This is a genomic window from Pseudomonas sp. 7SR1 (genome assembly GCF_900156465.1).
In the GTDB taxonomy this organism is placed as follows: domain Bacteria; phylum Pseudomonadota; class Gammaproteobacteria; order Pseudomonadales; family Pseudomonadaceae; genus Aquipseudomonas.
Genome location: NZ_LT707064.1, coordinates 57,672 through 170,576 on the forward strand (window position 1 = coordinate 57,672; position 112,905 = coordinate 170,576).

The 112,905-nt window shown below is 62.2% G+C and carries 109 protein-coding genes (2 of these 109 running past the window's edge); 56 read left to right on the forward strand and 53 right to left on the reverse strand.

Annotated features, from left to right (window positions below; genetic code table 11):
• Positions 1-222 carry the 3' end of an inorganic phosphate transporter gene (locus BW992_RS00270; protein WP_072398838.1) on the forward strand. 1,254 nt of this gene lie to the left of the window's left edge, so 222 of the gene's 1,476 nt are visible here — the last part of the coding sequence; its start codon lies off the left edge, out of view; it ends in the stop codon at positions 220-222.
• A 161-nt stretch (positions 223-383) separates the two neighbouring features.
• Here the strand turns inward: BW992_RS00270 and ccoM are convergent, their stop codons facing one another.
• From ccoM to BW992_RS00280, 3 genes are all read right to left on the reverse strand, one after another.
• Positions 384-500, reverse strand: coding sequence for a cytochrome c oxidase subunit CcoM (gene ccoM / locus BW992_RS27380; RefSeq protein WP_279567505.1), 117 nt, complete (start codon positions 498-500; stop codon positions 384-386).
• Between the two features lie 143 nt (positions 501-643).
• Entirely contained in the window at positions 644-811 is a 168-nt protein-coding gene (locus BW992_RS27035) for a hypothetical protein (RefSeq protein WP_092182018.1), read from the reverse strand.
• Between the two features lie 94 nt (positions 812-905).
• A complete protein-coding gene (locus BW992_RS00280; RefSeq protein ID WP_072398840.1) occupies positions 906-1,247 on the reverse strand; it encodes an aspartate-semialdehyde dehydrogenase in 342 nt (113 codons plus the stop codon).
• A 249-nt stretch (positions 1,248-1,496) separates the two neighbouring features.
• On the opposite strand from BW992_RS00280, the gene rapA reads away from it, so the two are divergent.
• The gene (gene rapA, locus BW992_RS00285) at positions 1,497-4,343 is read left to right on the forward strand and encodes an RNA polymerase-associated protein RapA (RefSeq protein ID WP_072398841.1); all 2,847 of its coding nucleotides are present in this window, start codon (positions 1,497-1,499) and stop codon (positions 4,341-4,343) included.
• Positions 4,344-4,568: 225 nt separating this feature from the next.
• Here the strand turns inward: rapA and BW992_RS00290 are convergent, their stop codons facing one another.
• From BW992_RS00290 to BW992_RS00305, 4 genes are all read right to left on the reverse strand, one after another.
• Positions 4,569-5,411, reverse strand: a complete 843-nt coding sequence (locus tag BW992_RS00290) for a cache domain-containing protein (protein WP_072398842.1) — start codon at positions 5,409-5,411, stop codon at positions 4,569-4,571.
• Positions 5,412-5,602: 191 nt separating this feature from the next.
• Complete coding sequence (locus tag BW992_RS00295; RefSeq protein ID WP_072459487.1) at positions 5,603-6,478, reverse strand: ATPase; 876 nt, start codon at positions 6,476-6,478, stop codon at positions 5,603-5,605.
• A 107-nt stretch (positions 6,479-6,585) separates the two neighbouring features.
• Positions 6,586-7,569, reverse strand: a complete 984-nt coding sequence (locus BW992_RS00300) for an NAD-dependent epimerase/dehydratase family protein (RefSeq protein WP_076405255.1) — start codon at positions 7,567-7,569, stop codon at positions 6,586-6,588.
• A gap of 84 nt (positions 7,570-7,653) precedes the next feature.
• A complete protein-coding gene (locus tag BW992_RS00305) occupies positions 7,654-8,553 on the reverse strand; it encodes a LysR family transcriptional regulator ArgP (protein WP_072398845.1) in 900 nt (299 codons plus the stop codon).
• Positions 8,554-8,648: 95 nt separating this feature from the next.
• On the opposite strand from BW992_RS00305, the gene BW992_RS00310 reads away from it, so the two are divergent.
• The 4 genes from BW992_RS00310 (at position 8,649) to BW992_RS00325 (ending at position 13,933) form a co-directional block, all read left to right on the forward strand.
• Positions 8,649-9,251, forward strand: a complete 603-nt coding sequence (locus BW992_RS00310) for a LysE/ArgO family amino acid transporter (RefSeq protein ID WP_072398846.1) — start codon at positions 8,649-8,651, stop codon at positions 9,249-9,251.
• A gap of 174 nt (positions 9,252-9,425) precedes the next feature.
• Positions 9,426-10,022 (forward strand): superoxide dismutase, encoded by a 597-nt coding sequence (locus BW992_RS00315; protein WP_072398847.1) that lies wholly within the window; start codon positions 9,426-9,428, stop codon positions 10,020-10,022.
• A 309-nt stretch (positions 10,023-10,331) separates the two neighbouring features.
• Positions 10,332-12,383, forward strand: coding sequence for a putative bifunctional diguanylate cyclase/phosphodiesterase (locus tag BW992_RS00320; protein ID WP_072398848.1), 2,052 nt, complete (start codon positions 10,332-10,334; stop codon positions 12,381-12,383).
• Positions 12,384-12,589: 206 nt separating this feature from the next.
• On the forward strand, positions 12,590-13,933 hold the full coding sequence (locus BW992_RS00325; RefSeq protein WP_072398849.1) for an imelysin family protein: 1,344 nt from the start codon (positions 12,590-12,592) through the stop codon (positions 13,931-13,933).
• Positions 13,934-14,203: 270 nt separating this feature from the next.
• On the opposite strand, the gene BW992_RS00330 is transcribed toward BW992_RS00325, so the two are convergent.
• The 4 genes from BW992_RS00330 to BW992_RS00345 all read right to left on the reverse strand — a co-directional run bounded on the left by BW992_RS00330 (position 14,204) and on the right by BW992_RS00345 (position 16,792).
• Positions 14,204-15,442, reverse strand: coding sequence for an RNA polymerase sigma factor (locus BW992_RS00330; protein WP_072398850.1), 1,239 nt, complete (start codon positions 15,440-15,442; stop codon positions 14,204-14,206).
• Positions 15,442-15,918: an SRPBCC family protein gene (locus BW992_RS00335; RefSeq protein ID WP_072398851.1), complete on the reverse strand. Its 477-nt coding sequence runs from the start codon at positions 15,916-15,918 to the stop codon at positions 15,442-15,444. The genes BW992_RS00330 and BW992_RS00335 overlap by 1 nt, the downstream gene beginning before the upstream one ends.
• A gap of 27 nt (positions 15,919-15,945) precedes the next feature.
• Positions 15,946-16,290, reverse strand: a complete 345-nt coding sequence (locus BW992_RS00340) for a YciI family protein (RefSeq protein ID WP_072398852.1) — start codon at positions 16,288-16,290, stop codon at positions 15,946-15,948.
• A 67-nt stretch (positions 16,291-16,357) separates the two neighbouring features.
• On the reverse strand, positions 16,358-16,792 hold the full coding sequence (locus tag BW992_RS00345; RefSeq protein WP_072398853.1) for a YybH family protein: 435 nt from the start codon (positions 16,790-16,792) through the stop codon (positions 16,358-16,360).
• Positions 16,793-16,932: 140 nt separating this feature from the next.
• Between BW992_RS00345 and BW992_RS00350 the strand changes: the two genes are divergently transcribed.
• Positions 16,933-17,418 (forward strand): GNAT family N-acetyltransferase, encoded by a 486-nt coding sequence (locus BW992_RS00350; RefSeq protein ID WP_072398854.1) that lies wholly within the window; start codon positions 16,933-16,935, stop codon positions 17,416-17,418.
• A gap of 9 nt (positions 17,419-17,427) precedes the next feature.
• Here BW992_RS00350 and BW992_RS00355 read toward each other — a convergent pair whose 3' ends face one another.
• Complete coding sequence (locus tag BW992_RS00355; protein ID WP_072398855.1) at positions 17,428-17,916, reverse strand: GyrI-like domain-containing protein; 489 nt, start codon at positions 17,914-17,916, stop codon at positions 17,428-17,430.
• Between the two features lie 79 nt (positions 17,917-17,995).
• Complete coding sequence (locus BW992_RS00360; RefSeq protein WP_076405257.1) at positions 17,996-18,658, reverse strand: LysE family translocator; 663 nt, start codon at positions 18,656-18,658, stop codon at positions 17,996-17,998.
• 206 nt (positions 18,659-18,864) lie between these two features.
• Here BW992_RS00360 and alaC point away from each other — a divergent pair, with 206 nt between their 5' ends.
• On the forward strand, positions 18,865-20,082 hold the full coding sequence (alaC, locus tag BW992_RS00365; protein ID WP_072398857.1) for an alanine transaminase: 1,218 nt from the start codon (positions 18,865-18,867) through the stop codon (positions 20,080-20,082).
• A gap of 73 nt (positions 20,083-20,155) precedes the next feature.
• Here the strand turns inward: alaC and BW992_RS00370 are convergent, their stop codons facing one another.
• Positions 20,156-21,508: a GntP family permease gene (locus tag BW992_RS00370; RefSeq protein WP_076405259.1), complete on the reverse strand. Its 1,353-nt coding sequence runs from the start codon at positions 21,506-21,508 to the stop codon at positions 20,156-20,158.
• A gap of 92 nt (positions 21,509-21,600) precedes the next feature.
• On the reverse strand, positions 21,601-22,134 hold the full coding sequence (locus BW992_RS00375; protein WP_072398858.1) for a gluconokinase: 534 nt from the start codon (positions 22,132-22,134) through the stop codon (positions 21,601-21,603).
• Positions 22,135-22,350: 216 nt separating this feature from the next.
• Between BW992_RS00375 and BW992_RS00380 the strand changes: the two genes are divergently transcribed.
• The 3 genes from BW992_RS00380 to BW992_RS00390 all read left to right on the forward strand — a co-directional run bounded on the left by BW992_RS00380 (position 22,351) and on the right by BW992_RS00390 (position 24,812).
• The gene (locus BW992_RS00380) at positions 22,351-23,382 is read left to right on the forward strand and encodes a LacI family DNA-binding transcriptional regulator (RefSeq protein ID WP_076405261.1); all 1,032 of its coding nucleotides are present in this window, start codon (positions 22,351-22,353) and stop codon (positions 23,380-23,382) included.
• Positions 23,383-23,549: 167 nt separating this feature from the next.
• Complete coding sequence (locus BW992_RS00385; RefSeq protein ID WP_076405263.1) at positions 23,550-24,101, forward strand: hypothetical protein; 552 nt, start codon at positions 23,550-23,552, stop codon at positions 24,099-24,101.
• Positions 24,102-24,389: 288 nt separating this feature from the next.
• Positions 24,390-24,812 carry a GNAT family N-acetyltransferase gene (locus BW992_RS00390; RefSeq protein ID WP_076405265.1) on the forward strand — a complete coding sequence of 141 codons (423 nt, stop codon included), beginning with the start codon at positions 24,390-24,392 and terminating at the stop codon, positions 24,810-24,812.
• Positions 24,813-24,928: 116 nt separating this feature from the next.
• On the opposite strand, the gene def is transcribed toward BW992_RS00390, so the two are convergent.
• From def to BW992_RS00405, 3 genes are all read right to left on the reverse strand, one after another.
• On the reverse strand, positions 24,929-25,468 hold the full coding sequence (def, locus tag BW992_RS00395; protein WP_072398862.1) for a peptide deformylase: 540 nt from the start codon (positions 25,466-25,468) through the stop codon (positions 24,929-24,931).
• Positions 25,465-26,415 (reverse strand): YihY/virulence factor BrkB family protein, encoded by a 951-nt coding sequence (locus BW992_RS00400; protein WP_072398863.1) that lies wholly within the window; start codon positions 26,413-26,415, stop codon positions 25,465-25,467. The genes def and BW992_RS00400 overlap by 4 nt, the downstream gene beginning before the upstream one ends.
• 177 nt (positions 26,416-26,592) lie before the next feature.
• Positions 26,593-26,784 (reverse strand): CsbD family protein, encoded by a 192-nt coding sequence (locus tag BW992_RS00405; protein ID WP_053146213.1) that lies wholly within the window; start codon positions 26,782-26,784, stop codon positions 26,593-26,595.
• 194 nt (positions 26,785-26,978) lie between these two features.
• Here BW992_RS00405 and BW992_RS00410 point away from each other — a divergent pair, with 194 nt between their 5' ends.
• The gene (locus tag BW992_RS00410) at positions 26,979-27,356 is read left to right on the forward strand and encodes a hypothetical protein (protein ID WP_072398864.1); all 378 of its coding nucleotides are present in this window, start codon (positions 26,979-26,981) and stop codon (positions 27,354-27,356) included.
• A gap of 97 nt (positions 27,357-27,453) precedes the next feature.
• Here BW992_RS00410 and fadD1 read toward each other — a convergent pair whose 3' ends face one another.
• Both fadD1 and fadD2 read right to left on the reverse strand, forming a co-directional pair.
• On the reverse strand, positions 27,454-29,145 hold the full coding sequence (gene fadD1, locus BW992_RS00415; protein ID WP_072398865.1) for a long-chain-fatty-acid--CoA ligase FadD1: 1,692 nt from the start codon (positions 29,143-29,145) through the stop codon (positions 27,454-27,456).
• Between the two features lie 372 nt (positions 29,146-29,517).
• Positions 29,518-31,206, reverse strand: coding sequence for a long-chain-fatty-acid--CoA ligase FadD2 (gene fadD2, locus BW992_RS00420; RefSeq protein ID WP_072398866.1), 1,689 nt, complete (start codon positions 31,204-31,206; stop codon positions 29,518-29,520).
• Positions 31,207-31,580: 374 nt separating this feature from the next.
• On the opposite strand from fadD2, the gene BW992_RS00425 reads away from it, so the two are divergent.
• Together BW992_RS00425 and BW992_RS00430 are read left to right on the forward strand one after the other, a co-directional pair.
• On the forward strand, positions 31,581-32,525 hold the full coding sequence (locus BW992_RS00425) for an alpha/beta hydrolase (RefSeq protein ID WP_076405267.1): 945 nt from the start codon (positions 31,581-31,583) through the stop codon (positions 32,523-32,525).
• A gap of 57 nt (positions 32,526-32,582) precedes the next feature.
• Positions 32,583-33,053 carry a MaoC family dehydratase gene (locus BW992_RS00430; protein ID WP_003227420.1) on the forward strand — a complete coding sequence of 157 codons (471 nt, stop codon included), beginning with the start codon at positions 32,583-32,585 and terminating at the stop codon, positions 33,051-33,053.
• A 75-nt stretch (positions 33,054-33,128) separates the two neighbouring features.
• Here the strand turns inward: BW992_RS00430 and BW992_RS00435 are convergent, their stop codons facing one another.
• The 4 genes from BW992_RS00435 to BW992_RS00450 all read right to left on the reverse strand — a co-directional run bounded on the left by BW992_RS00435 (position 33,129) and on the right by BW992_RS00450 (position 36,893).
• Positions 33,129-33,992, reverse strand: a complete 864-nt coding sequence (locus tag BW992_RS00435; protein WP_072398868.1) for an efflux RND transporter periplasmic adaptor subunit — start codon at positions 33,990-33,992, stop codon at positions 33,129-33,131.
• 10 nt (positions 33,993-34,002) lie between these two features.
• Entirely contained in the window at positions 34,003-34,209 is a 207-nt protein-coding gene (locus BW992_RS00440; protein ID WP_003198565.1) for a DUF1656 domain-containing protein, read from the reverse strand.
• A complete protein-coding gene (locus BW992_RS00445) occupies positions 34,196-36,196 on the reverse strand; it encodes an FUSC family protein (RefSeq protein ID WP_076405269.1) in 2,001 nt (666 codons plus the stop codon). The genes BW992_RS00440 and BW992_RS00445 overlap by 14 nt, the downstream gene beginning before the upstream one ends.
• A 232-nt stretch (positions 36,197-36,428) precedes the next feature.
• Complete coding sequence (locus BW992_RS00450; protein ID WP_072398870.1) at positions 36,429-36,893, reverse strand: ferritin-like domain-containing protein; 465 nt, start codon at positions 36,891-36,893, stop codon at positions 36,429-36,431.
• Between the two features lie 206 nt (positions 36,894-37,099).
• Between BW992_RS00450 and BW992_RS00455 the strand changes: the two genes are divergently transcribed.
• On the forward strand, positions 37,100-37,336 hold the full coding sequence (locus tag BW992_RS00455) for a DUF3820 family protein (RefSeq protein ID WP_072398893.1): 237 nt from the start codon (positions 37,100-37,102) through the stop codon (positions 37,334-37,336).
• Between the two features lie 11 nt (positions 37,337-37,347).
• Entirely contained in the window at positions 37,348-38,535 is a 1,188-nt protein-coding gene (locus tag BW992_RS00460) for an aminotransferase class V-fold PLP-dependent enzyme (RefSeq protein WP_076405271.1), read from the forward strand.
• A 145-nt stretch (positions 38,536-38,680) separates the two neighbouring features.
• On the opposite strand, the gene BW992_RS00465 is transcribed toward BW992_RS00460, so the two are convergent.
• From BW992_RS00465 to zwf, 3 genes are read right to left on the reverse strand one after another with little or no spacing between them, the layout of a single operon-like run.
• Positions 38,681-39,346, reverse strand: coding sequence for a bifunctional 4-hydroxy-2-oxoglutarate aldolase/2-dehydro-3-deoxy-phosphogluconate aldolase (locus tag BW992_RS00465; RefSeq protein ID WP_072398872.1), 666 nt, complete (start codon positions 39,344-39,346; stop codon positions 38,681-38,683).
• A 17-nt stretch (positions 39,347-39,363) separates the two neighbouring features.
• Complete coding sequence (gene pgl, locus BW992_RS00470; protein WP_076405273.1) at positions 39,364-40,077, reverse strand: 6-phosphogluconolactonase; 714 nt, start codon at positions 40,075-40,077, stop codon at positions 39,364-39,366.
• The gene (gene zwf / locus BW992_RS00475) at positions 40,064-41,533 is read right to left on the reverse strand and encodes a glucose-6-phosphate dehydrogenase (RefSeq protein WP_053153166.1); all 1,470 of its coding nucleotides are present in this window, start codon (positions 41,531-41,533) and stop codon (positions 40,064-40,066) included. The genes pgl and zwf overlap by 14 nt, the downstream gene beginning before the upstream one ends.
• Positions 41,534-41,729: 196 nt before the next feature.
• Between zwf and BW992_RS00480 the strand changes: the two genes are divergently transcribed.
• The 3 genes from BW992_RS00480 to BW992_RS00490 all read left to right on the forward strand — a co-directional run bounded on the left by BW992_RS00480 (position 41,730) and on the right by BW992_RS00490 (position 43,845).
• On the forward strand, positions 41,730-42,590 hold the full coding sequence (locus tag BW992_RS00480) for a MurR/RpiR family transcriptional regulator (protein WP_172679636.1): 861 nt from the start codon (positions 41,730-41,732) through the stop codon (positions 42,588-42,590).
• A 119-nt stretch (positions 42,591-42,709) separates the two neighbouring features.
• Positions 42,710-43,012 carry a transposase gene (locus BW992_RS27405; protein ID WP_076405275.1) on the forward strand — a complete coding sequence of 101 codons (303 nt, stop codon included), beginning with the start codon at positions 42,710-42,712 and terminating at the stop codon, positions 43,010-43,012.
• Positions 43,009-43,845: an IS3 family transposase gene (locus BW992_RS00490; protein ID WP_076405277.1), complete on the forward strand. Its 837-nt coding sequence runs from the start codon at positions 43,009-43,011 to the stop codon at positions 43,843-43,845. Before BW992_RS27405 ends, BW992_RS00490 begins: the two co-directional genes overlap by 4 nt.
• Before the next feature lie 138 nt (positions 43,846-43,983).
• On the opposite strand, the gene BW992_RS00495 is transcribed toward BW992_RS00490, so the two are convergent.
• The 11 genes from BW992_RS00495 to edd form a co-directional block, all read right to left on the reverse strand.
• On the reverse strand, positions 43,984-44,838 hold the full coding sequence (locus tag BW992_RS00495; RefSeq protein ID WP_076405279.1) for a D-hexose-6-phosphate mutarotase: 855 nt from the start codon (positions 44,836-44,838) through the stop codon (positions 43,984-43,986).
• Positions 44,839-45,110: 272 nt separating this feature from the next.
• Complete coding sequence (locus BW992_RS00500; protein WP_072398875.1) at positions 45,111-46,457, reverse strand: carbohydrate porin; 1,347 nt, start codon at positions 46,455-46,457, stop codon at positions 45,111-45,113.
• A 191-nt stretch (positions 46,458-46,648) separates the two neighbouring features.
• The gene (locus BW992_RS00505) at positions 46,649-47,809 is read right to left on the reverse strand and encodes an ABC transporter ATP-binding protein (protein WP_072398876.1); all 1,161 of its coding nucleotides are present in this window, start codon (positions 47,807-47,809) and stop codon (positions 46,649-46,651) included.
• Between the two features lie 2 nt (positions 47,810-47,811).
• Positions 47,812-48,657, reverse strand: coding sequence for a carbohydrate ABC transporter permease (locus tag BW992_RS00510; RefSeq protein ID WP_072398877.1), 846 nt, complete (start codon positions 48,655-48,657; stop codon positions 47,812-47,814).
• The gene (locus BW992_RS00515; protein ID WP_072459500.1) at positions 48,650-49,558 is read right to left on the reverse strand and encodes a carbohydrate ABC transporter permease; all 909 of its coding nucleotides are present in this window, start codon (positions 49,556-49,558) and stop codon (positions 48,650-48,652) included. Before BW992_RS00515 ends, BW992_RS00510 begins: the two co-directional genes overlap by 8 nt.
• 236 nt (positions 49,559-49,794) lie before the next feature.
• Positions 49,795-51,096, reverse strand: a complete 1,302-nt coding sequence (locus BW992_RS00520) for an ABC transporter substrate-binding protein (RefSeq protein ID WP_072398879.1) — start codon at positions 51,094-51,096, stop codon at positions 49,795-49,797.
• A gap of 116 nt (positions 51,097-51,212) precedes the next feature.
• Complete coding sequence (locus tag BW992_RS00525) at positions 51,213-52,472, reverse strand: D-mannose isomerase (protein WP_076405281.1); 1,260 nt, start codon at positions 52,470-52,472, stop codon at positions 51,213-51,215.
• Positions 52,473-52,701: 229 nt separating this feature from the next.
• Positions 52,702-54,171, reverse strand: a complete 1,470-nt coding sequence (locus tag BW992_RS00530; RefSeq protein ID WP_072398881.1) for an ATP-binding protein — start codon at positions 54,169-54,171, stop codon at positions 52,702-52,704.
• Positions 54,161-54,892, reverse strand: a complete 732-nt coding sequence (locus BW992_RS00535; RefSeq protein WP_072398882.1) for a response regulator — start codon at positions 54,890-54,892, stop codon at positions 54,161-54,163. The genes BW992_RS00530 and BW992_RS00535 overlap by 11 nt, the downstream gene beginning before the upstream one ends.
• Before the next feature lie 172 nt (positions 54,893-55,064).
• The gene (locus BW992_RS00540; RefSeq protein WP_072398883.1) at positions 55,065-56,024 is read right to left on the reverse strand and encodes a glucokinase; all 960 of its coding nucleotides are present in this window, start codon (positions 56,022-56,024) and stop codon (positions 55,065-55,067) included.
• Complete coding sequence (gene edd / locus BW992_RS00545) at positions 56,021-57,847, reverse strand: phosphogluconate dehydratase (RefSeq protein ID WP_072398884.1); 1,827 nt, start codon at positions 57,845-57,847, stop codon at positions 56,021-56,023. The genes BW992_RS00540 and edd overlap by 4 nt, the downstream gene beginning before the upstream one ends.
• Before the next feature lie 219 nt (positions 57,848-58,066).
• On the opposite strand from edd, the gene gap reads away from it, so the two are divergent.
• The 7 genes from gap (at position 58,067) to BW992_RS00580 (ending at position 66,337) form a co-directional block, all read left to right on the forward strand.
• Positions 58,067-59,068, forward strand: a complete 1,002-nt coding sequence (gene gap, locus BW992_RS00550) for a type I glyceraldehyde-3-phosphate dehydrogenase (RefSeq protein WP_072398885.1) — start codon at positions 58,067-58,069, stop codon at positions 59,066-59,068.
• A gap of 234 nt (positions 59,069-59,302) precedes the next feature.
• Positions 59,303-59,821: an RNA polymerase sigma factor gene (locus BW992_RS00555; RefSeq protein ID WP_072432136.1), complete on the forward strand. Its 519-nt coding sequence runs from the start codon at positions 59,303-59,305 to the stop codon at positions 59,819-59,821.
• 119 nt (positions 59,822-59,940) lie between these two features.
• On the forward strand, positions 59,941-60,903 hold the full coding sequence (locus tag BW992_RS00560) for a FecR family protein (protein WP_072459502.1): 963 nt from the start codon (positions 59,941-59,943) through the stop codon (positions 60,901-60,903).
• A gap of 119 nt (positions 60,904-61,022) precedes the next feature.
• The gene (locus BW992_RS00565; protein WP_076405283.1) at positions 61,023-63,617 is read left to right on the forward strand and encodes a TonB-dependent receptor; all 2,595 of its coding nucleotides are present in this window, start codon (positions 61,023-61,025) and stop codon (positions 63,615-63,617) included.
• Positions 63,618-63,793: 176 nt separating this feature from the next.
• Positions 63,794-64,384, forward strand: a complete 591-nt coding sequence (locus tag BW992_RS00570; protein ID WP_076405285.1) for a biliverdin-producing heme oxygenase — start codon at positions 63,794-63,796, stop codon at positions 64,382-64,384.
• Between the two features lie 117 nt (positions 64,385-64,501).
• Positions 64,502-64,954, forward strand: a complete 453-nt coding sequence (locus tag BW992_RS00575; protein ID WP_076407306.1) for a YbaN family protein — start codon at positions 64,502-64,504, stop codon at positions 64,952-64,954.
• A 36-nt stretch (positions 64,955-64,990) separates the two neighbouring features.
• Positions 64,991-66,337, forward strand: a complete 1,347-nt coding sequence (locus tag BW992_RS00580) for a CoA transferase (RefSeq protein ID WP_072432131.1) — start codon at positions 64,991-64,993, stop codon at positions 66,335-66,337.
• A gap of 139 nt (positions 66,338-66,476) precedes the next feature.
• Here the strand turns inward: BW992_RS00580 and arcD (BW992_RS00585) are convergent, their stop codons facing one another.
• Complete coding sequence (gene arcD, locus BW992_RS00585; RefSeq protein WP_072398892.1) at positions 66,477-67,904, reverse strand: arginine-ornithine antiporter; 1,428 nt, start codon at positions 67,902-67,904, stop codon at positions 66,477-66,479.
• Between the two features lie 396 nt (positions 67,905-68,300).
• Here arcD (BW992_RS00585) and arcD (BW992_RS00590) point away from each other — a divergent pair, with 396 nt between their 5' ends.
• The 6 genes from arcD (BW992_RS00590) (at position 68,301) to BW992_RS27040 (ending at position 73,938) form a co-directional block, all read left to right on the forward strand.
• Positions 68,301-69,728, forward strand: a complete 1,428-nt coding sequence (arcD, locus tag BW992_RS00590; protein WP_076405287.1) for an arginine-ornithine antiporter — start codon at positions 68,301-68,303, stop codon at positions 69,726-69,728.
• Positions 69,729-69,754: 26 nt separating this feature from the next.
• Positions 69,755-71,011, forward strand: coding sequence for an arginine deiminase (gene arcA, locus BW992_RS00595; RefSeq protein ID WP_076405289.1), 1,257 nt, complete (start codon positions 69,755-69,757; stop codon positions 71,009-71,011).
• Positions 71,012-71,078: 67 nt separating this feature from the next.
• Positions 71,079-72,089, forward strand: a complete 1,011-nt coding sequence (locus BW992_RS00600; protein WP_072431156.1) for an ornithine carbamoyltransferase — start codon at positions 71,079-71,081, stop codon at positions 72,087-72,089.
• Between the two features lie 82 nt (positions 72,090-72,171).
• On the forward strand, positions 72,172-73,101 hold the full coding sequence (gene arcC / locus BW992_RS00605) for a carbamate kinase (RefSeq protein ID WP_076405291.1): 930 nt from the start codon (positions 72,172-72,174) through the stop codon (positions 73,099-73,101).
• Positions 73,102-73,165: 64 nt separating this feature from the next.
• Complete coding sequence (locus BW992_RS00610; protein ID WP_072387693.1) at positions 73,166-73,525, forward strand: DUF5064 family protein; 360 nt, start codon at positions 73,166-73,168, stop codon at positions 73,523-73,525.
• 236 nt (positions 73,526-73,761) lie between these two features.
• Complete coding sequence (locus BW992_RS27040) at positions 73,762-73,938, forward strand: hypothetical protein (RefSeq protein WP_165887752.1); 177 nt, start codon at positions 73,762-73,764, stop codon at positions 73,936-73,938.
• Between the two features lie 7 nt (positions 73,939-73,945).
• On the opposite strand, the gene BW992_RS00615 is transcribed toward BW992_RS27040, so the two are convergent.
• Positions 73,946-74,839 (reverse strand): helix-turn-helix domain-containing protein, encoded by an 894-nt coding sequence (locus tag BW992_RS00615; protein ID WP_076405293.1) that lies wholly within the window; start codon positions 74,837-74,839, stop codon positions 73,946-73,948.
• A 162-nt stretch (positions 74,840-75,001) separates the two neighbouring features.
• Here BW992_RS00615 and pobA point away from each other — a divergent pair, with 162 nt between their 5' ends.
• Both pobA and BW992_RS00625 read left to right on the forward strand, forming a co-directional pair.
• Positions 75,002-76,192, forward strand: coding sequence for a 4-hydroxybenzoate 3-monooxygenase (gene pobA, locus BW992_RS00620; RefSeq protein WP_072387697.1), 1,191 nt, complete (start codon positions 75,002-75,004; stop codon positions 76,190-76,192).
• A gap of 72 nt (positions 76,193-76,264) precedes the next feature.
• On the forward strand, positions 76,265-77,782 hold the full coding sequence (locus BW992_RS00625) for an MDR family MFS transporter (RefSeq protein WP_072387699.1): 1,518 nt from the start codon (positions 76,265-76,267) through the stop codon (positions 77,780-77,782).
• A 93-nt stretch (positions 77,783-77,875) separates the two neighbouring features.
• Here the strand turns inward: BW992_RS00625 and BW992_RS00630 are convergent, their stop codons facing one another.
• The gene (locus BW992_RS00630; protein WP_076405295.1) at positions 77,876-79,225 is read right to left on the reverse strand and encodes a spinster family MFS transporter; all 1,350 of its coding nucleotides are present in this window, start codon (positions 79,223-79,225) and stop codon (positions 77,876-77,878) included.
• Positions 79,226-79,582: 357 nt separating this feature from the next.
• On the opposite strand from BW992_RS00630, the gene BW992_RS00635 reads away from it, so the two are divergent.
• The gene (locus tag BW992_RS00635; protein WP_072387703.1) at positions 79,583-81,760 is read left to right on the forward strand and encodes a hypothetical protein; all 2,178 of its coding nucleotides are present in this window, start codon (positions 79,583-79,585) and stop codon (positions 81,758-81,760) included.
• 269 nt (positions 81,761-82,029) lie between these two features.
• Here the strand turns inward: BW992_RS00635 and BW992_RS00640 are convergent, their stop codons facing one another.
• Positions 82,030-82,335, reverse strand: coding sequence for a DUF2288 domain-containing protein (locus BW992_RS00640; protein ID WP_072387705.1), 306 nt, complete (start codon positions 82,333-82,335; stop codon positions 82,030-82,032).
• 339 nt (positions 82,336-82,674) lie between these two features.
• On the opposite strand from BW992_RS00640, the gene BW992_RS00645 reads away from it, so the two are divergent.
• The 9 genes from BW992_RS00645 to BW992_RS00685 all read left to right on the forward strand — a co-directional run bounded on the left by BW992_RS00645 (position 82,675) and on the right by BW992_RS00685 (position 90,557).
• Positions 82,675-83,802, forward strand: coding sequence for a branched-chain amino acid ABC transporter substrate-binding protein (locus BW992_RS00645; protein ID WP_072387707.1), 1,128 nt, complete (start codon positions 82,675-82,677; stop codon positions 83,800-83,802).
• A gap of 342 nt (positions 83,803-84,144) precedes the next feature.
• A complete protein-coding gene (gene livH / locus BW992_RS00650) occupies positions 84,145-85,068 on the forward strand; it encodes a high-affinity branched-chain amino acid ABC transporter permease LivH (protein ID WP_076405297.1) in 924 nt (307 codons plus the stop codon).
• On the forward strand, positions 85,065-86,330 hold the full coding sequence (locus BW992_RS00655) for a high-affinity branched-chain amino acid ABC transporter permease LivM (RefSeq protein ID WP_072387709.1): 1,266 nt from the start codon (positions 85,065-85,067) through the stop codon (positions 86,328-86,330). The genes livH and BW992_RS00655 overlap by 4 nt, the downstream gene beginning before the upstream one ends.
• Positions 86,327-87,094, forward strand: coding sequence for a high-affinity branched-chain amino acid ABC transporter ATP-binding protein LivG (livG, locus tag BW992_RS00660; RefSeq protein WP_072387712.1), 768 nt, complete (start codon positions 86,327-86,329; stop codon positions 87,092-87,094). Before BW992_RS00655 ends, livG begins: the two co-directional genes overlap by 4 nt.
• Positions 87,095-87,796, forward strand: a complete 702-nt coding sequence (locus tag BW992_RS00665) for an ABC transporter ATP-binding protein (protein WP_072387714.1) — start codon at positions 87,095-87,097, stop codon at positions 87,794-87,796.
• Positions 87,797-88,126: 330 nt separating this feature from the next.
• Positions 88,127-88,432, forward strand: a complete 306-nt coding sequence (locus tag BW992_RS00670) for a BufA1 family periplasmic bufferin-type metallophore (RefSeq protein ID WP_072387717.1) — start codon at positions 88,127-88,129, stop codon at positions 88,430-88,432.
• Between the two features lie 24 nt (positions 88,433-88,456).
• Positions 88,457-89,326, forward strand: coding sequence for an MNIO family bufferin maturase (gene bufB, locus BW992_RS00675; RefSeq protein ID WP_076405299.1), 870 nt, complete (start codon positions 88,457-88,459; stop codon positions 89,324-89,326).
• Positions 89,323-90,081 carry an HvfC/BufC N-terminal domain-containing protein gene (locus BW992_RS00680; RefSeq protein ID WP_076405300.1) on the forward strand — a complete coding sequence of 253 codons (759 nt, stop codon included), beginning with the start codon at positions 89,323-89,325 and terminating at the stop codon, positions 90,079-90,081. Before bufB ends, BW992_RS00680 begins: the two co-directional genes overlap by 4 nt.
• Positions 90,078-90,557 (forward strand): DoxX family protein, encoded by a 480-nt coding sequence (locus tag BW992_RS00685; protein ID WP_076405302.1) that lies wholly within the window; start codon positions 90,078-90,080, stop codon positions 90,555-90,557. Before BW992_RS00680 ends, BW992_RS00685 begins: the two co-directional genes overlap by 4 nt.
• Positions 90,558-90,630: 73 nt before the next feature.
• On the opposite strand, the gene BW992_RS00690 is transcribed toward BW992_RS00685, so the two are convergent.
• Positions 90,631-91,545, reverse strand: coding sequence for a LysR family transcriptional regulator (locus BW992_RS00690; RefSeq protein WP_072387727.1), 915 nt, complete (start codon positions 91,543-91,545; stop codon positions 90,631-90,633).
• A 103-nt stretch (positions 91,546-91,648) separates the two neighbouring features.
• Between BW992_RS00690 and BW992_RS00695 the strand changes: the two genes are divergently transcribed.
• From BW992_RS00695 to BW992_RS00705, 3 genes are all read left to right on the forward strand, one after another.
• The gene (locus tag BW992_RS00695; RefSeq protein ID WP_072432226.1) at positions 91,649-92,248 is read left to right on the forward strand and encodes a short chain dehydrogenase; all 600 of its coding nucleotides are present in this window, start codon (positions 91,649-91,651) and stop codon (positions 92,246-92,248) included.
• A 76-nt stretch (positions 92,249-92,324) separates the two neighbouring features.
• Entirely contained in the window at positions 92,325-92,999 is a 675-nt protein-coding gene (locus tag BW992_RS00700; protein WP_076407307.1) for a hypothetical protein, read from the forward strand.
• 109 nt (positions 93,000-93,108) lie between these two features.
• Positions 93,109-94,722 (forward strand): NAD(P)/FAD-dependent oxidoreductase, encoded by a 1,614-nt coding sequence (locus BW992_RS00705; RefSeq protein WP_072432225.1) that lies wholly within the window; start codon positions 93,109-93,111, stop codon positions 94,720-94,722.
• Positions 94,723-94,885: 163 nt separating this feature from the next.
• Here the strand turns inward: BW992_RS00705 and BW992_RS00710 are convergent, their stop codons facing one another.
• Positions 94,886-95,980 carry a PLP-dependent cysteine synthase family protein gene (locus tag BW992_RS00710; protein ID WP_072459604.1) on the reverse strand — a complete coding sequence of 365 codons (1,095 nt, stop codon included), beginning with the start codon at positions 95,978-95,980 and terminating at the stop codon, positions 94,886-94,888.
• 262 nt (positions 95,981-96,242) lie between these two features.
• Between BW992_RS00710 and nhaA the strand changes: the two genes are divergently transcribed.
• Positions 96,243-97,427: a Na+/H+ antiporter NhaA gene (gene nhaA, locus BW992_RS00715; RefSeq protein WP_072387735.1), complete on the forward strand. Its 1,185-nt coding sequence runs from the start codon at positions 96,243-96,245 to the stop codon at positions 97,425-97,427.
• A gap of 252 nt (positions 97,428-97,679) precedes the next feature.
• On the opposite strand, the gene BW992_RS00720 is transcribed toward nhaA, so the two are convergent.
• A complete protein-coding gene (locus BW992_RS00720; protein ID WP_053153052.1) occupies positions 97,680-98,144 on the reverse strand; it encodes a glycine zipper 2TM domain-containing protein in 465 nt (154 codons plus the stop codon).
• 171 nt (positions 98,145-98,315) lie between these two features.
• On the opposite strand from BW992_RS00720, the gene BW992_RS00725 reads away from it, so the two are divergent.
• Entirely contained in the window at positions 98,316-98,600 is a 285-nt protein-coding gene (locus tag BW992_RS00725) for a hypothetical protein (RefSeq protein WP_072432223.1), read from the forward strand.
• Here BW992_RS00725 and pdxH read toward each other — a convergent pair.
• The 4 genes from pdxH to dinG all read right to left on the reverse strand — a co-directional run bounded on the left by pdxH (position 98,548) and on the right by dinG (position 103,910).
• A complete protein-coding gene (pdxH, locus tag BW992_RS00730; RefSeq protein ID WP_076405304.1) occupies positions 98,548-99,195 on the reverse strand; it encodes a pyridoxamine 5'-phosphate oxidase in 648 nt (215 codons plus the stop codon). The genes BW992_RS00725 and pdxH overlap by 53 nt on opposite strands.
• A 24-nt stretch (positions 99,196-99,219) precedes the next feature.
• Positions 99,220-100,344, reverse strand: coding sequence for an OmpA family protein (locus BW992_RS00735; protein ID WP_076405306.1), 1,125 nt, complete (start codon positions 100,342-100,344; stop codon positions 99,220-99,222).
• Positions 100,345-100,461: 117 nt separating this feature from the next.
• On the reverse strand, positions 100,462-101,607 hold the full coding sequence (locus BW992_RS00740) for a serine hydrolase domain-containing protein (RefSeq protein ID WP_072387745.1): 1,146 nt from the start codon (positions 101,605-101,607) through the stop codon (positions 100,462-100,464).
• 158 nt (positions 101,608-101,765) lie between these two features.
• Complete coding sequence (gene dinG, locus BW992_RS00745; protein WP_076405308.1) at positions 101,766-103,910, reverse strand: ATP-dependent DNA helicase DinG; 2,145 nt, start codon at positions 103,908-103,910, stop codon at positions 101,766-101,768.
• A gap of 100 nt (positions 103,911-104,010) precedes the next feature.
• Here dinG and BW992_RS00750 point away from each other — a divergent pair, with 100 nt between their 5' ends.
• Positions 104,011-104,475, forward strand: coding sequence for a CopD family protein (locus tag BW992_RS00750; RefSeq protein ID WP_072459607.1), 465 nt, complete (start codon positions 104,011-104,013; stop codon positions 104,473-104,475).
• Between the two features lie 48 nt (positions 104,476-104,523).
• On the opposite strand, the gene BW992_RS00755 is transcribed toward BW992_RS00750, so the two are convergent.
• From BW992_RS00755 to BW992_RS00765, 3 genes are all read right to left on the reverse strand, one after another.
• Positions 104,524-105,282, reverse strand: coding sequence for a collagen-like triple helix repeat-containing protein (locus tag BW992_RS00755; RefSeq protein WP_072387752.1), 759 nt, complete (start codon positions 105,280-105,282; stop codon positions 104,524-104,526).
• Positions 105,275-105,547: a DUF1145 domain-containing protein gene (locus BW992_RS00760; RefSeq protein WP_072387754.1), complete on the reverse strand. Its 273-nt coding sequence runs from the start codon at positions 105,545-105,547 to the stop codon at positions 105,275-105,277. The genes BW992_RS00755 and BW992_RS00760 overlap by 8 nt, the downstream gene beginning before the upstream one ends.
• A 138-nt stretch (positions 105,548-105,685) precedes the next feature.
• The gene (locus tag BW992_RS00765) at positions 105,686-106,381 is read right to left on the reverse strand and encodes an OmpA family protein (RefSeq protein ID WP_072387756.1); all 696 of its coding nucleotides are present in this window, start codon (positions 106,379-106,381) and stop codon (positions 105,686-105,688) included.
• 194 nt (positions 106,382-106,575) lie between these two features.
• On the opposite strand from BW992_RS00765, the gene BW992_RS00770 reads away from it, so the two are divergent.
• From BW992_RS00770 to BW992_RS00785, 4 genes are all read left to right on the forward strand, one after another.
• On the forward strand, positions 106,576-107,073 hold the full coding sequence (locus tag BW992_RS00770) for a DUF6231 family protein (protein ID WP_072459608.1): 498 nt from the start codon (positions 106,576-106,578) through the stop codon (positions 107,071-107,073).
• 17 nt (positions 107,074-107,090) lie between these two features.
• Positions 107,091-107,567 carry a YchJ family protein gene (locus BW992_RS00775; RefSeq protein ID WP_092181839.1) on the forward strand — a complete coding sequence of 159 codons (477 nt, stop codon included), beginning with the start codon at positions 107,091-107,093 and terminating at the stop codon, positions 107,565-107,567.
• Positions 107,568-107,702: 135 nt separating this feature from the next.
• Positions 107,703-108,188: an LEA type 2 family protein gene (locus tag BW992_RS00780; protein WP_076405310.1), complete on the forward strand. Its 486-nt coding sequence runs from the start codon at positions 107,703-107,705 to the stop codon at positions 108,186-108,188.
• A gap of 4 nt (positions 108,189-108,192) precedes the next feature.
• Positions 108,193-108,396, forward strand: a complete 204-nt coding sequence (locus tag BW992_RS00785; RefSeq protein ID WP_003198420.1) for an SEC-C metal-binding domain-containing protein — start codon at positions 108,193-108,195, stop codon at positions 108,394-108,396.
• 153 nt (positions 108,397-108,549) lie between these two features.
• On the opposite strand, the gene BW992_RS00790 is transcribed toward BW992_RS00785, so the two are convergent.
• Positions 108,550-109,107, reverse strand: a complete 558-nt coding sequence (locus BW992_RS00790) for a cysteine hydrolase family protein (protein WP_076407308.1) — start codon at positions 109,105-109,107, stop codon at positions 108,550-108,552.
• Positions 109,108-109,305: 198 nt separating this feature from the next.
• On the opposite strand from BW992_RS00790, the gene BW992_RS00795 reads away from it, so the two are divergent.
• On the forward strand, positions 109,306-111,756 hold the full coding sequence (locus BW992_RS00795) for a penicillin acylase family protein (RefSeq protein ID WP_076405312.1): 2,451 nt from the start codon (positions 109,306-109,308) through the stop codon (positions 111,754-111,756).
• Between the two features lie 131 nt (positions 111,757-111,887).
• Positions 111,888-112,905: the 5' portion of a ligase-associated DNA damage response exonuclease gene (locus BW992_RS00800; protein WP_076405314.1), read on the forward strand. 17 nt of this gene lie beyond the right edge of the window; only the first 1,018 of its 1,035 coding nucleotides appear in the window; its start codon is at positions 111,888-111,890; its stop codon lies off the right edge, out of view.

The following is a 112,905-nucleotide window of genomic DNA, read 5'->3' on the forward strand; positions in this document are numbered from 1 at the left end:
ACCACCGCGTGCATGATCGGCATGGCGAACATCTTCAGCCTGCCGGTTTCCACCACCCATGTGCTGTCCTCCGGCGTGGCAGGCACCATGGTTGCCAACAAGAGCGGCCTGCAAGGCGGCACGGTGCGCAACATCCTGCTGGCCTGGGTGCTGACCCTGCCAGCCACGGTGGGCCTGTCGGCCGCGCTGTTCTGGCTCGCCTCCACCGCCATCGTCAGCTGATTCCAGCGGCTACAAAAAAAAGGTGCGACCCTGGCGGATCGCACCTTTTTTATACTCAAGACTTTCTACAGCGGTTTTGGGTAGAAGCAGAAAACTTGCAAAAAAAAAGGGCGACCGAAGTCGCCCAAAATGCCTTGCGTGCTCGTTGCAGCTGGAAAGACTTATGGCTTTCTACGCTTATGTGCGTCTTTCCAGATGAATAATCCAAATACAGCGAAGAATACGAACATGAGGCCGACCGTCAGTATCCCGGCAAACACCACATTATCGAAAAACATGACTGGCCTCCTGGTCTTGCCCCGTTGTGATGGGTTCAAGTTAACCAATCAGGCCTGGATGAAAATTGACCGGGGTCAATAACGCTCGCAACTGAGGGAAAAGGCGGGGCAATAACTGATCTGTATCAATGGAACGAGGGGGTTCAGCGCTTTTTCGGCTTGTTCTTGTTCTTGGCTTTCTTTCCGGGCTTGCCCAGAGGCATGGCCTGCTCGAAAGCCTGGCGAACTTCATTGAGGCGTTTTTCGTTGAGGTCGTGAACGCGCTTGGCGCGTTCGGCGCTGAGGTCGATCAGCTTGTCGTCTTGGCTCATGGCGTCCGGGATCATGCAGTGGATTGCGAATGCCTCCATGATGCGGACTGTTGGCGGCGTTGACCAGCCTGCCTTCGTCGCAAACATGCGGATTTCAGATCTGGATGTCGACCCACAGCCCCTGGCGCGACTCGCCTTCCACCAGCGGTACCACGGGCACGGTGTTATCGGCATTGAGCTCGGTACCCGGTACGGCCAGGTGTTCTTCGGGATCCTCATCCGCTTCACGGCGGCGCCTGTCCCGCTCCTGCTGGCGACGCTGTTCCTCGCGCAACAACAGCGCGGCCTCTTCCGGATCCTGCTGCTTGAGGTCGATGGTGGTTTCGTTGGAGCCTTGCTGCACCGGGGTCACGGGCGGAATATCCGGTCGCGGACGGATCGGATCCTGTTGAGCTGTAATCGGTACGGCGCTCAAGGGGAGCGTGGGTGGCAACATAAGAATCTCCTGTCTTCAGGTTGTCGGCTGCGAGGCAGGCAGCTTGAACCGCCGGTCTGAAACTTGTGACCCGGTTGGCATTAATGCAGATCGCACACAAGCTTGTTTGATCACCCAGCCAGCTTAAGTTCCATGGAAGCGGTTGATCGATACCTGTCGATGACTACCCTTGGTGCGTGCGTATTTCCTTTGGTCTGAGGGATCATTCCGTTAAGATAGCCGGCTTTTTCAAGGCGGGAGTCAGGCAGCATGGCGCAGCAGTATCAACCGGGGCAACGCTGGATCAGTGACAGCGAAGCGGAGTTGGGTTTAGGCACCGTTCTGGCACAGGACGGCCGCTTGTTGACCGTGCTCTACCCGGCCACTGGCGACACTCGCCAGTACGCGCTACGGAATGCGCCCCTCACCCGTGTGCGGTTTTCGCCGGGCGATGTGATCACTCATTTCGAAGGCTGGAAGATGACCGTGCGCGAAGTCGATGACGTCGACGGACTGCTGGTCTACCACGGCCTCAACGGGCAGAACGAAGTCGTGACCCTGCCTGAGACCCAACTGTCGAACTTCATCCAGTTCCGCCTGGCCAGCGACCGCCTGTTCGCCGGCCAGATCGACCCGCTGGCCTGGTTCTCCCTGCGCTACTACACCCTCGAGCATACCAGCCGGCAGCTGCAGTCCCCGCTATGGGGCCTGGGCGGCGTCCGTGCCCAACCCATCGCGCACCAGCTGCACATTGCCCGAGAAGTGGCCGACCGCATCGCCCCTCGGGTATTGCTGGCGGACGAAGTGGGCCTGGGCAAGACCATCGAGGCCGGCCTGGTCATACACCGCCAGTTGCTGTCCGGACGGGCCAGCCGTGTGCTGATCCTGGTTCCGGAAAACCTCCAGCACCAATGGCTGGTGGAAATGCGCCGGCGCTTCAACCTGCAGGTCGCCCTGTTCGATGAAGAACGCTTTATCGAAAGCGATGCCAGCAACCCGTTCGAAGACACCCAGTTGGCCCTGGTCGCACTGGAGTGGCTGGTGGACGACGAAAAGGCCCAGGACGCGCTGTTTGCCGCCGGCTGGGACCTGATGGTGGTCGATGAAGCCCATCACCTGGTCTGGCACGAAGACCGGGTCAGCCCTCAATACGCGCTGGTCGAACAACTGGCCGAGACGATCCCGGGTGTGTTGCTGCTGACGGCGACCCCGGAACAGTTGGGACAGGACAGCCACTTTGCCCGCCTGCGCCTGCTGGACCCGAACCGTTTCCACGACCTCAAGGCCTTCCGCGCCGAAAGCGAGAACTATCGCCCGGTGGCCGAAGCCGTGCAGGAGCTGCTGGACAAGGGCCGCCTCTCGCCCGAAGCCCACCAGACCATCCACGGCTTCCTGGGCAACGAAGGCGAAGCCTTGCTGACCGCCGTCAACGATGGCGATGTCGAAGCCAGTGCCCGCCTGGTGCGCGAACTGCTGGACCGCCACGGCACCGGCCGGGTCCTGTTCCGCAACACCCGCGCCGCGGTGCAGGGCTTCCCGGAGCGCAAGCTGCATGCCTATCCGCTGCCGTGCCCTGACCAGTACCTCGAACTGCCTTTGGGCGATCACGCCGAGCTGTATCCGGAAGTCAGCTTCCAGGCCCAGACGGACACCGGCGAGGAAGAGCGCTGGTGGCGCTTCGATCCGCGCGTCGAGTGGCTGATCGACACCCTGAAGATGCTCAAGCGCACCAAAGTGCTGGTGATCTGCGCCCACGCCGAAACCGCCATGGATCTGGAAGACGCCCTGCGCGTACGCTCCGGCATCCCGGCCACGGTGTTCCACGAGGGCATGAGCATCCTGGAGCGTGACCGCGCAGCCGCCTATTTCGCCGACGAAGAGTTTGGCGCCCAGGTGTTGATCTGCTCGGAAATCGGCAGCGAAGGCCGCAACTTCCAGTTTGCCCACCACTTGGTGCTGTTCGATCTGCCAGCGCACCCGGACCTGCTGGAACAACGTATCGGACGCCTGGACCGGATCGGCCAGAAGCACACCATCGAGTTGCATGCGCCGTACCTGGAAACCAGCCCCCAGGCACGCCTGTTCCAGTGGTATCACGAAGCCCTGAATGCGTTCCTCAACACTTGCCCGACCGGCAACGCCCTGCAGCATCAGTTCGGCCCGCGCCTGCTGCCACTACTGGAAGAAGCCGACGACGGCGAGTGGCAAGCGCTGATCGACGAGGCTCGCGCCGAGCGCGAACGCCTGGAAGCCGAGCTGCACACCGGTCGCGACCGCCTGCTGGAGCTCAACTCCGGCGGCGCTGGCGAAGGCGATGCACTGGTGGAGGCCATTCTCGAGCAGGATGACCAGTTCGCCCTGCCGATCTACATGGAAACCTTGTTCGACGCGTTCGGCATCGACAGTGAGGACCATTCGGACAACGCACTGATTCTCAAGCCGAGCGAAAAGATGCTCGATGCCAGCTTCCCGCTGGGCGACGACGAAGGCGTGACCATCACCTACGACCGCAACCAGGCGCTGTCTCGCGAAGACATGCAGTTCATCACCTGGGAACACCCGATGGTGCAAGGCGGCATGGACCTGGTGCTGTCCGGCTCCATGGGCAACACCGCCGTGGCGCTGATCAAGAACAAGGCCCTCAAGCCGGGCACCGTGCTGCTGGAGCTGCTGTACGTCAGTGAGGTGGTCGCCCCGCGCTCGCTGCAACTGGGCCGCTACCTGCCGCCGGCCGCCTTGCGCTGCCTGCTGGACGCCAATGGCAACGACCTGGCCGCCCGGGTCTCTTTCGAGACCCTGAACGACCAGCTCGAAAGCGTGCCCCGCGCCAGCGCCAACAAGTTCATCCAGGCCCAGCGTGACCAACTCACACCGCGCATCAATGCCGGCGAAGAGAAAGTCGCCCCGCGTCACGCCGAACGCGTGGCCGAGGCCCAGCGCCGCCTGGCCGCCGATACCGACGAGGAACTGGCCCGCCTGACCGCGCTGCAAGCGGTCAACCCCACCGTGCGCGACAGCGAGCTGGTGGCCCTGCGTCAACAGCGCGAGCAAGGCCTGGCGATGCTCGAGAAGGCGGCGCTGCGCCTGGAAGCGATCCGAGTGCTGGTCGCAGGCTGATTGGCCCCGCGACTCAACAGGAGGCCCGCAGCGATGCGGGCCTTTTTAGTTATGCGAACCTGCCGAACATAGAAATGTCGGGCTGAGAACACGGTATACCGTGGCGAGGGGATTTATCCCCGTTGGGTTGCACCGCCCCTCTGCGTGCTAACGGATGATCGCGGCGCATGATGGATTCTGGGGTAACGGGGATAAATCCCCTCGCCATGGATCCACAAACCGTTCTCAAGGGCTGTAATACCCCACCGCCACCAGGAAATGTCCGACCTTCTTCAGGTACGCGTGCTTGTCCTCGACCTTGCCCGTTACTGGATTCTTCCAGCGATACTCATACTCCCCCGCATCCTGCTGGCCAAGCATGGCCAGGATCGGCTCACCCACCGGCTTGCCATCCGGGTCCTTGACCTTGGCGAAGTCGGTATTGATCAAGCGCAGGTTGGTGCCGTGTCCGACATAGCGCCGGGTATCGAGGTCCACGACGAAGACATACAGGTCATCCTGCAGATAACCGCCCTTGAGGGAGTTGATCGCCGCCAGGGTGGCCTTCTCGTTTTTCAGCAAGTCGTTCGAGGCCTTGTCCAGCAGCGCCCTGGCCTGTTCGGCGGAAGCCCGGGGCAGATAATAGCCAACGGCCAGGATGCGCTCGCCGACACGCTGGAAATACACATGCTTGCGCTCTACCTTGCCGTCCGCCCAGTTCTGCCAGCGGTATTCGGCCTGCTGGATGCCACTGGCCTCCGGGGTTTTCAAGGCGTCCTTGAAGGCCTTGCGCAAATCCGGCCCCAACACTTCGGAAACGTCTCTCCCGATCAACGCCGAGGAAGGCCCGCCGCTGGCCAGCATCACACCTTGGGTATCCACCACGAACACGTAACGATCCTTGTCGACGAACTCCCCCTGGCGGCTGAAGGCGGCAAAGGCCTTGTCGCCGTTGTCGTGGTAATAGGCCAAGGCCTTTTCCAGCAGCGCCCGGGCCGCCTGGCCATCGTCCCCGGTGGCCGCCTGGGCCTGGGCAAGCCCCAGCATCAACATCGCCCCCAGCCAGGCCATCTTGTGAAAAAGAACCATGCGCGCGCCCCTCGTTCTTGTTGGTGTTTCAAGAGCGTAGACGGCGCCGGATGATGTGGGAGTATTCAGGGGATTGCTGGGGTGCCTGGTGAGTCAGTGGCTAGTGCTATCGACTGACAGGACGTCATCGCGAGCTTGCTCGCGATAGCGGCGGCACATTCAGAAATGATGTGCACTATCGCGCAAAACGCTTATTGGGCCCGGGCGTTGAGCTGCTGCTGCAGATGCTGGATCTGTGCTTGCAAGGTGTTGATGTTGCGGGTGACCTGGCCGCGGAAGGCATCGAACTCGGCAGTGTTGCCACCCTTGTCCTGTTGGCTCTTGAGCACGATGACATCCTGCTCGAGACGGTCGATGGCAGAGTTGGAGGTGGCTCTTTTCAGCGCAGTGATGTCGGCACCGATGCTCTTGAGCTGGGCATCCAGGGCTCCGCCCTCGCCCTGGTTCTTCAGGGTGGTGACTTCAGCCACCAGCGCCTTGACCTGGGCCTGGAGCTCCTTGTTGGAAGCCTGAAGCTGGGTATTGGTGTTCTGCTGTTCGGAGGCCTGGGCAATGAGCTGGGCCAGTTCCTTGTCCAGGTCAGCGGACGGACCGAACGTGGCTTGCTGTTGCCTGTACTGCTCCAGCAGCTTGCTGTCGAATTGCCGTCCCTGCTCCTGCAACTTGTTGTCCAATTGCTTGATCTGCGCTTTCAAGGCTTCACTGTCGCTCATGACATTGGACTGCCCGGCGACCACCTTGCCGGAGATGTCCTGCAGGCGCCCCGCCGCGTCCTCGCTGATGCGGGCGAAACTTTCCTGGGTAGCCACCAGTTGCTGTTCCATGAGGGAGATCTGCTGGAAGCTCCACCAGGCCAGGAACGCGAATGCACACGACAGCGCGCCGATCAGCGCCCACAGCGGTCCGGTGCTGGGCCCCTTGACCCGGGCCGCCGCGACCGGGGCCGTGCGTGCCTGTACGTGGGGCGGGCGGTTGGGCAAAAAGTCATCGTCATCGGGAATGTCGGCCCGCACCCGCAGGCTCGGAACATCATCGAAGTCGTCGTTGGCATCGTTACGCATGGGCATGGGTTCAACCTTTGGGAAACCGGTGATGGCTTGATGCGGCGAGTATAACCCCCTCGCCCGCCGCACCGATTGACCCCGAACCCGGCACTCGGTTCATGACGGGCCGATCAGCGGCCTGTCCACCAGGCACAGAACTCATCGAGGGCCGTCCACAGGCTGACCTGCGGATCGTAATCGAGATAATGCCGGGCCCGACCGATGTCGAGGGTGAAATGCCTGTTCATGACCTGCATGCCCAGCCGCGAGAGCGTCGGCTCGGGGCGACCCGGCCATAATTTGCAGACGCCTTCGTTCAAGGCCGCGACGCTGTAGGCCAAACCGTAGGAACGGTAACGCCGAACCTGTGGGACGTCCATCCGGCGCATCACATAGTTGACCACATCCCACAACGGAACCGGCACCCCGTTGCTGATGTTATAGGCCTTGCCCAGGGCGGAGCCGGTGGCCAGCAAACTGCTGAGCAGGGCTTCGTTGAGGTTCTGCACACTGGTGAAATCCACCTTGTTCAAACCGTTGCCGATGATCGCCAGTCGACCCTTGCGTTGCATCTTCAACAGCCGCGGGAAAATGCTCATGTCCCCCGCCCCGGTCACGAAGCGCGGTCGCAGGGCCAGTACCTCAAGCCCGAATTCCTGGGCACCGAAGACCTTCTGCTCGGCCAGGTACTTGGTGGCCGCGTACGGATGAGCGAAGCGCTTGGGCACCTGGTCCTCGGTCAGCCCTAGGTGGTCGCGGCCGTCAAAATAGATCGACGGGGACGACAGGTGGACCAGGCGCCGGACCTTCTGCTTGAGGCAGGCCTCGACGATGTTTTCCGTGAGCTGGACGTTGCCCTGGTGGAAATCCTGATAGCGTCCCCAGAGCCCCACCGCGCCGGCGCAATGCACCACAGCCTCGACATCCTGGCACAGGTCGCGGGCCAGCAGCGGATCGCTCAGGTCCCCCGGGACGAACTGCGCACCGCGACGCACCAGGTGCTCCACGCTCTCGGCCCGGCGTCCGTTGACCCGCACATCCAGGCCCTGCTCCAGGGCGAAACGCGCGAAGCGCCCGCCAATGAAGCCGCTTGCGCCGGTGACCAGAATCTTCATGCATACTCCCAACAAGTGCAGCGGCGGGCTGCGTGCCCCCCGGTGCCGGTTAATCTCTACTCTACGCCGCTTGCGGCTTGACGCTTATCGCGGCTCCCAAGGCACCAGCGACTGGCCGCAGGCGCGGACCAATCGATCGGTCAGCAAGCCGAGCAATTGTCCGCCATTGCGCCAATGATGCCAGTACAACGGCACATCGATGGGTTTATCTGCAAGCAACTCCACCAGTTCGCCCCGGGCCAGTTGCTCACGCACTTGCAGCTCTGGCACCAGCCCCCAGCCAAGGCCGACCTCGGCGAGGCGGATAAAACCTTCGGACGACGGACAGAGATGGTGCTCGAATCCCCCTTCCACACCCAGTGAGGCCAGGTAGCGGTGCTGGAGGAAATCATCCGGGCCGAATACGAGCGCCGGTGTACGGGCCAGTTGGTCGGCGCGTACGCCATCGGGAAAATGCCGGGCGATGAAAGCCGGGCTGGCCAGCGCGCGGTAGCGCATGGCCCCGAGCAAGACGCTGCGGGCACCGGCCACCGGGCGTTCACTGGCGCAGACACAGGCCGCCACCTCACCGGCGCGCATGCGCTTGAGGCCGACGGTCTGATCCTCCACCACCAGATCCATCAGCAACTGATGCTCGGCACAGAAGCTGCCCACCGCCGCCGCCCACCAGGTCGCCAGGCTGTCGGCGTTCAAGGCGATGCGCAGGCGCTCGGGTACGCCCTCCTCATCCAGCGCCGGAACCAGGCTCTGCAGGTCTCGCTCCAGCAGACGCACCTGCTGCACATGGTTGAGCAACCGCCGGCCGATCTCGGTAGGCGCCGGCGGCGTGGCGCGCACCAGCACCGGCTGGCCGACCCGCGCCTCCAGCAACTTGATGCGCTGGGAAATGGCCGATTGCGAGAGGCCCAGCACCTGGGCGGCACGCTCGAAGCCGGCTTGCTCGACGACCGCCGCCAATGCGGAAAGCAATTTGTAATCGAACATCAGTTTCTCTAATGAGCAATCAGCAGGATTGGTTTTTCTTATACCCCTTCCCACCGGAGAATAGCCAGCATTGAACCTTCGATGGAGAAACAATGATGTGGCAAAGCTATGTGAACGGCTTGTTGGTGGCCTTAGGCCTGATCATGGCCATTGGCGCTCAGAATGCCTTTGTACTGGCCCAAAGCTTGCGCCGTGAGCACCATCTGCCTGTGGCCGCCCTGTGCGTCACTTGCGATGCGCTGCTGGTGATGGCCGGTGTGTTCGGGCTGGCGACGCTGCTGGCCCAGAGCCCGCTGCTGCTGTCGATCGCTCGCTGGGGCGGCGCGGCGTTCCTGCTCTGGTACGGCAGCCAGGCCTTGCGCCGGGCCTGTTCGAAACAGAGCCTGCAGGAAGGTGAAAAACAAGCCGTGCGCTCACTGCGGGCGGTACTGCTCAGCGCATTGGCGGTGACACTGCTCAACCCACACGTGTATCTGGACACCGTGTTGCTGATCGGCTCCCTCGGCGCCCAGCAGAGTGTTCCCGGCGCCTACGTCGTGGGCGCGGCAAGTGCCTCTCTGCTGTGGTTCTTCACCCTGGCCCTGGGGGCCGCCTGGCTCGCCCCGTGGCTGGCCCGGCCCACGACATGGCGGGTATTGGACGTGCTGGTGGCGGTGATGATGTTTACCGTGGCGGTGCAATTGATCGTCGCCGGCTGATTATTGCAAACCGCTCTGGAACCTCTATCCCACACAGTTGTTGCGTGGTTATGCCGCACCCCCGGTGCTATGATCCGACCTTGCGCCGCAAAGAGTACAAACTCCCCGGCGCTTGTCTGGCCGCCCGTGATCGGCCTTGCGCTCACCGCAACTGACCTGATTAGGAGAATCACCATGGCTTTCGAATTGCCGCCGCTGCCCTACGCACACGATGCACTGCAGCCGCACATCTCCAAAGAGACTCTGGAATACCACCACGACAAGCACCACAACACCTATGTCGTGAACCTGAACAACCTGGTGCCAGGCACCGAGTTCGAAGGCAAGACCCTGGAAGAAATCGTCAAGACTTCCTCGGGCGGTATCTTCAACAACGCCGCTCAGGTCTGGAACCACACCTTTTACTGGAACTGCCTGGCCCCTGACGCCGGCGGTCAGCCTACCGGCGCCCTGGCCGAAGCCATCAACAAGGCCTTCGGTTCGTTCGACAAGTTCAAGGAAGAGTTCAGCAAGACGTCCATCGGCACCTTCGGCTCCGGCTGGGGCTGGCTGGTGAAGAAAGCCGACGGCTCCCTGGCCCTGGCCAGCACCATCGGCGCCGGCAACCCGCTGACCAGCGGCGACACCCCGCTGCTGACCTGCGACGTCTGGGAGCACGCCTACTACATCGACTACCGCAACCTTCGTCCGAAATACGTCGAAGCGTTCTGGAACCTGGTCAACTGGAAATTCGTGGCCGAGCAGTTCGAAGGCAAGACCTTCACTGCCTGATTGCCGAAGCCAGATCCAAGAGAACCCGGCGCCTCGCCGGGTTTTTTTTACCTTGCGTGAATGCCTTCGCAAGTCAGCGGGCCAGGAACGACCTCACGTCCGAATTCCAATAAAAAATCCCCCGAGGGCTCAAGTTGCGCCCCCCTCCAACCGACACAATGGGCGTAGAGCAATCACTCTGAAAGAACCGTATATCGGCCATGTTCCAGGCGAAATTCCTTGTGTTTGATTGTCCCTTTGACTGACATCACAGGATTGCCAATACTCATGGCAACTTGACGCTACCCGCACGGTACAAGGAATCCCTCTTTGAAGCTGGAATTAAAGAACAGCTTGTCTGTGAAGTTGCTCCGGGTCGTGCTCATCTCGGCATTGATCGTTGGCGTGGTCTTGAGCTGCGCCCAGATCGTGTTCGATGCCTACAAAACCAACCAGGCCGTCTCCAGCGACGCCCAGCGCATTCTCGACATGTTCCGCGATCCCTCGACCCAGGCCGTCTACAGCCTCGATCGGGAGATGGGCATGCAAGTGATCGAGGGACTGTTCCAGGACAGGGCCGTGCGCATGGCCTCCATCGGCCACCCCCGCGAAACCATGCTCGCCGAAAAAAGCCGCCCCTTGCAGGAATCGGAGAGCCGCTGGCTGACCGATCTCATCCTGGACAAGGAGCGGACCTTCACTACCCAACTGGTGGGCCGCGGCCCCTACAGCGAATACTACGGCGACCTGAGCATTACCCTCGATACCGCCAGCTATGGCCACAGTTTCATCGTCAGCTCGGTGATCATCTTCATTTCCGGCATGCTGCGCGCCCTGGCGATGGGCCTGGTGCTGTACCTGGTCTATCACTGGATGCTGACCAAGCCCCTGTCGCGCATCATCGAACACCTGACCGAAATCAACCCCGACCGCCCCAGCGAACACCAGATTCCTCAATTGCGAGGCCATGAGCAGAACGAGCTGGGCCTGTGGATCAATACGGCCAACCAGTTGCTCGCCTCCATCGAGCGCAACACGCACCTGCGCCACGAGGCGGAAAACAGCCTGCTGAGAATGGCCCAGTACGATTTTCTCACCGGCCTGCCCAACCGCCAGCAACTCCAGCAGCAACTGGACAAGATCCTGGTGGACGCAGGACGCCTGCAACGCCGGGTGGCAGTGCTGTGCGTAGGCCTGGACGACTTCAAGGGCATCAACGAACAGTTCAGCTACCAGACCGGCGACCAGCTGCTGCTGGCCCTGGCCGATCGGCTGCGAGCCCACAGCGGACGCCTGGGCGCCCTGGCACGGCTGGGGGGCGACCAATTCGCCCTGGTCCAGGCCGATATCGAACAACCTTACGAAGCCGCCGAGCTGGCCCAGAGCATTCTCGATGACCTGGAAGCGCCCTTCGTCCTTGACGACCATGAAATCCGCCTGCGGGCCACCATCGGCATCACCCTTTTTCCCGAGGACGGTGGCAGTACCGAGAAGCTGCTGCAAAAAGCCGAGCAGACCATGACCCTGGCCAAGACTCGCTCGCGCAATCGTTATCAGTTCTACATCGCCAGTGTCGACAGCGAAATGCGCCGACGACGCGAGTTGGAAAAAGACCTGCGCGAAGCCCTGATCCGCGACCAGTTCACCCTCGTGTATCAACCGCAGATCAGCTATCGCGACCTGCGGGTGGTGGGTACCGAAGCCCTGATCCGCTGGCATCATCCGGAACACGGCTTCGTGCCACCCGACCTGTTCATTCCCCTGGCCGAGCAGAACGGCACCATCATCGCCATCGGCGAATGGGTGCTGGACCAGGCCTGCAAGCAACTGCGCGAATGGCACGACCAGGGGTTCATCGAACTGCGCATGGCGGTCAACCTGTCCACCGTGCAACTGCACCACGCCGAACTGCCGCGGGTGGTGAACAACCTGTTGCAGCGGTACCGCTTGCCGCCTCGCAGCCTGGAACTGGAAGTCACCGAAACCGGCCTGATGGAAGACATCACCACTGCCGCCCAGCATCTGCTGAGCCTGCGCCGTTCCGGTGCGCTGATCGCCATCGATGACTTCGGCACCGGCTATTCGTCCCTGAGTTACCTCAAGAGCCTGCCGCTGGACAAGATCAAGATCGACAAGAGCTTCGTCCAGGACCTGCTGGAAGACGAGGACGACGCGACCATCGTGCGGGCCATCATCCAGCTGGGCAAGAGCCTGGGGATGCAGGTGATTGCCGAAGGTGTGGAGACGGTCGAGCAGGAGGCCTACATCATCTCCGAAGGCTGCCACGAAGGTCAGGGCTACTACTACAGCAAACCCCTGCCGGCGCGGGAGCTGGGCGCTTACCTGAAACAGGCGCAACGCAGCAAGGCCCTCACTCTCTGAATACCTGAAAGACCACGGCTGGTTCGGTGCCTGCGGGGAACGGAAATGCCCCTGCAAAACGCCGGGCAAGGCTGTGATCTTTCATGAATGAACAAGAAATATTTACAGTCACGCCCTTTACACATAATGCAAATCTTTCGCATTATGTCGCACCTTTGCGCGCCCTCGCGCCAGTCCCCATTCATTACCGAAGCAGGATGTTTGCCATGATTCGTATGCCTCTGGCTTCCGCCAGTCTGCTGGCCATCGCTATTTCCCTCGCCGGTTGCGGCGAAGGCAAGGACAAGGCTGCCGCGCCGCAAGCGCCGACGCCGGCCGCCAGCACTGCGGCACCGGCCGCCCCTGCTGCCAGCGGCAAAGTCGACGAAGCTGCCGCCAAGGCCGTTGTCGCGCATTACGCCGACATCGTCTATGCCGTCTACAGCGATGCCGAATCCACCGCGAAAACCCTGCAGACCGCCATCGATGCATTCCTGGCCAAGCCGAACGCCGAGACCCTGAAAGCCGCCAAGGCAGCCTGGGTCGCCGCACGCGTGCCTTACCTGCAGAGCGAAGTGTTCCGCTTCGGCAACACCATCGTCGACGACTGGGAAGGCCAGGTGAACGCATGGCCCCTGGACGAAGGCCTGATCGACTATGTCGACAAGTCCTACGAGCACGCCTTGGGTAACCCGGGCGCCACGGCCAACATCATCGCCAATACCGAGGTCCAGGTGGGCGAAGACAAGGTCGACGTGAAGGACATCACCCCGGAAAAACTCGCCAGCCTCAATGAGCTGGGCGGTTCCGAGGCGAACGTCGCCACCGGTTACCATGCCATCGAATTCCTGCTGTGGGGCCAGGACCTCAACGGCACCGGCCCGGGTGCGGGCAACCGTCCGGCTTCGGACTACCTGGAAGGCGCCGGCGCCACCGGCGGCCACAACGACCGTCGCCGCGCCTACCTCAAGGCCGTGACCCAACTGCTGGTCAGCGACCTGGAAGAAATGGTCGGCAACTGGAAGCCGAACGTGGCCGACAACTACCGCGCCACCCTGGAAGCGGAACCTGCCGAAACCGGCCTGCGCAAGATGCTGTTCGGCATGGGCAGCCTGTCCCTGGGCGAACTGGCGGGCGAGCGCATGAAAGTGTCCCTGGAAGCCAATTCGCCAGAAGACGAGCAGGATTGCTTCAGCGACAACACCCATTACTCGCACTTCTACGATGCCAAGGGCATACGTAACGTCTACCTGGGCGAGTACACCCGCGTCGATGGCACCAAGATGACTGGCGCCAGCCTGTCGTCCCTGGTGGCCAAGGCCGATCCGGCCGTCGACACCACCCTGAAGGCCGAGCTGGCCGATACCGAAGCCAAGATCCAGGTCATGGTCGATCACGCCAACAAGGGTGAGCACTACGACCAGTTGATCGCCGCAGGCAACACCGCGGGCAACCAGATCGTGCGCGACGCCATCGCCGCGCTGGTCAAGCAGACCGGTTCGATCGAACAGGCCGCCGGCAAGCTGGGCATCAGCGACCTGAACCCGGACAACGCCGATCACGAGTTCTGATCGACGCTGGCTGGCTGCGGGTCAACGCAGCCAGCCAAGCCACAAAACCTGTGGGAGCGGGCTTGCTCGCGATAGGGGTCTGTCAGTCGATATAGAGACTGGCTGGTCTACCGTTATCGCAAGCTAGCTCGCTCCCACTGTGGTTTCTGGTATTTCAAAAATGCGAGATCAGTCATCGCCCCCCTTGCTCGCGATGGGGGCATCTCAGTCGATGTGTCTGGTCTTCCGCCATCGCCAGCAGGCCCGCTCCCACAAGGGGGTCACTGTGGTTCATGACTGCAACCCCGCAAGCCGTCCTTCGATAAACCGCCGTTCCGGCAATTGCTGCGTCAATTCAAGGGCACGTCGATAAGCCGTCCGCGCCTCATCCATCCGTCCCAATTGCCGACAGAATTCGGCCCGCGCCGAATAGGCCAAGTGGTAGTCGAGCAACTCGCCACGCGCCAGGATCGCGTCGATCAAGCCCAGGCCGGCCGCCGGTCCGTCGCGCTTGGCCAGGGCGGCCGCACGGTTGAGTTCGATCACCGGCGATGGCATCGCCCGCAGGAGTACATCGTATAGCCCGACGATCTGCGGCCAGTCGGTGTCCGCTGCGTTGGGGGCTTCGGCGTGGACCGCGGCAATCGCCGCTTGCAGGCAATAAGGTCCGAACCGACGGGTATTCAATGCGGCTTCCACCAAGGCACAGCCTTCGGCTATCAATTGCGCGTCCCACAAGGAGCGGTCCTGCTCATCCAGCAGGACCAGCTCACCAGTGGCCGAGGTGCGCGCCGGCCGCCGGGACTCGTGCAGCAGCATCAACGCCAACAACCCCATGACCTCGGCTTCCGGCAACAGCTCCATCAACAGGCGCGCAAGGCGAATGGCTTCGCGAGTCAGGTCATCCCGAGTCAGCTCGGCCCCCATCGAAGCCGAATAACCTTCGTTGAACACCAGGTAGATCACCCGCAGCACACTGTCCAGCCGTTCCGGCAGCTCCGAGCGGGCGGGCACCTGATACGGGATTTTCGCATCGCGGATCTTCGCCTTGGCGCGCACGATGCGCTGGGCGATGGCCGCCGGAGCGGCGAGGAAGGCCCTGGCGATTTCCTCGGTGGTCAGGTCGCACACTTCCCGCAAGGTCAGCGGTACCTGGGCATCCGCCGCCAATGCCGGGTGACAGCAGGTGAAAATCAGCCGCAGACGGTCATCTTCCACGTCTTCGTCGCTCCAGTCGGCCTGCTCCAACGTCTCCAGCTGAGCGATCAGCATCGGCTGCGATGCCGCAAAGCGCGCCCGCCTGCGCAGGCTGTCGATCGCCTTGAAGCGCCCGGCGGACACCAGCCAGGCGCGGGGATTGTCCGGCACACCATCGCGTTGCCAGCGCTCGACCGCAATGAAAAAAGCCTCGTGCAGTGCCTCTTCCGCCAGGTCGAAGTCCCCCAGCAGGCGAATCAGTGTCGCCAGGATCCGTCGCGAATCTTGCCTGTAGACCTGCTCGACCCGCGCCTTGACCGCTTCGGCCGGCATCAGTCGGGCAGGCCCTGGGTGACCAATGCCTCGAGCCGATCCAGGCTCTGCCCCCAGCCCTCGTGGAACCCCATGGCCTCGTGGGCCTGACGGTCCTCTTCGTTCCAGTGCAAGGCGCGGGCGGTGTAGCGGGTCTTGCCGCCCTCTTCATCGAGCATCACCTCGGCGGTCATGAAGGCCTTGCCGGACGGCAGCCAGCCGGGGAGAAACGCATCGGTGAACACCAGCCGCTGCGGCGCGACGATTTCCAGGAACACCCCCATGGTGGGGTACTCGCTGCCGTCGGGCGCCCGCATCAACGTGCGAAACTGGCCACCGACCCACAGGTCCATCTCGCATTCCGGCGTGGTCATGCCGTGGGGGCCCCACCATTGGACCAGCAGGGCCGGTTCGGTCCAGGCACGGAAGATGTCCTGGCGCGGAGCGTCGATCAAGCGGCTGATGGACAGCTCGAAAGAAGCAGGCTTGAGGTTCATGAACGATATCCTGTTTGTGATTGTTGTTCAGGGGTTCAGTTGGCGTACCGGTCGGACTTCGACACAGCCGACCCGGGCCGCCGGGATATGGCCGGCGACCTGGATGGCCTCGTTCAAGTCCTTGGCGTCGATCAGGTAGAAGCCCGCCAGTTGCTCCTTGGTTTCGGCGAACGGACCATCGGTGATCGACAACTTGCCGCCGCGCATGCGCACCGTGGTGGCGGTCTGCACCGACTCCAGGGCTTCGGCGGCGATCATTCGCCCGCTGCCCTGGATCGACTCGGCATAGGCCATGCACTCGGCGTCCTCCGGGCTGTCGGGGGAGTTGTGCAGCACATGTTCGTTGCTATACACCAGGCATAAGTACTTCATGGAAAGCTCCGTGATCGAACCGATCAACGATGACGGCAGGCGAACGTAATGGTGAAAAAACCGACGATCAGGGCTGCAGATCGAAGAGCGCCGTACCGGCCATCGGGTCGAACGGCGCCGACCAGTGTTCATGGACGATCTTCCACTGTCCGGCCACGCGCCGGTAGCAGGCCGTCACACGCATCCAGCAGGCCTGCTCTTCGCCTTTTTCATTGGTGCCGCCGCAATAGGCCAGCCAGTGGGCGAAAGCGATGCTGTCCGCCGGAGTGATGCTGACCTGATGAAACTCGAACTTGTGCGGGCCGGGGCACATCTCCATGCAGGCCTGCCAATGCGCACGATAAGCAGTCTTGCCCTTGAATTGCAGGGCCTGGATGGCATCGAACGAAACGATGTCCTCATCATAGAGCGCCATGACTTTTTCCACGTCCTTGGCCATGACAGCCTGGCGATAGGTATCGATCAGGGCCTGGATTTCGGTTTCAGTGGCTTGGGTATTCATGCTGGTTCTCCGCGTTTTTTGTTGAAGACACCCCTTGTCGTCTGGAGCAACGGCAAATCGACAACCCAGACAAAAATAATTCAAGGAAAAATAACGCTAGAATCCCTGCCTCATTCTGCCAGCCGACAACGGACGCTTTCGTGACCGCTCAACTCGTCGCCTACGAGCACCTCACCGCTGGCCAGTGCCTGCAAGTGGAGGCGATCGAGGTTCTGCCCCACCAACTCAGGTTCGCCGGCGATATCCACGGTGCGCTGCATATGCTGCTGTCCAGGCCCTGCCCGGGGGTCAAGGGGTTCGCCCTGTTGGCCGATGACGTACCGGTGGCGTTCCTGCTCCTCAAGCGCCCACCGGCCCTGCCGGCCTGGGCCGATGAGCACAGCGCTACGCTACACGCCCTGCAAGTGGATCATCGGGCCCAGGGCAAGGGGCACGGCAAGGCCTGCCTGCGGGCGCTGCCCGCCGTGGCGCGAGCGGCCTGGCCGGAAATCAGGGGGTTGGAACTCTCGGTCGATGCCAGCAACGAATCGGCCATCGGCCTGTACACCCGGTTGGGCTGGGTTGACAGCGGCGAGGCCTACAAGGGCCTCGTCGGGTATGAGCGACGGATGGGCCTGGTACTCTGACCCAGCGCGTTACCTGACTTTGAGCGGTATCCAGATCTCCAGGCTGCCTTCCCCTGTCCTGGGGTTGAAGTCTTCACTGTAGCGCTCGAACTCCGGTTCGTCCGCCGCCTCATGCCCGGACTCGGGCAGCCATTGCTTCCAGATGTACTGGAACGTCTGCGGCAGCGTCTTCAGCGCCCCCCGGTGTTCGAACACCGCATAGTAGGCGGGCTGGATTTCGATCCAGCGGTATTGCTCCGGCAAATCGTCGAGTCGGCCGATCTCCACCCCGGCGATGTATTCGAATCCGCCCTTCCCGTCCGGATTGCAACATACGCCATAGGTCACGTCGCTTTTCTGCCCTGGCACATTACCGAGCCAGGGCAAGAACTTTTCCCAGAGCAAGGGGATATCCTGGGCCGTTTCCGGGGTAAAACGCGCACCGAAACCGGCAATGAGCTTGAAGTGTCCCTGTTCAAAGCGTGGCTCGGCTGTGTACTCGCGTTCGTGCTTTTCCATGCGTCAACACTCCGCAAAACATGAAGTCGGGCTTGGCAGTATAGAAGCCAAACCGTGATTGCCAGGGCCGTTTCGCTTGTCAGTGAACTGGCAGTACAGCCGCGGCAGCTCCACCGACGAACTCGTTGTAGCCAGAAACGATCACGTACACCGCGAAATAACAGAAGATCGCCGCGGATGCCCAATAGGAGTAACGCAGCAGCCTGTCCCCCAGCAATCTGCCGCCCTGGGTCGCTGCCAGGCACAAGCCTGCGCTCCACAGCAGCCCGGCGCAGAGGAACCCGCTGAGGAACAGCGCCGAGCTGAGTACCGTGCCGCCGCCTGAACGGGCGATGAGCGTGCCGCCCACGGCCGCGAACCAGAGGATGGCGCTGGGCGATGACATGGCCAGGAAAATCCCCCGCAAAAATTCCTGGCGCGACGAACTGTCCCGCGCCTCGCTTGCCTGCGCCAGCACTGCGTCGTGATAGATCGCCGAATGGATCATCTTGGCGGCGAAATACAGCAACAACACCGAGCCGCCGATCCAGAGGACCCAGCGTACCGCCTCGTATTGCAGCAGCACGGTCATGCCGGCCAGGGCCAGTACGGCGTAGATCAGGTCCCCCACACAGGTCCCCAGGCCCAGGGCAAACCCCTGGAAATAACCCCGTTGCATGGCCAGGGTGATCATCGCGATGTTGGCCACGCCGATATCCAGGCATAAGGACAGGCTCAGCAGGAAACCGCTGGAAAATTCCATTGTTCATTCCGTTCGAAAGTGTGAAACGAGTCGAGCTGGTCGCTGGCGCCTACAAAGGCCCGCGACCGGGCCGACAGTGTCGTCGAAAATAGTTGTCGGCCGCCACTGGACAATCGCCCCTGCCCACCCTTATCTTGCGCCGCAGGCCACCGCAGTGGCCAACGTCGCTCGGACGGTTCCGGGCGCTCACGTATCTCGAGGCAACAATGGCCGAACAAGGTTCGCCGCGCCGCTTTGCGCGCATCGATCGACTCCCCCCGTATGTATTCAATATCACTGCCGAGCTGAAGATGGCTGCGCGTCGGCGCGGCGAAGACATCATCGACTTGAGCATGGGTAACCCCGACGGCGCCACGCCCCCGCACATCGTGGAAAAACTGGTCACCGTCGCCCAGCGCGAAGACACTCACGGCTACTCCACTTCAAAGGGCATCCCACGCCTGCGCCGCGCCATTTCTCGTTGGTACAAGGACCGCTACGAGGTGGACATCGACCCCGAGAGCGAAGCCATCGTCACCATCGGCTCGAAGGAGGGCCTGGCCCACCTGATGCTGGCAACCCTGGACCAGGGCGACACGGTGCTGGTGCCCAACCCCAGCTACCCGATCCATATCTACGGTGCGGTGATCGCCGGCGCCCAGGTGCGCTCAGTGCCGCTGGTGCCGGGCGTGGATTTCTTCGCTGAACTGGAGCGGGCCATCCGCGGCTCGATCCCCAAGCCGAAGATGATGATCCTCGGCTTCCCCTCCAACCCCACCGCACAATGCGTGGAGCTGGATTTCTTCGAGCGGGTCATCGCCCTGGCCAAGCAGTACGACGTACTGGTGATCCACGACCTGGCCTACGCCGACATCGTCTACGATGGCTGGAAAGCCCCGTCGATCATGCAGGTACCGGGCGCCAAGGACATCGCGGTGGAGTTCTTCACCCTGTCCAAGAGCTACAACATGGCGGGCTGGCGCATCGGCTTCATGGTGGGCAATCCAGAGCTGGTCAGCGCCCTGGCGCGGATCAAGAGCTACCACGACTACGGCACGTTCACCCCGCTGCAAGTGGCGGCCATCGCCGCTCTGGAAGGCGACCAGCAATGCGTGCGCGACATCGCCGAGCAGTACCGCCAACGCCGCAATGTGCTGGTCAAGGGCCTGCATGAGTTGGGCTGGATGGTGGAGAACCCCAAGGCATCGATGTACGTCTGGGCCAGGATCCCCGATGCCTATGCACACCTGGGTTCGCTGGAGTTCGCCAAGAAGCTGTTGGCCGAGGCCAAGGTCTGCGTTTCGCCGGGAGTGGGTTTCGGGGAGTATGGAGACGATCACGTACGCTTCGCACTGATCGAGAACCAGGACCGGATACGCCAGGCCGTGCGTGGAATCCGCGCGATGTTCCGGGCGGATGGGTTAGTCTCGAAGACCAACGGCTAATACAGAAAAAAATGTGGCGAGGGAGCTTGCTCCTTCGCCACAGATGTTGTCCTGCGCTTATGTTGTGCTGTGCTTAGATCACCAGCGACAACAGCAGGATAAAGATCAGCCCCACCACGGACAGGATGGTTTCCATCGCCGTCCAGGTCTTGAAGGTTTCGGCCACGGTCATGTTGAAGTACTGCTTGACCAGCCAGAAACCCGCATCGTTCACGTGCGACAGGATCAGCGATCCGGCACCGGTGGCCAGGACCAGCAGCTCACGGTTCACACCCGGAATCATCCCTACCACCGGTACCACGATACCGGCACCGGTAATGGTTGCCACGGTCGCCGAACCTGTGGCGATACGGATCACCGCCGCAACCAGCCAGGCCAGCAGGATCGGAGAAATCTGCGCGCTCACGGCCATGTGGCCGATCACGTCACCCACGCCGCTGGTCACCAGCATCTGCTTGAAGCCACCGCCGGCACCGATGATCAGGATGATCGCAGCCGTCGGAGCGAGGCTGGCGTCCAGCCACTTCAGCATCTGGTTGGAACCGATGCCCTGCTTGTAGCCGAAGGTGTACAGCGAGAGCAGCAAGGCCAGCAGCAAGGCCGAGATCGGGTGGCCGATCATGTCCATCCAGACCCGGAAGAGGTTGCCGTCCGGCAGCGCCACATCTGCAAAGGTCTTGAGCAGCATCAGGAATACCGGCGACAGCACGGTGATCAGGGTGATGCTGAAGCTTGGCAGCTCGGCGGCATTCGTCTCCCGGGCCAGTTGGTCCACCAGCACCTGGTTCGGATGACCGGGAATGTGCTTGGCAATGAACGTACCGAAGATCGGCCCGGCGATGATGGCGGTCGGCAGCGCTACGATCAGGCCGTAGAGAATGGTCTTGCCGATATCAGCGCCGAATATGCCGATCGCCAGCAACGGCCCCGGATGCGGTGGTACCAGGCCATGGACGGCGGAAAGACCGGCCAACAGCGGAATACCGATCTTGATGATCGATACGCCGGTGCGGCGCGCGACGATGAACACCAGCGGGATCAACAGCACGAAGCCGATTTCGAAGAACAGCGGGATGCCCACCAGGAACGCGGCGAACATCATGGCCCATTGCACCTTTTCCCTGCCGAAGGCGCGGATCAGGGTCTGGGCGATCTGATCGGCCCCACCCGATTCGGCCATCATTTTTCCGAGCATCGTACCCAGCGCGAGGATGATGCCGACAAAGCCCAGCACCCCACCGAAGCCGTCCTGGAACGCCTTGATGATAGTGCCGGTCGGCATGCCCGATGTCAGGCCGAGGAACGCGGCGGCGATGGTCAGGGCAATGAAGGGATGGAACTTGAATTTGGTGATGAGGACGATGAGTCCGATCACCGTGACCACTGCATCCAGCAGCAGGAACGTCTCGTGGGACATGCCAAACATGGGGGGTGTCTCCTGATTTGTTGTTGTTATTGAAGCAGTTATTCGTAAGTCATCGGGACAGCGCTGTCTTTCTGACGCAAATTTGTTGCCGGTCAGCTGGCGAGCTTGAGGCCGTGGGCCACCCACCAGACATAAGCCTCACGTGCCAGCTCGTCGACGCTGTGGCTGGATGCATCCAGGGCCAGGGTCAGTGGCTCGCCGACAGGCGACTCGAGGGTGGCGAACTGGCTATCGATCAGGGTCGACGGCATGAAATGGCCCGGACGATGGGAAACCCGGTCGGCAGCCACTTCAGGCGTGAGTTCGAGGAATACGAAGCCCAGGCCCGGCAAGGCGCTGCGCAAGCGTTCGCGATAGCGATGCTTGAGGGCCGAACAGGTCAACACCGGGCGTTCGCCCCTGGCATCGACACGACGCAGCTCTTGGCACAGGCTGTCGAGCCAGCCGGCACGGTCGTCGTCGTTCAAGGGAATACCGGCGCTCATCTTCTGGATGTTGGCCGCAGGATGGAAAGTGTCGCCTTCGATGGCAGTGGCGCCGCTCAACTGGCACAGGGCCTGGCTGACGCATGTCTTGCCGCAACCGGCAACGCCCATGATGACCAGGGCGGTGATGGGATTGTTCATGTAACACCTCAGCGCGCAGACAGCGCTACCTTTGCCAGGTATGACACCAATGCAAAAGCAGAAGTTGCCGACGCCTTCTTGTCATTTTTGTAGTTGCAGCATGTTCGTTCACGACAACCGCGCCACGAGGATCAGGCCAACCCCGTTCACGCATTTGCAGCCACGTCGAGACAGCGCTACCTTAGTGCCTTGATTTTTGTTTGGCAAGCCACCCCGATGACCGCCCCTAAAAACGATAAGAATACACGCACCACCGGCCGCCCTACGCTCAACGAAGTCGCGCGCCTGGCCGGGGTCAGCCCCATCACTGCTTCCCGCGCCCTGCGAGGTGTCAGCACGGTCGCCACCGAACTGGTGGACAAGGTCCGCCAGGCCGCGGTGGAACTCAACTATGTCGTCAACCCCGCCGCCCGTGCACTGGCGTCGGCCCAGAGCCATTCGGTGGTGGTACTGGTGCCATCATTGTCCAACCTGCTGTTCATCGACACCCTGGAAGCCATTCATCGCGTGCTCAGGCCCAAGGGGTTCGAAGTGGTGATCGGCAACTATCACTATTCCCGGGACGAAGAAGAAGACCTGCTGCGCAACTACATGGCCTATCAGCCACGAGGCTTGCTGCTGACCGGTTTCGACCGCACCGAAAGCGCCCGACGCATGATCGAGGCCAGCAACATCCCCTGTGTCTACATGATGGAACTGGACCCCGGCGCGGGCCTGAACTGCGTTGGCTTCTCCCAGCTCAAGGCCGGCGAGACCGCGGCCGAACATCTGATTTCCAGAGGCCGCAAGCGCCTGGCCTACATCGGCGCGCAGCTTGACCAGCGCACCTTGCTGCGCGGCGAAGGCTTTCGCCGGGCCCTGCAGAAAGCCGGATTGTACGACCCGGACCTGGAACTGCTGACACCAAGACCGTCGTCGGTGGGCCTGGGCGGCGAATTGTTTCTTCAACTGCTGGCCAGCCATCCGGATGTGGATGCGATCTTCTTCGGCAACGACGACCTGGCGCACGGCGCCCTTTTCGAAGCACTGCGCTGTGGCATCAGGATTCCCGAGCAGATCTCGGTGCTGGGCTTCAACGACCTGCCCGCTTCGGCCCACATGGTGCCGCGCCTGAGCAGCATCAGCACACCGCGGGAAGCCATCGGGCAACGCGCCGCCGAACAGATGCTGACATTGATGGCCGGAAACCGGATTGCCCAGCCAGTGGTGGACCTGGGTTTCGAACTCAAGATCCGCGAAAGCACCTGACCCTCTGCGCGAGCGGTCATTGCCGTGGGGCCCTGCCGCAGGGCGGCAAGGATTGGCCGCCCGGTCTGCGCCCACCTTAGCTGCAGGGCACGGATTGCGGGGGCCGCCGGAGCCGGCATGGGAATTGCTCCTGCCCACCGCTCAGTCATTACCTACAGGTGTGAATCATGTTGGTCAGTGCAAAACAGCAAATGATTAATCTGCCCCTCAGGCGCGTGGAGGAGGATCCCGCCACACAGGCCGCCAGTGGCCTGCAAAGTGCGGCACTGCAGGCGTTGCGAGACAACATCCAGGCCCAGGCCAGCCAAGGCAGCGCCCAGGTCCAGGAATCCATTACTCGCCAGGCCACGCAGCAGGTCAACGCCAGCACCGCTATCAGCGACAACGTCGATGAGGCCTTCGCCAAGACTCGCATACAACTGCAAACCGTGGCGTCCGAGGATGCCCGGGCCAACCTGTCCGACAGTCCGGCGATGCAGGCCTTCAAGGACTACATGAGCAAAACGCCTGAGGAACGCCTGCGCGACAGTATTCTTGAGGAAATGGGCATTACCGAGGAGGAGTTCGAGGCGATGCCGCCCGAGAAACAACTGGCGGTCAGCCAGGAAATTGCCCAGCGCATGCAGGACAAGTCGGCAATGGCGCAAGTCGAGAAAGCCCAGGCGAAACACCCGGACGACAAGGCCCAGGCCGTGGATACCTTCCTCGCCGCCCTCTGATCCCGGGCGCTTGCCTGCTGCCTTGAGCGAGGGGAACGCCCTCGCTCACACCCGGGGCCCGCCGAGACGGGCCACTCAATGACCGAACAGATTCACCTTCTTGACCTTTTTGTCAGCGCGTTTTTCATCGGCGGTCTTCGCCGGTTTTTTCTTTACCGCCTTTTTTGAATCCATGCCTTTGGCCATGATACGTACTCCACTTATACGGGATGTGGAACCAGGTATACACCTATCGCCGCACTCGCGTTCTTTTATAATCGCCCTCCCCTTATTTCCCGGCGCCCGGCCATGACTGAAATCCGCTACCTGCAGCTCGAAGCCCCGCTGTGGCCGCTGATGAACAAGTTCTACCGCACCCATCAATCGTCGATGAAAGCGGTGCGTGAGGCCCAGCTGTGGGTAGCGCGGCGGGATGAAATCGTCGCGGCCCAGTGCTTGCGCTCGGTGCCAGGCGGGCGTTGGTTGACCGGGCTGTTCGTCGATCCGGCGTACCGCACGCAAGGCATCGCCGCACGCTTGATCGCCGAAGCCATGAAAGGCTTGGAGGAGCCGGTGTGGCTGTTCTGTCATCCAGACTTGCGCGATTTCTATGAGCGGCGCGGGTTCAGCTTCGATCCGGCGCTGCCTTATGCGATGGCCGAGCGCCTGAGCCGGTATGCCCGCAGCAAGCCGATGATTGCGATGGGGTGGGAGCCGCAGCGCCCTTGCTGAGGTCCGACGCAGATCCAACGTGGGAGCGAGCCCGCGATAGCGTCAGGTCTGCTGCATCAATGCCAACCGACACTGCAACCGCGAGCAAGCTCGCTCCCACAGGGTTCGCTGGGGCATCAATCGTCGGCCGTCGGGTCCAGGTCCGGGAACATCACCTCAGTGAAGCCGAACTTGGTGAAATCGGTGATTCGCGAGGGGTACAGGCGACCGATCAGGTGATCGCACTCATGCTGCACCACCCGCGCGTGGAAACCGGAGGCCATCCGCACGATCGGCTCGCCCTTGGGATCGAAGCCTTCATAGCGGATGTGCTGGTAACGCTCCACAGCCCCACGCAGGCCCGGTACTGACAGGCACCCTTCGAAGCCCTCCTCCATCAACGGGCTCAGCGGCGTGATCAGCGGGTTGATCAGGATGGTCTGGGGCACTGCCTCGGCATCGGGATAACGCTCGCTGTGCTCGAAACCGAAGATCACCAGTTGCAGGTCCACACCGATCTGCGGCGCCGCCAGCCCGACACCACCAACGCTTTCCATGGTCTGGAACATGTCGTCGATCAATTGCCACAACTGCGGACTGTCGAACATGTCGACAGGCACCGGCGGAGCGATGCGCAGCAGGCGTTCATCGCCCATTTTCAGGATTTCACGAATCATGGTCGGGCTTCGTCAGGGTGGGGGTGATGGATGGAATGGTCGCGCCCAAGGCCCGACACATGCTGTTTTTCGTGCTGGCCAGGGCTCTTTTCCCCAGGGTCCTTGCCCTCGGAAGACATGTGCTCGATCACCGCATTCATCTCTGCGCCGAGCAACAGCACCGCCGAAGAAATATAGAAGTACAGCAACAGCACGATGATCGCACCGATACTGCCATACATGGCGTTGTAGTTGGCAAAGGTCTTGACGTAAAACGCAAAGCCCAGGGAAGCGATGATCCACACCACCACCGCCAGCACCGAACCCGGCGTGATGAAGCGAAACTCCTGCTTGACGTCGGGCATTACGTAATAGATCAGCGCTACGGCCACCATCAGCAGGAAGACGATCACCGGCCAGCGCACGATGGTCCAGACCGTGACAATGAACTCCTCCAGCCCCACCTGCGCCGCGATCCAGCCCATCACCTGCGGTCCGAGCACCATCAACGCCGCAGCCGCCAAAAGCATGCCGGCGATGCCGACCGTGTACAGAATCGACAGCGGGAAGCGTTTCCAGGCCGGACGCCCTTCCACCACGTCGTAGGCGGCGTTCATCGCACTCATCATCAAGCGCACACCCGCCGAGGCGGTCCACAAGGCAATGACGATACCCACCGACAACAACCCACCCTTGGATTGCTGCAACTGATCGATCACCGGGTTGACCTGCTCCAGGGCCTGGGGCGGCAGCACCAGCTCCGATTGCAGGCGCAGCCAGGAGAAGAAATCCGGCAGGTGCAGGAAGCCGATCAAGGCGATCAGGAAGAGAATGAAGGGGAACAGCGAAAACAGCATCTGGTAGGCCAATGCCGAGGCGTAGGTCGACATCTCGTCGTCGAGAAACTCGGTCACGGTACGCATCATCACACGATGAAGGGGTAAGCCTTTCAAGGCCGGAAACATCATGTGCGTCTCCTTTCGCCGCAAAAAAAGGAAGGTCGCCTGGCGACTCATGGGGTTGTTATCCAAGACAAAGTAACCTGTTTGGCGACTTTGGAACAATTTCCCAGGTGCAAGTTCGAGCCGACATGAAAACGGCCACCCGCAGATGGCCGTTCCAATCGTTTTTTCACGACAGCCCGGTTAAGCCTCGTCGACGCCTTTCTTGAGCGCGTCCTTGGCCTTGCCTGCGGTTTGCTGGGCCTCACCTTTTTTCTCTTGCACTACGCCCTCGGCGCGCATGCGGTCGTTATCGGTGGCCTTGCCGACGCCTTGCTTGATGTTGCCGACAGCTTCGTTGGCAACGCCCTTCACCTTATCGCTCGTGCTACCCATGATGTCTCTCCTGTGAACAACGGTACGAAAAGTCATTACATAAGGGTTGACCGGGGCCGTTTGCGGGGAGTTTCATTTTTCGGCGGCATATTTCATCGTCGAATGCAGGTTGCGCTTTATGTTTGCCGACCAACCCCCGAGAATGCCCCATGTATTCGGGCTGCGGCCTGAAGCTCCAATCCCGTAGGAATGTTATGAAACTCGATAAGAAACAGGCCATCGCCCGCAGGAACCAGGAACTGGGCGGTGCCGTACTGGGCGTCAATAATTGCCACTTCAGCGAATTGAACCGCAACCGCAACATCTTCTGGTTCAACATCCCGGTGACACGCCTGGCCGTCGGTCAGTACGAATGGGTCCATCTGTTGCTGCACACTCCGGCCACTGACGAGCTGCTGCACTTGAAGGTACCGACCGTGTTCCTGCGGGAAAAGATGGAAGGCCTGGAAGTACGTAACCAGGGCAAGCGCAAGGCAGCCCTGAGCCTGGAGCTGAGCGCCGACAAGGACTCTTACCTGCAGGACATGCGTCCTGGAGGCACCAATCTGGATTTCGCACCGTTCCGGTTGTAACCCACCGCCGATGACCGTCCCCACAAAGACGGTCTCGCTTCAGGTAATCGCCCAAGAAAAAGCCCCGCTTCGGCGGGGCTTTTGTCTGGCGGCAATTCTACTTCTTCACACCCAGCTTCCTGAGTTCCTCGTCACGCAACTCGCGCCGCAGGATCTTGCCCACGTTGGTCGTTGGCAGCGCGTCGCGGAACTCGACAGCCTTGGGCACCTTGTAGCCAGTGACGTTGGCACGCATGTGCTCCATGACCTGTTCCTTGGTCAGCGTGGCCCCCGGACGGACGACGATGAAAATCTTGATCGCCTCGCCTGACTTCTCGTCCGGTATGCCGATGGCGGCGCATTGCAGCACCCCCGGCAGGGTCGCCAGCACATCTTCCAGTTCATTGGGGTACACGTTGAAACCCGAGATCAGGATCATGTCCTTTTTGCGATCCACGATACGCATGTAGCCGTCCGGCTGGATCAGCGCGATATCGCCCGTCCTGAGCCAGCCTTCGCTGTCGAGGATCTCATCGGTCGCCTCCTGGCGCTGCCAATAGCCCTTCATGACCTGCGGCCCTTTCACGCACAGCTCGCCGATCTCGCCCAGCGGTTTTTCCACGCCCGCGTCGTCGATGATCTTGCACAGGGTCGACGGCACCGGGATCCCGATAGTCCCGATCTGGATGTTCTGGATCGGGTTGACCGTGGCCACCGGACTGGTTTCGGTCATGCCGTAGCCTTCGCAGATCGGGCAACCGGTCACTTCCTTCCAACGCTCGGCCGCCGCCAGTTGCAAGGCCATGCCGCCGGACAGGGTGATCTTCAGTGCCGAGAAGTCCAGCTTGCGGAAGCCTTCGTTGTTGCACAGGGCCACGAACAGCGTATTGAGGCCAACGAAACCGCTGAATTTCCACTTCGACAGTTCCTTGACCATCGCCGGAAGATCCCGCGGGTTGCTGATCAGGATGTTGTGGTTGCCGATCAGCATCATCGCCATGCAATGAAAGGTGAACGCATAGATGTGGTACAGCGGTAGCGGCGTGATCAGCACTTCGCAACCTTCATTGAGGTTGGAGCCCATCAACGCCTTGCACTGCAGCATGTTCGCCACCAGGTTGCGGTGGCTGAGCATCGCGCCCTTGGCCACGCCGGTGGTGCCACCGGTGTATTGCAACACAGCCACATCGTCGCTGGTGGGGTTGGCTTCGTTGATTGGCTGGCCGTGGCCCTTGCTCAGCACATCGTTGAACTTGACGGCCTTGGGCAAGTGATAGGCCGGAACCATCTTCTTGACGTACTTGATCACGCTGTTGATCAACAGACGCTTGAGCGGCGGCAGCAGGTCGGCGACTTCAGTGACAATGACGTGCTTGACGCCGGTCTTGGGCACCACGGCCTCGGCCAGGTGCGCCATGTTCGCCAGGCATACCAGCGCCTTGGCGCCGGAATCGTTGAACTGGTGTTCCATCTCCCGCGCGGTGTACAGCGGGTTGGTGTTGACCACGATGAGGCCGGCGCGAATGGCGCCGAACACGGCCACCGGATACTGGAGAACGTTAGGCAGTTGCACGGCGATTCGATCGCCAGGCTGCAAATCGGTATGCTGTTGCAGATACGCGGCAAAGGCACCGGACAATTCGTAGAGTTCACCGTAGGTGATTGTCTTGCCGAGGTTGCTGAATGCCGGCTTGTCGGCGAAGCGTTGGCAGGACTGCTTCAACACCGCCTGAATATTCGGATACTCGTCTGGATTGATGTCGGCAGCAATCCCAGCTGGGTACTTATCCTTCCAAAAGTCTTCAATCATGGAAGCCCACTCCTCAGCAACGCGAATTCTCACCGCATTTGATGCGATTATTATTGGTGTGTGTTTGTTGGTGAATCTGGCTTGAATCAAGGCCGAGAAGTCACAAAAGCGCGCCGAGAGTAGCAGCTTTGCCAAGGGCCGACCAGAGCCAAAATAGGCCCAATCAGTCATTAATCCGACTCAAGAATATTCAATGGTCACTTTTAGAGTAAAAATTCTAAGCACCATCGAATCGATCTGAACATAAGAAACCGTGGGAGCGGCCTTGCTCGCGAAAGCAATGGACCCGCCACCCTCGGGCTGACCGATCCACCGCCTTTGCGAGCACGTTCGCTCCCACCAGTTGTTTCTACCGGACGATCTTTGCAGGCGTCAGGCGATATCGCGTAGCTCGCGCCGCAGGATCTTGCCCACCGGCGTCATCGGCAACGAATCCCGTAGCACGATGTGCTTGGGAATCTTGTAGCCGGTGAAGTTTTCCTTGCAGTAGGCCTTGAGTTCTTCGAGGCTCACGCCCGCCTCCCGAGCCACCACGAACAGCTTCACCGCCTCCCCCGAACGCTCGTCCGGCACGCCGATGACCGCGCAGCTGGCGACCTTCGGGTGGGCCATCACCACGTCTTCGATTTCGTTGGGGTATACGTTGAAACCCGAGACGATGATCATGTCCTTCTTGCGATCGACGATACGCACGAAGCCGTCCGGGTCGATGACCGCAATGTCGCCGGACTTGAACCAGCCTTCGTCGTCCAGCACCTCGGCGGTGGCCTCGGGTTTGTTCCAGTAGCCCTTCATGATCTGCGGGCCCTTGATGCACAGCTCGCCGCGTTCGCCCAGGGGTTGTTCGACACCCTCGTCGCTGATGACCTTCATGAGGGTGCCGGGCACTGGCAACCCTACCGTACCCAGGCGGGATTTGGAGCCATAGGGGTTGGTGCAGGCCACGGGAGAGGTTTCGGTCAGGCCATAGCCTTCGGTGATACGGCAGCCGGTCAGCTGTTCCCAGCGCTCGGCGGTGGCCTTGACCAGGGCGGTGCCGCCGGAATTGGTGAGCTTGAGGCTGGAGAAATCCAGGCTCTTGAAATCCGGGTGGTCCATCAGCGCCACGAACAGGGTGTTGAGCCCCAGCAATGCCGAGAAACGCCAGTTCTTCAGTTCCTTGATGAAGCCGCCGATGTCCCGTGGATTGGTGATCAGCACGTTGTGGTTGCCGGTGACCATCATGCACATGCAATTCGCGGTGAAGGCATAGATGTGGTACAGCGGCAATGGCGCGATCATTACCTCCTGACCTTCGCGCAGCAGCGGATGGCCATCGTCGCCGAACTGCCCCAGGCACGCCCGCGCCTGTTGCATGTTGGCCACCAGGTTGCCGTGGGTCAGCATCGCGCCTTTCGCCAGCCCGGTCGTACCACCGGTGTATTGCAGCACCGCGATGTCATCGAGGCTGACCTTCAGCGGCCTGATGCCCTGGCCGCGCCCCAGGCGCAAGGCGCTCTTGAAGGAAATGGCCTGGGGCAGCGAATAGGCCGGCACCATCTTCTTGACCTTGCTCACCACGGTATTGACCAGCCACCCCTTGGCGGCGGGCATCAGGTCGCCCATCTTCGCCTCGATCAGGTATTGCAGGTCGGTGTCGGGCAGCACCTCCTGGACCTTCTGGCCGAACAGGTTCATATACACCAGCGCCCGGGCACCGGAATCCTTGAACTGGTGACGCATTTCCCGCGGGGTGTACAGCGGGTTGGTGTTGACCACGATCAGCCCGGCGCGCAAGGCGCCGAACACAGCGATCGGATATTGCAGGACGTTGGGCATCTGCACCGCGATACGATCGCCTGGGGCCAGGTCGGTGTGGGCCTGCAGGTAGCCGGCGAACGCCGCACTGTAGCGCTCCAGCTCGGCATAGGTCAGGGTCACGCCCATGTTGCTGAACGCCGGACGGTCGGCGAACTTCTTGCAGGAACGCTCGAACACCTCGATGACCGATTTGTAGGCCCCCAGGTCGATGTCCGAGGGCACGCCGGCCGGGCGCTTGTCATTCCAGAAATCAGGCTGCATTGTTTTTGTCCTCTTTACCTGAACCTATCCCGGGGCCGCTTGCCTATCGGGCGAAGCGGAGCTCTTGGGACACTAGCAGCTATGGCCAATCAGGCAAATATGGCAACTTGCGTCATAGATTGTGTGAATCTTCCTGCCTCGTGGTTTGTGTGGTTAGTCGTCAGTTCAAATTCGGATGCCGGACGCCCTTGGCCAAGGCAACGCGGGATGTGGAGGTGGCCAGGCATCCGAAGTTGACTGACAGGACGGGCCACACAGAGCCTGAGCGTGGACACTGATCAGGCGAGACGCAACGGATGCGCTATACAATGCAGCGACGCCTGTGTGATTCAGTGCATGTCCCTGTGTATGACCCCTCGTGTAAAGGAAGCGCCATGATCCACCAAACGTTCTGGCTGCCCGCGACTGACCATAGCCACCTGTTCGTCAACCAGTGGCTGCCCGAAGGCGCACCCCGGGCGGTGGTCATGGTGGCCCACGGCATGGCCGAGCACAGCGGTCGCTATGCACGCCTGGCCCAGGCCCTGTGCAACGAAGGCTATGGCGTGTACGCACCGGACCTGCGTGGCCACGGGCGCACCGCGGGGGGCGGGATCCTGGGCCATTACGCCGACCAGGATGGCTGGGCCAAAGTGGTCGGCGACCTGGCCAGTCTCAACCAGCACATCGGCCAGCAGCACCCCGACACCCCCCTACTGCTGCTCGGCCACAGCATGGGCAGCTATATTGCCCAGGCCTATCTGCTGCATCACAGCGCGAGCCTGCATGGCGCGATCCTCAGCGGTTCCAACTTCCAACCCGTGGCGCTTTACCGCGCCGCCCGCCAGATCGCCCGTTTCGAAAGCTGGCGCCAGGGGGCGGCCGGGCGCAGCGCCCTGATCGAATGGCTGTCGTTCGGCAGTTTCAACAAGAAATTCAAGCCGGCCCGTACCCCTTTCGACTGGCTCAGCCGGGATCCGAGCGAGGTGGACAAATACATCCAGGACCCGTTGTGCGGCTTTCGCTGCACCAACCAATTGTGGGTGGATCTGCTCGGCGGGCTGCAGCAGATCAGCAAGGCGTCCAATCTCGCCCAGATCGATCCGGGCCTGCCACTGCTGATAATGGGCGGCGAATGTGATCCGGTGAGCGAAGGCAAGCGTCTGAAGGATCTGGCCGATGTCCTGCGCGACGCCGGCAGCCGGAACCTGCAATTGAAGATCTACCCCCAGGCCCGGCACGAATTGTTCAACGAAACCAACCGCGATGAAGTGACGGCCGATGTGCTGGCCTGGGTTGCCCAGGCGCTGAGTCATAAACGCCCGCAACGAAGCGAATAGTTTTTCATACAGCCTGTAGGCTGTGTTTCTTTTTACCCATCTCAGGATTTCAGACAGATGACCCAGGTTACCAACATCCCTTACGAAGCCCTCGAAGTTGGCCAGACCGCCAGCTACAGCAAGACCGTCGAGGAGCGTGACATCCAGCTGTTCGCTGCGATGTCGGGCGATCACAACCCGGTGCACCTGGACGCCGAGTTCGCGGCAGCGAGCATGTTCAAGGAGCGCATTGCCCATGGCATGTTCAGCGGGGCATTGATCAGCGCGGCGGTGGCGTGCGAGTTGCCAGGGCCAGGCACTATTTACATCGGCCAGCAGATGAGCTTCCAGAAGCCGGTGAAAATCGGCGACACCTTGACCGTGCGCCTGGAAATCCTGGAAAAGCTGCCGAAATTCCGCGTGCGCATCGCCACTCGCGTGTTCAACCAGCGCGACGAACTGGTGGTGGACGGCGAGGCCGAGATCCTCGCGCCGCGCAAGCAACAGACCGTGACGCTGCCGACATTGCCGGCGATCAGCATCGGTTGATTACCACGACCCAAAGCGAATGACAGGTGGCGAGGGGATTTGTCTCCTCGCCACAAATGACCGTTGTGCGATGAGCTATGGCTGGTCTTCGCGCACCTGCACGCTCGCCGTCATCCCGGCGCTCAGTGTCACGCCTTCCGGGACCTTGTCCAGCTTGATCCGCACCGGAATCCGCTGGGCCAGGCGCACCCAGTTGAAGGTCGGCTCGACCTCCGCCAGCAGTTGTGTGTCCGGATTGGTATTGCGGTCGGTGATGCCGCGACTGATGCTTTCCACGTGGCCTTCCAGCGCATGGCCTGCGCTCATCAGCCAGACCTTGACCGGATCGCCCACGCGAATCCTCGGCAATTTGGTTTCCTCGAAATAGGCCTGCACATAGAACGTCGAGTCGTCGATCAGCGCCATGACCGGCTGCCCGGCGTTCACATAGTTGCCTTCGGCCAGCCGCAGGTTGGTGATATGGCCGCTGCGAGGCGCCAGGACCTGGCTGCGGGCCAGGTTGAGTTCGGCGACCTTGGCTTCGGCCTGGGCCTCACGCAGCTCGCCCCGGGCGATGCCTGCATTGATCTGGGCATTTTCACGCAGTTCGGCACTGATGGCCTGTGGCCCCAGGGCCGCGCGACGACTGGCTTCGTGCTCGCGCAGGTTCAATTGCTGCTGGCGGGTCTGGACCACGGCCCGGGCCTTCTCTACCGCAGCCTCGAACCGCTCGCGGTCGATGCTCAACAGCAGGTCGCCAGCCTTGACCTGCTGGTTATCCACAGCCTTGAGTTCGCGCACCCAGCCGGACACGTCGGGGGCGATCACCACCACGTCGGCACGGATTCGCGCATCCCGGGTCCAGGGCGTGAGCATGTAGTACTGCCACAGGTGAAACCCGGCGAAGATCGCCACCGCCACCACGCTCAACGTGACGGCGACTCGTACGGAGGTCCGCATGTTCAACTCCTTATAACGGCCCGAGGACCACAGTAATGACAGTCAGGACGCAGACATACAAGGCGCAGTCGAACAGCGCCTCATGCCAGATCCAGCGCCCGGCCGGCACGAGGCTGAGCAACAGGCGCAACGCACCGGTCACCAGCAGCGCCAGCACCACATAAATCAGGAACGGGCTGAGCAACACCCCGCCGATCGACCACTCACGCAAGCCCATGGCTGTGCTCCTGGCTTTGGGATTCGTGCTGGCGGCACCAGGCGCGCCAGCTGTTTTGAAGTTGCACCACCGCCCCTTGGGCCAGCTTCAACGCATCACCAGGCGGTTGGCTCGCCAGCGCTTGCAGGAACTCGGCGCTTGCTGGTGCCAGCGCTTCGGCCCGATCACCGGACGGGCCGCGCTCAAGTACCTGCTCAAGTGCGTCCAAGTAACGGGTCTGCGCCAGATTGTCCGGGATCTGGGCCACCGCCAGGCTCAATCGCAGATGCAGCAGCTCATCGCCGATGTCCAGGCCCAGCAGGCCGTCGTCCCAGCGGCTGCGCGCCGGCACCGGCAATTCCGGATAATGCCTGGCCAGTTGCAACAGTCGATCGGCCATGCGCCCGCCAAACCAGCTCTCGGCACCACGCAGGTTGCGGTGGGTCAGGCGCACCAGATCGTCCAGGGTCGCCGCCAGCAAGCGCCGGCTATGCCAGGCCGGGTCACGCAGGATCAGCAGCTTGAAGGCCAGCACCGCCGCGCCCACGCCGATCATCATCGCCTGGGCACTGTTGAAGAACGCCGCCACGTCGTACTTCATGGCGTTGAGCGGCGACACCAGCACGATAAAGTGCAGGCAGAACGAGGTGGCCGTGGCGAATATCGGTGGCTTGGCCATGCCCAGCGCCCCCAGGAACAGCGGAACGCCCATGGCCAGGCAGAGCATGGCGAAACTGCTCCATTGCGGCAGCAGGATCTCGCCGATCACGAAGGCCGTCGGCACGGCCAGCAGGATTCCCCGCAGGAAACTCATGCCGATCTGCGCGCCGTTTTCGCGACTGGCGAACAGGCTGCAAACCACGCAAGTGAGCAAGAGTGCGCCGGATGCGGCCGGCCAGGCGGTCGCCAGCCAGAAACTGGCGACCGTCAGGAACGCCAGGGCACTGCGGGCCCCGAATACCATGGCCAGGGACAGGTCGCGATGGGGTGCGAGGGTTCGCGGTGGATCGGCCGCCTCCCTGCCCTCCTCTACCGCCTTCAGCGCGGCGCAAGCGGCCAGGGCGGTGTCCAGCAGCAGGGCGAAACGGGCCAGGCAATAGCTCTGCGCCGGACTGATGCCCGGATCGTTCGAGGCATCCATGACCCGCGGCCGCAACGCCCGCAACGTCGAGCTGTCGGCATCGAGGGCTTGGCGCACTTCATTCATCCAGGGCTGCAGGGCCTCGGCCTCCTGCGGCTCGAGCTGCTTCCACTGCCGGCGCACCGAACGGGACATGCGCAGCAGCATCAGCAATTTCTGGCTCAAGCCGCTGATGGCCCGGGCCCGCTGACGGCCAAGGCGACCTTCGAACCAGGCGTGCTCACGCTGGGCATCCACCGCGACGATCTTGCCGAGGATCTCCAGCAAGCCTTTTCGCGCCTGGGCGTCACCGGCCAAGGTGGCCCGTGCCGCCTGCATGCCACTCTGCCAGGCGGTAAGGGCCTGGACCGCCAGTTGCTGCTCGACCCGCAGCGGCCAGAGCAACGCACTGGCGGCCGTGGCACAGACAATGCCCAGGCTGATCTCGGTACAGCGCGCCACGGCCTGGTCGAACACCGTCAGCGGATGGGAGATGGCGGGCAAGGCGATGATCGCGACCGTATAACCGGCCAGCACGAACGAATAGGACCAGGCGCTGCGCAGCAGCGTCGAACAGGCCGTGCACAGGCCCAGCCATAACGCGAGCGCCAGCAGGAACAGCCAGGGGGCCTGGGCGAACAGGCCCATGAACACCACCGACATCGCGGTGCCCACCAAGGTCCCGAGCAGCCGTGCCAGGCCCTTCTGCACCACCATCCCGGACAACGGCTGCGCCACGATGAACGCAGTCATCAAGGCCCACGAAGGCTGTTCCAGGCCCCAGCGCAACGCCAGCCATAGCGCCAGTCCGCCGCCCAATACGGTTTTGATGGCGAACTGCAGAGCGAGACGGTCCGGGGCGAACAAGGCCTGTAGGGTAATGGGCACGCAGGAAACTCTTCAGGGTTTGCGATAACAATAGTGCAAGGATGTGAGACAGCAGGCGTAATTATTAGCTAGCTACCTATATCAGTCCATAGGCTATTGACTCGATATTGGACAACACACCGTTACACGACGGTTCCCAAAACCCCGGGACGCGCTTCGCCAAACCGTTGGCGGTCGTACCAGCCATAAAAAAACGCCAGGCAAGCTGGCGTTTTTTTTTCAGGGCACGGACTTAGCTGGCTTTCGCCTGGTTACGCAGCGCCTTGACCTGGTCATGGTTGCGTTGCACACCGTGGTACTGACGCTCCACCAGATCGCGGATGCCCACCAGGTTATGCTTGTTGATCTTCTCCATGGCTTCCCTGTAGGCCTTGAGGGCATGGTCTTCGCCGCGTTCGGCTTCGTTGAGCACGGCCTCTTCGTCCTTGCCGGTGAACATGGATTTGACGTCCACCCAACGGCGGTGCAAGTCACCGGCCACGCTGGTGGAAGTTTCCGGGTCGCCGCCCAGGGAACGAACGGCCGCTTGCAGCTCGGTCGCGGCAGTGGCGCAATCGGCGGCGCGCTGGACGAACAGGGCCTTGAGTTGTGGGTGCTTGATGTCTTCAGCGCAGGTCTTGAAGCCTTCCTGACCGTCCTTACTGGTCTGGATCAGGTCATTCAGGACGGAGATGGCTTCTTTGTTCATGTCAGTCATTTTTCAATTCCTTTGCTTGGTTAATAAAAAACCTGCAAGGACTGTTGCATCGGCCATGCCAGCCCTAAACCAAAGAAATCTCCATTTAAAATCAATCAGTTAGCAAAAACCCTCAAATCTGTATCCGCGTTATTTGCATGATCTGTCATTTGGCCTGCATGCAGAATGCCTGTATTTTCAAACCTGCCCGAATCAAGACGACTGCCATGAATCCGCAAAACCTGGAACTGCTGGTCACGCGCCAGATGCCCTACGGCAAATACAAGGGTCGAATCCTGGCTGACCTGCCTGGCCAATACCTGAACTGGTTCGCCCGGGAAGGTTTTCCCCACGGTGAATTGGGTGCCTTGCTGGCGCTGATGCAGGAGATCGATCACAACGGTCTGTCGGACTTGCTCGATCCGTTGCGCATCAAACACGGCAAGCCCAAGCCCCGCCCCTGAAAGAGCCCGCCATGCCCGAGAACACGCTACGCGCCCACGATGAAGCATTCTGGCAGACCTTTGTCGGCCGCTACGATGTCGACCCCAACGGGCCGCTGAACCTGGAGAACGGCTACTTCGGTCGCATGTCGCGAACCGTGGTGGAGGAATACCAGCGCAATATCGAATTCATCAACCGCAGCAACTCGCTCTATGTGCGGCAGTATTTCGACCAGGAACATGGCGATGCGATACGCCGCCAGGTGGCGGAGCTGATCGACGTCGCCCCGCAAACCGTGGCGCTGACCCGCAGCGCAGTGGATGCCCTGCAATCGTTGATACGCAACTACAACCGACTGGTGCCTGGCGACCAGATCCTGATCTGCGACCTGGAATATCCATCGGTCAAGAGCGCCATGCGCTGGCTGGCTCGCCAGCGTGGCGTGGAGGTCATCGAACTGGTCCACCAGCATCCCGCCAGTTTCGAGAGCCTGGTGGGAACCTATCGCGAAGCGTTCATCCGCTACCCGCGCCTGAAGCTGATGACGCTGACCTACGTGAACCACCTGACCGGGCTGGTGATGCCGGTCCAGGCAATCGCCGAGGCGGCCCGGGAGTTCGACGTCGACATCATTCTCGACGGCGCCCATGCCTTGGGCCAGATCGATTTCGATATCAAGAAGCTGGGCATCCACTTCGCCGGATTCAATCTGCAGAAATGGATCGGCGCGCCCCTGGCCTTGGGCTTCCTGTACATTGCCCCACATCGGCTGGCCGATATCGACCCGGATATGGACGATGAAAGCCACCCGGCAACCGACATCCGTGCCCGTACCCCGCACAGCATGCCCAACATCCCGGCCCTGATGACCCTGCCCCTGGTGTTCGAAGAGCACTATGCCCTGGGCGGAGCCCTGGCCAAGGGCGCGCGGCTCGGTTACCTGCGCAACCTGTGGGTGAATGCCGTGCGCGATCTACCGGGTATCGAAGTCATGACTCCGGATGACCGGCGCCTCTACTGCGGCATCACCTCGATGCGCTTTACCGCCCGGGCAGACCAACAGGCGATGGCCGATCGGCTGCTCAACGACTACGGGATCTTCACCGTGGTGCGCAACACCAGCGTCGGCTCCTGCATCCGCATCACTCCTGGCCTGATCACGCTGGCGAGCGACATCGAGCGGTTGACCCAGGCCTTGATCGAGCTGAACCCTATTTAACGACTCGCGCCGTCTTTTGTGGCGAGGGGACTGATCCCCTTGCCACAGAAGACTGTGCCTGTTCAGAGAGTTCGGGCAAAAAAAAACGGTGCGCCGACCAAGCGCACCGTAAAGCCGTAGAACACCCAACGAAATCAGGTCAGATTCAATCCAGCAGCGCCAATGCCTCGGCAGTGCATTCCTGGATGCGGGCCCAGTCGCCGTTCTTGATCCACTCCGGATCGAGCATCCAGCTGCCGCCCACGCACATCACGTTTTTCAACGCCATGTAGCTCTTGATATTGGCCGGCCCCACACCGCCGGTAGGGCAGAATTTCACTTCGCCAAACGGACCGCCCAGCGCCTTGAGGGCCGCGACACCGCCGCTGACTTCCGCCGGGAACAATTTGAAGCGGCGGTAGCCCAGGCTGTAGCCTTCCATGATGCCGGAGGCGTTGCTGATGCCCGGCAGCAACGGAATCGGGCTCTGGACGCTGGCTTCGAGCAGATCGCGGGTGATGCCCGGGGTCACGATGAACTGAGAGCCGGCCGCTTCGGCAGCCGCCAGCATGTGGCGATCGAGCACGGTGCCAGCACCGGTCACCAGCTCCGGCCGCTGCTCGCGCAGCACCTGGATGGCCTTGAGGCCGTACTGGGAACGCAAGGTCACCTCCAGCGCCGTCAGGCCACCGGCGGCCAACGCATCGGCCAGCGGCAGGATGTCCTGCTCACGGGCGATGGTGATGACCGGCAGGATCCGCGCCTTGGCACAGAGGTTGTCGATCAGGGTAACTTTGTCCGCCATGGAAACGGTCGGGGATGGGTTTTTCATAGCGGCTGATCCTTGGTTCATGGGCACCAGTAAATCTCTAACGTAGGTTGCAGAAACGCGCGGATCGGCATTTCGGCGACATCGCCGCCGGCCACCGCGGCGTTCAGGGTGGTCAACTTCGATTGACCGGAAATCGACAGTATCTTGTGCTGCGCCGAAGCCAGCAGCGCGCGGCTCATGGTCAGGCGCTGGCGCGGCACTGTCGGTGCCAGCATCGGCCAGCAACGACGGGATCCTTCGCTGTCCAGGGCTTCGGCCAGGTTCGGGCTGTCGGGGAACAGGGAAGCGGTGTGCCCGTCATCTCCCATGCCCAATACCAGCACGTCGATGGGCGGCAACTCGGCCAGCAGGCGATCCGCCTGTTCGGCAGCGGCCTCCAGGTTGGCACTGGCACTGTAGAGGCTCAGGAACCGGGCCTTGGCCGCGGCTCCCTGCAACAGGTAACGCTTGAGCAAACCGGCATTGCTGTCGGCATGTTCGGTCGGCACCCAACGCTCGTCGGCCAGGCTCACCACCACCTTCGACCAGTCCAGGTCCTGTTTGGCCAGGTTCTGGAAGAACGCTACCGGACTGCGTCCGCCGGAGACCACCAACACCGCCAGGCCACGGGCATCGATCGCGGCGCGCAGTTGCCCGGCCACCGCCAGCGCCAGCTCCTCGGCCAGCAGCACCGGGCTCTTGAATGCCAGGGCGCTGACGCCCTCAGGCAGTTTCACTTCAGATATCGCCATACCACGACCTCCCATCCCGCGTGATCAGTGCGATGGAGCTCATCGGTCCCCAGGAGCCGGCTGCATACGGCTTGGGCGCATCACCGGATTTCTTCCATCCGGCAATCAACTGGTCGCACCACGTCCACGCGGCTTCTATTTCATCTTTACGGACAAACAGGTTCTGATTGCCGTTCATGACTTCCAGTAACAACCGTTCGTAGGCATCGGGAATCCGTGCGCTGCGCCAGGTGTCGGAAAAGTTGAGTTGCAGCGGACCGCTGCGCAGTTGCATGCCCTTGTCCAGGCCCTGCTCCTTGGTCATCACTCGCAGGGAAATTCCTTCGTCCGGCTGCAGGCGGATGATCAACTTGTTGCTGATCTGCAAGCGCTGCTCGGGGGCGAAGATGTAGTGGGACGGTTCCTTGAAGTGGATGACGATCTGCGACAGCTTCTGCGGCATGCGCTTGCCGGTACGCAGGTAGAACGGAACCCCGGCCCAGCGCCAGTTGCGAATGTCGGCGCGCAGGGCGACGAAGGTTTCGGTATCGCTCTGGGTATTGGAATTGGGTTCTTCCAGATAACCGGGCACCGCCTTGCCCTCGCTGTGGCCGGCGATGTACTGGCCACGCACCACCTGGGTGGTCAGGCCTTCCGGGCTGATCGGCGCCAGGGCCTTGAGCACCTTGACCTTCTCGTCGCGGATACTGTCGGCGGACAGGTCGGCCGGCGGGTCCATGGCAATCAGGCACAACAACTGGAGCAGGTGGTTCTGGATCATGTCCCGCAGTTGGCCGGCCTTGTCGAAATAACCCCAGCGGCCCTCGATGCCGACCTTCTCGGCCACGGTGATTTCCACGTGGGAGATGTAGTTCTGGTTCCACTGGGTTTCGAACAGGCTGTTGGCGAAACGCAGCGCGATCAGGTTCTGTACCGTCTCCTTGCCCAGGTAGTGGTCGATGCGATAGGTGCGGTTCTCGGGGAAGAACTGCGCCACGGCGTCGTTTACCTTGCGCGACGATTCCAGGTCCGAGCCGATGGGTTTCTCCAGCACGACGCGGGTGTTCTCGCTCAGGCCGACCTTCGCCAGGTTCTCGCAGATGGCGCCGTACACTGCTGCCGGCGTGGCGAAATAGGCGATGACCTGTTGGGCGGAACCGGCCTGCTCGGCCAAGGCGACGTAATCGTCGGCCTTGAGGAAATCCACGTGCAGGTAGGTCAAACGCGCCATGAAGCGCTCGACGACGGTTTCGCTCAGGTCCTTGTCGCCCACGTAGCGGCGCAGTTCGGTGCCGATGAATGCCAGGTGCTGCTGCTCGCTGCCCGGCTCACGCGCCAGGGCGAGGATGCGCGTGTCCTCGTGCAGCAGGCCTGCCGCATCGAGTTGGTAAAGGGCAGGAAACAGCTTGCGCAAGGCCAGATCGCCCAGCGCGCCGAACAAGGCAAAGGTGCACGGTTCAACCGTAATCGGAGGCATGATGTTTGTTCTTTTATCAAGTTAGGCTACAAATACCTTTTTTCAAGGCATCACTCAAGGAAAAATGTAGTAATAACCACAACATTTTCCGAAAATATCGATTCCGAGTGGTGGTCCGTCGGAGCCAACAGTAGGATAGGCCACTGCAAAGGGTCGTTTCAAAGACCCGTCTTTCTAGGAATCTTTTATGGACCGCGTGCGAAATCTACTGGAGCAGATCCAGAGTCGCCTTGAAGACCTCAACAAGGCTGAGCGCAAGGTGGCCGAGGTGATCCTGCTCAACCCACAGCAGGCCACCCGTTTCAGCATCGCCGCCCTCGCCCAGGCCGCGTCGGTCAGCGAACCAACCGTCAACCGCTTCTGCCGTTCATTCGGCGTCAGCGGCTACCCTGAACTGAAGCTGCAACTGGCCCAGAGCCTGGCCAGCGGCGCCGCATACGTCAGTCGTGCGGTAGAGGCCGACGACAATCCGCAAGCCTATACCCAGAAGATCTTTGGCAGTGCCATCGCCTCGTTGGACAGCGCCTGCCAGGCACTCGATCCAAATTTGATCAGCCGGGCCGTGGACCTGTTGATCCAGGCCCGGCAGATCCACTTCTTCGGCCTCGGCGCATCGGCCCCGGTGGCACTGGACGCCCAGCACAAGTTTTTCCGCTTCAACCTGGCGGTCACCGCCCATGCCGATGTGCTGATGCAGCGCATGATCGCTTCAGTAGCCCACACCGGCGAGCTGTTCGTGATCATTTCCTACACTGGCCGCACCCGCGAACTGGTGGAAGTCGCCCGCATCGCCCGGGAAAACGGCGCATCGGTGCTGGGCCTGACCGCCGAGAACTCGCCCCTGGCCAAGGCCAGCACCCTGAGCCTGAACATCCCGCTGCCCGAAGACACCGACATCTACATGCCGATGACCTCGCGGATCATCCAGCTCACCGTGCTGGACGTGCTCGCCACGGGCATGACTCTGCGCCGGGGCGTGGATTTCCAGCCGCATCTGCGCAAGATCAAGGAAAGCCTGAATGCCAGCCGGTATCCGGTGGGGGATGAGTTCAACTGACCGAGCCTGAGAGCCTTACTGCCTGACAGGCCGTCATCGCGAGCAAGCTGAACTGGCCTAATGATTTTGGACACTTCAATCGGGCGCTATGATGGCGCTCAAATCTGAGGTGTTTGGCTATGCGTAAATCTTATTCCAGGGAATTCAAGCTCAAGGCTGCCAGCTTGGTGCTGGACGAGGGCCAGTCGGTCCCAGAGGTCTGTGCCAGTTTGGATATTGGCCCAACGGCCTTGCGCCGTTGGGTCGATCAGGTGCGTCAAGAACGCTTGGGCTCAACCCCGCAAGGGGCCAAGGCGATTACCGCCGATCAGCGAGAGATTCAGCAGCTCAAAGCGTTGCTCAGGCAAAAAGACCTGGACATTGAAATCCTAAAAAAGGCCAGTGCTCTCCTGCTTTTGGACTCCAAAGATCATTCTCGTTGATCGATGAGCTGGACGAGCAGTACGGCGTTAACAATTGCTGTCGGGCGTTTGGAGTCAACCGCAGCAGCTTTTACGCTTGGCGGCAGCGCCAAGGCAAGGTGAAGCCTGAGCGGGAGAAACTTAAAGCCGTGCTGGTCGAGCATCACAAGGAATCCAGAGCATCCGCGGGGGCTCGCACCCTTTCCAAGGAGCTGCAAGCAAAGGGGCATCGTGTCGGGCGACATATGGCTCGCAGTTTGATGCGTGAAGCCGGTGTTGCGAGTCGGCAGCGTCGACGGCACAAGTACAAATCTTCCGGTGTGGAAGCCCTGGTGACGCCGCACCTGCTCAAACGCAAGTTTGATGTCACGGCGATCAACCAGGTGTGGTGTGGCGATGTGACGTACATCAAGGTCGGCAATCGGTGGCTGTATTTTGCGGCTGTTCTGGATTTGTACGCTCGCCGGATCGTGGGCTGGTCTTTCTCGTTGATTTCTGACGCCGCGCTGACTTGCGAGGCACTGCGGATGGCGGTCGAGTTGCGAGGCCGCCCAAAGGGAGTGCTGTTTCATTCTGATCAAGGCTGCCAGTACACCAGCCATAAATTCAGGAATGAAATAAATAGGCACGGGCTTGTGCACAGCATGAGTCGTAAAGGTGAATGCTGGGACAACGCCCCAATGGAGCGTTTTTTTGGAAGCTTGAAGTCGGAGTGGGTGCCAGAGAATGGTTACAACTCGGAGCACGAAGCTCGTGTGGATATACAACGTTATGTGATGCGTTACAACAACGTCAGGCTCCATAGCTACAACGACTACCGGTCGCCGGTAGCTATGGAGAAACTGGCGGCGTGAAACCTTAACTGGTGTCCAGAATTACTTGACCAGTTCAAGCTCGCTCCCACCAGGGTCTTGTGAATGTGAAGGTCCAGTGTGGGAGCGAGCTTGCTCGCCATGGGGCCAGCAGCCTCACCCACCACCCTGCCCCCTGCATCAAGCCCCCACCCAAGCCTGCAAACTCAAATGCGCCCGCTCCCCCGGCGCCAGGCACAGGCTGTCGGTGCCGCCACTGGCTGCTTCGACGCAGACGAACTCATTGACCTCGTCCCAGCTCACCCCCAGCAACGGTCGGGCGCCGGGATGCCACACCACGGTATCGGCGCTGTCGCCGGTATCGATGCACAGCTCACGCTGCCAGGCATGGTCCTTGAGCTGCAACTCTCCCCCGTGCTGGAACACCCGCTGGCAGCCCCCCTCGACCCGCAACTCGCCTTCCTGTCGGCAGGCCGCACGGTTCAGATGATCATAACCTTGAGCGCCTTCGAGCCCAGACAGCGCTACCTCACCCACGTCGCCAATACGCCAATAGGCGTGCAACGCCTGGCTCAACTGGCAAGGCAGGCTGTCCTGGTGCTCGGTGCTCAGGCGCAGCTCCATGCGTTCGCCCAGGTCTGCATGCAGGTCCACTTGCCAATCACACAACCGTAACTGCCAATGCAGGTGCACACCGTCGTCGTCACTGCGGCTGTCCAACAGTTTCCAGTCGATCAACCGCGCCCAGCCGTGGGACGGCCAGGCATTCGCGCTCGGATGACGGCCATACCACGGCCAGCACACCGGCACCCCTCCGCGTATCGCCCCGACATGGGGCCACTTGGCCGCACACCACAACCAGGGCTTTTGCCCACGCGGCTGGAAGTGCAGCAATTGCGCCCCCTGGCGACTGAACACCGCCTGACACAACGGGTGGTCGATCACCAGCACGTCGCGCTGCCGATAGCGTTCCCACGCAAACACCGGCCGCTCGCGCAAGGATGTGAAGAAGCGTTGTAGCGGATGCTCATGCATATGCCGCGATCCTGGAAATCATTGAACTCACAATTGATGCGACAGTTTTTGTGGCAAAGCCTCTACCCCACTGGACTCGGAGCAGTCCCAAAGCAGTCAACCAAAATACCGAGGTGCCTGTTGCAGGGCCGCTGCGCGCCCCAGCGGGCGATGCGACGTTTCGCTAAATCCCCTGACCCAGGTTGCGCGTTGACCATGCTGCGCAAAAAAAAGCGGACAGCCTTGGCCGTCCGCAAATATGCGCACATAGAGAGGAGCTTATCGCAACAACGTTAGAACACCGACTGAATTTTCAGGCCGGCCACCAGCGCGTTATCGACTTCATCAACACCGCCCGGGTGAGTGACGTATTGCAGGTTGGGACGCACGGTCAGCCAGTTGGTGACATGGAAGCCGTAGTTGATTTCATAGTTGTATTCGGTGTTGCGCAACGGCGAGAACAGCGGATCGTCGTAGTCGCTGACACCGTTGGCCACGTTGGTCAGCTCGGCGTTTTTCTTCACGTCATCGTTGACATGGATACGAGCGAAGCCGATGCCGACGTCATCTTTCGGACGCGCGTCGAATGGCCCCTTGTACACGAACATCAGCGACTGGTAGTTGTCGACGACGTTGGTGTCCTTGTCGTGGAAAGTCGCGTTGGCCGCGATGTTCAGACCGCGGGAAGCATCGCCGTTGTGGGTGGTGAGCTGCTGCTGCACCACGAGCCAGTAGCCGTGCTTGCTGCTGTGGCTGCGATAGGCGAGACCGGTGGTGGCGGCATCGTTGCCGTTTTCGTCCTCGCGCACATCGTCGGCCTTGGCCGTGCTCTTGTAGTAACCCACGCGGTATTCGCCTGGCAGGTTATTGAGTTTAGGCGTCCAGACCAACTCCACCGGAATCAGGGTACCTTCAGTGCCACTGCCGCTGAGCTTGTAGCGGTTGTTGTTTTCCAGTTGCGAAGGGTTCTGGTTGTAGGCGCCGATCTGTGCATAAAGCTCAGGCGTGATGTTGTACTTGAACCGGATGGCCGCCTGCATGATTGGCCAGTTGTACCAGATGTTGGTCGCCCAGTTGCCTGCTTGCGAACCGCAGAACGCCAGGTTCTGGAACTCGCAGGGGAAGGTGTTGAAGTCTTCACCCACGCCGTAGTAACCGGCCTTGACGTCCAGTTTGCTGTCGAAGTATTTCTGCTTGATCCACAACTGGGTCAGACGGGTGGTTTGCCCACGACCCCAGACTTCCTGGGAAGAACTGAGGGTACCGGCACGTGGATCACCGATACGGTCGTTGGAAATGTTGCGACCGTCCCGGCGAGTGAATTGGATCTTGGCTTCCGTGTCGTCCCAGCCTGCCAGCTTTTCAAGATCCAGCGCCACGCCCAGGCCAAACTGGCCCGACCAGCGCGCGGTCTTGTCGTCGTTGTAGCCGCCATGGAGATTGGCGCCCATTTCACCGACGTAATCGGCCTTGATATCGATACCTTGCTCGAGCAGCCGGGTCCGCTCGCCGCCCCAGTCACCCGTCATCCACTTCGAATCGGCGCTGAACGCCTCGGCAGCCTGGGCGCTACCGGCCAGCATCATCGCCGCAACGGCTGATAGCTGGCAGATAAGCTGGGCGTTATTCTTCTTTTTCATCCCTACATTCCTCGTCTTTATTGTTATTAACTGTTTTTATCTAACGCGGTTTACAACAATTGCGGCCGACGGTTTCCCGCCCGCCACATATCCCTGTGGGAAAGGCCCGGCCCACGATGACGGCATGCCATTCAACAGCTCAGGCAACTGACCCACCGCCCTCACGAACAAGCCCCTCCCACCTTGATGCCTCATCGCCCCTTGAACTGCGCCACGTTGGCGGTCCGGGCATCGGCCTGCGGCTGGGCGGCCACGCCCAGGCGTTCGCCGGACTGGGCATCGAACAGCAGCACTTTCGATGGATCGAATTGCAGCGTCAGGTTTTCCCCCGGCTGTGGCGCGACGTCCGGTGCCAGGCGGCAGCAGACCTTGGTGTCGTTGAGGTTGACGAACACCAGGGTGTCCGGGCCGGTGGGCTCGGTGACCTGGACTTCGGCGCGAATGGTCGGCAAGCCGTTGGGCTCGGTGCCGGCCAATGCAATCTGCTCCGGACGCAGGCCGAGGATCACTTCCCGATCCTCCAGGCCGGCGTCCTGCATCCCCAGCGGCAGCTCGCACCGGGCCTGGCCGCTGTCGAGCAGCGCCAGCAGGCGGCCATCCTTGCGCTGCAGGCGCAGGGGGATGAAGTTCATCGGTGGCGAACCGATGAAACTGGCCACGAACAGGTTGGCCGGGTTGTTGTAGATGTCCTTCGGGGTGCCGAACTGCTGGATGATCCCGTCCTTCATCACCGCCACTTTGTCGCCCAGGGTCATGGCCTCGATCTGGTCGTGGGTCACGTAGACGGTGGTGGTCTTGAGGCGCTGATGCATCAGTTTCATTTCGGTGCGCATCTCGACCCGCAGCTTGGCGTCGAGGTTGGACAGCGGTTCGTCGAACAGGTAGATCTTTGGCCGCCGCGCCAGCGCCCGGCCCATGGCCACCCGCTGTTGCTGGCCACCGGAGAGCTGGCCGGGCTTACGGTTGAGCAGATGTTCGATCTGCAGCAACTTGGCGACGCGAGAGACCTCCTCGTCGATGGCCGATTGCGGCATCTTGCGGATCTTCAGGCCGAACTCGATGTTCTCCCGCACGCTCATGGTCGGGTACAGCGCGTAGGACTGGAACACCATCGCGATGTCGCGATCCTTGGGACTCATGCCGCTGACGTCCTGGTCGCCGATCATGATCGCGCCACCGGTGATGGTTTCCAGGCCGGCGATGCAGTTCATCAAGGTCGACTTGCCGCAACCCGAAGGCCCTACGAGAATCAGGAACTCACCATCCTTGATGGACAGTTCGATGTTCTTCAAGGTGTCGGGCAGGCCGGCGCCGTAAGTCTTGTTTACATTGCGAAGTTCAAGCGTTGCCATGATTACCCCTTGACCGCGCCGGCCGTCAGCCCGCGCACGAAATACTTGCCTGCGACCACATAGACCAGCAGGGTCGGCAGCCCGGCGATCATCGCCGCCGCCATATCAACGTTATATTCCTTGGCCCCGGTGCTGGTGTTGACCAGGTTGTTCAGCGCCACCGTGATGGGCTGCGAATCGCCGCTGGAGAACACCACGCCGAACAGGAAGTCGTTCCAGATCTGCGTGAACTGCCAGATCAGGCAGACCATGATGATCGGAGTCGACATCGGCAGGATGATCCGCCGGAAGATGGTGAAGAAGCCCGCCCCGTCCAGGCGCGCCGCCTTCACCAGCGCATCGGGAATGCTGACGTAGTAGTTGCGGAAGAACAGCGTGGTGAATGCCAGGCCGTACACCACGTGCACGAACACCAGGCCGGTGGTGGTGCTGGCCAGGCCCATCTTGCCGAGGGTGAACGAGGCCGGCAGCAGCACGGTCTGGAACGGCAGGAAGCAGCCGAACAGCAGCAGGCCGAAGAACAGCTGCGACCCGCGGAAGCGCCACATCGACAGCACGTAGCCGTTCAGCGCACCGATGGCGGTGGAGATCAGCACCGCCGGGACAGTGATCATGATCGAGTTCCAGAAATACCCGTTCACCGTGGCCCAGGCCTTGACCCAGCCGATGCCGCTGACCTCGGCAGGCCAGCTCAACAGGTTACCGGTGCTGATGTCTTCGGGCGTCTTGAAGCTGGTCAACAGCATGACCACCAGCGGCACCAGGTAAAGCAGCACGGCCAGGATCAGTACCGCGTAGATCGCGATGCGGCTGAAGCTGATGGCAGGTTTGGCGGCGAGACTAGTCATGACGCTTGGTCCTCAGCTCGGAATACAGGTAAGGCACGATGATCGCGAGGATCGCGCCGAGCATCAGGATCGCACTGGCCGAGCCCATGCCCATCTGGCCACGACTGAAGGTGAAGGAATACATGAACATGGCAGGCAGGTCGGACGAGTAACCCGGACCACCGGCCGTCATCGCCGCCACCAGGTCGAAACTCTTGATCGCGATGTGCGCCAGGATCATCACGGCACTGAAGAACACCGGACGCAGGCTGGGCAGCACCACTTTCCAGTAGATGCGCGGCATGCTCGCGCCATCGATCTGGGCAGCGCGAATGATCGACTGATCGACACCTCGCAGGCCGGCCAGGAACATCGCCATGATGAAGCCCGAGGCCTGCCAGACGGCAGCGATGACCAGGCAATAGACCACGCGATCCGGATCGATCAGCCAGTCCAGGCGAAAGCCTTCCCAGCCCCAGTCACGCAGCAGTTTGTCCAGGCCCATGCCCGGGTTGAGCAACCATTTCCAGGCAGTACCGGTGACGATCATGGAGAGCGCCATCGGGTACAGGTAAATGGTGCGGATGAAACCTTCGCGACGGATGCGCTGGTCGAGGAACACCGCCAGCAACACGCCGATCACCAGGGTGATGCCGATGAACATGCCGCCGAAGACCGCGAGGTTCTTGCTCGCCACCCACCAGCGGTCGTTGTCCCACAGCCGTGCGTATTGAGCCAGGCCCGCCCACTTGTAGGTTGGCAGGAAGGTAGAAGTGGTGAACGACAGAACGAACGTCCACAAGATGTAGCCATAGAACCCCACCAGCACGATGAACATGCTCGGCGCCAGTACCAGTTTCGGTAGCCAGCGCTGCAATGCATCGAATGGCGAGGCCTTGCTGAACACAGCAACAGAACTCATGGGGAAAATCCAAAACAGAGAAAGACTACAAACATTTCCTTGTGGGGCGAGTTCTGTGGCGAGGGGATTTATCCCCGATCGGCTGCGAAGCAGCCGCAAAGCCATTGCATGCGGTGTTTCCAATACTCCGACATGGCAACTTTTTCGAGGCCGCTGTGCGACCCATCGGGGCGGTGCAACGTTTCGCTAAATCCTCTCACCACAAAGGCCCGTTCCCACAAGGGACCGCGGCGCAGTTACTTGGCCGACTGAACCGCCGCGCCAAGCTTCTTCGCAGCATCGGCCGGGTCGGCTTTCGGGTCGTTGATGTAGTTGGTCACTACGTCGAAGAACGCCCCCTGTACCGCCAGCGTGGTCGCCATGTTGTGCGCCATGCTTGGCTGCAGGCCGCCATTCTTGGCGTCTGCCAGGAAGTCCTTGGCGGCGGTCTGGGCACAGGAGTCGAAACCGTACTTGGCCATGTCGGCCAGCATGTCGTTACGCACCGGGATCGAACCCTTGTTGATGCTGAAGACCTTCTGGAAGTTTTCACCCAGGACGACCTTGGCGATGTCCTGCTGACCGGCCGCGGTGCCTTCGTCTTTCTGCTTGAACACCGCGAGGGAGTCGATGTTGTAGGTGAAGGCCTTGTCGGTGCCCGGGAAGGCTACGCACTCGTAGTCCTTGCCGGCGACTTTCTTGGCCGCGGTCCATTCGCTCTTGGCCCAGTCACCCATGATCTGCATGCCGGCCTTGCCGTTGATGACCTTGGCCGCTTCCAGGTTCCAGTCCTGCCCCTTGCCATCGGCGTCCATGTAGGTCGCGACTTTCTTCAGCTCGGTCAGTGCCTTGATCATTTCCGGACCGGTCAGCGCCTTGTTGTCCAGGTCGACCAGTGCCTTCTTGTAGCCATCGGCTCCCATGACCGAGAGCACCACGGCTTCGAACACGGTGCTGTCCTGCCAAGGCTGGCCGCCGTGGGCCAGGGGAATGAAGCCCGCGGCCTTGAGCTTGTCACCGGCGGCGTAGAACTCTTCGAGGGTGGTCGGGTTCTTGGTGATGCCGGCTTTCTTGAAGACTTCCGGGTTGATCCACAGCCAGTTGACGCGGTGGATGTTCACCGGCACGGCGACGTAGTCACCGTCGTACTTCACGGTGTCGGAGACTTTCTTGTCCAGCAGGCTGTCCCACTTCTCCTGCTTGGCGACGTCCTTCAGGACATCGGTATCGAGCAGGCCGGTGGTCGCCCATTCCTGGATGTCCGGGCCCTTGATCTGGGCTACGCCCGGAGGGTTGCCGGCCACGGCGCGGCTCTTGAGTACGGTCATGGCGGTGGAACCGCCGCCACCGGCGACAGCGCCGTCCTTCCAGGTAAAGCCGTCTTTTTCTACCTGGGCCTTGAGCACATCGACCGCGGCTTTTTCACCACCCGACGTCCACCAGTGAACGACTTCCACGGAACCTTTCGATTCGGCGGCCAGGGTGCTGACGGGGAATGCTGCGACGGGAAGCAGGGAAGCAAGAGAAATGACAGTAGCGAGGCGAGAAATCGCATTCATCTAGAAGTACCTTTCTTTTTGTTATGCATGCAAGTCTGGTGCTTGCGCTGCATGGATTCTAATCAGGGGCAATCCCTTCGCAGGTAACGAAGGGACGCGCGTATGTCACGACATGGTTACACAGGCACCGGCGCGGACAACCGCGCCAGGGCCGATGCCATGCTGGGTGCCAGCGGCAGGCGCGGTATCAGCACGGCCTGCCAGGCATGATAAAGGTCCGGCTTGCCCGGCCAGATGTCGGCGCTGGGACGGTTCTGCGGGTCGAGTTCGTGATGCCAGCTGCCGTTGCAGCGGTCGATGAAATGCTTGTCACAGAACTCCCAGAAACGTCGGTACCAGGTCTCGTATTGCGCTTCGTCGGTGCGCTTGAGCAAGGCGCTGGCCGCCGCTGCCGCTTCGGCATGCACCCAGTGCAGGCGATGACGGACCACGGCGCGGTTGTCCCAGTCCAGGGTGTAGACGATGCCGGGGGCACCATCGACATCCCAACCATGACGGCAATTGTGCTCGAAGAGTCTTTGCGCATCCTGGACCAGCCAGCCCGGCGTCAGCATGCCGATCCGTACACGCGCGGCCTCGAGGTGCAGCAGCAGGCGCGCCCATTCGAAACCATGGCCGGGAGTAGTGCCATAGGGGCGGAAACCGTCGGCGGGATTGTCGTGGTTGTATTCGCGCAGCGGTTGCCAGTCGCGATCGAAATGCTCCACGACCATGTAATCGTTGGCGGCCGCATGGCCGTGGATGACGCGTTCGACGATCCGCAGCGCGCGGGCCAGCCAGCGCGGGTCGTCCGTGGCATCGGCCAGGGCCAGGAAAGCCTCCGTGGCGTGCATGTTGCTGTTGGCGCCGCGATAGGCTTCCTCTTCACGCCAGTCGCGGTTGAAGGACTCGCGCAAGGCCCCCTCTTCTTCACACCAGAAATGTTCGTCGATGACCCGCACCGCCTCCTTGAGCAAGGCCTGGGCACCGGGGCGCTGGGCTACTGCAGCGGAACTGGCGGCCAGGGCAACGAAGGCATGCAGGTAGGCGGCTTTGCCCGTGTCGTTGTCATCCGGATTGGCCACCGCGAACCAACCACCGTGCTCGGCGTCGCGCAGCGGGCCGCTGAGGGCCTGGATCCCATGGTCCACCAATTCGGCGAAACCGGGCAGGCCCTGGATATGTGCCATGGCGAAGCTATGGGTCATGCGAGCGGTGTTCATGGTTTCGGCCCGCGCGTCAGCCGGCAGGCTGCCTACCTCGTCGAGATTGCCGAAGCCGTCCGGCAACTTCGAGGCCCTGGCGAACGCCAGCAGCCGCAAGCCTTCGGCGGCAAGCCATTGCTGGTGGGCAGGAGCATTCAGCCAACTGCTGAAGGCCGGGTGGAAGGTGTCCATCGCAGTACCTTTTTTGTTGTTTTAACGCAGGGAGTCTAAACAAGGGAGGGGATGGGCCAGGTAACGAAAGGGACGAGTTATGTCACCGACTTGTGACATTTGACCGGGAGAGATGGATCGAGACGACTGGCGCCATCGCGAGCAAGCTCGCTCCCACAGGGGTTTTGTGAACACCGAAGACCCAGGATGGGAGCGAGCTCGCTTGCGATGTAACGATTACGCGGCCCGATCAATCCACACTGCGAGGCAACTGCAAGGTCACCCGCAACCCGCCTTCGCGCAGGTTCTGCAGGCTGACTTCGCCGCCATGGCTATGGGCGATGTTGCGGGCGATGCCCAGGCCCAGGCCGTAGCCCTGCTGCTGTCCGGCCAGGCGGAAATGCGGCTCGAAGACTTGCTCAAGGCGCTGCTCCGGCACACCCGGGCCTTCGTCGTCGACGTGCAGGATGAACGCGGTTTCGTCGTCATCGATATGCAAATGAGCGTTCTGCCCGTATTTCAAGGCATTGTCGATCAGGTTGCCGATGCAGCGCTTGAGGGCCAGCGGCTTGCCCGGATAAGGCGCCAGTGCCCGGCCATCCTGGGTGACGCGACCATTGCCGTTGGGTGCCAGGTAAGGCTCCACCAGGCAGTCGAGCACATGGTTGAGGTCCACCGGCTCGATGTTCTCGTGGATATCCGTGTCCTTGACGCATTGCAGGGCGCCTTTGACCAGCAGTTCCAGCTCGTCCAGGTCGCGGCCGAACTTGGCCTGCAGGTTCTCGTCTTCCAACAGCTCGACCCGCAGCCGCAAGCGGGTAATGGGCGTGCGCAGGTCATGGGAAATCGCGCTGAACAACTGGCTGCGCTCGGTCAGGTAGCGGCTGATCCGTTCGCGCATCGCATTGAAGGCCCGCCCCACTTCCACCACTTCGCTGCCCCCACCCTCGGCCACGGGCTCCACCTCGGCGCCCAGCGACATGTCCCGCGCCGCCCGGGCCAGACGCTTGAGCGGCCGGCTCTGCCAATGCACCAGCAAACCGATGAACAGCAACAGCAGGGAGCTGGTCAGCACGATGAAGCCGACCTGCTGCTTGGGCAGGTCCTGCTCTTCGAGACTGGTATAGGGTTCGGGCAGCAGCGAGGCGATGTACAACCATTCGCCCGGCGCCATCTGGATCTGCGTGACCAGGACAGGCGGGTTCACCGGCTCCAGGGTCAGGGCGTAATGAGCCCATGAACGGGGCAACTCATCGAGCTTGAGGCCGCCGTTGAAGATCCGCAGGTCCTCGGGGCTGACAAACTTGACGGAGATGTCGGCGTTATTGCCCAGGGAGCGGCGCAATACCTCATCCACCGCCTTGAGCACCGCCAGTTTACGCGGCGTGTTCGGGAGCACATCCATGCCCAGGGGCTTGTCGTTGAGGGTCACGACGAACCGCGTGCCGCCCATGCTGCGCAGTTGATCCAGCACCAGCGGCCGATAGGCCACCGGCAGCGAACGCAGGTAGCTGACACTGGCGGTCATTGAATGGGCGAGGCTGCGGGCACTGGTCACCAGGCCCTCGAGCTGGGTGGCACGCAGTTGCGATACCCAGATCAGGCTGGACAAGGTCTGGGCGAACAACACCACCAACAGCGTGAGCAGCAACATCCGTCCCAGCAACGAACGTGGCACCGGCACCCGCTGGGCGATCTTCCTGATCCAGTCAGTGCCCATTGCAGGCAACCACATTGGCCGCCAACTGATAGCCGCTGCCGCGCACCGTACGGATCAGCCGCGGCGGTTTTTCCGTATCGCGCAAGCGTTGGCGCAGGCGACTGACCGCCATGTCGACGATCCGGTCCAGGGGCATCAATTCTCGGCCACGGGTGGCGTTGCCGATGGTGTCGCGGTCGAGGATTTCCTGGGGATGATCGAGGAACAGCTTGAGCAGGGCGAAGTCGGCGCCGGACAGGATGACTTCTTCGCCATCGGCGTGAAACAGGCGGTGGCTGATCATATCCAGCCGCCACTCGTCGAAGGCCAGCACTTCGCCGCCGGAGCGTTCCTGGCCGAACTGGGCCCGGCGCAGCAGGGCCTTGATGCGGGCCTGGAGTTCCCGGGGGCTGAAGGGCTTGCCCAGGTAGTCGTCGGCCCCCAGTTCCAGGCCGATGACCCGGTCGGCTTCGTCGGAGCTGGCGGTCAGCATGATGATCGGCACGTGCGCCTGGCGCGGGTGCTGGCGAACCCAACGACACAGGCTGAAGCCGTCCTCGTCGGGCAGCATCACATCGAGGATCACCAGGTCGCTCGGCGCTTCGTTGAACGCCTGGCGAAACCCGGCGCCATCCGGGGTGGTGCGCACCTGAAAACCCGCACGACTGAGGTAGGTGTCCAGCAGCTCGCGAATCTCCTGGTCGTCGTCGACCAACAAAATCGATTTGTTCACTGAACTCACGGGCCTCGTCCTTGTTGTTTGGATTGGGGCGGATTATGCCTGATGGATGAGGACTACAGACACACTGCGGGAGCGAGCTTGCTCGCGATAACGGAGTGTCAGTCATCCTTGAGTTGACTGTTACACCGCTATCGCGAGCAAGCTCGCTCCCACAAGGTACGCGGTTCGAACTTCAAGCTTGTGCAGATTGCTCCAACGCCACACCCGCGCCCATGAGCCCGGGATACGGCGCCGTTACCAGCCAGACCGGGATACCCTTGAAGTAATCGCTCATGCAGCCCTTGTCGGCGAAACAACGGGCGAAACCGCTCTCGATGAAAAAATCGGCAAACCGCGGGACCACACCACCGACGATGTAGACACCGCCTCGCCCTCCCACCGTCAACACATTGTTACCCGCCACGCGCCCCAACCAGCGACAGAACTGCTCGAGCACTTCCAGGGCGATGGGGTCGCCGGCCAGGCCGGCGGCGGTGATGGATTCCGGGGTGTCGAGTACCGGCACGTGGCCGTCCACCGCGCAGATCGCCCGGTACACCCTGGGCAAGCCACTGCCACTCAGGGCGGTCTCGGCGCTGACGTGGCCGATCTCGTTGTAGATGTGTTGCCACAGCTGGGTTTCCCGCGGACTGCTCATCGGCAGGTCGACATGACCGCCCTCACCCGGCAAGGCCGCGAAGCGCCCCTCGCCCAGGTTCAGCAGCGTACCGACACCCAGCCCGGTGCCCGGCCCGATCACCACCGCCGGACGCATCGGCTCGGGAGTGCCCTGGCAGACGACCCGATATTCGCCGGGACGCAGGCAGGTCATGCCCAGGGCCATGGCCGAAAAGTCGTTGACCAGCAGCAGTTGCTCCACCTGCAAGGTCCGGCAGAACGCCAGATTGCTCAAGCGCCAATGGTTGTTGGTGAAGCGAAACTCATCGCCGCTCACCGGCCCCGCCACGGAGAGGCACACCGAGCCAATGGCGCCCGGCTCCATGCCCATGCCGCTCAGGTAAACCTTGATGGCATCTTCGGGGCAGGCGTAGTCCGCCGTCGCCAGCACCTGGATATTCTCCAGGTTGTGGTTCTTCCACAACGCGAAACGTGCGTTGGTCCCACCGATGTCACCGACCAAAGCCAGTTTCAATTAAGCGTCTCCAGGGCAGAAGTGAAGGCGCTGGCGCCCTGCTCTGCCGAGCTGAAGGCCATGCGCATGAAGCCGAACAGCTCGCGACCGGTACCGATGTTGTTGCCCAACAGGCCCTTGGCCGGTTCGCGCGCGGCGAATTCCTCGGCGTCCACCTTCAGTTCCAAGGTGCCTTTGACGCCGTCCACGCGGATGATATCGCCCTCCTGCACCCGGGCCAACGGACCACCGACATAAGCTTCGGGGCTGACATGAATCGCCGCCGGGATTTTCCCCGACGCGCCGGACATGCGACCGTCCGTCACCAACGCCACCTTGAAGCCGCGATCCTGCAGCACGCCGAGGAACGGCGTCATCTTGTGCAGCTCCGGCATGCCATTGGAGCGAGGCCCCTGGAAGCGCATGACTGCGACGAAATCCTTCTCCAGCAGACCGGCCTTGAACGCATCGGCCAGGTCCTGCTGATCCTGGAACACCATGGCCGGCGCTTCGACGATCTGGTTTTCCAGGGCCACGGCCGAGACCTTCATCACCCCGCGCCCCAGATTGCCCTCCATGACTCGCAGGCCACCCTCGGCAGAGAATGCCCGGGCCACCGGGCGCAGGATGTTTTCGTCGAGGCTTTCAGTCGGGCCGTCGCGCCATACCAGCTCGCCGTCTTCGAGGAACGGCTCCTGGGTATAGCGGCTCAGGCCATGGCCGAGCACGGTGTTGACGTCCTCATGCAGCAGACCGGCTTCCAGCAGTTCGCGAATCAGGAAGGACATGCCACCCGCCGCCTGGAAGTGGTTGATGTCGGCCTTGCCGTTCGGGTAGACGTGGCTGAGGGTCGGCACCACCTCGGAGAGGTCGGCCATGTCCTGCCAGGTCAACTGGATCCCGGCCGCCATGGCGATGGCTGGCATGTGCAGCGTGTGGTTGGTGGAGCCGCCAGTGGCGTGCAGCGCGACGATGGAGTTGACCAGCGCCCGCTCGTCGACGATTTCGCCGATGGGCATGAAGTTGCCGCTCTGCTTGGTCAGGCGCGTCACCTGGTAGGCCGCCTCGCGGGTCAGGGCATCGCGCAGCGGGGTGTTCGGGTTGACGAACGAAGCGCCCGGCAGGTGCAGGCCCATCACTTCCATGAGCAACTGGTTGGTGTTGGCGGTGCCGTAGAAGGTGCAGGTACCGGGGCTGTGATAGGACTTCATCTCCGATTCCAGCAGCTCTTCGCGAGTGGCCTTGCCCTCGGCGTAGCGCTGGCGAACGTCAGCCTTTTCCTTGTTGGAAATGCCCGAGACCATCGGCCCGCCGGGCACGAAGATCGTCGGCAAGTGACCGAAGCGCAACGCGCCCATCATCAGGCCCGGGACGATCTTGTCGCAGATGCCGAGCATCAGCGCGCCGTCGAACATGTTGTGGGACAGCGCCACGGCCGTGGACAGGGCGATCACTTCGCGGCTCGGCAGGCTCAGCTCCATCCCCGCCTCGCCCTGGGTCACGCCATCGCACATGGCGGGAGTACCGCCGGCGAACTGGCCGACCGAGCCGATTTCGCGCAGGGCTTTCTTGATCTGTTCCGGAAAGGTTTCGTAAGGCTGGTGGGCCGACAGCATGTCGTTATAGGAAGACACGATGGCGATGTTGGCGGCGTTCATCATCCGCAGGTGGTGCTTGTCTTCGCTGCCGCAACCGGCGACGCCGTGGGCGAAATTGGCGCACTGCAATTTACCGCGCATCGGCCCGTCGCTGGCGGCGCCGCGAATCAGTGCAAGGTAAGCCTGACGCGTGGCGCGGCTGCGGGCGATAAGCCGTTCGGTGACCTCAAGTACGCGGGGATGCATGTGTAGAACTCCAGGCTAACGGGTATGGCGACCTGATTGTCTATGCTGGTCAAAAGCCCCGCCCACAGGGGGCGGCAGGCGGCTTGTCGACCATTCGGACCAGTTGATGCAGGTCACTCGTTGTAGATAAAACAAAATATTGCCATCAAAAAGGCTTGTTTTCTATTTTTATGCGAATAATCTTGTAATTCCAACAACAAATCGACGGCGGCGCAGTTAATGACTCTTCGAATCGCAATCAATGGTTTTGGCCGCATCGGCCGCAACGTCCTCCGTGCACTTTATACCCAAGGCTATCGTCGCGACTTGCAGATCGTCGCCATCAACGACCTGGGTGACAGTGCGATCAATGCTCATCTGCTCAAGTTCGACACCGTCCACGGCACGTTCGATGCCGATGTCCAGCACGATCACGAAAGCCTGACGGTCAATGGCGACCGCATCTCGGTCAGCGCCATCCGCAATCCAGCCGACCTGCCCTGGGCCGCCGAGAAGATCGACGTGGTCTTCGAATGCACCGGGCTGTTCACCGACCGCGCCAAGGCCGCCGCGCATATCAGCGCCGGCGCCCGCAAGGTGATCATCTCGGCTCCGGCCAAGGGGGCCGACGCCACCGTGGTGTATGGCGTGAACCACGACATTCTGCGCCAGTCCCACCAGGTCATTTCCAACGCCTCTTGCACCACCAACTGCCTGGCCCCGGTGGCCCAGGTGCTGCACCGCGAGCTGGGCATCGAAAGCGGCCTGATGACCACCATCCATGCCTACACCAACGACCAGAACCTGACGGACGTCTACCACAGCGACCCGTATCGCGCCCGTTCCGCCACCCAGAACATGATCCCGAGCAAGACCGGCGCCGCCGAGGCGGTGGGCCTGGTGCTGCCGGAACTGGCAGGCAAGCTGACCGGCATGGCCGTGCGCGTGCCGGTGATCAACGTTTCCCTGGTGGACCTGACCGTGCAGCTCAAGCGCGAGACCTCGGCCGACGAAGTCAATGCGCTGCTGCGCCAGGCCAGCCAGCATTCGAAGATCCTGGGCTATAACACCCTGCCCCTGGTTTCCAGTGACTTCAACCACAACCCGCTGTCGTCGATCTTCGACGCCAACCACACCAAGGTCAGCGGCAAGCTGCTCAAGGTACTGGCCTGGTATGACAACGAGTGGGGCTTCTCCAACCGCATGCTGGATAACTGCCTGGCGCTGTGCAACGCGGAGTGATCCACACGCTCAGTCCAGCTTTTGTGTAGCGGCGAGCTTGTAGAGACGAGCTTGCACGCGATAGCGATGGGTCAGGGTCAATCGACAATGATGCGACCTGGCCGAACGGCATCGCGCGCAGCTCGCTCCCGCAGGGGACGGGGGCATGGGATCGGTAGGGTCACGAAATCAAGGCTTGACCTGCCAAGTAGATAATAATCATTATCATCTACTCAAATCGGATCGAGCCCTGCCGTGAGTCAATCGCGCTTTCACCACGTCTTCCTCGCCCAGCGTACACCGCTGCTGCGCACCCTTGAACGTATGGTCAACAACCCCAGCACTGCCGAAGACCTGCTTCAGGAAACGTACCTGCGCGTGACCCGTGCCCTGAACGAGCGTACGGTCGATCATCTTGAACCCTTCGTCTTCCAGACCGCGCGCAACCTGGCACTGGATCATCTGCGCGCCCGGCGTATCCAGTCGCGGACATTGCTGGAGGACGTCCCGGTAGACGTCGTGAACAATGTGGTGGCCCCCCAGAGCAGCGCCGAAGACGCCGCCCATGCCGGACGCATGCTCGAACGCCTCAACGTCAGCCTGCAGGCCTTGAGCCCACGCCAACAACAGATCTTCATGCTCAGCCGCCTGCAAGGTCACGCTTATCAAGAGATCGCCGAGCGCCTGGGTGTCTCGCCGAGTACGGTGCAAAAGGAACTGAAGTTGATCATGGCAATCTGTATCGGCGTGGCTGAACGTCTCGACGCCGACTGAGCCTGTAGGAACTTTCCATTCGAGGCCGCCGCCGATTGCGTTGGCCGGCGGCCCTGCTAATCTTGCCGCCCTCAAGCCTGATACGAACAGCAGTGCATAGACACCGCCGAGGAAGCACCGTGACGGACACCCATCGCGCCCCCGGGCCAGCTCCAGCCACAGACACCGCCCATGCCATGGAGCAGGCGCTGGACTGGCTGATCCTGCTGGACAACCCCAGCCAGGAGCAGACCCGGCAGTTCCAGGCCTGGCTGGCGGCCGACCCGCGTCATGGCGAAGCGTTCGTCAGGGCCCAGACCATCTGGAACGGCCCGCAGGTACTGGAAAGTGCCCGGCAGCTCCAGGCGGCGCCGAAAGCCACGGCGCTGTCACGCCTGCGTGCCCATTGGAAACCGCTGGCCACCGCCGCCGTGCTGTTCCTGGGCCTGTTCAACTTCAGCGACTTGCCCCTGCACTTGCAGGCCGACCACCTGACCGTGGTCGGCGAGCGCCAGCGCCTGCAACTGGAGGACGGCTCCAGGGTCCTGCTCAACACCGATTCGGCCTTCTCCAGCACGTTCAATGAACAGCGACACATGGCCCGGCTGTACAAGGGCGAAGCGTTCTTCGAGGTCCCCGGCGATCGCAACCTGCCGCTGGAAATCGAAGCCGGCCCGGTTACCGCCAGTGTCAGCGACACCACGTTCGCCGTGCGCTACCTCGACGGCGTGGCGCAGGTCCAGGTGCAGCGCGGCGATGTGGACCTGCGGGCCAACCGCAACGACACGCGTGTCCGGCTCTCGGCCGGAGAAAGCATTCGCATCGGCCCCAACGGCTTCGATCGCCCGGCAAGGCTCGATGCCAGCACCGACCTGGCGTGGGTCCAGGGCCGGCTGGTGTTCGAAAATCGACCGCTGGACCAGGTACTGGCCGAACTGCAACGCTATTACCCCGGCTGGATCATCAATCGCAACGAGCAGTTGGCCCACATCGCGGTGACCGGCAACTACCGCCTCGACCAGCCGCTGGACGTGGTGCGCTCGCTGGCCCATATCACCTCGGCGCGGGTCCAGGAGTTCCCGGCCCTGGTCATTCTCAACTGAACGAGCATTATTTTTACTCGATAGCGTGAGCTGGTTCGTCTCGTTATAGCCAATGCAATTGATTCGCATCTACAGATGCCGATCTGCACCTATAACAGATGCGACACGGAGCGCTATCGATGTCCTCTCGCCTTACTTGCCGGTTCCTTGCCCCTACCCGCACGTTGTCACTGCTGACCGCCGCCATCCTGATGGCCGGCAGCGTCCCGGCCGCCCTGGCCGCCACCGCCACGCGTTCGTCGACTCACAACATGGGCGACTACACCTTCGCCATCACCCAGCAACCGCTGGTCTCTGCCCTGAATGCCTTTACCGCAGTCACTGGATGGCAGGTGGGCCTGCCGGCCGAACTGGCCGACGGGGTCGCCTCGCCCGGCGTGAACGGTTCGCTATCGCCGGAAAAAGCCCTCGAGCGCCTGTTGGTGGGGACCAACCTGAGCTATCGCAAACTGGGCAGCAACAACGTGGTTCTGGAAAAGAGCAGCGCCGGCAGCGTACTGAACCTGCAACAGGTGACTATCAGCGCCACCCGCCAGGAACAAGCCATCGCCAGCGTGCCCAGCACCGTCACGGCCCATGACCGCCAGGCCCTGGACCGCAACAACGTCAACACCCTCAAGGACCTGGTGCGTTACGAACCCGGTGTCTCGGCGGGGGGTGCCGGCCAGCGGGGCGGCATCAGTGGCTATAACATCCGCGGCATCGACGGCAACCGGATCCTGACCCAGGTCGATGGTGTGGAAATACCCGACAGTTTCTTCAACGGCCCCTATGCCAAGACCCAGCGCAACTATGTCGACCCGGAAATCGTCAAGCGCGTGGAGATCCTGCGCGGCCCGGCCTCGGTGCTGTACGGCAGCAATGCCATCGGCGGTGCCGTCAGTTACTTCACCCTGGACCCGGACGACATCATCAAGCCCGGCAGCGACGTCGGCGCCCGGCTGAAAACCGGCTACAGCTCCGCCGACGAGAGCTGGCTCAAGTCCGCCACCGTCGCCGGCCGCAGCGGCGCATTCGATGGCCTGCTGCACTACAGCCAGCGCGACGGCCACGAAACCGAATCCTATGGCAGCCACAATGGCACCGGCCTGGACCGCACCGCGGCCAACCCGGAGGATGTACGCACCCACAACGTCCTGGCCAAGCTGGGCTGGAACTATGACGATGATGCGCGCCTGGGGCTGGTCTACGAGAAGTACAAGGATGACCGCGACAGCGATCTGAAAAGCGCCTATGGCGGCCCGTATGCCAATGGCCAGCCGGCCATTCCTCCCGCCGTGCTGCCCGGTGGCATGTACCAGTGGCGCACCGGCAACGACACCATCAGTCGCGAGCGCTTCGGCCTGGAACACAGCTTCGCCCTCGACAGCCTGCTGGCCGACCGCGTGAAGTGGAGCCTGAACCACCAGGTCGCCAAGACCGACCAGAGCACCGCCGAGTTCTATTTCCCCATCACCCGCCAGGTGCTACGCACCCGGGATACCCTCTATGAAGAAAAACAGTGGGTATTCGACGCGCAGCTGGAAAAAGCCTTCAGCATCGCCGAGACCGACCACGCGCTGACCTACGGCACCACCCTCAAGCAGCAGAAGGTGACCGGTTCGCGTAGCGGCAATGGCGTCTGCCTGGCGGTCGGCGTGGGCTGCCCGACCGTCGGTGCCATCAGTACCCGTGACGTGCTGGCAAAAGCCAGCGATTTCCCGGACCCGACCATCAATACCTACAGTCTGTTCGCCCAGGACCAGATCAGCTGGGAAAAGTGGACCTTCACCCCGGGCCTGCGCTACGACCACACCCGACTCAAGCCGCACCTCACCGAGGAATTCCTCAACACCGTCGACCCCACCAGCGGCGGCGAAGTCAGTGACAGCAACAAGACCTGGCATCGCGTTTCGCCCAAGTTCGGCCTGACCTACGCGTTCACCGATCAGTACACCTGGTACGGCCAGTACGCCGAAGGGTTCCGAACCCCGACCGCCAAGGCCCTGTACGGGCGCTTCGACAACCCCGGTGCCGGCTATAGCGTGGAACCCAACCCCGACCTGGAACCGGAAAAAAGCAAGAGCTACGAGACCGGCCTGCGGGGGCGTTTCGATGCCGGCTCCTTCGATGTGGCAGTGTTCTACAACAAGTATCGCGATTTCATCAACGAAGACGCGATCACGCCCGGGGCGGACCAGCTGACCTTCCAGAGCAATAACATCAAGCACGCCACCATCAAGGGCGCCGAGGTCAAGGGGCGCCTGGACCTGGACGTGTTCGGCGCGCCGCAGGGCCTGTATACCCAGGGCTCGGTGGCCTATGCCTATGGTCGCAACGACGATACCGGCCAGCCGATCAACAGCGTCAACCCACTGACCGGGGTGTTCGGCCTTGGTTATGACCAGGACGGTTACGGCACCCTGCTCAGTTGGACCCTGGTCCGGAAGAAGAACCGCGTCGACGACAGCAACTTCAACTCCCCCGATGGCGTCAGCAGCCAGTTCAAGACCCCAGGCTTCGGCATCCTCGACCTGACCGGGTTCTACAAAGTGACCGACGACGTCACCGTCAGTGGCGGGCTCTACAACCTTACCGACAAGAAGTACTGGCTGTGGGATGACGTGCGCGGCTACGACAGCGTCGGCGAGGCCGCGGTGCTGAGCCCCGCCAACCTCGATCGCCTGACCGCGCCCGGACGCAATTTCGCAGTGAACCTGATCTGGGACATCTGACGATATCCCAGGCAACACAGCTCCCGTGGCGAGGGGATTGATCGCCGCTGGGCGCGCAGTATCCCGAAATGTCTATCTGGCACTTCAGATGATCGGAGGCGTTTTAGGAGCGGCTGCGCGCCCCGCCCGGGGACAAATCCCCTCGCCATCAATGTGCTTACTCACAGGAATTTTTCATGACCACAGAACGCCCCATCACACGCTCCCAACGCCTGAACCAGATCACCCACGAGCCCCACAGCAGACTCGACGCACTGGTCAAGGCCCACGCCCCGTTCGAAACCCCGGCCAGCTTCGCCCGCTTCGTCGTCGCCCAGTACCTGTTCCAGTCGGAACTGGTGGCCCTGTACAACGACCCGCAGTTGTCCGCGCTGATCCCCGACCTGTCGGCCCGCTGCCGCGCCGAAGCGGCCAAGGCCGACCTGGCGGACCTGGACACGCCGGTGCCGGCACCCGTGAACGGCGCGGTGAGGCACCCGACCCAGGCCGAGGCCCTGGGCTGGCTGTTCGTCTCCGAGGGGTCGAAACTGGGGGCTGCGTTCCTGATCAAGCGCGCCGTAGCCCTGGGCATGAACGAAACCTTCGGCGCCCGTCACCTGGCTGAACCGGCAGGCGGCCGCGCCGAAGGCTGGAAAACCTTCACCCGAACCCTCGACGGCCTGGTCTTCAGCGAACGACAGGAAGCCGAGGCGGACAAAGGCGCGCTGGATGCATTCAACCGCTTTACCGTGCTGCTGGAACACGCCTATGCGGCCGAGCCGGCTTGAACACATCGCCATCCCCTCAGGGAGCGAACCGGCTCGCGGTGACGGCCACCCAGTCGGCACATAGGCGCCTGTCAGAGCGCTATCGCGAGCAGGCTCGCGCCCATGAGGGAACCGTTCATGCTTGAACCAGGACACGCGAACCGCAGCCCCTCGAAAGCCGCCCGGCTGTTCTTCACGCTCCTGGCCTATGCCAGCCTGGCCATCGGCCTGGTCGCCATCGTCGTGCCTGGCCTGCCGAGCACCGAGTTCATCCTGCTGGCCGCCTGGGCCGCGACGCGTGGCTCGCCGCGCCTGAGCGCATGGCTGGAGAATCATCGGTGGTTCGCAGCGATGCTGCGCAACTGGCGCAACGGCAAAGTCATCGCGCGCAGGGCCAAGTTCGGCGCCACCGCCAGCATGCTGCTCTGCGCCGGGCTGATGCTGGCGCTGCTCGATCACCGCTGGCCGGTTTACCTGGCATTGCTGGGAATGGGTTTAGGCAACCTCTGGATCTGGTCCCGCCCGGAACACCCTCCGGACAAGGATGCTAGCGCCCGCTGGGCGGTGAAGCGCCGCCCTGCGGATTTTTGATCTATGCTCGCCCTTTCATTGTGCGCAGGGCCTTCGATGACCGATCAGCTCACGTCCATGCAAGCCGCCCTTGGCTTGCCCATGACCCCGATCCCCTTCACCGACGAAGGCGCCTTGCCCTCGGCATTCGCCGTCACGGAACTGGCCTGCGCCAGCATCGCCGCGGCCGGCCAGGCTGTCGCCGAACTGCTTCACCAGCAAACCGGCCGGCGTCCCTCTTTGGAAGTCGACCGGCGACTGGCCTCGTTCTGGTTCTCCACGTCCTTGCGCCCCCTTGGCTGGAGCGTGCCGCCGATGTGGGACCCGGTGGCCGGCGACTACGCCACTGCCGATGGCTGGATCCGCCTGCACACCAACGCGCCGCATCATCGCCTTGCGGCGGAAAAGGTCCTGGGCGTCTGCCGTGATCGCGACGACATGGCAAGCAAGGTCGCTCTCTGGAACAAGGCCGAACTGGAACAGGCCGTGGTGAATGCGGGCGGTTGCGCCGCCGAAATGCGCCCGTGGCAGGCATGGCAGGGCCATCCCCAAGGCAAGGCGGTGAACGCCGAACCGCTGGTGCACTTCGACGCCAGCCTCGATGCCCGGCCTGGCCCCTGGCTCGGTACCGTGGCGCGACCACTGGCGGGACTCAAGGTGCTGGACCTGACCCGTGTGCTGGCCGGTCCCATTGCCAGCCGCTTCCTCGCGGGCCTGGGGGCCGATGTCCTGCGCATCGATCCACCGAGCTGGAACGAGCCTGGCGTGGTGCCGGAAGTGACCCTGGGCAAACGCTGCACCCGCCTCGACTTGCATCGAGCCGACGACCGTGCAGTGTTCGAGACTTTGCTCAAGGATGCCGACATCCTCTTGCACGGCTATCGCGCCGATGCCCTGGAACGCCTGGGTTATGGCGCCGCGCAACGCCAGCAATTGGCCCCCGGGCTGATCGATGTGAGCCTCAACGCCTACGGCTGGAGCGGCCCTTGGCAGAACCGACGCGGCTTCGACAGCCTGGTGCAGATGAGCAGCGGCATCGCCGAAGCCGGCATGGGTTGGAAACAGGCCGACAAACCGACACCCTTGCCGGTGCAGGCGCTGGATCACGCCACGGGATACCTGATGGCGGCCAGCGCCATCGTGCTCTTGTCCCGTCGCCTGGCGAACGGCCCAGGCGGCTCGGCACGCCTGTCCCTGGCACGCACGGCAAAACTGTTGATCGAACACGGCGCGGGCGCCCAGACCGCGCTACGACCCGAGAACAGCGCCGACCAGGGGTTGCTGGTGGAACAAACGCCCTGGGGCCCGGCCCATCGGTTGCAGGTGCCGCTGAGAATCACCGGTACGCCTTTGCAATGGGCAGCGCCAGCGACCGAACTGGGTGCCCATCGCCCGCAATGGTGATGGCCGCCCAATCGCCAGCGAACCGTGCCAGCGTGTCGATCCATTGTGGCAAGGGGGTTTCCCCCTGGAACGTGCACGCTTCGTTAAATCCCCTCACCACACTGACGGTCTCTAACTTGCCAGAAAGGCAACCTTCGCCTCACAACGCCAAAAATCCACTGTACAACCCATACGCCGCCAACCCCGCCCCGGCCATCACGCAGGCGAAAATGCCTTTCTCCACATGGGTGAACAACGGCTGTCCCTGCTCGCGCTTGGCCTGGGCGAACAGGATGACGCCCGGCGCATACAGCAGCGCCGACAGCAGCAGGTACTTCACGCCGCCGGCATACAGCAGCCACACCGCGTAGCACAGCGCAACGCCACCGATGCACAGGTCTTTCATCCGCTGGGCCGAAGCCTGCCCATAGGTTTCGCCCCGGGCGCAAAGCAACACCGCATAGGCTGCCGACCACAGGTACGGCACCAGGATCATCGACGACGCGAGGTAGATCAGGCTGGTGTAGGTGCCTGCGGAAAACAGGGTGATCAGCAAAAACAACTGGATCATGCCATTGGTCAACCACAGCGCATTGACCGGCGCACGGTTGGCATTTTCCTTGGTGAGGAACGCCGGCATGGTCTTGTCCCTGGCGGTCGCGTAGAGAATCTCGGCGCACAGCAGCGCCCAGGACAGCAGCGCCCCCAGCAGCGATACCGTCAGGCCCACGCTGATCAGCAGGGCGCCCCAGGGGCCGACCACATGCTCCAGCACGCCGGCCAGGGACGGGTTCTGCAGTTGCGCCAATGCAGGCTGGCTCATGATGCCCAGCGACAGCACGTTCACCAGCACCAGCAGCGCCAGGACCCCGAGGAAACCGATCACGGTGGCGCGGCCGACGTCCGCACGTTTTTCCGCTCGTGCCGAATAGACGCTGGCGCCTTCGATGCCGATGAACACGAATACCGTGACCAGCATCATGTGGCGCACCTGGTCCATCACGCTGCCCAGGTCCGGGTTCATCGTGCCCCAGATATCCCGGGTAAACACCTCGGCCTCGAACGCCACGGCGGCGATGACGATGAACACCAGCAGCGGCACGACCTTGGCGACAGTGGTCACCAGGTTGATGAACGCCGCCTCCTTGATGCCGCGCAATACCAGAAAGTGCACCGCCCACAGCAGCAGCGATGCGCAGGCGATGGCCACAGGGGTATTGCCCTGGCCGAACACCGGATAAAAATACCCCAGGGTGCTGAACAGCAGGACGAAATAACCGACGTTGCCCATCCACGCACTGATCCAGTAGCCCCAGGCCGAAGAGAAACCCATGTAGTCGCCGAAACCGGCCTTGGCGTAGGCGTAGACCCCCGAATCCAGGCCAGGTTTGCGGTTGGCCAGGGTCTGGAAGACGAAAGCCAGGGTCAGCATGCCGACGGCGGTGATGGTCCAGCCGATCAGTACCGCGCCGACGTCGGCCCGGGCGGCCATGTTTTGCGGCAGGGAAAATATCCCGCCGCCGATCATCGACCCCACCACCAGCGCGATCAGCGCACCGAGTCGTAACTTTTCAATCGGCTGAGGCATTTTTCTCTGACCCATTAAGTAGATAAATGCGACATAACGTTCTTGAATAACGTCACCCGCAAAAAGTCCAAGGGACTCATTACCCCAGTATGTTCAGGACAACAATAAAGAAAGGCCAGGACAGCCGATTATTTTTGTCATGAAGGCAGGGTTCAAAATAGTTGCGATCCAAAAAAAATCAACTAGCGTGAATTGTCCCGCCAGGAAAATACGTCCCTTTCAAACCCATCCAAAGCTTCTAGAACGGGCCTTGCACGAACATTCACGGGCATCAGGCAAAACACTTAACCCCTTCATTAACAATGGAATGTTGTCATGCACTGATCCAGATCAGGTATTCAACTTCCAAATCGACTTAGCCTGTTGACTCTCTTCTCCTGCATTGGAGTCTTACAAATGTCTAACACTCCTGGAAAACTTCGATTGGGTGCATTGGTTGCACTGGTTGTCGGCTCCATGATCGGTGGCGGGATCTTTTCCCTGCCGCAGAACATGGCCGCCAGCGCCGATGTCGGAGCGGTACTGATCGGTTGGGCCATCACCGCCGTCGGCATGCTGACCCTGGCCTTCGTCTTCCAGACCCTGGCCAACCGCAAACCCGACCTGGACGGCGGCGTGTATGCCTACGCCAAGGCCGGTTTCGGCGACTACATGGGCTTCTCCTCGGCCTGGGGCTACTGGATCAGCGCCTGGTTGGGCAACGTCGGTTATTTCGTCCTGCTGTTCAGTACCCTGGGCTACTTCTTCCCGATTTTCGGCGAGGGCAACACCGTGGCGGCGGTGATCGGTGCCTCGGTGCTGTTGTGGGCGGTGCATTGGCTGGTGCTGCGCGGCATCAAGGAGGCGGCATTCATCAACCTGGTGACCACCGTCGCCAAGGTCGTGCCGCTGTTGCTGTTCGTGCTGATCGCACTGTTCGCCTTCAAGCTCGAGATCTTCACCCGGGACATCTGGGGCACGATGAACCCCGACCTGGGCAGCGTGATGAACCAGGTGCGCAACATGATGCTGGTCACCGTGTGGGTGTTCATCGGCATCGAGGGGGCGAGCATCTTTTCCGCCCGCGCCGAGAAACGCACCGACGTGGGCAAGGCCACCGTGATCGGCTTCATCACCGTGCTGCTGTTCCTGGTGCTGGTGAACGTATTGTCCCTGGGCATCATGACCCAGCCGGAACTGGCCAAGCTGCAGAATCCATCCATGGCCGCGGTGCTGGAGCACGTGGTGGGCCACTGGGGTGCGGTGCTCATCAGCGTCGGCCTGATCATCTCGCTGCTGGGCGCCCTCTTGTCCTGGGTGCTGCTGTGCGCCGAGATCATGTTCGCCGCCGCCAAGGACCACACGATGCCGGAGTTCCTGCGCCGCGAGAACGCCAACCACGTACCGGCCAACGCCCTGTGGCTGACCAACGCGATGGTCCAGCTGTTCTTGATCATCACCCTGTTCTCGGCCAGCACCTACCTGTCCCTGATCTACCTCGCCACCTCGATGATCCTGGTGCCGTACCTGTGGTCGGCGGCCTACGCGCTGCTGCTGGCGGTGCGTGGCGAGACCTACGAGGGCTTCGCGGCCGAGCGGCGCAAGGACCTGGCCATCGGCGCCATCGCCCTGGTCTACGCCGTCTGGCTGCTGTATGCCGGCGGGATCAAGTACCTGCTGCTGTCCGCCCTGCTCTACGCCCCCGGCGCGATCCTGTTCGCCAAGGCCAAGCGCGAGCTGGGCAAACCGGTTTTCACCTCTGTCGAGAAGCTGATTTTCGCCGCAGTGGTCGCAGGCGCCCTGGTGGCGGCCTATGGACTCTACGACGGCTTCCTGACCCTGTAGCCGACTGTTCAACTGGAGGATGTGTAATGACCACGGAAAAAGTGAAGTACGGCGTTCATTCCGAAGCCGGCAAACTGCGTAAAGTCATGGTGTGCTCCCCAGGCCTGGCTCATCAGCGCTTGACCCCGAACAACTGCGACGAACTGCTGTTCGACGATGTGATCTGGGTCAACCAGGCCAAGCGCGACCATTTCGATTTCGTCACCAAGATGCGCGAGCGCGGCATCGATGTGCTGGAGATGCACAACCTGCTGACCGACATCGTCGCCATGCCCGACGCCCTGGACTGGATCCTGCAGCGCAAGATCACCGCCAACTCGGTGGGCCTGGGCCTGGTGAATGAAGTCGGTTCGTGGCTGCGCAGCCTGGAACCGCGCAAGATCGCCGAATTCCTGATCGGCGGCGTCTCGGCCGACGACTTGCCGGACAGCTTCGGTGGCAAGACCATCCAGATGTTCCGCGATTTTCTCGGCCACTCCAGCTTCATCCTGCCGCCGCTGCCCAACACCCAGTTCACCCGCGACACCACCTGCTGGATCTACGGCGGCGTGACCCTGAACCCGATGTACTGGCCGGCGCGTCGCCAGGAGACCCTGCTGACCACCGCCATCTACAAGTTCCACCCCGAGTTCACCCACGCCGACTTCCAGATCTGGTACGGCGACCCGGACCAGGACCATGGCAACGCCACCCTCGAAGGCGGTGACGTGATGCCCATCGGCAATGGCGTGGTGCTGATCGGCATGGGCGAGCGCTCGTCCCGCCAGGCCATCGGCCAACTGGCGCTGAACCTGTTCAAGCACAAGGCCGTGGAACGGGTGATCGTCGCCGGCCTGCCCAAGTCCCGTGCCGCCATGCACCTGGACACCGTGTTCAGTTTCTGCGACCGCGACCTGGTGACCATCTTCCCGGAAGTCGTCGGCCAGATCGTCGCCTTCTCCCTGCGGCCCGACGAGAGCAAGCCCGGCGGCATCGACGTGCGCCGCGAGGAAGGCAGCTTCCTCGACACCGTGGCCGCCGCCCTCAAGCTGCCGGCGCTGCGGGTGGTGGAAACCGGTGGCAACAGCTTCGCCGCCGAGCGCGAGCAATGGGACGACGGCAACAACGTGGTGGCCGTGGAGCCCGGCGTGGTGATCGGCTATGACCGCAACACCTACACCAACACGCTGCTGCGCAAGGCCGGCGTGGAAGTGATCACCATCAGCGCCAGCGAACTGGGCCGCGGCCGCGGCGGCGGCCACTGCATGACCTGCCCGATCATCCGCGACCCCATCGACTACTGACCTTCGAGCCTGGGCGGCATCGACCCGATCCCGCCCAGGGGATAACCGAAACCCAAGGAGATCCATCATGGCTTTCAACATGCGCAACCGCAGCCTGCTGAGTTTGATGCACCACACCAACCGCGAGCTGCATTACCTGCTGGACCTGTCCCGCGACCTCAAACGCGCCAAGTACACCGGCACCGAACAACCGCACCTCAAGGGCAAGAACATCGCGTTGATCTTCGAAAAGACCTCGACCCGCACCCGCTGCGCCTTCGAAGTCGCAGCCCATGACCAGGGCGCCCACGTCACCTACATCGACCCGGTGTCGTCGCAGATCGGTCACAAGGAAAGCATGAAGGACACCGCCCGCGTCCTGGGGCGGATGTTCGACGCCATCGAGTACCGCGGCTTCGAACAAGAGATCGTCGAGGAACTGGCCAAGTTCGCCGGCGTGCCGGTGTTCAACGGCCTGACCGCCGAATTCCACCCCACCCAGATGATCGCCGACACCCTGACCATGCGCGAGCACAGCGACAAGCCGCTGCATGACATCAGCTACGCCTACCTGGGCGACGCACGCTACAACATGGGCAATTCGCTGCTGATGATCGGCGCCAAACTGGGCATGGACGTGCGCATCGGCGCACCGAAAGCCTTGTGGCCGCACCAGGACTTCATCGACCAGTGCCAGGCCTTCGCCGCCGAAAGTGGCGCACGCATCACCATCACCGAGGATCCGAAAGAAGCGGTCAAGGGCGTGGACTTCATCCACACCGACATCTGGGTCTCCATGGGCGAGCCGGTGGAAGCCTGGGACGAGCGCATCGAGCAGTTGCTGCCCTACCAGGTCAACGCCCAGATGATGAAAGCCTCGGGCAATCCCCGGGTGAAATTCATGCACTGCCTGCCCGCGTTCCACAACAGCGAGACCAAGGTCGGCAAGGACATCGCCGGCCGCTACCCGCACCTGGCCAACGGCGTGGAAGTGACCGAGGACGTCTTCGAGTCCCCGGCCAACATCGCCTTCGAGCAGGCGGAAAACCGCATGCACACCATCAAGGCGATCCTGGTGTCGGCATTGGCGGATATCTGAATGCCCGACGCGAATCACTGTGGGAGCAAGCTCGCTCCCACAGGGGCTACGTTGTTCATCACATTTTTAGAAGGACAGCATCATGCGCATCGTCGTTGCCCTGGGCGGTAACGCCCTCCTGCGTCGGGGTGAGCCCATGACCGCAGACAACCAACGCAGCAACATCCGCACCGCGACCGAGCAGATCGCCAAGATCCATGCCGGCAACCAGCTGGTCATCGCCCACGGCAACGGCCCGCAGGTCGGCCTGCTGTCATTGCAGGCGGCGGCCTACACCTCGGTCACACCCTATCCGCTGGACGTGCTGGGGGCCGAAACCGAGGGCATGATCGGCTACATCATCGAACAGGAACTGGGCAACCTGCTGGACTTCGAAGTGCCGTTCGCCACGTTGCTGACCCAGGTGGAGGTGGACGCCGGCGACCCGGCCTTCCAGCACCCCACCAAGCCCATCGGCCCGGTCTACGACAAGACCGAAGCCGAAAGACTCGCCGCCGAGAAAGGCTGGGCCATCGCCCCGGACGGCGACAAGTACCGCCGGGTGGTGGCCAGCCCACGACCCAAGCGCATCTTTGAAATCCGTCCGATCAAGTGGCTGCTGGAAAAAGGCAGCATCGTGATCTGCGCCGGTGGCGGCGGCATCCCGACGATGTACGACGCCCACGGCAAGCTGCAGGGCGTCGAAGCGGTGATCGACAAGGACCTGTGTTCGGCGCTGCTGGCCCAACAGCTGGAAAGCGACCTGCTGGTGATCGCCACCGACGTCAACGCCGCGTTCATCGACTACGGCAAGCCAACCCAGAAAGCCATCGCCCAGGCCCACCCGGACGAAATGGACAGGCTCGGCTTCGCCGCCGGCTCCATGGGGCCCAAGGTCCAGGCAGCCTGCGAATTTGCCCGCAACACCGGCAAGGTCGCGGTGATCGGCGCACTGGCGGACATCGATGCCATCGTCCAGGGCACTGCGGGCACGCGTATCAGCACGGCCACTGTCGGCATTACTTATCGATAACGGGAAACTTGCGGGGCAGATCCGAGGTCTGCCCTACTCCCACGCCTTCGAAGGAGAGACGCTTATGGCCATGTTCCAGCCCGGTCACCTGCATATGGAGCGCCATGCGCTGAACAAGGACGACTTCAGCTACAACCTCTGCATCGATTACGAAATTGCCCAGGACCCCAAGGAGGGCCGGGGCATGTCGTTTCGATTGCACGGCACGGTGGAAGACAAGAGCGTGGACGAGACGTTTTTTCTGGCCAGGGACCAGGCCTTCGACTTCGCCCGCCATGCCACGCGCATCGCGCAGAAATATGGCCTGCCCAAGCAGGCGAGCATTGGCTCGATGCACAAGTACTACGACGAAATGTTCGACGATGTGCGCAAGCAGTTGGACATCAAGCCGGGCGAGCCCATGAAGCCAGAACACTTGGCATAACCCGGTCAAAAGCCCTCCCCCAATCCCCTGTGGGAGCGAGCTTGCTCGCGATAGCGGTTGATCGGTCGAGACACAGAGTGACTGACCCACCTTGATCGCGAGCAAGCTCGCTTCCACAGGGGCTATCAGTGCCCTGAATATCGGGTTAAACACACCCGCTGCCTGACTGGCAACCCGCCACGGCTGACCTATGCTGAAAACAGTACCCCCGGGGTATTCGTTCAGAGGTCACCGCCATGAACATCAGAACCAAAAGGCGCCTCGCCGTTTTCGTGACCTGCGCCGCCACGCTTGCGCTGTATGGAACGGCGGCTTATCGGGTCGAACAGGCCAGGCAGCAGCCCCGCGAATACGCCAGCTGCAACCTGGAGCGCTGCATTCCCCACAACGCGACTCTGAACGCCCTGCGCTGAAGCGGACTCAGCCGTCCTGCTGATCGGTCTTGAGGCGGTCTCGGAAGGCCTTGGGTGAAATGCCTACCCGCCGGCGGAACAGGCGAGTGAAGTTGGTCGGGTCGGAAAACCCGAGCAACTCGGAGATCTCGTAGATGGTCATGCCGGTGTAGGTCAAAAGCCGCTTGGCCTCCAGCAGCTGACGCTCGTGCATGATCTGCAGGGCCGGTTGCCCGGCCAGCTCGCGGCAGGTGCCGTTGAGGTGCGAGACCGAGATGCCCAGGCGATGGGCCAGGTCCTCGACCTTGACGTGCTGGCGATAGGTTTCTTCCACCAGCTGGATGAACCCGTTGAGGTATTCCCGGGCCCGCTGCGGACGCTGGGCCTTGGTGCGCCGCTGCATCACCTGGCGACTGACCCAGACCATGATCACGCTGACCAGCGCATGCATGAGCATTTCCCGGGCCGGCTGATGGCCCATGTACTCGTCCTGCAAGGCACTGAACAGGCTGTTGAGGTATTCGGCGTTGTCCCCGGCCGGGTAGCTGTCGGCCTGGGCCAGGATATTCACCGAATGGCCCAGTTGCGCCTGGAGGTGCGTCACCAGCGGTGCCGCCAGGGTCACCACATAACCCTGCACATCCTCGGAAAAACGAAAGCCGTGGACCGACAGCGGCGGCAGGATCTGCACCGCCGGCGGTTCGAGCTGCGTGCGCTGACCCTCGATTTCCAGCTCCGCCTGGCCCTTGTAGACGAACAGCAACTGACAGAGATCGGCATGCCGGTGGGGCTTGATCTCCCATTGATGCTCGCGGCTGCGCTTGGAAATGGTTTCGCAGTGCAGAAGATCCGGCGTCGGCCAATCCTGGCTTTCGCCGTAGAGCTTGAACACCGGGATCGAAGGCAGGTCGGTTGTTTTCATAACGAGGATCGGCCTCGGGTTGCGGGCGATAATCGCACCGATTGGCAGAAAGTACAGGAATCGGCTCAGTTTTCCCCTTCAATCGACAGGTTCGCAAGCGAAAAATGCACGTACCCATCATCACCGACCCCGGTCGCGTGCTTCGTGAGAGCCATAACAACAATGAAAACCCTCAAGACTCAAGTCGCCATCATCGGCGCCGGCCCCTCTGGACTGCTGCTTGGCCAATTGTTGCACAATGCCGGAATCGACACGTTGATCCTCGAACGCCAGACCCCGGACTATGTCCTGGGCCGCATTCGCGCAGGGGTGCTGGAACAAGGCATGGCCGAGCTCCTGCGCCAGGCCGGCGTCGGCCAGCGCATGGATGCCGAAGGCCTGCCCCACGACGGCTTTGAACTGGCCCTCAATGGCCGTCGAGTGCACATCGACCTCAAGGGCCTGACCGGCGGCAAGAACGTGATGGTCTATGGCCAGACCGAGGTGACCCGCGACCTCATGGCTGCGCGGCAATCCAGCGGCGGCCGCACGCTGTACGAGGTCGAAAAGGCCCAGCCCCATGACATGCAGACCGAGCACCCCTTCGTCACCTTCGAGCATCAGGGGCAGGCCTGGCGCCTGGACTGCGACTACATCGCCGGCTGCGACGGCTTCCACGGCGTGGCGCGCCAGTCGATCCCGGCGGAAAACCTCAAGGTCTTCGAGCGGGTCTACCCGTTCGGCTGGCTCGGCATCCTGGCCGACACGCCACCGGTCCATGAAGAGCTGGTCTACGCCCGCCACGAACGCGGTTTTGCCCTGTGCAGCATGCGCTCGCGAACCCGCACCCGCTATTACCTGCAGGTGCCCGCGCAGGAGCAGGTGGCCGATTGGCCGGATGAACGTTTCTGGGCCGAACTCAAGCGTCGCCTGCCCGCCGACCTGGCCGAGGCGCTGGTGACCGGCCCCTCCATCGAAAAAAGCATCGCGCCACTGCGCAGCTTCGTGGTCGAGCCCATGCAATACGGGCGCATGTTCCTGGTGGGGGACGCTGCCCACATTGTCCCGCCCACCGGCGCCAAGGGGCTGAACCTGGCGGCCAGCGACGTCAGCACGCTGTTCAACATCCTGCTCAAGGTCTATCGCGAAGGACGCGTGGATCTGCTGCAGCAGTATTCGGCCATCTGCCTGCGGCGGGTCTGGAAAGCCGAGCGCTTCTCCTGGTGGATGACGTCGATGCTGCACCGCTTTGACGACGATGCCTTCGACCAGCGCATCAGCCAAGCGGAGCTGGAATACTTCGTCGACTCCGAGGCCGGGCGCAAAACCATCGCGGAAAATTATGTCGGACTTCCTTATGAGGCTATCGAATAGCCGGCTACCGACTTAAACTGCGGGCTTCGTTCCATTCGCCAGGGCATTCGTGTGAAGCCCGCAGGTTCTACCGTGACTCAGCTCAACATGCCTCAAGCTCCCAAGCCCGCCATTCGCAGCGTACTGGTGGCGCTGATGCTGGCGATTTTCCTGGGCGCCCTGGACCAGACCATCGTCGCCGTCTCGATGCCGGCTATTTCCGCACAGTTCAAGGACCTCAGCCTGCTGGCCTGGGTGATCTCCGGCTACATGGTGGCCATGACCGTGGCGGTGCCGATCTACGGCAAGCTCGGCGACCTTTATGGGCGGCGGCCACTGATGCTGTTCGGCATGGGCCTGTTCACCCTGGCCTCGCTGTTCTGCGGCCTGGCCCAAAGCATGGAACAGCTGGTGCTGGCGCGGATTGTCCAGGGCATCGGTGCCGGTGGGATGATTTCCGTGAGCCAGGCGATCATCGGCGACATCGTGCCGCCCCGGGAGCGGGGTCGCTACCAGGGCTATTTCAGCAGCATGTATGCGGTGGCCAGCGTGGCCGGGCCGGTGCTGGGCGGCTACATGACCGAATACCTGTCATGGCGCTGGGTGTTCTGGATCAACCTGCCCCTGGGCCTGGCGGCCTGGTGGGTGGCCCGGCGGACGCTGGTCGGGCTGCCGGTGCCGAAACGCATTCCCATCATCGATTACCTGGGCACCGTGCTGCTGGTCATCGGCCTGACCGCATTGCTGCTGGGCATTACTCAGATCGGCCAGGGCCACGCCTGGCACAGCCGCGATGTGCTGGGGCTGCTGGGATGCGCGGTGGTGGCCCTGGCGATGTTCGTCTGGCACGAAAACCGGGCGCGGGAACCCTTGCTGCCCATGCACCTGTTCCTCAACCGCAGCGCGGTGCTGTGCTGGTGCACGGTGTTTTTCACCAGCTTCCAGGCGATTTCCCTGACCGTGCTGGTACCGTTGCGCTTTCAGAGCGTCACCGGCGCGGGTGCCGACAGTGCGGCGTTGCACCTGTTGCCCTTGGCGATGGGACTGCCCATAGGCGCCTATTTCGCCGGGCGCCGGACTTCGGTCACGGGGCGCTACAAACCGATGATCCTCAGCGGTGCCCTGCTCTTTCCGTTCGCCATCCTCGGCATGGCCCTCACCCCGCCCGATGCGTTCTGGCTCAGCAGCCTGTTCATGCTGCTCAGCGGCATCGCCTCCGGCATGCAGTTCCCGACCTCATTGGTGGGTTCGCAGAACTCCGTGCAACAGGCGGACATCGGCGTGGCCACCAGCACCACCAACCTGTTCCGCTCCCTCGGCGCAGCGGTGGGCGTGGCGTTGATGTCGGCGCTGTTGCTGGCCTTGCTGAAGGATTCCAGCCTGGCCCAGCTCGCCAGCGCATCACCGATGGGCGAAGGACATTCCGGCAATGTCTTGCTGGACGGCCTGAACGCCGCCCCGGGCCAGGCGCAGCAGGCCCTGCGCCAGGGTTTGCAGGGGACGTTCAGGAATCTGCTGCTGATCAGCGCGGCGGTGTCGTTGCTCGGGCTGGCAGCGGCAGTGGCGATGCCCAACCGATTGCTGCGCGGCCGGGACGAGAAGGTTCGCTAGGCACCATCTCGTCGCCAAGCACAAACCTGTGGCGAGGAGATTTATCACCTCGCCACAGAATCCGGCTCATCATCGGAGCTGAGTCCGGTGCCATCAAGCCGTCGCCGGCACGACTTCCGGCGCCGCCTCAGCGCTCATGCCGTCCTTCATCCGCTTGGCATCGCGCACGAAGCAACGTGACGCCAGGAACAGGAACAGCATGGTCAGCAACAGGGCCACCGGTATCAGGTACATCGCGTCATGCAGGCCGATGGCCTTGAACGCTTCGGTCATCTGATCGACGCCCGCGGCCGCCATGGCCGTGCGCGCGAAATAATCGGAAAGGCCGCCGACCACCACCGGGCCCAGGCCACCGCCCAACAGATACAAGCCGGCGAAATACAGTGCCATCGCCGTGGCCCTCAAGCGTGGCTCCACCACGTCCTGGATCGCGGTGTAGACACAGGTATAAAAGTTATAGGCAAACAACCAGCCCACGCTGAACACCGCCACGAACACGCCGATTTCGATACGTCCGGCGTGCAACGCCCACGCCGTGGTGATCGTGGAAATAGCCAGGCTGAATGCCCCGAACAGCAGGCGACCGTTGGGCACGCGCTGGTGAATCTTGTCGGCGACCCAGCCGCCCAGGGTCAGCCCGAACAAGCCGGTCACGCCCACCATGATCCCCGTGGCGACCGCCGCTTCGTGCAGCGGCATCAGGAAATACCGTTGCAACATGGGCACCAGGAAGGAATTGCAGGCATAGGTCGCGAAGTTGAAGCACAACCCCGCAAGCACCAGCCACAGGAAAGTCGGAATGGCCAATACCCGACGCACCGGCCGGTCGACTTTTTCCTGGGACACCTGCACGGTCTCCGCCGCACCGCGCTTGGGCTCCTTGATGAAGAACATGAACACCGCCAGCACCAATCCCGGTACCGCGGCGATAAAGAACGGGGCGCGCCAGCTGTCGAAGGCCTTGACCATCGCACCGATGGTGAAGAACGCCAGCAGCAGCCCGATCGGCAGGCCCAGCATGAAGATCCCCATGGCCCGCGCCCGGCGATGAGCCGGGAACAGGTCGCCAATCAGCGAATTGGCCGCCGGTGCATAACTGGCTTCGCCAATGCCCACCCCCATGCGCACCACCAGGAACGCCCAGAAACTGCCCACCAGGCCATTGACCGCCGTCAACCCGCTCCAGGCCGCCAGTCCCCAGCCCATCAGCCGGCTGCGCGAGCCGGTATCGGCCATGCGTCCCAAAGGCAGGCCGGCCAGGGCATAGACGATGGTGAACGCCGTGCCGATGATGCCGATCTGGAAGTCGCTGAGGCTCCATTCCATGCGGATCGGCTCGATGATGATGGCGGGAATGGTGCGGTCGAAGAAATTGAACAGGTTGGCCAGGAACAACAGGAACAGAATGCGCCAGGCATTCGCCGCTTGGGTCGAGTTCTGCATGGGTCCGTCTCTTTATTGTTATGGGGCGACGGCGAGGCATCCGGGCCCTGAATCTGCAATCTAGATAGCGCAGCGCGGGCTGTCTCCAATCATTCGCCCCGCTGATACCGGGCCATGGGTGCGGCGGGTTTATTGACGGCAATCAAGTGACTGTGACAATTGCCATCATTTTGCCCAATCCTGATTAAAGATCATCACTCGCTGGCCGATCCAACATGAATAGATTTACCCGAGCGCTGTCAGGCTGCTGTCCTGAACGCTTGGGCCGACCTTCGCGCCAACCAGGGCGCGAGCTCCCATCAGCGATGGTTCGATGACAACGATTGTCGAGCCGAACAGCTCAGGCATACGCGCACCATGACCTCAAAAAAAACCTCCACTGCGTTATCCGATCTGACCCTGAGCCCGGCCGCCAACGGCCCTGAAACCTCAAAGTCGCCGGGGGGCCTGCGTTCCCTGTCGACCCAGCAGTATCTGTATTTCACCGAAACCAACACCGACCGTATCCTCGACAACCTCGACGGCCTGCGTGACACGGTCTTCCCGCGCCCCCCGCACCTGGTGGACGAGGAAAGCGAACGCGGCCAGCAGGAATTCCCGTCGGTGTGCCTGATCGGTCTCGGGCGCTGCGGTTCCAACATTGCCCTGGACGTGGCGGAGCTGGTGTACAACGCCCGCAAGTTCTACCTCAACGAATTCAACGCCGAAGACAAGGCCTACAGCGACAAGGGCTATCGTCCCGCGCAGTGGATCCGCAACAACCTGCGCCTGGGCACCGGCAAGGCGACCAAACCGGTATTCCTGGTGGAGCCCCTGGTGATGCTCGGCGACCTGGACAAGGACATCGCCGGGCGCATCCGCTTTTCGCGCAAGGGTGAAAAAAGCGGCTTCCTGCGCGACTACAGCAAGATGAAGATCATGGACCTGTCGGAAGTCCATGCCGGTGGCGCCGGTAACGCGCCGATCCTGGGCCAGTACCTGGCCAAGATCATCCTGAACAAGGACACCCAGCGTTTCTCCAGCCCCGACTGGAAAATGATCCACTCGTACCTGATCGACAGCTGCGGCATCAAGGCCAACCAGTCGCGCCTGTATTTCTCGATCTTCAGTGCCGGCGGCGGTACAGGTTCGGGCATGGCCTCGGAGTTCGGCCTGGCCCAGCAGTATTCGTACATGAACAAGACGTTCGACACCAAGCCCATGGACGAGCACGACAGCAAGAGCGGTCATTCCTTCGTCTTCGAGCCGATCTTCACCAGCGGCATTTGCGTACTGCCGAATATTTCCGATCACCGCAGCGAAATGTCCGAAGCGTTGCACATCAACGCCGGACGCCTGCTGTGCAAATACCTCTCGGAAGAATGGGATTTCTCGTACAACTTCGCCAATGAAGACAGCAGCGAAGCCAGTGTCATGGGCCGCATCCGCCCCTGGAACGCCATGATGCTGATCTCCAACGACATCATGCGCTACGCCGAAGAGAGCGATGACGGCAACATCCAGAACATCGATGTCAATGCCATGGAGAAGCACGCCAACCAGTACATCTCCCAGCAGATCTTCAACATCCTGACGGCCCAGGCCGTGACCACCGACTACGACCAGAACTATTTCCGGCGCGCCGGCATCGACATCGGCGAAACCATCCGCCTGGATGCCAACGACCTGTTCATGAGCCTGGCCGGCCCGGTGGCGATCGCCTACGCCGAGTCCGTCGTCCCGGAAACCCCGGCGCCCAGCAACGACAAGTTCAAGGTGTTCGACAAGGAACCGCCACGCCTGAACATCGATGACCTGTTCTTCCGCTCCATCGACCTGCCGCACTTCAACAAGGTGACCCAGGCCATCGAGGGCATCAGCCTGTTGCCGATCGAATCCAAGCGCTACCGGGCCTCGCTGGAGCAGTACAAGAACTCCGGCTACGATGCCGCGGCCCTGCACGACCTGCATTTCTTCAAGAACTGCTCGTCGGTGGTGTCCATCGTCTCGCTGCCCAAGGACTACAAGCTGTCCTATATGGACCTGAACCGGCTCAAGACCCACCTCAACAGCCTGTTCCCCAACACCACCCTCAAGCGCTACGCCCTGGTGATCGGCGCGTCGGCCAACCTGTCGCTGACCACCCTGATCGCCAAGAGCCCATGCCTGTCGGACGATTTCCTGACGCTGATCGTGGCCTTCATCAAGCGCTGCTTCGCCCGCAACCCGTATCGCTTCGACGACACCCTGGACAACTCGATCCTGGACTTCATCATCAACGAAGACTTCGACGAGGAACGGATCGACGACCTGCTCAACGAATTCGAGAACCCGGCGAAGATCCTCGACACCAACTGGTATGCGATCAAGCCGATGTACGAAAAGAAATACCGCGAGCTGATCAGCGACAAGGAGAAGTTCGTGTCGATCAACGATATCCGCCTGTCCCGTGATTGCGTGAAGAAGGCCATCAAGTACCTGCGCGAGATCTACCGTCACCGCATCGGCAAGACCAAGGTCATTTCCTTGAACAACCACACCGGCAGGACTTACTGAGGCCAGGTACGCAGACCGCGTCGCCTCGACCGCGAGCTGGCTCGCTTCACAAGGCTCTGTGAACAAGGCCCACTGTGGGAGCCAGCTTTGACTCCATCACCGGCACAACATCCAGAAACAATTGAGCAGCCCAAAGGCTGCTCGATGAACTGTTCCCGTTACGTATACGTCAGCCTGTCCTGTGGCGTTTCGCCACGGCAGGCTGCTGTCACGCTACTCAGCTACACACTTTTTCCAGGTCATGGCATTGACCTGGTTTGGTGCACCGATCAATTCGACGCCCTTTCCTGGATCATGATCCAGGGAGAAACCACCACCGCCCAGAGCAGCGGATCGCGCTCCACGAAATCCAGCGCCCGCGTTTCAGAGAGCTTGGCGACGTGCCCGGCGGCCAGCCAGGCGGCGACTTTGTCCCCTTCGTCCTGGGCCACGGCCTCGGCGGCGGCGATCAAATCCAGTGCCGGGTCGACCCACAATAGGGCACCCTTGGCGAAGAACGGTTCCAGCTCCTTCCAGGTGATGGATGCAGTTTCCCCGAGCAGCTTGGCATAGAGGGTGCTAGGTTCTTGATTCATGGGCACTGTCCGGAAAAGAAATCGGCGCGAATGATAACGTCGGTGGTCTGGCAGAAAAACCCGGTTGCAATTGGAGTGACGATTGAAAAACGCAGCATGGCCAGGGATTGCCGATCAGACCGGACAACACCCGCCGCTATTCTGTCTTTTTCTTTCAATAAAGCGACAACCCCTGATTTTGTCCCCGAGTGCCAGCTTCCCTTGCCAACAAGGGGCGCTCTACACTGTACCGGTACAGTTGCCGGGGGCATTTTCCGTGGGGATATCCAGCATATCTGACCCGGTTCTGCCGCTGCGGCGCCAGGACTATAAAAACTACAACAGCATGAGTGGAGCACTATGACTAAGGCTACTAAGCAGATTTCCAAACTGTTTGCCGCTATGGTTCTGGCCGGGGTTGCCAGCCATTCGTTCGCCGCCGACACCATCACGATCGGCATCGCCGGTCCGAAGACCGGTCCGGTCACCCAGTACGGCGACATGCAATTCGTTGGCGCGAAACAAGCCGTCAAGGACATCAACGCCAAGGGCGGCGTCGATGGCAAGATGCTCGAAGTCAAGGAATACGACGACGCCTGCGACCCTAAACAGGCCGTCGCCGTGGCGAACAAAGTGGTCAACGATGGCGTCAAGTTCGTCGTCGGCCACCTGTGCTCCAGCTCCACCCAGCCAGCTTCGGACATCTACGAAGACGAAGGCGTGATCATGATCACCCCGGCCGCCACCAGCCCGGACATCACCGCCCGTGGCTACAAGATGATCTTCCGCACCATCGGCCTGGACAGCGCCCAGGGCCCTGCCGCCGGCAACTACATCGCCGACCACGTCAAGCCGAAAGTCGTGGCTGTCCTGCACGACAAGCAGCAGTACGGTGAAGGTATCGCCAGCGCCGTGAAGAAAACCCTCGAAGCCAAAGGCGTGAAAGTGGCTGTGTTCGAAGGCCTGAACGCCGGTGACAAGGACTTCTCCTCGATCATCCAGCGCCTCAAGCAGAACAATGTCGACTTCGTCTACTACGGTGGCTACCACCCTGAACTGGGCCTGATCCTGCGTCAGTCCAAGGAAAAGGGCCTGAAAGCCAAGTTCATGGGGCCTGAAGGCGTCGGCAACGACTCCATCTCCCAGATCGCCCAGGACGCTTCCGAAGGCCTGCTGGTGACCCTGCCGAAGTCCTTCGATGCCGACCCTGCGAACAAGGCCGTCGTCGATGCCATCAAGGCCGACGGCAAGGATCCAAGCGGTCCGTTCGTGTTCCCGGCCTACTCCGCGGTCCAACTGATCGCCGAAGGCATCAAGGCCGCCAAGAGCGACGACACCGCCAAGGTTGCCGAAACCATCCACAAGGGCACCTTCAAGACGCCGACCGGCGACCTGTCGTTCGACGAGAAGGGCGACCTGAAGGACTTCAAGTTCGTGGTCTACGAATGGCACTTCAACAAGCCGAAGACTGAAGTCTCCCCTCAGTAAGCCAGGCCTGGTGTCCTGGCTCACAGATACGTTCTTTTTTGACGAGTGGCTGTAGTCGTCAGGCAACGCAGCATGACGACTACAGACGCCGCCATAAGGAACCGTACTCGTGATACAGGACACTCATGGTCAACAAGCCCACTGTGCAAGCAGTGGGCTTTGTTTTACGAGGTTTATGGGCCAGGCACCCGCGATCCGGGCGCTGGTTCACCTGAAAATCTTAAAACCGTCACCAGCGGTTCGCTGGCAAACGCTCGGAGCAAATGTGATCAGAGAACACAGCACCGGGCCGGAACATGACTCCACCAGTGAAATGCGTATCGGGTTTTTAGGAGCGCTGTAATGCCTGAGATCTATCATTTTTTCCAACAGCTGGTTAATGGCCTGACCATTGGCAGCACCTATGCCTTGATAGCCATTGGCTACACAATGGTTTACGGCATCATTGGAATGATTAACTTCGCCCATGGCGAGGTCTACATGATCGGTTCCTACGTGGCCTTCATCGCCCTTGCCGGGCTGGCCATGATGGGCATCGACTCACTGCCGCTGTTGATGACCGCCGCGTTCGTGGCGTCGATCATCGTAACCAGTGCCTATGGCTACAGTATCGAACGCGTTGCCTATCGTCCCTTGCGAAGCAGCAACCGGTTGATCCCGCTGATTTCCGCCATCGGCATGTCGATATTCCTGCAGAACACCGTATTGCTGTCCCAGGACTCCAAGGACAAGTCGATTCCCAACCTGATCCCGGGGAGCTTCTCCTTCGGCCCGGGCGGCGCCGAAGAAGTGCTGGTGTCCTACATGCAGATCCTGGTGTTCGTCGTGACCCTGGTCGCCATGCTCGGGCTGACCCTGTTCATCTCCCGTTCCCGCCTTGGCCGCGCCTGTCGCGCCTGCGCCGAGGACATCAAGATGGCCAACCTGCTGGGCATCAACACCAACAACATCATCGCCCTCACCTTCGTCATCGGGGCCGCACTGGCGGCTGTCGCCGCGGTACTGCTGAGCATGCAGTACGGGGTGATCAACCCGAACGCCGGTTTCCTGGTGGGCCTCAAGGCCTTCACCGCGGCGGTACTGGGTGGCATCGGCAGCATCCCGGGCGCGATGCTCGGCGGGCTGATGCTCGGGGTGGCCGAAGCGTTCGGCGCCGATATCTTTGGTGACCAGTACAAGGACGTCGTGGCGTTCGGTCTCCTGGTCCTGGTCCTGTTGTTCCGGCCGACCGGCATCCTGGGCCGTCCGGAGGTTGAGAAAGTATGAACAAATATCTTAAACAGGCGCTGTTCAGCGCCGCGCTGGTCTGGGCCGTGGCCTTCCCCGTGCTGGGCCTCAAGCTGAGCATCGTCGGGGTCAACCTCGAAGTGCACGGCACCGGTCCCCTGACACTGAGCGTGATTGCCCTGTGCTCGGTACTGATGTTCCTGCGGGTGCTGTTCAGCCAACAGGTCGGCACGCTGCTGCGTTCCAACCGCGGACCGCTGGTTTCACCCAAGGTCAGCCAGTTCCTGACACTGCCACGCACCCAGCGCCAGATCATCATCGGCCTGATCGTGGTTGCCCTGGTCTGGCCGTTCTTCGGCTCCCGGGGCGCGGTGGATATCGCCACGCTGATCCTGATCTATGTCCTGCTGGGACTGGGCCTGAACATCGTGGTCGGCCTGGCCGGGCTGCTGGACCTGGGCTACGTGGGTTTCTACGCGGTCGGTGCCTACAGCTACGCGCTGCTGTCCCATTATTTGGGCCTGAGCTTCTGGATCTGCCTGCCGATCGCCGGCTTGATGGCGGCCACCTTCGGCTTCCTGCTGGGCTTCCCGGTGCTGCGGCTGCGGGGCGACTACCTGGCCATCGTGACCCTGGGCTTCGGCGAGATCATCCGCTTGTTCCTGCGTAACCTCACCGACCTCACCGGCGGCCCCAACGGCATCAGCAACATTCCCAAGCCGACGTTCTTCGGCCTGAGCTTCGACCGCACCGCGGCCGAGGGCATGCAGACCTTCCACCAGTTCTTCGGGCTGACCTACAACCCGGTGAGCAAGGTGGTGTTCCTCTACCTGGTCGCACTGCTGCTGGCCCTGGCCGCGCTGTTCGTCATCAACCGCCTGCTGCGCATGCCCATCGGCCGTGCGTGGGAAGCATTGCGCGAAGATGAAATCGCCTGCCGGGCCCTGGGCCTCAATCCGACCGTGATCAAGCTCTCGGCCTTTACCCTCGGTGCCGCGTTCGCCGGTTTCGCCGGCAGCTTCTTCGCTGCCCGCCAGGGCCTGGTGACGCCGGAATCCTTCACCTTCATCGAGTCGGCGATTATCCTCGCCATCGTCGTGCTGGGCGGGATGGGCTCGCAACTGGGTGTGATCCTGGCCGCGATCGTGATGATCCTGCTGCCTGAAATGATGCGTGAATTCAGTGAATACCGCATGTTGATGTTCGGCGCCTTGATGGTGCTGATGATGATCTGGCGTCCTCAAGGTCTGCTGCCTATGCAACGCCCCGAACTCAAACTAAGAGCGGAGCCGCACAAATGAGCCGCGAGATCCTCAAGGTCGAAAATCTGAGCATGCGCTTCGGCGGCTTGCTGGCGGTCAATGGCGTGGCCCTGACCGTCAAGGAAAAACAGGTCGTGGCGCTGATCGGGCCGAACGGCGCGGGCAAGACCACCGTGTTCAACTGCCTGACCGGTTTCTACCAGCCCACCGGCGGCACCATCCTGCTGGACGGCCAGCCGATCCAGGGCCTGCCGGGGCACAAGATCGCCCTCAAGGGCGTGGTACGCACCTTCCAGAACGTACGGCTGTTCAAGGACATGACTGCGATCGAGAACCTGCTGATCGCCCAGCACCGTCACCTGAACACCAACTTCTTTGCCGGCCTGTTCAAGACCCCGTCCTTCCGCAGGAGCGAACGCGAGGCGATGGAGTACGCCGAATACTGGCTGGAGAAAGTCAACCTCAAGGAGTTCGCCAACCGGACCGCCGGGACCCTGGCCTATGGTCAGCAGCGGCGCCTGGAGATCGCCCGGTGCATGATGACCCGTCCGCGGATCCTCATGCTCGACGAGCCGGCCGCCGGCCTGAACCCCAAGGAAACCGAAGATCTCAAGGCCCTCATCGGAGTGCTGCGCGAAGAGCACAACGTCACCGTGCTGCTGATCGAGCACGACATGAAACTGGTCATGAGCATCTCCGACCACATCGTGGTGATCAACCAGGGTACGCCCCTGGCCGATGGCACCCCGGAACAGATCCGCGACAATCCTGAAGTGATCAAAGCCTACCTGGGGGAAGCGTAAATGCTGCAGTTCGAAAACGTTTCCACCTTCTACGGCAAGATCCAGGCCCTGCACAGCGTCAACGTGGAAGTCCGCCAGGGCGAGATCGTGACGCTGATCGGCGCCAACGGTGCCGGCAAATCCACCCTGCTGATGACGCTCTGCGGTTCACCCCGGGCCCACAGCGGCAGCATCCGCTACATGGGTGAGGAGCTGGTGGGCATGGACTCGTCGCACATCATGCGCAAGAGCATTGCCGTGGTGCCGGAAGGCCGTCGGGTGTTTGCCCGGCTGACCGTGGAAGAAAACCTCGCCATGGGTGGATTCTTCACCGACAAGGGCGACTATCAGGAACAGATGGACAAGGTGCTGCACCTTTTCCCACGCCTGAAAGAGCGCTTTACCCAGCGCGGCGGCACCATGTCCGGTGGTGAACAGCAGATGCTCGCCATTGGCCGTGCGCTGATGAGCAAGCCCAAGCTGCTGCTGCTCGACGAGCCCTCCCTGGGCCTGGCACCGATCATCATCCAGCAGATCTTCGACATCATCGAGCAGCTGCGCAAGGATGGCGTGACGGTGTTCCTGGTGGAGCAGAACGCCAACCAGGCGCTGAAGATCGCCGACCGTGCCTATGTGCTGGAAAACGGCCGGGTGGTGATGCAAGGCACCGGTGAAGCACTGCTGACCGACCCGAAAGTGCGCGAGGCGTATCTGGGGGGTTGAGTCTGTCGCAGAAAAAGAAACGGCCTTCGGGCCGTTTTTTTTGCCCGGCTTTTCCAGTGAATGCAATGGCAGGCAGCAATACATCTGTGGCGAGGGGATTTATCCCCGTTGGGCTGCGAGCAGCCCTCGCGATGCCGCATCAATCAGCCTGACACACCGCAGAGCTGTTTTTCGGGGCTGCTTGGCAGCCCAACGGGGATCCTCCACATCGGATTTCCCAGGTGGGCAAAAAATAATGGGGGCCCGCTGTAACGCTTTGCCACCGTCCTTCTCTAGTTCAGCAGACCGGCGCTAACGCCGGTTCATTTCCCTGAAGACTGGAGAATCATCATGACTGCTTCGACCCGCACCCTGTCCGCCACTGCCCTGGTCCTGGCCCTGGGTTCCGCCCTGAGCATGACAGCCGTCTCGACCGTTCACGCAGCCGACGACACCATGGAAAAATGCTTCGGCGTTGCCCTCAAGGGCAAGAATGACTGCGCCGCCGGCGCCGGCACCACCTGCGCCGGTACCGCAAAAATGGACTATCAGGCCAACGCCTGGAAATCGGTGCCTAAAGGCACGTGCACCACCATGGAAAGCAAAACCTCACCCACCGGTTTCGGCCAGCTCGAAGCGTTCAAAGCCAAGTCCTGATCGCATCGCCTGAGGCCCGCCACCATGTTGAACACCCCATCCCTCGCCACTGATCGTCGACTGCCGCCAAGGGCGGGGCTGGGGCTCAAGAGCGAGCATTTTCATGAAGTGCTGCAGACCCGACCGGATCTGGGTTTTTTCGAAGTGCACGCGGAAAACTACATGGTGGCCGGCGGGCCGCTTCATCACTTCCTGGGGCTGATACGCGAACGGTATCCGCTGTCGTTGCATGGCGTCGGCCTGTCGATCGGTGGGGAGGGTCCGCTGGATGTCACGCATGTGCAGCGCCTGGCCGCCTTGATCGAACGCTATCAACCCCAGTCCTTTTCCGAACACCTGGCCTGGTCCAGCCACGGCCCGGTGTTCCTCAATGACTTGCTCCCCCTGGCCTATGACGAAGCAACCCTCGAACGGGTCTGCGAACACATCGACCAGGTGCAGACCAGCCTCAAGCGCACGCTGTTACTGGAAAACCCGGCCACCTACCTGGGCTTTGAAACCTCGACCTTCGACGAGCCACAGTTCATGAGCGAAGTGATCCGCCGCACCGGCTGCGGCCTGCTGCTGGACGTGAACAACGTCTACGTTTCGTGCATCAACCATGGCCGCGATCCACTGGCCTACCTCGACGCCCTGCCCCTGCAGATGACTGGCGAAATCCACCTGGCCGGCTTCGCCGAGGATACCGACAGCCTCGGCGAGCGCCTGCTGATAGATGATCACGGCGCGCCGATCGATCATGCAGTCTGGCAGCTGTACCTCAAGGAGCTGGAGCGGACCGGGCCGATCGCCACCTTGATCGAGCGCGACAACCACGTCCCGGCATGGGAGGTGCTGCTGGCCGAAGCACGCCAGGCCGATCATCTGTTGAGCGCCGCTGGAGCCCGGCCATGAGCAATCAGCACGCATTTGCCGCCGCCCTGCTCGACCCGCGCAAGGCATGTCCGCCCGGCCTGATCAGCGCCAATGGGGAAGCCCCGGAAAGCCGTTTCGCGGTGCACCGCAACAACGTGCTCAGCTCATTGATCAATGCCCTGGCCGACAACTACCCGGTGGTGGTGCAACTGGTGGGCGAGGAATTCTTCCGAGCCATGGCCGGGGTCTATGTCCAATCCACGCCGCCGCGCAGCCCGGTGATGAACGACTACGGCGGCGACTTTGCCGAGTTCATCGAACACTTCGAACCCGCCGCCAGCGTGCCTTACCTGGCGGACGTCGCTCGGCTGGAGCGACTGCATGTGCAAGCCTGGCATGCCGCCGACGCCGAGCCCATGGCGCAAGAACGAATCGTGGCGGCGCTGTCGTCCCCCATGCTGGCAGGGGACTTGAAGATCGGGCTTCACCCGTCACTTCGGCTATTGCAATCCCCCTATGCCGTCGTGACGATCTGGGCCGCCCATCAACACCAGGCGCCCGCACCGTTCGAAACGCTTCCCGCGCAAAACGCCTTGGTGCTGCGCAATGGCCTGGACGTGGAGGTGTTTGCGATCAGTCGCGCGGCCCATGGGTTCATCGCAGCCCTGCAACAAGGGTTCTCCCTGACTGCGGCCATTGAGGCCTCGATCGACCTTGACCTGGAACACACCCTGGCGGGGCTCATCCGCCACCAGGCCATCACCCATCTCCTAGCCGAACAGGTACTCCCATGAACACCCTGATTTGCGGTTTCATTCAATGGCTGGAGAAAATTCCCCACAGCCTGATCGCCTTCATCGGGCGCTTTTGCATTGCCGCAGTGTTCTGGAAGTCCGGCCAGACCAAAATCGAAGGACTGGCCATCGACCTGGTCGACGGCACCTTCCAGATCGGCCTGCCGCGCCTAGCGGACTCGACCATCCCCCTGTTCAAAAGTGAATACGCCCTGCCGCTGCTGTCGCCGGAACTGGCCGCGCACCTGGCGGCCTTTGCCGAGCATGTATTTCCAGTGCTGATCCTGCTTGGCCTGGCGACGCGCTTCTCGGCACTGGCCCTGCTCGGCATGACCGTGACCATCCAGGTGTTCGTCTACCCGGACGCCTACCCGACCCATGGCACCTGGGCGGCGGTGTTGCTGTACCTGATGGCCCGTGGACCGGGAGTGTTGTCGATCGATCACCTGATCGCCAAGCGCTACGCACACAGCTGAACACAGATTCCCTCACAGGGATCTGGACAGTCGAAACATCCAAGCCACCCACAGGGATTGTCCAGTGGATGGACTATCGTTGGAGCCGATCCAACGCCTCGCCACTGCGCTTGAACCAATCGATCAGATAGTCGGCCAGCACCTGGGTGCGCCTGGGCAGGCCGCCCTGGTACGGATGGACCAGGTACATCGGCATGCGCCGGGTCTGGTAATCGTGCAGCAAATTGCGCAGGCGCCCGTCGGCCAATTCTTCATGCAGCAGATAGGACGGCAGCCGGGCAATTCCGGCACCGGCCAAGGCCGCTTTTTTCAACAGGCTGTAGTGATTGCTGGCGAACGGCCCGGAGACTCGCACCCGCAGCAGCTCATGCCGTTGGTGGTACAGCCATTCCTCGCGGCCGCTGTAATGGCTGTTGAGCAGGCAACGGTGTTCGGCCAGGGCCTGAGGCGTGTCGGGCTCCCCATGACGCTCCAGGTAGGCCGGGCTGGCACAGGTCATTTCGTGCCAGGCCAATAGCGGCCGCGCCACCAGGCGCTCATCGATGGCGGCATCGGAACGGATCGCCAGGTCGAAACCATCCCGGGACAGGTCGCGATAGCCGTTGTTGAGCTCCAGTTCGATCTGCACGTCCGGATAGGTGCGGGCAAATTCCGTCAACAGCCCATCAAAGAAGGTTTCACCCAGGGAAACCGGAACCGTCATGCGCACCGGACCGCAAATGTCATCCTTCAACCGGGCCAATGCCTGACGCGCACGCTCCACTTGCACCAGCAATGCCTGGGCCTGGGGCAGCAACGCCGTCCCCGCCGCCGTAAGGCTCAGGCGTCGCGTGGTGCGCTGCAACAGCACCACTGAAAAACGGCTTTCCAACAGACTGATGCGCTTGGACAACTGGCCCTTGCTGCACCCCAACTGCTGGGCGGCCAGGGTAAAGCTGCCCGCCTCGATCAACACGGCGAACGCCGCCAGGTCATCCATTTCGCTCATTGGATTGTTTCCAAATGAAAACCAAAGGTTGCCTATTAGCATGATTATCAGCGTAAAGAACCCCTCTAGACTCAAAACTCGTTCAATCCAATGAGGAATCTCCATGAAAATCCTGTTGATCGGCGCCAACGGCACCATTGGCTCGGCCATCGATAACGAACTGTCGCCGCGCCACGAAATCGTCCGCATCGGCCGCCACAGCGGTGACCTGCAAGTGGACATCAGCGACAGCGCCTCCATCCGTGCCCTGTTCGAAAAGACCGGACGCTTCGATGCACTGGTCTGCGCGGCGGGCAATGTCACCTTCGCCCCCTTGGGCGACATGACGGAGGAAAGCTTTGCCCTCGGCCTGAAAGACAAGCTGATGGGCCAGGTCAACCTGCTGCTGATCGGCCGTGAATATGCCAACGACGGAGCCTCGTTCACCTTCACCACCGGCGTGCTCAGCCATGACCCGATCAAGAGCGGCGCATCGGCGGCCCTGGTCAACGGCGCCCTGGACAGCTTCGTGCGTGCCGCGGCGATCGAGTTGCCTCGGGGGCTGCGGGTCAACTCGGTCAGCCCGAACGTGCTGGTGGAAGCCATGGACAAGTACGCACCCTACTTCCGAGGCTACAAGCCGGTGCCGGCCGCCGACGTCGCCCTGGCCTACGCCAAGAGCGTCGAAGGCCTGCAGAGCGGCCAGACCTTTCACGTAGGTTGAGCCAGGGAAAGCACCTACGGGTTGTGGTGAAGGACCAGTCTGAGTAACGTGGCGACACTTGTCTGGAGACCCAATGATGCGTGCCGCCCGTTCCCTGTTGCTTGTCGCCCTCCTCCCCCTCTTCGCCGCCTGTCAATTGCTCGAAGCGCCACGCCAGAGCGCGTCCCATGCGGGCCAGACTCGCATGCAGGGCGCGCTCACGGCGGCCGATGGCAAGCTGCTGTTCCAGCCCTGCCAGGACCAGCGCCGCTTCATCGTCAACGACAGCGGCAGCACCAGTGTGCTGCAGCAGGCCGCCGTCCTGGCCGGAGACCAGGGCAAGCTGTTCGCCGATGTGCGTGGGCGTATCGTCTCCAGTGCCGCGGCCGGCACCGACAGCCAGCTGGACCTCCAGCAGCTGTATCGCCTGGAACGCTCGGGCACATCCTGCGACGACGCCGACTTCAAGCGAATGACCCTGCGCGCCACAGGACACGGCCCTGAATGGTCGCTCCAGGCCGGAGGCAAGGGCCTGGTGCTGGAGCGCGAAGGCCAGCCGACACTGGCAGTGCCTTACGTCGAAGAACAAGTGGGCGACGGCCGCTTCAACCTTGGCACCGAGGCTAATGGCCAGAAAGTCGAACTCTGGGTCACCCCCTCCCGCTGTGTCGACAGCAGCACCGGCAGCGTGCAGCACATGAGCGCCGAATTGCGGATCAACGGCCAGGTCCAGCGCGGCTGTGCCTATTTCGGTGGGGCACGCGACGACTGAATGGACGGGCAGCTTGTTTTAAGCTCACCGGAATCGGCTTTGCGGCTTATAATCGCCGGTTTGAAGAACGCCCTGGCGCAGTTGTGCGCCCCGCGAACCGGACCCCACCATGTTACGAATCACCGAACTGAAACTGCCGCTCGACCATTGCGAAGAAGACTTGCGCGCCGCCATCCTGCAGCGCCTGGGCATCGCCAGCGATGACCTGCTCGACTTCACCCTGTTCAAGCGCAGCTACGACGCACGCAAGAAATCCTCCGAACTGTGCTTCATCTACACCCTCGACCTGACGGTGCGCGATGAAGCCGGCCTGCTGCGCAAGTTCGCCGATGATCGTAACGTCAACGAAGCACCGGATGTCAGCTACAAGATGGTCGGCCAGGCCCCGGCGGACGTGGGTGAACGGCCGATCGTGGTGGGCTTCGGTCCGTGCGGGATCTTCGCCGCCCTGTTACTGGCGCAGATGGGCTTCAAGCCGATCATTCTCGAGCGCGGTCCGGAAGTTCGCCAGCGCACCAAGGACACCTGGGGCCTGTGGCGCAAAAGCGTACTCAATCCCGAATCCAACGTGCAGTTCGGCGAAGGCGGCGCCGGGACGTTTTCAGACGGCAAGCTCTACAGCCAGATCAAGGACCCGAAATTCCTGGGCCGCAAGGTGCTGCACGAGTTCGTCAAGGCCGGTGCGCCGGAGGAAATCCTTTATGTCAGCAAGCCCCACATCGGCACCTTCCGCCTGACAGGCGTCGTGGAAAACATGCGCGAGCAGATCCGTGCCCTGGGCGGTGAAGTGCGATTCCAGCAAAGGGTGACGGACGTGCTGATCGAGGATGGTCAACTGGTCGGCGTCGAGCTGGCCAGCGGAGAACGTATTCACTCCCGCCACGTGATCCTGGCCCTGGGACATAGCGCCCGGGACACCTTCCGCATGCTCCACAGCCGTGGCGTATACATGGAAGCCAAGCCGTTCTCGGTGGGTTTCCGTATCGAACACCCGCAATCGCTGATCGACAGCGCACGCCTGGGCAAGTATGCCGGCCACCCGAAACTGGGCGCCGCCGACTACAAGCTGGTGCACCACGCCAGGAACGGTCGTTCGGTATACAGCTTCTGCATGTGCCCTGGCGGTACCGTGGTGGCCGCCACTTCCGAGCCGAATCGGGTCGTGACCAACGGCATGAGCCAGTACTCGCGCAATGAACGCAATGCCAACTCCGGCATCGTGGTGGGCATCACGCCGGAGGTGGACTACCCCGGCGGCCCCCTGGCCGGGATCGAATTGCAGGAGCGCCTGGAGTCCCATGCCTTTGTGCTCGGCGGCAGCAACTACGAGGCCCCGGCGCAGCTGGTGGGCGACTTCATTGCCGGCAAGCCGTCCACGGCGTTGGGCAGCGTCGAGCCTTCCTACAAACCAGGGGTCGCCCTGGGTGACCTGGCCCTGGCGTTGCCGGACTTCGCCATCGAAGCCATTCGCGAAGCGCTGCCGGCCTTCGAAAAACAGATCCGCGGTTATTCGCTGCATGACGCCGTACTGACCGGCATCGAAACCCGTACGTCGTCACCGCTGCGCATCACCCGCAACGAATCGTTGCAGAGCCTGAACGTGAAGGGTCTGTTCCCGGCCGGCGAAGGTGCCGGTTATGCAGGCGGGATCCTGTCGGCAGGCGTCGACGGGATCAGGATTGCCGAGGCGGTGGCACGGGATATCCTCGGCCTCGAAGCCTGAGGGGACACTGCTGTTCACTCGAGGCAGCCACAGGCCCCGGTAAACAGCATTACCCTGTAGAAGCGAGCTCGCGATGACGGCCTGGCATTCAACACAGATGTTGACTGATCCACCGCGGTCGCGGGCAAGCTCGCTCCCACAAGGGGCCTGAGGGTTTCAAGATTCAGATATTGGCCCGCAACACACTCTCCGGCAGTGCCGCGCCCCGCTCCACACTCGCTGCCACGGCGTCCATCAGCCCACTCAACTCATACCCCTGTGCCTCGAGCCATGCCGGATCGTAATAAGTGGTGGCGTAGCGCTCCCCTGCGTCACACAAAATCGCCACGATCGACCCCGATTCACCCGCGTCCACCATCTGTTTCGCAGCAATCAGAGCGCCGATCAGGTTGGTGCCGCTGGAGCCACCTACCCGCCGGCCCAGGCGTTGCGCCAGGTAATGCATGGCAGCCAGGGACAAGGCATCCGGCACCTTGACCATCGCGTCGATGACCTTGGGCAGGAACGAGGCCTCCACCCGTGGCCGGCCGATGCCTTCGATCCGCGAGCCGCAGTCCAGGCGCAGGCTGGCGTCGCCGTTGCGGTAGAAATCGAAGAACACCGAACGCTCGGCATCGGCACACAGCACCCGGGTGCGATGCTGGCGATAACGTACGTAGCGCCCCAATGTCGCGGTGGTGCCGCCAGTGCCGGGGCTGGAAATCAGCCAGCTCGGCTCCGGATGCCGCTCGAAGCGCATCTGCTGGAAGATCGACTCGGCAATGTTGTTATTGGCCCGCCAGTCCGTGGCCCGTTCGGCGTAGGTGAACTGGTCGATGAAGTGCCCGTCATGCTCACGAGCCAGGCGCTCGGACTCGGCATAGATCTGCGTAGGATCCTCCACCAGGTGGCTTTGGCCCCCGTAGAAGGCAATCTGCGCGATTTTTTCCCGTGATGTGGTCGCCGGCATCACCGCGATGAAGGGCAGACCCAGCAATCGAGCGAAATAGGCTTCGGAAATGGCCGTCGACCCACTGGACGCCTCGATCACCGGCGCGTCGGGTTTCAGCCAGCCGTTACACAACGCATAGAGGAACAGCGACCGGGCCAGCCGATGCTTGAGGCTGCCGGTGGGATGGCTGGACTCGTCCTTGAAATACAACTCGATACCCGGAAGGCCCGGCAGCGGCAACGGGATCAGATGAGTGTCGGCGCTGCGCTGGAAGTCGGCCTCGATGATGCGAATCGCTTCGCGTGCCCACTGACGGTGGTCGTTCATGTGTGTTCTCACTGGATCGGTTCGACGCGGAGGAAGCCTGACGCTCATACAGGCACGGCGGGTATCGGAAAAACCAGTCGCAAGCTTAGGAAAAAAGCTACATCGCGCACAGGTACAGCTAAGGTCCAATATGCCTTGTCACTGCCCGAGCGCAACCAGGCGTTGTAACGCCATATAACAAAAAAGAATATAACTTTTGTTTTAACAACTAACACTACGGGTTAGGGTGTGGCCACTTTGATTCGATGAATGGAGAGCGATCTTGCCTCTACGTAACTCCCTGATGCGCTTTTTCCAGCTGGAAGCCGCCAGCGGCCTGCTGTTGATCGCGGCCGCCGTACTGGCCCTGGTCATCAATAACTCACCCCTTTCCTGGCTGTATGGCGGCTTGCTGGACACGCCGGTGGTGGCTCAGGTCGGTGCATTGAAGATCGCCAAGCCGCTGCTGCTGTGGATCAACGACGGGCTGATGGCATTGTTCTTCCTGCTCATCGGCCTGGAGGTCAAGCGCGAGGTCCTCGACGGGCAACTGTCGAAACCCTCGCAGATCGTCCTGCCAGGCGCAGCGGCGATTGGTGGCATGGTGGTGCCGGCACTGATCTACTGGTTCCTCAACCGCGACAACCCGGCGGCCCTTTCCGGCTGGGCGATTCCAACGGCCACCGACATCGCCTTCGCCCTGGGGGTCCTGGCCCTTCTGGGCAAACGCGTACCGGTGTCGCTCAAACTGTTCCTGATGACCCTGGCAATCATCGACGACCTCGGCGCCATTATCATCATCGCGATCTTCTACTCGGGCGCCCTGTCGACCTTGTCGCTGGTGCTGGCGGCGGTTTGCATCGCGGTGCTGGTGGCCATGAACCGCATGGGCGTGATCAAGCTCGCGCCCTACATGGTCGTGGGCCTGGTGCTTTGGGTCTGCGTGCTCAAGAGCGGGGTGCACGCCACCCTGGCTGGCGTCACCCTGGCCTTCTGTATCCCGCTGCGCACGAAAAACGCCGAAACCTCGCCGCTGTTGTCCCTGGAGCATGCCCTGCATCCCTGGGTCGCGTACGGCATCCTGCCGCTGTTCGCCTTTGCCAATGCCGGCCTGTCCCTGAGCGGTGTCACCGTCGAGAGTTTCACCCATCCCGTGCCGATGGGCATCGCCATCGGCCTGTTGCTGGGCAAGACCGTCGGTGTGTTCGGCCTCACCTGGCTGGCGGTGAAAGCCGGTATCGCCGGCCTACCCGCCGGCGCCAACTGGGGCCAGGTCCTGGGAGTGGCGATCCTGTGCGGCATCGGATTCACCATGAGCCTGTTCGTTGGCTCCCTGGCCTTCGAGCCCGGCGCCAGCCAGTACGCCGGCATGGATCGAATGGGCATCCTCACCGGCTCGATCCTCGCGGCAGTACTGGGTTATGGGGTGACCGCAGCGGCCAGCCGCAAGCACACAACCCTGTCCTGACGCATCCTTGAAGACCGATCGCTACGCCTTTTCGCGGCGTAGCGATCCGTCACCCGGTCGATTCGCCCCCTCAAGATCAGACGTTCAAGCAAAGCAGTCCGACAATACTCGGCAAGCGACCACCGAACGCCCCTGGCCACCGGGTCAGCGTCCGTCCCGCACGGAAAGACCGTGACCTTCGGCCAATTCAACGAAGGGCATAAAAAAAACCCGATCAGTCACCTGATCGGGGTTTTTTCCTTCCCGTTGCGCTTAGTGCGTAACGCGGCTCACACCGTTCACGGTGGCGATACGAACCCGCTCGCCCACACGGAATACTTCGTTTTCCTGAACCTCTTGCACGTAGGCGCGCATGCTACCGTCGTCTTCGCGAACAGTGATTTCCACACCCTGGGTGCGGGTCAGGCCTTCTTCAGTGGCGGAGCCGATCAGGCCACCGGCCACGGCGCCAATCACGGCGGCGACGATACTGCCGCGGCCGCCACCGATGGCGCTGCCGCCCACACCACCGACCACCGCACCGGCGGCACCGCCGATCGGGGTCTTGGTGCCTTCGATCTTGACCGGACGCAAGGCTTCGATGGTCCCCATGCGAATCGTCTGCACGCGACGCGCTTCGTCACGGGAATAGGAGTCACCGGTCAGGCTCGACTGACAACCAGTGAGCAACATCGCCATCGTGGAAAAGGAAGCAACCAGCAAAACAGACTTACGCATAGCATCAGACTCCAAAAGACAGGTAATCATTAAACTCCGCAGCTTGACGCCTGTCACGGCTTCGCCGGGATAAAATTGTTTTCATTCAGGTGGGATACAGGCATACCCGAGAAATTCCACAAAACAGTAGCGCCAATTTACGAAACCTGCGTCGTTGGCCCAAGGATTTCCATGGACTATTTCATCATCGCGGTCACCACGCTCGCCGGTCTGTACTTCCACTGGTGGCTGTACGTACGGATCAAACGCTGGGTAGATCGCGACCTGGCGCTGTCATTGGCAGGGCGGGACGAGGGGAAGAAGGATTACATGCTGCAACAATTGGATCGCGCCCGGGCGCTACGGATCAAGCGCCGGGACCTGCCGCAATGGCTCCAGGCCGCTGCGGCAGATTATCCGGCCCCTACGGGGCCAGACGCTCGCGAGTCCACTGCGTCCCTTCCAGGCGGTAATTGAGTCGATCGTGCAGGCGACTCGGGCGACCTTGCCAGAACTCGATGCGCTCCGGCAGCAGGCGATAACCGCCCCAATGCTCGGGGCAGTGTGGCTGGCTGTCGCTGAAGCGTTGCTCAGTGGCCTTGAGCAAGTCCTCGAGTTCGCCGCGGCCGGCGATCACCCGGCTCTGAGGTGAGGCCCAGGCGCCGAGACGACTGCCCAGCGGCCGCACCTGGTAATAGGCATCCGACTCCTGGGCCGTGACTTTCACCACCCTGCCCTCGATGCGCACCTGGCGCTCGAGGGTCGGCCAGAAGAATGTCATGGCCGCGAACGGATTGGCGGCCAGTTGCTGGCCCTTGGCGCTGTCGTAGTTGGTAAAGAAGGTGAAGCCCTGGGCATCCAGTCCCTTGAGCAGCAGGATCCGGCAATGGGGGCGTCCATCCGTGTCCACCGTCGCCAGGGTCATGGCATTGGCTTCCACCGGGGCCTGCTCGGTTTTCACCGCCTCGGCGAACCATTGGTGGAACAGCGCAAACGGCTCGGCCGGGGCTTGCGCCTCGGTCAGGCCATCGCGGGTGTAGTCACGGCGCATATCAGCCAGCGTTTGGGTCATGGCGCACTCCTTGTGGTTGGCCCGTCACTGCTTGGAAGTATCGGCGGCCGCGACTTTCTTGCTGTCGGTGGCGGCTTTGGCCGGTTCGGGTTTCTTCGCCGGGGTGGCCTTCTTCGCCGGGGCTTTTTTCGCTGGAGCCTTGGCCGCGGCTTTCTTGGCCGGGGCCTTCTTGGCGGCCGGCACCGCAGCCTTCTTCGGTGCTGGCGCCGGGGCCGCAGGCTTGACGTCCTGGGCGGCCACCAGGGTGACCGGTGCGGGAGCCGGCATGTTGTATTTGCCCAGCAGCGCCACCAGCGTGTTCTGTGGCGTGATCAGCAGCTCTACGCGACGGTTCAAGGCGCGCCCTTCGACGCTGTCGTTGGCCGCACGAGGGGCCTCTGAGCCCATGCCACGCAACAGCAGGCGATCGCGCTGCAACCCGCTGAGACGGAAGATCGCCGCCACGGACTGGGCCCGCTCCTGGCTGAGCTTGAGGTTGGCGGGCGCCGCGCCCGACGTGTCGGCATGGCCCAGGACCAGCACGGCGGATTTCGGATCGGCTTCCAGGATCTTCGCCACACGGGTGAACGGGCCGAGAGTCACCGGCAGCAGCATGGCCGGACGATCCGGGTTGAACGAACTGTCCACAGGCGCGGTGACCACCAGCACGTTGTCACGGCGTTCAAGTTCCAGCTTGCTGTCCTTGATCGCGGTGCGCAGCTTGGGCTCATAGTCGTCGAGCCAGGCCTGGGTGATTTTCGGGTCAGGCATTGGCGCCGCCTTGGGGGCTTGCGGTTCCTTGCCGCCGAACGGCCACCACCATTTGCCAGCGCTTTCGGATTCGGTCTTGGCAATACTGGCCGGGGCCTTGGCCTCAGGCTTGGCTTCAGGCTTGACCGCGTCTTTGCTGGCAGGCTCGTCACCTGCCTCGTCAGAGGAGAACGGCCACCACCAATGCGTGGCACTCTCGGCCTTGGCCTGGGGCGCCACGGCTGCCGGCTTCAGCGCAGCCGCCGGAGCTGGAGCTGGCGCCGGGTCTTTGCTCGCTACCTTGTCGGTAGAGCCAAACGGCCACCAGCCACCACCGCTCTCGGCATCATTTTGTGGGTTTTGCGCGCAACCGGTGATAGCGAAGCACAGCGCCAGAGCGAGGGTTTTATTCGATGACATTGGATATCCACAAAATGATGTAAATGAAAAATACAGACCCCAGGCCGGGGCACATAAACAGTCGCTTTGAAACCGAAAGAGACCCTGGGTTCCAGGTCCCCCCCGTCCAGTGACGCTTTATAGACAAGTGGCAAGTACCCTCGCAAGATTCTGCGCGCGCGGGTCCATCAACACGTAGGGCCCGAGGGTGTTCGTCACGAAGCCGAATGCCACGTCATGTTCCGGATCGGCAAAGCCGATGGAGCCTCCGGCACCCGGATGACCGAATGCCCGCGGCCCCAGGCCATAGGTCGCATTCGGCACATCAGGCTGGTCGAGCATGCACCCCAGGCCGAAACGGGTCCGGGTCAGCAATGTCCTGTCGTCGCCAAGGCTGTGCTGGCGGGTCAGCTCATCGAGCATTTCGCCTTCCAGCAGACTGCCATCCAGCAAACCGGCATAGAACCCGGCGAGGCTGCGGGCATTGCCATGGCCGTTGGCGGCCGGCTGCTGCATGCGTCGCCACTGCGGCTTGTTGGTGCTGGTCATGATAGATGGTGGATTGGTGAAGGCACGTGTGGTCATGGCTGCAGGTTCACGCATCGTGACCTGCAACAGGCGCTGTGCCGCCGCATCGCCGACGTTGCCCTTGCCACGGGCAATATGGGCCACGCGGTGGAACTCCGTATCGGCCAGGCCCACATGGAAATCCAGGCCCAAGGGCCTTGCCACCCGCGCCACGATGGACTCGCCGGGTCCGCGGCCGTCCGCCCGGCGCAGCAGTTCGCCCACCAGCCAGCCATAGGTGATCGCCGCGTAACCGTGACCGTCGCCGGGGGTCCACCAGGGCGTTTCGGCCGCCAGGGCATCGACCATCGTCTGCCAGTCGTACAGTGCCTCGGGCGCCAGCAATTCACGCAACGCTGGCAGCCCGGCCTGGTGACAGAGCAATTGACGCAGGGTGATGGATTGCTTGCCGGCGGCAGCGAATTCGGGCCAGTACCGGGCAACCGGCGCATCCAGTTGCAGCTTGCCCTCGGCCACCAGTTGCAAGGCGGCGACGGCGGTAAAGGTCTTGGTGCAGGAGAACAGGTTGGCGATGGTATCGCTGTGCCAGGCTTCGTCGCCGTCCTTGTCGGCGGTGCCAGCCCAGAGATCGATCACCGTCCGGCCACCGACCTGGATGCACAAGGCCGCGCCGCGCTCCTGGGGATCGTCGAACAGTGCCGCGAACGCTTCACGTACAGCCTCGAACTGAAGCTCATAATGGCCTTGAATCTGCACGCGCAACTCCTTTGAAACAAACACTTTTAGAGTGGCGGGCATTGTTTCAGCCATTGAGGTTTTTGGGAACCGCCACAGGACGGCTGGACACTCTCCTTGTGGCGAGGGGACTTATCCCCTCGCCACAGACAAGCTTCCCAGCCACAAAATGAGGGGCGTCAGGAAATCTCCCGCCGGAACGGCGGCAGCGCATTGAGGATCGCCTTGCCATAGCGCTGGGTCACCAGCCGGCGGTCGAGCAACGTGATGGTGCCGCGGTCCTCTTCGGTGCGCAGCAACCGGCCGCAGGCCTGGACCAGCTTCAGCGAGGCGTCGGGCACGGAGATTTCCATGAACGGGTTGCCGCCGCGGGCTTCGATCCATTCGGCCAGGGCCGCCTCCACCGGATCGTCCGGGACCGAGAACGGGATCTTGGCGATCACCACGTGTTCGCAGTAGGCACCGGGCAGGTCGACGCCTTCGGCGAAGCTGGCCAGGCCGAACAGTACGCTGGAGTCCCCGCCATCGACCCGCGCCTTGTGCTTGTTCAGGGTCTCCTGCTTCGACAGGTTGCCCTGGATGAACACCTGCTTGCGCCAGTCGCGATCCAGGCCATCGAATACGTCCTGCATCTGCTTGCGCGAGGAAAACAACACCAGCGTGCCCCGGGAGCCCTCCACCAGATCCGGCAGGTCACGGATGATCGCTGCGGTATGGGCTGCGGCGTCCCGGGGGTCGGCGCGCAGGTCCGGCACCCGCAATACCCCGGCATCGGCGTGATGGAACGGGCTCGGGACCACGGCGGTGACGGCGGTCCTGGGCAAGCCGGCACGCATGCGGAAGCGGTCGAAGGTGCCCAGGGCGGTCAGCGTGGCGGAGGTCACCAGCGCGCCATAGGCCACATTCCACAGGTTGCGACGCAGCATGTCCGCCGCCAGGATCGGGCTGGCGTTGACTTCGATATCGAACAGCGAACCGCTTTCGGCCAGGGTCAGCCAGCGCGCCATGGGCGGATTGTCCTCCGGGTCCTCGGTGGTGAACGCGGTCCACAGTTCCCAGTTGCCCTGGGACCGGGACAACAGGCTGCCGAACAGTGGGTACCACTCCTCGGCCTGATTGCTGGCGATACCGATGTTCACCTCGCCATCCATGCCTTCCTTGAGCAGGTCGGTCAGGCGCGTGAACAGGTCGGTCAGGCGGGCGAAGCCTTTCTTGAGCTCGATGCCCATTTCACGCATGTGCTCGGGAATGACCCCACCGACGAAACGATGCCGTGGCCGCTCCCGGCCCTCGACATCCTCGCCGGGCTTGAAGTCGGCCACCTGCTCGCAGGCGGTGAACATGAACTGCTGGTTCGTCTTGATCTCCCGCGCCAGTTCCGGCACCTGCTCGATGAACTTGCCCAGGTCCCCCGGCAAGGGGTGCTGGGCCAGCAGCTTGGTGAGGTTCTTGGCGGTGCTTTCCAGCCAGTCGGCGGTGGAACGCAGCCGGGTGTAATGGGCGAAGTGGCCGATGGCCTTGTCCGGCAGGTGATGCCCTTCGTCGAACACGTAAACGGTGTCGCGCGGATCCGGCAACACGGCGCCGCCCCCCAGGGCCAGGTCGGCCAGGACCATGTCGTGGTTGGTGACGATCACATCGACCTTGCCCATGCCTTCACGGGCCTTGTAGAAGGCGCACTGGCCGAAGTTCGGGCAGTGGCGATTGGTGCATTGGCTGTGGTCGGTGGTCAGCCGGGCCCAGTCGGCATCTTCCAGGGTCGTGGGCCAGCTGTCGCGGTCACCGTCCCACTTATTGCCGGCCAGTTTCTCGATCATGCTGGTGAACAGCTTATGGCTGGCTTCATCGACCTCGATCTTGAAGCCTTCCTCCTCGAACAACTGGGCCGTGGCGGTCTGCGCCTGGCCTTCCTGCAGCAGCATGTCCAGCTTGGACAGGCACATGTAGCGCCCACGCCCCTTGGCCAGCGCGAAACTGAAGTTCAGGCCGCTGTTGCGCATCAGGTCGGGCAGGTCCTTGTAGACGATCTGCTCCTGCAGGGCCACCGTGGCCGTGGCGATCACCAGGCGCTTGCCGGCGGCCTTGGCCGTGGGGATCGCAGCCAGGCTGTAGGCGACGGTCTTGCCGGTACCGGTACCGGCCTCCACCGCCACGACGGCGGGCTCGCCACTGCGCCGGCCTTCATCGTCGGTGTCGATGTCACCCAGGACTTTCGCCACTTCGGCGATCATCAGGCGCTGGCCATAACGCGGCTTGAGGCTCTTGGCTTCGAGAAAACGCGAATAGGCGCCCTGGATCGTGGTTTTGAGTTCGTTGCTGATCATGGATGGTCGGGCGCTAAAAAACGCTGGATAAATTTTCAGTGGTTCGGATCGGCGGCTATCATACCCCGCTAATGAATCCCGCGCAGAACGGAGTAACTCAATGACACCCTTTGCCTTCATCTACACCCTGCATCTACTGGCGGCCCTGGTCTGGGTCGGCGGGATGTTCTTTGCCTGGATGATCCTGCGCCCCGCCGCGATGACGGCCCTGGAAGGTCCCGCCAGGCTCGGGTTGTGGGTCGAAGTGTTTCAACGTTTTTTTGTCTGGGTCTGGATCGCGGTGGTGCTTTTGCCGATCAGCGGTACGGGCCTGATCCATATGCGCTTCGCCGGGTTCGAAACCGCGCCGCGCTATGTGCAGGTCATGATGGGCCTGTACGTGGTGATGACGGCACTGTTCATTCGTATCCAGGCCTTGCAGTTGCCCCCGTTGCGCAAGGCCGTGGCTGCCCAGGACTGGCCGGCGGGCGCCGCAGCGTTGGGCAAGATCCGACTATTGGTCGGCATCAACCTGCTGATCGGGCTGTTGGTGGTGGCGATCGGCGCGGCGCGGCCAATGTTCTGAGGATGTAGGGCCAGCCCTGCGAGGGTGGGCCCACTGGCGATCTTATGTTCAGAACCGCTGCACGGTCAGCGTTCCAGCCGCGCCGGCAGGCCCCGGCTGGCCGTCGAGGCCAGGGCGGCCACTCTTGCCGCCATCGGCGGTATAGACCAGGCATCCCTTGGCCTTGCCACCGGCACCGGGCTTGCCGCCAGGCCCTGGCGCACCACCCGCTCCGCCGTCCACCATTACCTTGATCTGCCCGTCGGGGTACTCGCGGGGCAATTCGAGACGCACCTGGGCTCCGGCCGCGCCTGGCTGGCCGTCGCCGCCGTTGCTGCCATCGGCACCGCGTCCGGCCGAACCCCACGTGCATCCCGGCGCCTGCCCGTTGGCGCCATCGAGGCCCACATAACCCGGCGCACCGGTGCCACCGCGCGCATCCACCGAGAGCAGCGGCGCCTGCAGGGCGTTGAAACGCAGGTTGAGGTTGCGCCCCGGCCGTGCTGCCTTGGTGTACGTTCCCGGTGCACCACGGGAGGTGATCTGGCTGCCATCGGCCAGTTCAGCCTGGCTCACCTTCATTTCCAGGGGCTGCTGCGCCGGCACGATGGCGATCCGTGCCTCGCGGCCCAGGTGCAATTGGCCGATGGTCAGTTGAGTCACGTTCGAGGGCACCAGCAAAGTGCCGTAATCAGCCACGTCCAAGCGTTCCAGGCTCAGGACACTGGTCGTGTTGGGCAGGCGCATCAACGAATGGCTTTCTACCTGGAGATCCTGGGCAGAAGCCCACGGGCAGACGAGTGCGGCGAGCAGACACAATTTACGCATGGGAAGCCTCTGCGGCGGTCGGAAGGGTTTGCAGATGGAAGATGCCGAACAGCAGCACCCTGAGCCGTTCACGGCCAGGAGCGGGCAGGCCACGGAAACAGGCCCTGAACAGCAGCAATTCCAGCAGATGCAGCGCCAGCAGCAGCGCCCCGGCAAGGTTGACCAGCAGATGCAGCGGATAGATGAACGGCAGGACCAGGTTGGTCAGCACCACCAGCCAGAACAGCAGGGTCAGCAAGCGCCCCAGTCCCCAAAACACCTTCATATGCCCCCCGGTGAGCATTGTTCTTTGCAGCCACAGTAACGGCTTGCGCGCTGGTTAAGCCAGAGGCCGGGGAAAATTTAATCGTCGTGACACAGGAAGTAGCCGTGGCGAGGGAGCGGGCCCCCTCGCCTCAGGCTTTCAACGGTTTATCTTGATTTCCGTGCGACGGTTCATGGCCCGTCCTTCGGCCGTCTGGTTGTCGGCCACCGGCTGGCTCTCGCCGGCACCGGACACCGAGACGAAGCTGGCACGAGGTACGCCGCTTTCCACCAGGTATTGCACCACCGAATTGGCCCGTTTTTCCGACAACCGCTGGTTATAGGCCGTGTTGCCGACACTGTCGGTATGACCGGTCACCCGCAGTTGCGCAGTGGACGATTCCTGCTTCAGACGGCTCGCCACATCGCTCAGCACTTGCTTGTCGGTGGCGGTGAGCGTGGCCTTGTCGAATTCGAAGTGCACATCGCGGATCACGATGGTTTCTTCCTTGACCACCACGGGCTCTTGCGCCATCGGCGCTGGCGCGGGTGGCGGGCAACCGTCGGCATCGACCTGCACGCCCTTGGGAGTGCCAGGGCACTTGTCGCGACTATCCGGCACACCATCGCCGTCCTCGTCGCCGTCGCCATGGGCCCAGCACCAGGCCCCAGCCACCGTACCGGCCACCAGCGCACCAGGACCGATCCAGGAACTGCTTTCGATGGCGCCCAACCCGGCGCCGACGACACCGCCCGTGGCCGCACAGATCGGCCAGTCGGTTTTTTGCAAACCTGCGCAACCAGTCAACACACTGGTAAGCAGAACCAGGGGTAACGCTGTCCGAACTATGCTCATTGGTTTTTTCTCCTTGAGGAATCGGCTTTTGCACCGATTCAGGGGAGTAAAGACCCGAGTCCGGATCCGCGCCAGCCCGGGGCCATCGCGGGTTTCGCCCCGTGTTTACAGCCGTTTGCCTGTTTTGCGCGCAAACCGCTCTAGGCCAGGACCCTTGCGCAGGCTATCGTGGTGGCTCTGACTGAGGAACTTCGATGACCGTTGCCATTTCTTCGCGTACCCCCCAGCAAGCCCTGGCCGCCGTGCTTGACCGTTATGCGCCGCGAAAACTGCTGTTGGTCGGTGCCAGCGGCTTTCCCGCGCTGGAAGCATTCCGGCAGGCCCATCCCGACACCGAAGTGGTCCAGGCCAGCCCGGGCCCGTTGCCGCCGGATATCGCCACGCAACGCTTCGACCTGGCGCTGGCGCTCGATTGCCTGGAGCATTTGCCCAAGCGCGACGGTCTGAACCTGTTGGGTGGCATCCGCAACCTCAATGCCAGCCGTATTGCCGTGCTGGCGGACCTCAGCGCCTGCGGCTGGCAGGAAACCGACTTCTTCTCCCTGGCGCTGCAGGCCAGCGAGCGGTTCCAGCGCGAGGAGCAGGTGCTGACCCTGTTCACCTATGATCTGCTTGAATACAAGCAAGTCCCCGACTGGCTCAACTCACGCTTTTGGGCCAACCCGGAAAACTTCGGAAAATACTGGTGGTAGAAGCTGTGAACATGAGCCTGCACGCCCCCATCTGCCCCTGTGGCAGCGGCAACCCACTGGACGCATGCTGCGGCCATTACCACGATGGCCACCCGGCGCCCTGCGCCGAAGCCTTGATGCGTTCGCGCTACAGTGCCTATGTGCTCGGGCTGGTGGATTACCTGGTGGCGACCACCCTGCCCGCTCAACAGGACGGGCTCGACCGCCAGGCCATCAGCGAGTGGAGCGCCAACAGCACCTGGCTGGGACTGGAAGTGCAGAGCAGTGAAGTCTTCGGTGGCCAACCGGAACATGCCTTCGTGACCTTTACCGCACGCTGGCATGACGGCCATGGCGAGCACAGCCACCGCGAGCAGTCTTCCTTCGTGCAGAACGGTGGCCGCTGGTATTTCATCGACCCGACCGTGCCGGTCAAGACGGGCCGCAACGACAGCTGCCCGTGCGGCAGCGGGCATAAGTTCAAGAAGTGCTGCGCGGGCTATTTCAATCGTTGAAATCGTCGAGCACTCGTCCGCTTCTGCCCTAGGCTTTTCGTACAGAGCCTACGCTTTGCAAGAGAAGCCGGACCCGCTTTCAACGAAGCATGATCGTCGCGCAGGCATTCAAGACCTGGTGACAGAGGCGCAGACATGACACGTCCATCACTCCTGCTACGCACCGCCAGCCTGCTGCTGTTCATCGGGCTTGGCGGTTGTGCGTCCTGGCGTGGTGAACAGGCGCCGGAACCGCAAGTGCACCTGGTCAAGGTCGAAGTCGTACGGGCGCGCCTGGTGGAGCAACGGTTCGTGCTGCATTTTCGGGTCGACAACCCAGGGGACAGCGACCTGACCGTGCGCGGCCTGACCTACCGGGTTCATTTGGGCACCCTGCTGCTCACCGAAAGCGAGCACGAACACTGGTTCACGGTGGGCCCGAACAACAGCGCCTACTTCAAGGTGCCGATCCGTACCAACCTGTGGCCGCAGGTGCGCGAAGTGGTGAAATTGCTCGAGAAACCCCGGGAACAGATTCCCTATCGTCTGGAAGGTGAGCTGGAAACCGGATTATTCATCGCTCACTACGTGCACCTGGAGCGCAATGGCGTGATAATCGCCGCCGATTTAATTGCGGAGTGACCCCATGACCCAACAACCCCACGTCCATGGCCCTGATTGCAACCACGACCATGACCATCACCACGATCATGACCACGGCCATGTCCATGGTCCGAACTGCGGCCACGCTCACCAGGAACCGGTGCGCAATGCCCTGAAGGATGTCGGCCGCAACGACCCTTGCCCATGCGGCAACGGCAAGAAATTCAAGAAGTGCCACGGGGCTTGAGGGGCCGGGCGAAGGCCATCTTCGCCTGTTGAAGCATCATCGCGAGCAAGCTCGCTCCCACAGGGGATCCAGGGTACAAGGTACGTTTGCCTATTGCCGCGTGATCCAGTGCGGGAGCGGGTCTGCCCACGATGAGACCGGCACAACCACTTGTCAGCCCGCCTCCAGAATCCGCTTCACATCGACCACCGTCGCATACTCGCCCTGCAAGTTGCCCAGGGCCATGGCATGCACCTCGGCAGCCGAACGGACATTGCCGAAGTAGTCGGCCTTGTCGAAAGTAAAGCAGGCATCCTCGACCACCCACGTGTCGAATCCCAGGTTACCGGCCGTACGCGCCGTGGACTCCACCGAGTTGTGCGTCGCCACCCCCACGATCACCAGTTGCCCGATGCCTGCCCGACGCAGGTCTTCTTCCAGGCGCGTGCCACTGAACGCATCCGGCACCTGTTTTTGAACCAACCATTCCCCCGCCAGCCGCTCGAATCGCGGCTGGACCTCCACCCCCGACTGCCCCGGCCAGAACACCGAGTCCGGCGAACGGGACAGGTGATGGACATGGATCACCGGCCGCGCCGACTGTCGCCAGAACCGCAGCAACTCGAGCATGCGCAGCTCCGCCTCGGGATTGTTGCGAGGGCCGAGCCTGGGATGAAGAATGCCTTTCTGTTGATCGATCAGGATCAGCGCTGCGTCTTGGCGTAGCTGCATGCCGGTTTTCTCGTCAGGCCATTGAAATTCCCGACACTTGAGCATCACCTCGTCCTACAGGCAAGCCCTGGCACTCGTCCGGCAACCGGGTTTTCGTCGCCAGCTCCACAAATATCCCTCGTCGCCGCTTGCGCGGCCTTCTCCTGCTCACTAACGTAGCGCCTTTCATTGGGTGCCCCCTCCCGCAGGAGCTTTGCCATGGCCTCGCCAGCCTCTACTTCTTTCTTTCCCCGACTCGGCGTTGCCGCCACGGTCGCTGGTGTGCTCGGCTTGAGCGGTTGCCAGGCCTGGAATACCCAGGACACCGTCCCGCCCACTTCCGGCGTACAACCGCTCAAGGGGTTGGCGCAGAACGTCACGGTTCGACGCAACGCCATGGGCATGCCCTTGATCGAGAGCAGCAGTTTCCATGATGCGCTGTTCGCCCTCGGCTACGTCCATGCCGGCGACCGCATCACGCAAATGGTGACCCTGCGCCTGCTGGCCCAGGGTCGGCTGGCGGAAATGTCCGGGGCCGAGCGCCTGGACGTCGACCGCTACATGCGCGCCGTCAACATGAAGAAAAGCGCCGACGAGTTGTACAAGGCCTCTTCGCCACGGCTCAAGCGCTTCTTCGAGGTCTACGCCCGCGGCGTCAACGCCTACCTGTTCCGCTATCGCGACAAGCTGCCAGCGGACCTGGCCGCCACTGGCTACAAACCCGAATACTGGAAGCCAGAAGATTCGGCGCTGATGTTCTGCCTGTTGAATTTCAGCCAGTCGGCCAACCTGCCGGAGGAGATCGCCAGCCTGGTGCTGGCCCAGACGGTCAACAACGACAAACTGGCCTGGCTGAGTCCCTCCTATCCGGACGAACCATTGCCCCTGAGCGAAGCCGACAAGCTCCAGGGCATCCGGCTCAATGGTCAGATCCCTGGCCTGGCCGAACTCGACAAGGCCAGCAATCAGTTGGCCGGGCTGAACCTGCCGGGTGCAGGGTCTTCGAATGACTGGGTGATCGCCCCGCAACACAGCCGTGGCGGAAAGAGCCTGCTGGCCAGCGCCAGCCAAGGGCCGTTGAGCGCGCCTTCCTCATGGAGTCCGGTGCAGATCCGGGCGCCCAAGTACCAGGCGGCAGGCGTTTCCGTACCGGGCATCCCGATGATCCTGGCGGGCTTCAACGGCAAGGTGGCCTGGAGCATGACCAGCGTCCAGGGCGACAACCAGGACCTGTTCCTGGAAAAGATCCGACGCCAGGGCAACTCCCTGTCCTACGAGGTCAACGGCAAATGGCAGCCGGTGACGGTGCGCAACGAAACCTACTTCGTCAAAGGTCAACGACCGATCCGTGAAGCCGTGTTCGAAACTCGTCACGGGCCACTGCTCAACAGCGCCCAAGGACTGGCCATGGCCAACGGCCTTGGCCTGGCCTTGCAGACACCGGCTTTTACCGACGACAGGACACTGGACGCATTCTTCGACTTGTCCCGTGCACAGAACGCCGAGAAGGCTTCCGACGCCACCCGCGAAATCCGAGCCATGGCCATGAACGTGATCTTCGCTGACGCCAGTAACATTGGCTGGCAGGTCACAGGTCGCTATCCGAACCGTCGCGAAGGCGAAGGCCTGCTGCCGTCCCCGGGCTGGGATGGTCGCTATGACTGGGAAGGTTACGCCGACCCCATGGCACACCCCTACGACCAGGATCCAGCCCAGGGCTGGCTCGGCAATGCCAACCAGCGGGTCATTCCCCACGGCTACGGCATGCAGTTGTCCAATTCCTGGGCCGCGCCGGAGCGTGGCGAGCGCCTGGCCGAACTGGCCGGTGCAGGCAAGCACGACGTCCGCAGCCTGACCGCGATGCAATACGACCAGACCACCCCGTTCGCGGCCAAGCTCAAGAAGGTCTTCGAAGCCCCGGGCCTGGCCCAGCCGCTCAAGCAGGCAATCGAAGCGCTGCCGCCGGCCGACCGGGCCAAGGCCCGCGAGGCCTACACCCGCCTGATGGCATTCGACGGCCGGCTAAGCCCGGTTTCCGCCGACGCGGCGATCTACGAGCTGTTCCTGCAGGAAAGCATGAAGCAGATTTTCCTCGATGAACTGGGCCCGGAGAACAGCCAGGCGTGGAAAGCCCTGGTTGCCAACGGCCAGCTCTCCTATTCGGCCCAGGCCGATCATCTGCTCGGCCGCGAAGACAGCCCCTTCTGGGACGATGTCCGCACCCCGCAAAAGGAAGACAAGGCGGTCATCCTGGCCCGTGCACTGGCCGCGGCCATCAGCGTCGGCGACAGCCAGTTGGGCACCGATCACAAGGCCTGGCAGTGGGGCAAGCTGCACCGCTACGAGTGGAAGAACGGCAGTGGCCAGACCGTGCGCGGCCCGTTGTCGGCGGGTGGCGATGCCACCACGCTGAACACCTCCGCGTTCGCCTGGGGCCAGGATTTCAACACCGTCCTGGCACCCACGCTGCGCCTTATCGTCGACTTCAGCCAGCCCGAACCATTGCTGGTCCAGGGCGGCGTCGGCCAGTCGGGCAACCCGGCCAGCCCGAGCTACCTCAGCGGCATCGACCCGTGGATCAAGGCGCAGTACCAGAACGTGCCCTTGCAGCCGCAGAACTTCGACCGCGCCTACGGCAAGACGCGCCTGACCCTGGCGCCCGGCAGATAGCCTGCCCTGTGGCGAAGGGATCCCTCCCTTCGCCAAACCTGCGCATCGGGTCGCCGACTGCCGTCAAACCCGATAGAACTTCTGCGTCTCCCGCCACCTCTACCTGACAAGCCCATCGCATCGGTGACTGCATGGATCTTGTCATTGCCCGCCCCGAAGGCCTGTATTGCCCGCCCGGAGATTTCTACATCGACCCCTGGCGTCCCGTGGAACGCTCGGTCATCACCCACGCCCACGGCGACCATGCCCGCAGCGGCAACCAGCACTACCTGGCGGCGGCCCCCGGCGAAGGCATCCTGCGTTCGCGACTGGGCCAGGACATCAATCTGCAGACCCTGCCCTACGGCGAACGCTTGCGCCATCACGGCGTGACCCTGAGCTTGCACCCCGCCGGCCACGTCCTGGGCTCGGCCCAGGTACGGCTGGAGTACGAAGGCGAAGTCTGGGTGGCATCCGGGGACTACAAAGTCGAACCCGACGGCACCTGTGCCGCGTTCGAGCCGGTGAGATGCCATACGTTCATCACCGAATCCACCTTCGGCCTGCCGATCTATCGCTGGCAGCCCCAGGCGCGGATATTCGACGAGATCAACCAGTGGTGGCGCGGGAACATTGCCGCCGGCCGCACCAGCGTGTTGCTCTGCTACTCCTTCGGCAAGGCCCAGCGGATCCTCCATGGTATCGACTCCGGCCTCGGACCGATCCTGGCCCATGGCGCGGTGGAACCATTGAATCGTGTCTACCGTGAGGCCGGGGTGTATCTGCCGCCGACGATCTATGCCGCAGACGTCCAGAAGAACGATCCGCTCATGAGCCAGGCCCTGGTCATCGCCCCGCCCTCCGCCGGCGGCAGCACCTGGATGCGCCGATTCGGCGACTACAGCGACGCCTTCGCCAGCGGCTGGATGCGCTTGCGAGGCACCCGGCGCAGGCGCGGCGTGGACCGAGGCTTCGTGCTCTCCGACCATGCAGACTGGCCCGGCCTGCTGTGGGCCATCGAACAGACCGGCGCGGAGCGGGTCATGGTCACCCACGGCTCGGTGGGCGTGCTGGTGCGTCACCTTTGCGAACAGGGCCTCGACGCCCAGGGGTTCTCCACCGAATACGGCGACGACGAGGAAGAGCCCGCCAGCGTGACGCCCCCCTCCG

Excerpts from the sequence above, each read along its gene's own strand:
- ccoM (WP_279567505.1), bottom strand. The coding sequence starts at position 500 with ATGTTTTTCGATAATGTGGTGTTTGCCGGGATACTGACGGTCGGCCTC.
- BW992_RS27035 (WP_092182018.1), bottom strand. The coding sequence starts at position 811 with ATGAGCCAAGACGACAAGCTGATCGACCTCAGCGCCGAACGCGCCAAG.
- BW992_RS00280 (WP_072398840.1), bottom strand. The coding sequence starts at position 1,247 with ATGTTGCCACCCACGCTCCCCTTGAGCGCCGTACCGATTACAGCTCAA.
- rapA (WP_072398841.1), top strand. The coding sequence starts at position 1,497 with ATGGCGCAGCAGTATCAACCGGGGCAACGCTGGATCAGTGACAGCGAA.
- BW992_RS00290 (WP_072398842.1), bottom strand. The coding sequence starts at position 5,411 with ATGGTTCTTTTTCACAAGATGGCCTGGCTGGGGGCGATGTTGATGCTG.
- BW992_RS00295 (WP_072459487.1), bottom strand. The coding sequence starts at position 6,478 with ATGCCCATGCGTAACGATGCCAACGACGACTTCGATGATGTTCCGAGC.
- BW992_RS00300 (WP_076405255.1), bottom strand. The coding sequence starts at position 7,569 with ATGAAGATTCTGGTCACCGGCGCAAGCGGCTTCATTGGCGGGCGCTTC.
- BW992_RS00305 (WP_072398845.1), bottom strand. The coding sequence starts at position 8,553 with ATGTTCGATTACAAATTGCTTTCCGCATTGGCGGCGGTCGTCGAGCAA.
- BW992_RS00310 (WP_072398846.1), top strand. The coding sequence starts at position 8,649 with ATGTGGCAAAGCTATGTGAACGGCTTGTTGGTGGCCTTAGGCCTGATC.
- BW992_RS00315 (WP_072398847.1), top strand. The coding sequence starts at position 9,426 with ATGGCTTTCGAATTGCCGCCGCTGCCCTACGCACACGATGCACTGCAG.
- BW992_RS00325 (WP_072398849.1), top strand. The coding sequence starts at position 12,590 with ATGATTCGTATGCCTCTGGCTTCCGCCAGTCTGCTGGCCATCGCTATT.
- BW992_RS00330 (WP_072398850.1), bottom strand. The coding sequence starts at position 15,442 with ATGCCGGCCGAAGCGGTCAAGGCGCGGGTCGAGCAGGTCTACAGGCAA.
- BW992_RS00335 (WP_072398851.1), bottom strand. The coding sequence starts at position 15,918 with ATGAACCTCAAGCCTGCTTCTTTCGAGCTGTCCATCAGCCGCTTGATC.
- BW992_RS00340 (WP_072398852.1), bottom strand. The coding sequence starts at position 16,290 with ATGAAGTACTTATGCCTGGTGTATAGCAACGAACATGTGCTGCACAAC.
- BW992_RS00345 (WP_072398853.1), bottom strand. The coding sequence starts at position 16,792 with ATGAATACCCAAGCCACTGAAACCGAAATCCAGGCCCTGATCGATACC.
- BW992_RS00355 (WP_072398855.1), bottom strand. The coding sequence starts at position 17,916 with ATGGAAAAGCACGAACGCGAGTACACAGCCGAGCCACGCTTTGAACAG.
- BW992_RS00360 (WP_076405257.1), bottom strand. The coding sequence starts at position 18,658 with ATGGAATTTTCCAGCGGTTTCCTGCTGAGCCTGTCCTTATGCCTGGAT.
- alaC (WP_072398857.1), top strand. The coding sequence starts at position 18,865 with ATGGCCGAACAAGGTTCGCCGCGCCGCTTTGCGCGCATCGATCGACTC.
- BW992_RS00370 (WP_076405259.1), bottom strand. The coding sequence starts at position 21,508 with ATGTTTGGCATGTCCCACGAGACGTTCCTGCTGCTGGATGCAGTGGTC.
- BW992_RS00375 (WP_072398858.1), bottom strand. The coding sequence starts at position 22,134 with ATGAACAATCCCATCACCGCCCTGGTCATCATGGGCGTTGCCGGTTGC.
- BW992_RS00380 (WP_076405261.1), top strand. The coding sequence starts at position 22,351 with ATGACCGCCCCTAAAAACGATAAGAATACACGCACCACCGGCCGCCCT.
- BW992_RS00385 (WP_076405263.1), top strand. The coding sequence starts at position 23,550 with ATGTTGGTCAGTGCAAAACAGCAAATGATTAATCTGCCCCTCAGGCGC.
- BW992_RS00390 (WP_076405265.1), top strand. The coding sequence starts at position 24,390 with ATGACTGAAATCCGCTACCTGCAGCTCGAAGCCCCGCTGTGGCCGCTG.
- def (WP_072398862.1), bottom strand. The coding sequence starts at position 25,468 with ATGATTCGTGAAATCCTGAAAATGGGCGATGAACGCCTGCTGCGCATC.
- BW992_RS00400 (WP_072398863.1), bottom strand. The coding sequence starts at position 26,415 with ATGATGTTTCCGGCCTTGAAAGGCTTACCCCTTCATCGTGTGATGATG.
- BW992_RS00405 (WP_053146213.1), bottom strand. The coding sequence starts at position 26,784 with ATGGGTAGCACGAGCGATAAGGTGAAGGGCGTTGCCAACGAAGCTGTC.
- BW992_RS00410 (WP_072398864.1), top strand. The coding sequence starts at position 26,979 with ATGAAACTCGATAAGAAACAGGCCATCGCCCGCAGGAACCAGGAACTG.
- fadD1 (WP_072398865.1), bottom strand. The coding sequence starts at position 29,145 with ATGATTGAAGACTTTTGGAAGGATAAGTACCCAGCTGGGATTGCTGCC.
- fadD2 (WP_072398866.1), bottom strand. The coding sequence starts at position 31,206 with ATGCAGCCTGATTTCTGGAATGACAAGCGCCCGGCCGGCGTGCCCTCG.
- BW992_RS00425 (WP_076405267.1), top strand. The coding sequence starts at position 31,581 with ATGATCCACCAAACGTTCTGGCTGCCCGCGACTGACCATAGCCACCTG.
- BW992_RS00430 (WP_003227420.1), top strand. The coding sequence starts at position 32,583 with ATGACCCAGGTTACCAACATCCCTTACGAAGCCCTCGAAGTTGGCCAG.
- BW992_RS00435 (WP_072398868.1), bottom strand. The coding sequence starts at position 33,992 with ATGCGGACCTCCGTACGAGTCGCCGTCACGTTGAGCGTGGTGGCGGTG.
- BW992_RS00440 (WP_003198565.1), bottom strand. The coding sequence starts at position 34,209 with ATGGGCTTGCGTGAGTGGTCGATCGGCGGGGTGTTGCTCAGCCCGTTC.
- BW992_RS00450 (WP_072398870.1), bottom strand. The coding sequence starts at position 36,893 with ATGACTGACATGAACAAAGAAGCCATCTCCGTCCTGAATGACCTGATC.
- BW992_RS00455 (WP_072398893.1), top strand. The coding sequence starts at position 37,100 with ATGAATCCGCAAAACCTGGAACTGCTGGTCACGCGCCAGATGCCCTAC.
- BW992_RS00460 (WP_076405271.1), top strand. The coding sequence starts at position 37,348 with ATGCCCGAGAACACGCTACGCGCCCACGATGAAGCATTCTGGCAGACC.
- BW992_RS00465 (WP_072398872.1), bottom strand. The coding sequence starts at position 39,346 with ATGAAAAACCCATCCCCGACCGTTTCCATGGCGGACAAAGTTACCCTG.
- pgl (WP_076405273.1), bottom strand. The coding sequence starts at position 40,077 with ATGGCGATATCTGAAGTGAAACTGCCTGAGGGCGTCAGCGCCCTGGCA.
- zwf (WP_053153166.1), bottom strand. The coding sequence starts at position 41,533 with ATGCCTCCGATTACGGTTGAACCGTGCACCTTTGCCTTGTTCGGCGCG.
- BW992_RS27405 (WP_076405275.1), top strand. The coding sequence starts at position 42,710 with ATGCGTAAATCTTATTCCAGGGAATTCAAGCTCAAGGCTGCCAGCTTG.
- BW992_RS00495 (WP_076405279.1), bottom strand. The coding sequence starts at position 44,838 with ATGCATGAGCATCCGCTACAACGCTTCTTCACATCCTTGCGCGAGCGG.
- BW992_RS00500 (WP_072398875.1), bottom strand. The coding sequence starts at position 46,457 with ATGAAAAAGAAGAATAACGCCCAGCTTATCTGCCAGCTATCAGCCGTT.
- BW992_RS00505 (WP_072398876.1), bottom strand. The coding sequence starts at position 47,809 with ATGGCAACGCTTGAACTTCGCAATGTAAACAAGACTTACGGCGCCGGC.
- BW992_RS00510 (WP_072398877.1), bottom strand. The coding sequence starts at position 48,657 with ATGACTAGTCTCGCCGCCAAACCTGCCATCAGCTTCAGCCGCATCGCG.
- BW992_RS00515 (WP_072459500.1), bottom strand. The coding sequence starts at position 49,558 with ATGAGTTCTGTTGCTGTGTTCAGCAAGGCCTCGCCATTCGATGCATTG.
- BW992_RS00520 (WP_072398879.1), bottom strand. The coding sequence starts at position 51,096 with ATGAATGCGATTTCTCGCCTCGCTACTGTCATTTCTCTTGCTTCCCTG.
- BW992_RS00525 (WP_076405281.1), bottom strand. The coding sequence starts at position 52,472 with ATGGACACCTTCCACCCGGCCTTCAGCAGTTGGCTGAATGCTCCTGCC.
- BW992_RS00530 (WP_072398881.1), bottom strand. The coding sequence starts at position 54,171 with ATGGGCACTGACTGGATCAGGAAGATCGCCCAGCGGGTGCCGGTGCCA.
- edd (WP_072398884.1), bottom strand. The coding sequence starts at position 57,847 with ATGCATCCCCGCGTACTTGAGGTCACCGAACGGCTTATCGCCCGCAGC.
- gap (WP_072398885.1), top strand. The coding sequence starts at position 58,067 with ATGACTCTTCGAATCGCAATCAATGGTTTTGGCCGCATCGGCCGCAAC.
- BW992_RS00565 (WP_076405283.1), top strand. The coding sequence starts at position 61,023 with ATGTCCTCTCGCCTTACTTGCCGGTTCCTTGCCCCTACCCGCACGTTG.
- BW992_RS00570 (WP_076405285.1), top strand. The coding sequence starts at position 63,794 with ATGACCACAGAACGCCCCATCACACGCTCCCAACGCCTGAACCAGATC.
- BW992_RS00575 (WP_076407306.1), top strand. The coding sequence starts at position 64,502 with ATGCTTGAACCAGGACACGCGAACCGCAGCCCCTCGAAAGCCGCCCGG.
- BW992_RS00580 (WP_072432131.1), top strand. The coding sequence starts at position 64,991 with ATGACCGATCAGCTCACGTCCATGCAAGCCGCCCTTGGCTTGCCCATG.
- arcD (WP_072398892.1), bottom strand. The coding sequence starts at position 67,904 with ATGCCTCAGCCGATTGAAAAGTTACGACTCGGTGCGCTGATCGCGCTG.
- arcD (WP_076405287.1), top strand. The coding sequence starts at position 68,301 with ATGTCTAACACTCCTGGAAAACTTCGATTGGGTGCATTGGTTGCACTG.
- arcA (WP_076405289.1), top strand. The coding sequence starts at position 69,755 with ATGACCACGGAAAAAGTGAAGTACGGCGTTCATTCCGAAGCCGGCAAA.
- BW992_RS00600 (WP_072431156.1), top strand. The coding sequence starts at position 71,079 with ATGGCTTTCAACATGCGCAACCGCAGCCTGCTGAGTTTGATGCACCAC.
- arcC (WP_076405291.1), top strand. The coding sequence starts at position 72,172 with ATGCGCATCGTCGTTGCCCTGGGCGGTAACGCCCTCCTGCGTCGGGGT.
- BW992_RS00610 (WP_072387693.1), top strand. The coding sequence starts at position 73,166 with ATGGCCATGTTCCAGCCCGGTCACCTGCATATGGAGCGCCATGCGCTG.
- BW992_RS27040 (WP_165887752.1), top strand. The coding sequence starts at position 73,762 with ATGAACATCAGAACCAAAAGGCGCCTCGCCGTTTTCGTGACCTGCGCC.
- BW992_RS00615 (WP_076405293.1), bottom strand. The coding sequence starts at position 74,839 with ATGAAAACAACCGACCTGCCTTCGATCCCGGTGTTCAAGCTCTACGGC.
- pobA (WP_072387697.1), top strand. The coding sequence starts at position 75,002 with ATGAAAACCCTCAAGACTCAAGTCGCCATCATCGGCGCCGGCCCCTCT.
- BW992_RS00630 (WP_076405295.1), bottom strand. The coding sequence starts at position 79,225 with ATGCAGAACTCGACCCAAGCGGCGAATGCCTGGCGCATTCTGTTCCTG.
- BW992_RS00635 (WP_072387703.1), top strand. The coding sequence starts at position 79,583 with ATGACCTCAAAAAAAACCTCCACTGCGTTATCCGATCTGACCCTGAGC.
- BW992_RS00640 (WP_072387705.1), bottom strand. The coding sequence starts at position 82,335 with ATGAATCAAGAACCTAGCACCCTCTATGCCAAGCTGCTCGGGGAAACT.
- BW992_RS00645 (WP_072387707.1), top strand. The coding sequence starts at position 82,675 with ATGACTAAGGCTACTAAGCAGATTTCCAAACTGTTTGCCGCTATGGTT.
- livH (WP_076405297.1), top strand. The coding sequence starts at position 84,145 with ATGCCTGAGATCTATCATTTTTTCCAACAGCTGGTTAATGGCCTGACC.
- BW992_RS00655 (WP_072387709.1), top strand. The coding sequence starts at position 85,065 with ATGAACAAATATCTTAAACAGGCGCTGTTCAGCGCCGCGCTGGTCTGG.
- livG (WP_072387712.1), top strand. The coding sequence starts at position 86,327 with ATGAGCCGCGAGATCCTCAAGGTCGAAAATCTGAGCATGCGCTTCGGC.
- BW992_RS00665 (WP_072387714.1), top strand. The coding sequence starts at position 87,095 with ATGCTGCAGTTCGAAAACGTTTCCACCTTCTACGGCAAGATCCAGGCC.
- BW992_RS00670 (WP_072387717.1), top strand. The coding sequence starts at position 88,127 with ATGACTGCTTCGACCCGCACCCTGTCCGCCACTGCCCTGGTCCTGGCC.
- bufB (WP_076405299.1), top strand. The coding sequence starts at position 88,457 with ATGTTGAACACCCCATCCCTCGCCACTGATCGTCGACTGCCGCCAAGG.
- BW992_RS00680 (WP_076405300.1), top strand. The coding sequence starts at position 89,323 with ATGAGCAATCAGCACGCATTTGCCGCCGCCCTGCTCGACCCGCGCAAG.
- BW992_RS00685 (WP_076405302.1), top strand. The coding sequence starts at position 90,078 with ATGAACACCCTGATTTGCGGTTTCATTCAATGGCTGGAGAAAATTCCC.
- BW992_RS00690 (WP_072387727.1), bottom strand. The coding sequence starts at position 91,545 with ATGAGCGAAATGGATGACCTGGCGGCGTTCGCCGTGTTGATCGAGGCG.
- BW992_RS00695 (WP_072432226.1), top strand. The coding sequence starts at position 91,649 with ATGAAAATCCTGTTGATCGGCGCCAACGGCACCATTGGCTCGGCCATC.
- BW992_RS00700 (WP_076407307.1), top strand. The coding sequence starts at position 92,325 with ATGCGTGCCGCCCGTTCCCTGTTGCTTGTCGCCCTCCTCCCCCTCTTC.
- BW992_RS00705 (WP_072432225.1), top strand. The coding sequence starts at position 93,109 with ATGTTACGAATCACCGAACTGAAACTGCCGCTCGACCATTGCGAAGAA.
- BW992_RS00710 (WP_072459604.1), bottom strand. The coding sequence starts at position 95,980 with ATGAACGACCACCGTCAGTGGGCACGCGAAGCGATTCGCATCATCGAG.
- BW992_RS00720 (WP_053153052.1), bottom strand. The coding sequence starts at position 98,144 with ATGCGTAAGTCTGTTTTGCTGGTTGCTTCCTTTTCCACGATGGCGATG.
- BW992_RS00725 (WP_072432223.1), top strand. The coding sequence starts at position 98,316 with ATGGACTATTTCATCATCGCGGTCACCACGCTCGCCGGTCTGTACTTC.
- pdxH (WP_076405304.1), bottom strand. The coding sequence starts at position 99,195 with ATGACCCAAACGCTGGCTGATATGCGCCGTGACTACACCCGCGATGGC.
- BW992_RS00735 (WP_076405306.1), bottom strand. The coding sequence starts at position 100,344 with ATGTCATCGAATAAAACCCTCGCTCTGGCGCTGTGCTTCGCTATCACC.
- dinG (WP_076405308.1), bottom strand. The coding sequence starts at position 103,910 with ATGATCAGCAACGAACTCAAAACCACGATCCAGGGCGCCTATTCGCGT.
- BW992_RS00750 (WP_072459607.1), top strand. The coding sequence starts at position 104,011 with ATGACACCCTTTGCCTTCATCTACACCCTGCATCTACTGGCGGCCCTG.
- BW992_RS00755 (WP_072387752.1), bottom strand. The coding sequence starts at position 105,282 with ATGCGTAAATTGTGTCTGCTCGCCGCACTCGTCTGCCCGTGGGCTTCT.
- BW992_RS00760 (WP_072387754.1), bottom strand. The coding sequence starts at position 105,547 with ATGAAGGTGTTTTGGGGACTGGGGCGCTTGCTGACCCTGCTGTTCTGG.
- BW992_RS00765 (WP_072387756.1), bottom strand. The coding sequence starts at position 106,381 with ATGAGCATAGTTCGGACAGCGTTACCCCTGGTTCTGCTTACCAGTGTG.
- BW992_RS00770 (WP_072459608.1), top strand. The coding sequence starts at position 106,576 with ATGACCGTTGCCATTTCTTCGCGTACCCCCCAGCAAGCCCTGGCCGCC.
- BW992_RS00780 (WP_076405310.1), top strand. The coding sequence starts at position 107,703 with ATGACACGTCCATCACTCCTGCTACGCACCGCCAGCCTGCTGCTGTTC.
- BW992_RS00785 (WP_003198420.1), top strand. The coding sequence starts at position 108,193 with ATGACCCAACAACCCCACGTCCATGGCCCTGATTGCAACCACGACCAT.
- BW992_RS00790 (WP_076407308.1), bottom strand. The coding sequence starts at position 109,107 with ATGCAGCTACGCCAAGACGCAGCGCTGATCCTGATCGATCAACAGAAA.
- BW992_RS00795 (WP_076405312.1), top strand. The coding sequence starts at position 109,306 with ATGGCCTCGCCAGCCTCTACTTCTTTCTTTCCCCGACTCGGCGTTGCC.